90 protein-coding genes, 4 tRNA genes and 2 pseudogenes (1 of these 96 cut by a window edge) are annotated in these 94,558 nt (G+C 72.2%); 50 read left to right on the forward strand and 46 right to left on the reverse strand.

The features are described 5' to 3' along the window. The 6 genes from TU31_RS06600 to TU31_RS06625 all read right to left on the reverse strand — a co-directional run. Positions 1-53, reverse strand: the 5' portion of a protein-coding gene (locus TU31_RS06600; RefSeq protein WP_042150627.1) for an APC family permease. Its footprint begins 1,606 nt before the window's first position; the window shows 53 of its 1,659 coding nt (coding positions 1-53); its start codon is at positions 51-53; its stop codon lies off the left edge, out of view. 267 nt (positions 54-320) lie between these two features. Then, a complete protein-coding gene (locus TU31_RS06605) occupies positions 321-2,252 on the reverse strand; it encodes an ABC transporter ATP-binding protein (RefSeq protein WP_370682705.1) in 1,932 nt (643 codons plus the stop codon). Between the two features lie 602 nt (positions 2,253-2,854). After that, complete coding sequence (locus TU31_RS06610) at positions 2,855-4,051, reverse strand: ABC transporter permease (RefSeq protein ID WP_042150628.1); 1,197 nt, start codon at positions 4,049-4,051, stop codon at positions 2,855-2,857. Further along, positions 4,048-4,776, reverse strand: a complete 729-nt coding sequence (locus tag TU31_RS06615) for an ABC transporter ATP-binding protein (RefSeq protein ID WP_042150630.1) — start codon at positions 4,774-4,776, stop codon at positions 4,048-4,050. Before TU31_RS06615 ends, TU31_RS06610 begins: the two co-directional genes overlap by 4 nt. Further along, positions 4,773-5,870 (reverse strand): peptidoglycan-binding protein, encoded by a 1,098-nt coding sequence (locus TU31_RS06620; protein ID WP_245698439.1) that lies wholly within the window; start codon positions 5,868-5,870, stop codon positions 4,773-4,775. Before TU31_RS06620 ends, TU31_RS06615 begins: the two co-directional genes overlap by 4 nt. Then, positions 5,867-6,529 (reverse strand): hypothetical protein, encoded by a 663-nt coding sequence (locus tag TU31_RS06625; RefSeq protein ID WP_042150633.1) that lies wholly within the window; start codon positions 6,527-6,529, stop codon positions 5,867-5,869. Before TU31_RS06625 ends, TU31_RS06620 begins: the two co-directional genes overlap by 4 nt. 133 nt (positions 6,530-6,662) lie before the next feature. Between TU31_RS06625 and TU31_RS06630 the strand changes: the two genes are divergently transcribed. Genes TU31_RS06630 through TU31_RS06640 form a run of 3 tightly spaced genes read left to right on the forward strand, consistent with a single transcriptional unit; the run spans position 6,663 to position 9,389 of the window. Then, positions 6,663-7,349 carry a winged helix-turn-helix domain-containing protein gene (locus TU31_RS06630; protein WP_042150635.1) on the forward strand — a complete coding sequence of 229 codons (687 nt, stop codon included), beginning with the start codon at positions 6,663-6,665 and terminating at the stop codon, positions 7,347-7,349. Between the two features lie 7 nt (positions 7,350-7,356). Then, on the forward strand, positions 7,357-8,898 hold the full coding sequence (locus TU31_RS06635) for an ATP-binding protein (RefSeq protein ID WP_078885588.1): 1,542 nt from the start codon (positions 7,357-7,359) through the stop codon (positions 8,896-8,898). Continuing rightward, complete coding sequence (locus tag TU31_RS06640; protein WP_042150638.1) at positions 8,895-9,389, forward strand: hypothetical protein; 495 nt, start codon at positions 8,895-8,897, stop codon at positions 9,387-9,389. Before TU31_RS06635 ends, TU31_RS06640 begins: the two co-directional genes overlap by 4 nt. 229 nt (positions 9,390-9,618) lie before the next feature. On the opposite strand, the gene TU31_RS39050 is transcribed toward TU31_RS06640, so the two are convergent. Next, on the reverse strand, positions 9,619-9,783 hold the full coding sequence (locus TU31_RS39050) for a hypothetical protein (protein WP_181018556.1): 165 nt from the start codon (positions 9,781-9,783) through the stop codon (positions 9,619-9,621). A 187-nt stretch (positions 9,784-9,970) separates the two neighbouring features. On the opposite strand from TU31_RS39050, the gene TU31_RS06645 reads away from it, so the two are divergent. Beyond that, a complete protein-coding gene (locus tag TU31_RS06645) occupies positions 9,971-11,152 on the forward strand; it encodes a sensor histidine kinase (protein ID WP_042150639.1) in 1,182 nt (393 codons plus the stop codon). Next, a complete protein-coding gene (locus TU31_RS06650) occupies positions 11,140-11,784 on the forward strand; it encodes a response regulator (RefSeq protein ID WP_042150640.1) in 645 nt (214 codons plus the stop codon). The genes TU31_RS06645 and TU31_RS06650 overlap by 13 nt, the downstream gene beginning before the upstream one ends. Positions 11,785-11,898: 114 nt before the next feature. Here TU31_RS06650 and TU31_RS06655 read toward each other — a convergent pair whose 3' ends face one another. From TU31_RS06655 to TU31_RS06670, 4 genes are all read right to left on the reverse strand, one after another. Next, positions 11,899-12,618 (reverse strand): helix-turn-helix transcriptional regulator, encoded by a 720-nt coding sequence (locus TU31_RS06655; protein ID WP_042150641.1) that lies wholly within the window; start codon positions 12,616-12,618, stop codon positions 11,899-11,901. Between the two features lie 10 nt (positions 12,619-12,628). Next, on the reverse strand, positions 12,629-13,567 hold the full coding sequence (locus tag TU31_RS06660; protein WP_042151758.1) for an alpha/beta hydrolase: 939 nt from the start codon (positions 13,565-13,567) through the stop codon (positions 12,629-12,631). A gap of 161 nt (positions 13,568-13,728) precedes the next feature. Continuing rightward, complete coding sequence (locus TU31_RS06665; protein WP_042150642.1) at positions 13,729-14,529, reverse strand: Fpg/Nei family DNA glycosylase; 801 nt, start codon at positions 14,527-14,529, stop codon at positions 13,729-13,731. A 4-nt stretch (positions 14,530-14,533) separates the two neighbouring features. Next, positions 14,534-15,259, reverse strand: a complete 726-nt coding sequence (locus TU31_RS06670; protein ID WP_042150643.1) for a TetR/AcrR family transcriptional regulator — start codon at positions 15,257-15,259, stop codon at positions 14,534-14,536. 104 nt (positions 15,260-15,363) lie between these two features. On the opposite strand from TU31_RS06670, the gene TU31_RS06675 reads away from it, so the two are divergent. Then, entirely contained in the window at positions 15,364-17,013 is a 1,650-nt protein-coding gene (locus TU31_RS06675; RefSeq protein WP_042151762.1) for an FAD-dependent monooxygenase, read from the forward strand. Between the two features lie 45 nt (positions 17,014-17,058). Here TU31_RS06675 and TU31_RS06680 read toward each other — a convergent pair whose 3' ends face one another. The 4 genes from TU31_RS06680 to TU31_RS06695 form a co-directional block, all read right to left on the reverse strand. Further along, positions 17,059-17,817 carry a hypothetical protein gene (locus TU31_RS06680; RefSeq protein ID WP_042150645.1) on the reverse strand — a complete coding sequence of 253 codons (759 nt, stop codon included), beginning with the start codon at positions 17,815-17,817 and terminating at the stop codon, positions 17,059-17,061. A gap of 296 nt (positions 17,818-18,113) precedes the next feature. Continuing rightward, the gene (locus tag TU31_RS06685; RefSeq protein WP_042150647.1) at positions 18,114-20,240 is read right to left on the reverse strand and encodes a nuclease-related domain-containing DEAD/DEAH box helicase; all 2,127 of its coding nucleotides are present in this window, start codon (positions 20,238-20,240) and stop codon (positions 18,114-18,116) included. Between the two features lie 142 nt (positions 20,241-20,382). Further along, on the reverse strand, positions 20,383-20,577 hold the full coding sequence (locus TU31_RS06690; protein ID WP_042150649.1) for a DUF397 domain-containing protein: 195 nt from the start codon (positions 20,575-20,577) through the stop codon (positions 20,383-20,385). Further along, positions 20,574-21,410, reverse strand: coding sequence for a helix-turn-helix domain-containing protein (locus tag TU31_RS06695; RefSeq protein ID WP_042150651.1), 837 nt, complete (start codon positions 21,408-21,410; stop codon positions 20,574-20,576). The genes TU31_RS06690 and TU31_RS06695 overlap by 4 nt, the downstream gene beginning before the upstream one ends. 131 nt (positions 21,411-21,541) lie before the next feature. Here TU31_RS06695 and TU31_RS38475 point away from each other — a divergent pair, with 131 nt between their 5' ends. Continuing rightward, positions 21,542-21,715: a hypothetical protein gene (locus TU31_RS38475; protein WP_158894275.1), complete on the forward strand. Its 174-nt coding sequence runs from the start codon at positions 21,542-21,544 to the stop codon at positions 21,713-21,715. Next, positions 21,712-21,885 (forward strand): hypothetical protein, encoded by a 174-nt coding sequence (locus TU31_RS39055; RefSeq protein ID WP_181018557.1) that lies wholly within the window; start codon positions 21,712-21,714, stop codon positions 21,883-21,885. The genes TU31_RS38475 and TU31_RS39055 overlap by 4 nt, the downstream gene beginning before the upstream one ends. Before the next feature lie 172 nt (positions 21,886-22,057). On the opposite strand, the gene TU31_RS06700 is transcribed toward TU31_RS39055, so the two are convergent. From TU31_RS06700 to TU31_RS06715, 4 genes are all read right to left on the reverse strand, one after another. Continuing rightward, positions 22,058-24,292, reverse strand: a complete 2,235-nt coding sequence (locus TU31_RS06700; protein ID WP_042150653.1) for a terpene synthase family protein — start codon at positions 24,290-24,292, stop codon at positions 22,058-22,060. Positions 24,293-24,446: 154 nt separating this feature from the next. Beyond that, positions 24,447-25,295, reverse strand: a complete 849-nt coding sequence (locus TU31_RS06705) for an ATP-grasp domain-containing protein (protein ID WP_042150655.1) — start codon at positions 25,293-25,295, stop codon at positions 24,447-24,449. After that, positions 25,292-26,305, reverse strand: a complete 1,014-nt coding sequence (locus TU31_RS06710) for an ATP-grasp domain-containing protein (protein ID WP_042150657.1) — start codon at positions 26,303-26,305, stop codon at positions 25,292-25,294. The genes TU31_RS06705 and TU31_RS06710 overlap by 4 nt, the downstream gene beginning before the upstream one ends. 171 nt (positions 26,306-26,476) lie before the next feature. Continuing rightward, positions 26,477-27,316, reverse strand: a complete 840-nt coding sequence (locus tag TU31_RS06715) for an alpha/beta fold hydrolase (RefSeq protein ID WP_042151766.1) — start codon at positions 27,314-27,316, stop codon at positions 26,477-26,479. Between the two features lie 204 nt (positions 27,317-27,520). On the opposite strand from TU31_RS06715, the gene TU31_RS06720 reads away from it, so the two are divergent. From TU31_RS06720 to rocD, 3 genes are all read left to right on the forward strand, one after another. Beyond that, a complete protein-coding gene (locus TU31_RS06720) occupies positions 27,521-28,042 on the forward strand; it encodes an Lrp/AsnC family transcriptional regulator (protein WP_107070632.1) in 522 nt (173 codons plus the stop codon). Positions 28,043-28,296: 254 nt separating this feature from the next. Then, entirely contained in the window at positions 28,297-29,121 is an 825-nt protein-coding gene (gene ddaH / locus TU31_RS06725; protein WP_245698440.1) for a dimethylargininase, read from the forward strand. After that, positions 29,118-30,353, forward strand: coding sequence for an ornithine--oxo-acid transaminase (gene rocD, locus TU31_RS06730; RefSeq protein WP_042150662.1), 1,236 nt, complete (start codon positions 29,118-29,120; stop codon positions 30,351-30,353). Before ddaH ends, rocD begins: the two co-directional genes overlap by 4 nt. Before the next feature lie 106 nt (positions 30,354-30,459). Here rocD and TU31_RS06735 read toward each other — a convergent pair whose 3' ends face one another. Beyond that, positions 30,460-30,858: a hypothetical protein gene (locus TU31_RS06735; RefSeq protein ID WP_042150663.1), complete on the reverse strand. Its 399-nt coding sequence runs from the start codon at positions 30,856-30,858 to the stop codon at positions 30,460-30,462. Positions 30,859-30,980: 122 nt separating this feature from the next. Beyond that, positions 30,981-31,580 carry a TetR/AcrR family transcriptional regulator gene (locus tag TU31_RS06740; RefSeq protein WP_042150664.1) on the reverse strand — a complete coding sequence of 200 codons (600 nt, stop codon included), beginning with the start codon at positions 31,578-31,580 and terminating at the stop codon, positions 30,981-30,983. A 95-nt stretch (positions 31,581-31,675) separates the two neighbouring features. Here TU31_RS06740 and TU31_RS06745 point away from each other — a divergent pair, with 95 nt between their 5' ends. The 6 genes from TU31_RS06745 to TU31_RS06770 all read left to right on the forward strand — a co-directional run bounded on the left by TU31_RS06745 (position 31,676) and on the right by TU31_RS06770 (position 37,033). Next, the gene (locus TU31_RS06745) at positions 31,676-32,134 is read left to right on the forward strand and encodes a nuclear transport factor 2 family protein (RefSeq protein WP_042150665.1); all 459 of its coding nucleotides are present in this window, start codon (positions 31,676-31,678) and stop codon (positions 32,132-32,134) included. 231 nt (positions 32,135-32,365) lie between these two features. Further along, a complete protein-coding gene (locus tag TU31_RS06750) occupies positions 32,366-33,895 on the forward strand; it encodes an IPT/TIG domain-containing protein (RefSeq protein ID WP_052718837.1) in 1,530 nt (509 codons plus the stop codon). Positions 33,896-34,137: 242 nt separating this feature from the next. Further along, positions 34,138-34,755, forward strand: coding sequence for a TetR/AcrR family transcriptional regulator (locus TU31_RS06755; RefSeq protein WP_042150666.1), 618 nt, complete (start codon positions 34,138-34,140; stop codon positions 34,753-34,755). Continuing rightward, positions 34,752-35,414 (forward strand): peroxiredoxin-like family protein, encoded by a 663-nt coding sequence (locus tag TU31_RS06760; protein ID WP_042150668.1) that lies wholly within the window; start codon positions 34,752-34,754, stop codon positions 35,412-35,414. Before TU31_RS06755 ends, TU31_RS06760 begins: the two co-directional genes overlap by 4 nt. A gap of 195 nt (positions 35,415-35,609) precedes the next feature. Continuing rightward, complete coding sequence (locus TU31_RS06765; RefSeq protein WP_042150670.1) at positions 35,610-35,861, forward strand: NfeD C-terminal domain-containing protein; 252 nt, start codon at positions 35,610-35,612, stop codon at positions 35,859-35,861. 11 nt (positions 35,862-35,872) lie between these two features. Then, on the forward strand, positions 35,873-37,033 hold the full coding sequence (locus TU31_RS06770) for a flotillin family protein (protein WP_042150672.1): 1,161 nt from the start codon (positions 35,873-35,875) through the stop codon (positions 37,031-37,033). A gap of 175 nt (positions 37,034-37,208) precedes the next feature. Here TU31_RS06770 and TU31_RS06775 read toward each other — a convergent pair whose 3' ends face one another. After that, entirely contained in the window at positions 37,209-37,706 is a 498-nt protein-coding gene (locus TU31_RS06775; protein WP_042150674.1) for a MarR family winged helix-turn-helix transcriptional regulator, read from the reverse strand. A 310-nt stretch (positions 37,707-38,016) separates the two neighbouring features. Between TU31_RS06775 and TU31_RS06780 the strand changes: the two genes are divergently transcribed. Both TU31_RS06780 and TU31_RS06785 read left to right on the forward strand, forming a co-directional pair. Continuing rightward, the gene (locus TU31_RS06780) at positions 38,017-39,279 is read left to right on the forward strand and encodes a cytochrome P450 (protein ID WP_245698441.1); all 1,263 of its coding nucleotides are present in this window, start codon (positions 38,017-38,019) and stop codon (positions 39,277-39,279) included. A 119-nt stretch (positions 39,280-39,398) separates the two neighbouring features. Continuing rightward, complete coding sequence (locus tag TU31_RS06785; RefSeq protein WP_042150676.1) at positions 39,399-39,605, forward strand: ferredoxin; 207 nt, start codon at positions 39,399-39,401, stop codon at positions 39,603-39,605. Between the two features lie 110 nt (positions 39,606-39,715). Here the strand turns inward: TU31_RS06785 and TU31_RS06790 are convergent, their stop codons facing one another. After that, positions 39,716-40,147, reverse strand: coding sequence for a nuclear transport factor 2 family protein (locus TU31_RS06790; protein WP_042150678.1), 432 nt, complete (start codon positions 40,145-40,147; stop codon positions 39,716-39,718). Positions 40,148-40,283: 136 nt separating this feature from the next. Here TU31_RS06790 and TU31_RS06795 point away from each other — a divergent pair, with 136 nt between their 5' ends. From TU31_RS06795 to TU31_RS06835, 8 genes are all read left to right on the forward strand, one after another. Then, on the forward strand, positions 40,284-40,853 hold the full coding sequence (locus TU31_RS06795) for a PadR family transcriptional regulator (RefSeq protein ID WP_042150680.1): 570 nt from the start codon (positions 40,284-40,286) through the stop codon (positions 40,851-40,853). A 186-nt stretch (positions 40,854-41,039) separates the two neighbouring features. Beyond that, positions 41,040-41,387, forward strand: coding sequence for a hypothetical protein (locus TU31_RS06800; protein ID WP_042150682.1), 348 nt, complete (start codon positions 41,040-41,042; stop codon positions 41,385-41,387). A gap of 146 nt (positions 41,388-41,533) precedes the next feature. Next, a complete protein-coding gene (locus tag TU31_RS06805) occupies positions 41,534-42,589 on the forward strand; it encodes an NAD(P)-dependent alcohol dehydrogenase (protein WP_042150684.1) in 1,056 nt (351 codons plus the stop codon). 222 nt (positions 42,590-42,811) lie between these two features. After that, on the forward strand, positions 42,812-42,982 hold the full coding sequence (rpmF, locus tag TU31_RS06810; protein ID WP_042150687.1) for a 50S ribosomal protein L32: 171 nt from the start codon (positions 42,812-42,814) through the stop codon (positions 42,980-42,982). 5 nt (positions 42,983-42,987) lie between these two features. Next, positions 42,988-44,211, forward strand: a complete 1,224-nt coding sequence (locus TU31_RS06815) for a GTP-binding protein (protein WP_042150689.1) — start codon at positions 42,988-42,990, stop codon at positions 44,209-44,211. Between the two features lie 297 nt (positions 44,212-44,508). Further along, positions 44,509-45,015 carry an LPXTG cell wall anchor domain-containing protein gene (locus TU31_RS06825; protein WP_158894278.1) on the forward strand — a complete coding sequence of 169 codons (507 nt, stop codon included), beginning with the start codon at positions 44,509-44,511 and terminating at the stop codon, positions 45,013-45,015. Positions 45,016-45,046: 31 nt separating this feature from the next. After that, positions 45,047-45,748, forward strand: a complete 702-nt coding sequence (locus TU31_RS06830; protein ID WP_042150693.1) for an RNA polymerase sigma factor — start codon at positions 45,047-45,049, stop codon at positions 45,746-45,748. Further along, the gene (locus TU31_RS06835) at positions 45,745-46,461 is read left to right on the forward strand and encodes a hypothetical protein (RefSeq protein WP_042150694.1); all 717 of its coding nucleotides are present in this window, start codon (positions 45,745-45,747) and stop codon (positions 46,459-46,461) included. The genes TU31_RS06830 and TU31_RS06835 overlap by 4 nt, the downstream gene beginning before the upstream one ends. A 5-nt stretch (positions 46,462-46,466) precedes the next feature. Here the strand turns inward: TU31_RS06835 and TU31_RS06840 are convergent, their stop codons facing one another. Further along, positions 46,467-48,089, reverse strand: coding sequence for an apolipoprotein N-acyltransferase (locus TU31_RS06840; protein WP_245698442.1), 1,623 nt, complete (start codon positions 48,087-48,089; stop codon positions 46,467-46,469). 231 nt (positions 48,090-48,320) lie between these two features. Here TU31_RS06840 and TU31_RS06845 point away from each other — a divergent pair, with 231 nt between their 5' ends. The 3 genes from TU31_RS06845 (at position 48,321) to TU31_RS06855 (ending at position 50,219) form a co-directional block, all read left to right on the forward strand. Continuing rightward, positions 48,321-48,947 (forward strand): DUF4232 domain-containing protein, encoded by a 627-nt coding sequence (locus tag TU31_RS06845; protein WP_042150696.1) that lies wholly within the window; start codon positions 48,321-48,323, stop codon positions 48,945-48,947. A 171-nt stretch (positions 48,948-49,118) separates the two neighbouring features. Further along, complete coding sequence (locus TU31_RS06850) at positions 49,119-49,415, forward strand: type II toxin-antitoxin system VapB family antitoxin (RefSeq protein WP_006604254.1); 297 nt, start codon at positions 49,119-49,121, stop codon at positions 49,413-49,415. Between the two features lie 156 nt (positions 49,416-49,571). After that, positions 49,572-50,219, forward strand: a complete 648-nt coding sequence (locus tag TU31_RS06855) for a LytR C-terminal domain-containing protein (RefSeq protein ID WP_078885590.1) — start codon at positions 49,572-49,574, stop codon at positions 50,217-50,219. A gap of 72 nt (positions 50,220-50,291) precedes the next feature. On the opposite strand, the gene upp is transcribed toward TU31_RS06855, so the two are convergent. After that, positions 50,292-50,927 carry a uracil phosphoribosyltransferase gene (gene upp / locus TU31_RS06860; RefSeq protein ID WP_018089855.1) on the reverse strand — a complete coding sequence of 212 codons (636 nt, stop codon included), beginning with the start codon at positions 50,925-50,927 and terminating at the stop codon, positions 50,292-50,294. Between the two features lie 175 nt (positions 50,928-51,102). On the opposite strand from upp, the gene TU31_RS06865 reads away from it, so the two are divergent. The 4 genes from TU31_RS06865 to TU31_RS06880 all read left to right on the forward strand — a co-directional run bounded on the left by TU31_RS06865 (position 51,103) and on the right by TU31_RS06880 (position 52,811). Continuing rightward, positions 51,103-51,321 carry a hypothetical protein gene (locus tag TU31_RS06865; RefSeq protein WP_042151782.1) on the forward strand — a complete coding sequence of 73 codons (219 nt, stop codon included), beginning with the start codon at positions 51,103-51,105 and terminating at the stop codon, positions 51,319-51,321. Between the two features lie 210 nt (positions 51,322-51,531). Then, entirely contained in the window at positions 51,532-52,074 is a 543-nt protein-coding gene (locus TU31_RS06870; protein ID WP_042150701.1) for a tRNA adenosine deaminase-associated protein, read from the forward strand. A gap of 70 nt (positions 52,075-52,144) precedes the next feature. Then, on the forward strand, positions 52,145-52,645 hold the full coding sequence (gene tadA, locus TU31_RS06875; protein WP_078885591.1) for a tRNA adenosine(34) deaminase TadA: 501 nt from the start codon (positions 52,145-52,147) through the stop codon (positions 52,643-52,645). A gap of 79 nt (positions 52,646-52,724) precedes the next feature. Then, positions 52,725-52,811: transfer RNA gene (locus TU31_RS06880), tRNA-Ser, on the forward strand. Between the two features lie 165 nt (positions 52,812-52,976). Here the strand turns inward: TU31_RS06880 and TU31_RS06885 are convergent. Further along, positions 52,977-53,465 (reverse strand): hypothetical protein, encoded by a 489-nt coding sequence (locus TU31_RS06885; RefSeq protein WP_245698443.1) that lies wholly within the window; start codon positions 53,463-53,465, stop codon positions 52,977-52,979. A gap of 545 nt (positions 53,466-54,010) precedes the next feature. Here TU31_RS06885 and TU31_RS40210 point away from each other — a divergent pair. The 6 genes from TU31_RS40210 (at position 54,011) to TU31_RS06910 (ending at position 58,514) form a co-directional block, all read left to right on the forward strand. After that, positions 54,011-54,145, forward strand: a complete 135-nt coding sequence (locus tag TU31_RS40210) for a hypothetical protein (protein WP_275451775.1) — start codon at positions 54,011-54,013, stop codon at positions 54,143-54,145. 137 nt (positions 54,146-54,282) lie between these two features. Then, on the forward strand, positions 54,283-54,576 hold the full coding sequence (locus TU31_RS06890) for a Dabb family protein (RefSeq protein ID WP_042150707.1): 294 nt from the start codon (positions 54,283-54,285) through the stop codon (positions 54,574-54,576). A 214-nt stretch (positions 54,577-54,790) separates the two neighbouring features. Next, on the forward strand, positions 54,791-55,600 hold the full coding sequence (locus tag TU31_RS06895) for an RNA polymerase sigma factor SigF (RefSeq protein ID WP_026169670.1): 810 nt from the start codon (positions 54,791-54,793) through the stop codon (positions 55,598-55,600). Positions 55,601-55,789: 189 nt separating this feature from the next. Next, positions 55,790-56,626, forward strand: coding sequence for an RNA polymerase sigma factor SigF (locus tag TU31_RS06900; RefSeq protein ID WP_026169669.1), 837 nt, complete (start codon positions 55,790-55,792; stop codon positions 56,624-56,626). Positions 56,627-57,055: 429 nt separating this feature from the next. Beyond that, a complete protein-coding gene (locus TU31_RS37880; protein ID WP_042150709.1) occupies positions 57,056-57,877 on the forward strand; it encodes a hypothetical protein in 822 nt (273 codons plus the stop codon). Positions 57,878-58,040: 163 nt separating this feature from the next. Beyond that, the gene (locus tag TU31_RS06910; RefSeq protein WP_042150711.1) at positions 58,041-58,514 is read left to right on the forward strand and encodes a VOC family protein; all 474 of its coding nucleotides are present in this window, start codon (positions 58,041-58,043) and stop codon (positions 58,512-58,514) included. A gap of 87 nt (positions 58,515-58,601) precedes the next feature. Here the strand turns inward: TU31_RS06910 and TU31_RS06915 are convergent, their stop codons facing one another. Beyond that, complete coding sequence (locus TU31_RS06915) at positions 58,602-59,153, reverse strand: MarR family winged helix-turn-helix transcriptional regulator (protein WP_245698444.1); 552 nt, start codon at positions 59,151-59,153, stop codon at positions 58,602-58,604. Positions 59,154-59,226: 73 nt separating this feature from the next. Here TU31_RS06915 and TU31_RS06920 point away from each other — a divergent pair, with 73 nt between their 5' ends. After that, a complete protein-coding gene (locus TU31_RS06920) occupies positions 59,227-60,555 on the forward strand; it encodes an amidohydrolase family protein (protein ID WP_042150713.1) in 1,329 nt (442 codons plus the stop codon). 52 nt (positions 60,556-60,607) lie between these two features. Here the strand turns inward: TU31_RS06920 and TU31_RS06925 are convergent, their stop codons facing one another. Next, a complete protein-coding gene (locus tag TU31_RS06925) occupies positions 60,608-60,826 on the reverse strand; it encodes a hypothetical protein (protein WP_042150716.1) in 219 nt (72 codons plus the stop codon). Between the two features lie 346 nt (positions 60,827-61,172). Between TU31_RS06925 and TU31_RS06930 the strand changes: the two genes are divergently transcribed. From TU31_RS06930 to TU31_RS06940, 3 genes are all read left to right on the forward strand, one after another. Continuing rightward, on the forward strand, positions 61,173-61,646 hold the full coding sequence (locus TU31_RS06930; protein WP_042150718.1) for a MarR family winged helix-turn-helix transcriptional regulator: 474 nt from the start codon (positions 61,173-61,175) through the stop codon (positions 61,644-61,646). A 92-nt stretch (positions 61,647-61,738) separates the two neighbouring features. Beyond that, on the forward strand, positions 61,739-64,246 hold the full coding sequence (locus TU31_RS06935) for an MFS transporter (protein WP_471961393.1): 2,508 nt from the start codon (positions 61,739-61,741) through the stop codon (positions 64,244-64,246). Between the two features lie 226 nt (positions 64,247-64,472). After that, positions 64,473-65,315 carry a YceI family protein gene (locus TU31_RS06940; RefSeq protein WP_042150723.1) on the forward strand — a complete coding sequence of 281 codons (843 nt, stop codon included), beginning with the start codon at positions 64,473-64,475 and terminating at the stop codon, positions 65,313-65,315. A 34-nt stretch (positions 65,316-65,349) separates the two neighbouring features. Here TU31_RS06940 and TU31_RS06945 read toward each other — a convergent pair whose 3' ends face one another. The 6 genes from TU31_RS06945 to TU31_RS06970 all read right to left on the reverse strand — a co-directional run bounded on the left by TU31_RS06945 (position 65,350) and on the right by TU31_RS06970 (position 74,346). Further along, entirely contained in the window at positions 65,350-66,120 is a 771-nt protein-coding gene (locus TU31_RS06945) for a TetR/AcrR family transcriptional regulator (protein WP_042150726.1), read from the reverse strand. A gap of 131 nt (positions 66,121-66,251) precedes the next feature. Beyond that, a complete protein-coding gene (locus tag TU31_RS06950) occupies positions 66,252-67,850 on the reverse strand; it encodes an MFS transporter (protein ID WP_042150727.1) in 1,599 nt (532 codons plus the stop codon). 137 nt (positions 67,851-67,987) lie between these two features. Then, positions 67,988-70,336 (reverse strand): ArnT family glycosyltransferase, encoded by a 2,349-nt coding sequence (locus TU31_RS06955; protein ID WP_042150728.1) that lies wholly within the window; start codon positions 70,334-70,336, stop codon positions 67,988-67,990. Continuing rightward, the gene (locus tag TU31_RS06960; RefSeq protein WP_042150731.1) at positions 70,333-71,652 is read right to left on the reverse strand and encodes a bifunctional glycosyltransferase family 2/GtrA family protein; all 1,320 of its coding nucleotides are present in this window, start codon (positions 71,650-71,652) and stop codon (positions 70,333-70,335) included. Before TU31_RS06960 ends, TU31_RS06955 begins: the two co-directional genes overlap by 4 nt. Positions 71,653-71,809: 157 nt before the next feature. Beyond that, positions 71,810-73,297 carry a sensor histidine kinase gene (locus tag TU31_RS06965; RefSeq protein ID WP_042150733.1) on the reverse strand — a complete coding sequence of 496 codons (1,488 nt, stop codon included), beginning with the start codon at positions 73,295-73,297 and terminating at the stop codon, positions 71,810-71,812. A gap of 257 nt (positions 73,298-73,554) precedes the next feature. Then, positions 73,555-74,346 carry a response regulator transcription factor gene (locus TU31_RS06970; RefSeq protein ID WP_078885592.1) on the reverse strand — a complete coding sequence of 264 codons (792 nt, stop codon included), beginning with the start codon at positions 74,344-74,346 and terminating at the stop codon, positions 73,555-73,557. 572 nt (positions 74,347-74,918) lie between these two features. Here TU31_RS06970 and TU31_RS06975 point away from each other — a divergent pair. After that, positions 74,919-75,470: an NADPH-dependent FMN reductase gene (locus TU31_RS06975; protein WP_042150738.1), complete on the forward strand. Its 552-nt coding sequence runs from the start codon at positions 74,919-74,921 to the stop codon at positions 75,468-75,470. 31 nt (positions 75,471-75,501) lie between these two features. Here the strand turns inward: TU31_RS06975 and TU31_RS06980 are convergent, their stop codons facing one another. The 3 genes from TU31_RS06980 to TU31_RS06990 all read right to left on the reverse strand — a co-directional run bounded on the left by TU31_RS06980 (position 75,502) and on the right by TU31_RS06990 (position 79,000). Beyond that, the gene (locus TU31_RS06980) at positions 75,502-76,377 is read right to left on the reverse strand and encodes an amidohydrolase family protein (protein WP_042150740.1); all 876 of its coding nucleotides are present in this window, start codon (positions 76,375-76,377) and stop codon (positions 75,502-75,504) included. A 247-nt stretch (positions 76,378-76,624) separates the two neighbouring features. Further along, entirely contained in the window at positions 76,625-77,566 is a 942-nt protein-coding gene (locus tag TU31_RS06985; RefSeq protein ID WP_042150742.1) for a DUF2797 domain-containing protein, read from the reverse strand. A gap of 333 nt (positions 77,567-77,899) precedes the next feature. After that, the gene (locus TU31_RS06990) at positions 77,900-79,000 is read right to left on the reverse strand and encodes a GlxA family transcriptional regulator (RefSeq protein WP_370682706.1); all 1,101 of its coding nucleotides are present in this window, start codon (positions 78,998-79,000) and stop codon (positions 77,900-77,902) included. A gap of 44 nt (positions 79,001-79,044) precedes the next feature. On the opposite strand from TU31_RS06990, the gene TU31_RS06995 reads away from it, so the two are divergent. Continuing rightward, positions 79,045-79,845, forward strand: coding sequence for an NAD(P)H-dependent oxidoreductase (locus TU31_RS06995; protein WP_042150747.1), 801 nt, complete (start codon positions 79,045-79,047; stop codon positions 79,843-79,845). A gap of 60 nt (positions 79,846-79,905) precedes the next feature. Here TU31_RS06995 and TU31_RS07000 read toward each other — a convergent pair. From TU31_RS07000 to TU31_RS07025, 7 genes and pseudogenes are all read right to left on the reverse strand, one after another. Further along, positions 79,906-79,979 (reverse strand) — tRNA-Met (locus TU31_RS07000). Between the two features lie 96 nt (positions 79,980-80,075). After that, positions 80,076-80,270: pseudogene (locus TU31_RS40755) on the reverse strand (hypothetical protein); the annotation flags it as partial. A 795-nt stretch (positions 80,271-81,065) separates the two neighbouring features. Continuing rightward, positions 81,066-81,737, reverse strand: a pseudogene (locus TU31_RS40760) (caspase family protein); the annotation flags it as partial. Between the two features lie 2 nt (positions 81,738-81,739). Beyond that, the gene (locus tag TU31_RS07010; protein WP_042150750.1) at positions 81,740-82,141 is read right to left on the reverse strand and encodes an effector-associated constant component EACC1; all 402 of its coding nucleotides are present in this window, start codon (positions 82,139-82,141) and stop codon (positions 81,740-81,742) included. A 559-nt stretch (positions 82,142-82,700) separates the two neighbouring features. Then, a tRNA-Arg gene (locus TU31_RS07015) sits at positions 82,701-82,773 on the reverse strand. A gap of 133 nt (positions 82,774-82,906) precedes the next feature. Beyond that, positions 82,907-83,173: a hypothetical protein gene (locus tag TU31_RS07020; RefSeq protein WP_052718839.1), complete on the reverse strand. Its 267-nt coding sequence runs from the start codon at positions 83,171-83,173 to the stop codon at positions 82,907-82,909. Positions 83,174-83,624: 451 nt separating this feature from the next. Next, positions 83,625-83,715, reverse strand: a tRNA-Ser gene (locus TU31_RS07025). Between the two features lie 240 nt (positions 83,716-83,955). Here TU31_RS07025 and TU31_RS40435 point away from each other — a divergent pair. Further along, a complete protein-coding gene (locus TU31_RS40435; protein ID WP_306304252.1) occupies positions 83,956-84,843 on the forward strand; it encodes an SSI family serine proteinase inhibitor in 888 nt (295 codons plus the stop codon). A gap of 193 nt (positions 84,844-85,036) precedes the next feature. Next, the gene (locus tag TU31_RS07035) at positions 85,037-89,374 is read left to right on the forward strand and encodes a PAS domain-containing protein (RefSeq protein ID WP_042150752.1); all 4,338 of its coding nucleotides are present in this window, start codon (positions 85,037-85,039) and stop codon (positions 89,372-89,374) included. A gap of 43 nt (positions 89,375-89,417) precedes the next feature. Here TU31_RS07035 and TU31_RS07040 read toward each other — a convergent pair whose 3' ends face one another. Further along, complete coding sequence (locus TU31_RS07040; protein WP_042150754.1) at positions 89,418-91,067, reverse strand: long-chain fatty acid--CoA ligase; 1,650 nt, start codon at positions 91,065-91,067, stop codon at positions 89,418-89,420. A gap of 342 nt (positions 91,068-91,409) precedes the next feature. Between TU31_RS07040 and TU31_RS07045 the strand changes: the two genes are divergently transcribed. Then, a complete protein-coding gene (locus TU31_RS07045; protein WP_042150756.1) occupies positions 91,410-91,655 on the forward strand; it encodes a hypothetical protein in 246 nt (81 codons plus the stop codon). A 44-nt stretch (positions 91,656-91,699) separates the two neighbouring features. Here the strand turns inward: TU31_RS07045 and TU31_RS07050 are convergent, their stop codons facing one another. Then, complete coding sequence (locus TU31_RS07050; RefSeq protein WP_078885594.1) at positions 91,700-93,523, reverse strand: SpoIIE family protein phosphatase; 1,824 nt, start codon at positions 93,521-93,523, stop codon at positions 91,700-91,702. 342 nt (positions 93,524-93,865) lie between these two features. Here TU31_RS07050 and TU31_RS07055 point away from each other — a divergent pair. Further along, positions 93,866-94,558 (forward strand): HAMP domain-containing protein (locus TU31_RS07055; RefSeq protein ID WP_245698466.1); only part of this gene is annotated, 693 nt, incomplete at its 3' end.

The following is a 94,558-nucleotide window of genomic DNA, read 5'->3' on the forward strand; positions in this document are numbered from 1 at the left end:
AGATGACGGCCACCGCCCGCGCTCTCGCTCCCCGCTACGGCTGCCTTGCTCACGCGCGCTCCTGGTTGACCGGGCCGGCTTCGTCCTGGGACGCGGGCCTCGCGCTGCCGGCGCGCGGCGCGTCGCCCGTATACGGAGAGTAAACGCGTAGTGGCGCGTCAGGTTCCGGTTTGGGCGGCGAGTTCCCTCGTCGGGCCGTGTGGGCCGGTGCCGGGTGGGTGGGCGCTGTGGGCGGTTACGGGGCCGGGCCGGCGCTCGTCCGGTGTGCGGCGCGGGGCGTGAGCGAAGCCTCGGCGGTTACGGGCGCGGTCCGCTCCTGGTTACCGCCAGTGACTGCCTGAGGGGTGGGCGAGGGGGTGCGGGGAGCCGTTGTGAGGCGGTGGGTGGGCGTGGAACAGGGTGGCGTAGAGGCCGTGGTGGGCGAGGAGTTGGGTGTGGGTGCCCGACTCCATCAGGCGGCCCTCGTCCAGGACCAGGATGCGGTCGGCGTCCGTGGCGAGGTCCAGGTCGTGCGTGATCACGATGGTGGTGCGGCCCTCGGCGAGGCGCCGCAGGGGCCCGAGGATGCGCTGGGTGGCGAGGACGTCCAGGCCGGTGGTGGGCTCGTCGAGGACGAGAACGGGGGCGTCGCGCAGCATGGCCCGCGCGATGGCGACGCGCTGGAGCTGGCCGCCGGAGAGCCGGGAGGTGCCGGGCGCGATGACGGTCTCGTAGCCGTCGGGGAGGGCCGCGATGAACACCTCGGCGTCGGCCGCGCGGGCGGCCCGGACGACATCGCCGTGGGTCACGTCGTCCCGCCCGCAGGCGATGTTCTCCTCCACGGTGTCGTGCAGGACGAGGGTCTCCTGGGGCAGCAGGGTGATGTTGCGGCGGAGCCGGTCGAGCGGCATCCGGTTCACGGGGATGCCGTCGAGCCGGATGCTGCCGGCGTCCGGGTCGTAGAACCGCAGCAGCAGGGCCGCGAGCGTCGACTTGCCGGCGCCGCTGGGCCCGGTGATCACCACCAGCTCCCCGGGCACCGCGCTGAACGAGAAGTCCTGGAGGACCTCGCTCTCGCCGCCGGGATAGCGGAAGTGCACCCGGCAGGCTTCCACCGCGCCGACCGCGCGGCTCGGCGCCGGGACGACGGTGGCGGGGTCCGGGTCGGTGACGGCGGGGCGGGCGTCGAGGATCTCCAGCAGCCGCTCGGACCCGGCGGTCGCCTCGGTGACCGTCAGCCCCAGCTGGCCGAGGTCACGGATCGGCGGGTAGAGGTAGCCGACGAAGGCGGCGAAGGCCAGCAGCTCCCCGAGGGTCATCCGCCCCGCGGAGATCTCCCAGGCGCCGAGGCCGATGATCGCCAGGACGCAGAGTGTTTCGAGGACCTCGACGATCTGCTCGTACAGCTCGTTGAGGCGGGCGCTGGTCACCGACGCCCGCAGCCAGCTGCGGGCCTCGCGGCGGAGCCGTTCCTGCTCGTCGTGCTGCCGGTTGTAGGCCTGGGTCAGGACGACATTGACCAGCCCTTCCTCGACCACCGAGGTGATGGCGCCGTCGGCCGCGCGCTCCCGGCGGGAGACCTCCTTGACCCGGCCGGTGAAACGGCGGGTGGCGATCCAGAAGAGCGGGGCCAGGGCGAAGGTGACCAGGGCCATGTCCCAGCGGAGCCAGAACGCGGCACCGGCGTAGAAGATGACGCCGAATATCGCCGTGGCCGCCTGGACCAGGCCGGTGACCACCAGCGCTTCGATGGCGTCCACGTCGCCGGTCATCCGCTCGACCAGGTCACCGCGGCGATTGCGCTGGAAGAAGTGCGGCGGCAGCTTCTGGAGGTGGGCGAAGACGCGGGCCCGTAGCCGCATCACGAAGCGCTCGGCCGTCCATGCGGCGAGCGAGTTGCCCAGATACCCCACCACCCCGCCGGCCACGGCCACGCCCAGCCACAGGCCGGCCGGTGCCCAGAAGGCGCTGACCGAGCCCTTCTGAAGAGCGTTGTCGGTGAGTTCGGCGAAGACCAGGATGGCCACGGTCTCCGCGAACGCGGCCAGGATGGCGCTCAGACAGACCAGGAGGATCCAGCGCCGGTCGCCCCGGGTCAGCGGCCAGAAGCGCCGCACGGATTCCTTGAACCCCACCCGCCTGGTGCGGATCGGGGCAGCCGCCACGAGGCCGCTCCCCAGGACCCGGTCCGCACCGGACTCCAGGGGCGGCTGTGCCGCTGCCCGCGGTGCGGCCGCAGTGAGGGCGGACGCGTCACCGTCCTGCTTCGACACGGACGAACCCTGTCCCACAGACGGTGGCTCCGTGCCCTGTTGAGGCGACGCTGCACGGCGCTCCAGGCGCCGGCGTGAGCTGCGAAGGTGCATGGTCGCTACGTCATATCGTCGCTGCTCGGGCGGTTGACCGGGACCGGAAGGGGCCCCTCACACCAACGAGGCGGACCCGCGCGGTACGCGAGCCTGCCTCGGACTCAGGTTTTCGAGTCAGTGGTGACGACGCCTGCGCAGATACCTGCGTCCACGCCTCCTGCGGCGCCGACGGCGGCCGTGGTCGTGGTCGTAATCGTCGTCGTGCCTACGCCTTCTAGGGAAGACATTCCGGAAGCTCATTCTCGCCTCCTAGGATTTTGTTCCTTGTTGGTCGAACCGTTACCGGTACGACAACTCCCAAGCTACGACGCTCACCTGTCTCCAACAAGGCGATTTGCGTGAAAATTCAGACATAAGCCATGATTCTTAGCAAACATGGCAAAGCGTGCCGAATCGTCACTCTCCGGATACCGTGGGAAAGGAGAGCGCGAGGCCGGTCCGGGCGCCCTTGCGGCGGCCCCATGGAGCCCGCCCGAGCGCCGCTGAACCGGCACCGTCGCCGTCGGTCAGGTCGCGCTGAGCGCCACCGTCGGATGCAGCCGGGAGGCCCGTACGGCCGGATAGAGACCGGCGATGACCCCGATCACGAGCGTGGCGCCCAAACCGCCGGCCAGGGACCAGGGCGGTACGACGGTGGTCCACCCCTGCGCACGGGCGAAGGCGAACGTGGCGGCGGCGCCGAGGGCCGCGCCCGCCAGGCCGCCGAGCGCCGACAACAGCAGTGACTCGGTGAGGAATTGAATCCGGATCGAGCCGCGCGTCGCGCCCAGTGCACGGCGCAGCCCGATCTCCTGACGGCGCTCCAGCACCGAGATCACCATGGTGTTGGCCACGCCCACCCCGCCGACGAGCAGCGCCACCGCGCCCAGGCCGAGCATCAGTGACGTCAGCCCCTCATCGGTGGCGGCCTTGGCCGCGAGGGCGTCGGAGGGACGGGAGACCTTCACCGAGCCCTCGTCACCCGGGTTGACGGTACGGGCCAGCACCCCCTGGACCGCCTCCACCGAGGCGTCCGTGGAGCGCTCGAAGAGCATGGTGGGGTGGCCGTCGAATCCCAAGTAGCGCTCGGCGGAGGGGTATCCGACCAGCGCCGTACGGTCCAGATTCGGCACCAGCTCGATGGGCGCGAGGATGCCGGTGACGACGTACCAGCGGTCGCCCAGCAGGATCTTGCCGCCGGGCCCGGAGATGCCGAGGCGGTCGGCGGCGACCGAGCCCAGCACGACGGTGGGCAGTCGCTCACTGGCGCGGTTCAGCCAACTGCCCTGGCCGACACGGGCGTTGAGCGCGTCGAGCAGGTCGGTGCGGGCGGCTTGGACGGTGATGCCGGCCGCCATCTCCTCCGGCACGGCGTCGCTGCGCCGCACCCGGGCGTTGACCGCGCCGGTGGCGGTGGCGTGCTGGACCGGGCCGATCCGCTCGACCATCGACACCGCGTTCTTGGGGAGTTTGACGGTTCCGCCCATGGGGTTCTCACCCGCCTCGGCGGTGAGCAGATTGGTGCCGAGCCGGTCGAGCCGGTTCATGAGGTCGGCGCGGCTGGAGGTGGACAGCCCGATGACCGCGACCATCGTGGCGATGCCGATCGCGATGCCGAGGGCGGACAGCACGACCCGGGTGCGCCGGCTGCGCAGGCCCTCGGCGCCGACCCGCAGCACATCGGCCGGGGAGAGCCGGGCCGGGCGGAGTGCGGGGCCGCTCATCGGGTCACCTCCTCGGTGGGCTCCACGGGGGAGCCGGGTGCGGCCGGGGCGGCACCGGAGTCGTCGACGATCTCGCCGTCGCGGAAGCGGATCCGGCGGGGCAGCGCGTCGGCGATCTCGTTGTCGTGGGTGATGACGCAGACCGTCGTCCCGGCCGCGTGCAGCTCGCGGATGAGGTTCATGACCATGGCGCCGGAGGCGGTGTCCAGCGCGCCGGTCGGTTCGTCGGCGAGCAGCAGGTCGGGGTCGCCGACCAGTGCGCGGGCGATGGCCACCCGCTGCTTCTCGCCGCCCGAGAGCTGGTGGGCGAGGTGGTCGATACGGTGCCCGAGCCCCACTTCCTCCAGGGCCGTACGGGCCCGCGCGCGGCGCTCCCGCAGCCCCGTCCCGCCGTACAGCAGACCGTCGGCGACGTTGTCCTGGGCGCTGCGGCCGGGGGCGAGGTGGAAGTGCTGGAAGACGAAGCCGATGTGCCGGGCGCGCAGCGCGGAGAGCTGGGCGTCGGACAGCTTGCTCACGTCGTACCCGGCCACCCGGACCTCGCCCGAGGTGGCCCGGTCGAGGGTGCCCAGGAGGTTGAGCAGGGTGGATTTGCCGGAGCCGGACGGGCCGACGATGGCGGTCAGTTCGCCCTGCTCCACCCGCAGGTCCACACCCCGCAGGGCGTGCACCCCACCCGGGTACGACTTGGTGGCCGCCCGCAGTTCGATCACTGCTTCGGTCATTGCTCGGCCGCTCCGACCTTCATGCCCTCGGCCAGGCCGGCGCCGCTGACCTCGATCCGGCCGTCGGCCGTCAGACCGGTCTCGACCGCCACCATGTGGGTCCGGGAACCCTGGACCAGCTCCAGCCCGTAGCCGCCCTCGCGCAGCGCGACGACCGCCTCGACCGGAACCGTCAGCACGTTCTTACGGCTTTCACTGACGAACTTCACGCTGAGGGTGCCCTGCCGGTCCTTCTCCTGGAGCTCGGCGCCGTCGTCGAGCGTGATCTCCACGTGGAGGCCGTCCCCGGACGGGCCCCCGCCGCCCGCGGCCCCGCCCTCGGCGGGACCGGAGTCCTCCGGGGCCGCCACGCCGCTGACCTTGCCGCGCCGGGTGCCTCCGCTGGGCAGGGCGATCTCCACCTTGGTGCCCTTGGCGGCCAGCGCACCGTCGGCCGCGTCGAGCTCGGCCCGTACGACCGGCTTGGTGGAGGCGACGGTGAGGACCTTGCTGTCCGGACCGACACTGTCGGCGAGGGCGGCGTCGGCGGACACCACCCGCACCGGGCCGCGCTGGAAGACGACATCGCCCTGGCCGACCTCGCCGTTGGAGGTCATGTCGAGGGACTTCTGCCACTGCTTGACGGCGGCCTTGGTCGCCTCGTCAAAGCGGACGTCCACATACAGGCCCGCCCCGAAGCCCAGATCGCGGAGGTTGCGCTCCAGTTGGAGGACGTCCGGGCCGCGGGCGCCGGCCTTCATCGTGCGGAACATCGGTGTCGCACCGTAGAGGAGGGTCACCGGCCGGGCGTCTCGCTCGTACAGGCGCTGCCCGAGCGACACGGTCTTCCCCGCTTCGGCGGCCTTGGTGACCGTGCCCTCCACCGGGGACTTCACCGCCCGGCGCTGCGCGTAATCCAGCCGCCCGTCGGCGGTCTTGCTCTGCACGAGGTCGGTCCGGGTGATCTCGGTTGTGGTGGGCGGCCCCTTCGGCTTTCCGGCCGAGGCGTCCTCCCCGGGGCCGGTGAGGAGCATGACACCGGCGGTCGCCGCGGTCGCGGTGACCGCGGCTGCCAGGGCGACGAGGCCCCGGCGGCGCTTTCGTGCAGAACTCACTGCCTGCCGTCCAGTCCGTCGAGGAGCTTGTCCTTGCATGCCTGTACGGCCTGCTTGTAGGCGGGCGAGTCCTGCGCGATCTCGGGCGAGGTGGGGTTCGGGTCACCACCGGGGATGACACTGCCGTCCTGCAACTGCGGGTTGGTGAACTTCGATACGCCATGGGCGCGCATGCACTTGGCGTGCGCGAGCATCGACTCGTAGTCCTTCTGCGTGTCGCGGGGCGGCTCCAGACTCATGGCCTTCTGCATCTCGTTCTTGCAAGCACCGCCCCGGCCGGCCTTGGCGACGTCGTTGCCCATCTCGTCCTGGAGTTTGTTGATCTTCGTCCAGTCGAGATAGCCGCTCAGCTTGGGGTCGGGGTAGTCCTTGGTGATCTTCTCGCGCATGCACTGGACGAACTTCATCTGTGCGTCGTAGAAGGCGCTCTTGCCCTTGGCCGGACCGGCCTGGGACGAGTCGGCGCTGTCCTTGGTGCGGTCGGTCGAGGGCGCGTTGCTGACGGAGGCGACCCCGCCGTCGGACGACTCGGCAGCGCCGCCGCAGGCCGTGGTCAGAGCGAGAGCGGGTACGGCGATCAGCAGCGCGAGGCGCGCGCCACGGGAGCCGGAGCGGGAACGCAAGGGGGAGCGCAAGGGGGAGCAAGTCTTCTGCGTCATGCCGCCAATCTCAGGGCCGGAATTGGTGGCCGCTCCATGGCCGCATGATGAGAACGTAACAATGCCGCCGGTCCGCATTCTCGCCCTGTGGATAACTCCTGAGCTGCACAAACCCTCGCCCATAATCGTCGGCATGCCGCATGTGCTGTTGATCGAGGACGACACGTCCGTCCGGGACGGAATGGAGCTGGTGCTGCGCCGGCACGGCCACGAGGTCGACGCCGTCGCCTCCGGCGAGGCAGGCATGGAGCTGCTGTCCCGCCCGGGCGGCGGCGGCATCGAGATCGCGGTGGTCGACCTGATGCTGCCCGGTATCGACGGCTTCGAGGTCTGCCGCCGCATCCGCGGCCGGGGCCAGCTGCCGATCATCATGCTCACCTCCCGCGGTGACGATCTGGACGTGGTCAGCGGGCTGGAGGCGGGCGCCGACGACTATGTGGTCAAGCCGATCACCGGCCGGGTGCTGGAGGCCCGTATCCGGGCGGCCCTGCGCCGGGCCGGACCGGTGACGCGTACGGACAGCGACGACTTCGCCGGACTCGTCATCGACCGGGCCGGTCTGACCGTCACCAAGCGCGGCACCGCCATCCCCCTCCCGCCCACCGAACTACGGCTGCTGCTGGAGCTGTCGGCCGCCCCCGGCCGGGTCTTCAGCCGGGAGCAGCTCCTCGAACTCGTCTGGGAGCACGACTTCCTGGGCGACTCCCGGCTGGTGGACGCGGCGGTCGGACGGCTGCGCGCCAAGCTGGAGGACCTCCCCGCCAAGCCGCGCTACATCCAGACGGTGCGTGGCTTCGGCTATCGCTTCGGGCCGCTGTGAGCGCGCCATGAGCAGCACGGAAGAGAGCACGGAAGAGAGCGCGGAAGGGACCACGGCGAAGTCCGCTCCGCCGTTGGCCGCGAAGGCCGGACTGCGGGCCCGTATACGGCTGCCGCGTCTCGACGGGCTCCGTGGCCGGCTGATCATCACCGTCGTCGTGGTCGCCCTGATCAGCTCGGTCACCGCCACCGCACTGGCGTACCGGGAATCGCGCGACGCGGTCCTCAAGCGGGCGCAGAACGCCGCCGTCGAGGACTTCCGCAACCGCGTCGACAGCCTTGCGGCGGATCTCGATGTCCCGACCGATCCCCGCTCCATGGCCCGGTTCGCCACCGACGTCTCGTCCGGCCTGCGGGGCGCGCTGGTCGTCGCCCAGTACCGCGACTACACCGCCTCTTCCGACCCGTCCGCGGACCGCAGCCGGATCACCGCCGAGCTGCGCGCGACCGTGCGCACCCGCACCCAGGTCTCGCTCCAGCGGGTCGAGCACGGCGGGAAGCCCTGGCTGGCCCTGGGTGCCCCGGTCCTTCTGGACTCCGCGGGCCGTGACCGCAGCTCCGGGCAGCCCTCCGGGGTCGAGATATTCGCGGTGGTCTCCTTGGCGGACGAGGAGCGCGACACCGCCGAGTTGGTGCGCAGTGTGCAGCGCGGTCTGTTGCCCGTGGTGCTGCTGGCCGCCGTCCTGGCGCTCCTCGCGGCCCGTACGGTGCTGCGCCCGGTACGCAAACTGGCGCGGGCCACCCGCCGGCTGGCCACCGGCGAGCTGAGCATCCGGGTCGAGGAGAGGGGCCGCGACGAACTGGCCGAACTCGCCCACACCTTCAACGAAACGGCGGGCGCGCTGGAGGACAGCGTCAGCGAACTGCGCGCCCAGGAGGCCCTGGCCCGCCGTTTCGTCGCCGATGTCTCCCATGAGCTGCGCACCCCGCTCGCGGCCATGACCATCGTCTCCAGCGTCCTGGAGGAGGACGCCGACCAGCTCACCCCCGACACCGCACACGCGGCCCGCACGGTCAGCGCCGAAACCGCCAAGCTGACCCGGCTCGTCGACGACCTCATCGAGATATCCCGCTTCGATGCCCGCGCCGTGGCGCTCACGGTGCACTCCGTGGACATGGCCGAGGCGGTGCGCGCCACGCTCGCCGCACGCGGCTGGACCGACCGGGTCGAAGCCGATCTCCCGCCGGGCATACGGGCCCGGCTCGACCGCCGCCGGCTCGACGTGATCGTCGCCAATCTCGTCGGCAACGCCCTCCGGCACGGTGCGCCACCGGTGACGGTCACCGTACGGGCGGCGGACGACCGGCTCACCGTCACGGTCGCCGACCACGGCCCGGGGATGACTCCCGAAGTCGCCCGCCATGTCTTCGACCGCTTCTACAAGGCCGACAGTGCCCGCAGCCGCTCCGAGGGCAGCGGCCTGGGCATGGCCATCGCCCTGGAGAACGCCCGCCTGCACGGCGGCACCATCGAACTCGAGCCCCCGGCGCCGGGCGTCGGCGCCGTCTTCACCCTCCAGATGCCCCTCCGTACGGAATCCGCCTCATGACGCGTCCCCGCACCGCCCTCACCTGCTGTGTGCTCGCCCTCGTCGCCACGGGCTGCGGTATCCGCCCCACCGGCGTCACGGCCGGCGGCACCGCGCCCTCCGGGATCTCGAAGGACATGCGGATCTACTTCGCTTCCGACAGCGGACTGCGGGGGGTGTCCCGGCCCGGCAAAAAGGTCAGGGATTTCAACGCCGCCTACCGACTGCTGCTCGACGGGCCGACCCGGGAAGAGCAGTTCAACGGCCTGGCCAATCTCGTCGCCCCCGAAAAGTGGCTCCGCGTCACCTCCCACGACGGCAGTGTCACCATCAGCATTCCGCACTCCACCGCCGACGCCCCCCAGGACCAGAGCACCGGCCAGTTGGTCTGCACCTTCGCCCGTGCCGAGGTCCTCCTCCACGGCACCCGCCCGGACAAGGTCCAGGTGACCATCGTGATCGGCGGGGAGCGCGCCGGGCCGTACCAGTGCCAGCAGTTCCTGTCGCACTGAGCGCCTGACTGCCGCCCGGACTGTTCGCGTCGGCGACGGTGGCGCTCCGGGTCTCGCTCGGGTTCCCGCTTCAGGTCTCGCTCCATGTCTCGTTCCGGCTGATCGGCACTGACCGGCGGCGCCCGCCACAAGAAAACTCGCGGCCCGTCTCAGGACCACAAGGCCCGTCGCAGCACCGAACCGCCCACCTCAACACCGAACCGCCCGCCTCAGCACCGCTTGGTGCGCATCAGGACCGCTTCGTGCGCATCAGGAACAGCCCCACCGCCGACCCGATCACCACGACCCCGCTGCCGACGCTGACCAGCACCTGCTGCACCCCGTCGAAGGCGAAGCTGGTGGCGACATTGAAGAGGAGGGCGAGCACGAGCACGCACCAGAGCAGGGCCTTCATGGGAGTTCTTCCTTCCGGAGGGTCACCCGCCGCACCGGGCCGAGGCGGGTATCGCTGCGCCCAGATTGCCCGCCGCTGACCGCCGGTTCGAGGGAGCGCCCTCCCGAATGCGGGGTGTAGCGCGCTACACCCCGGCCGGGGAGCGCACCCGCCCGCGCCCCCGGTGACGGTCCCTTAGCCTGAGCCCATGGGGGAGACGGTGCGGCGGGCGGGGCGGGCCACGGCTCAGCTGATGACGGCGGGCGGGCTGGCGCTGCTGTCGTATCTCTTCCTCGGGCTGCTGTTGTTCACCGCCGTGGTGACGGTCATCGTGGTCGGCGCGGGCGTGCTGCCCGAGACGGTTCTGCTGCTGCGCCGGATGGCCGGGTTCAAGCGGCGGCGGGTGGCGGCCTGGACGGGGGTGCCGGTGCCGGAGGCGTATCTGCCGCTCACCGGTGGCCTGTTGGCGCGGGTGCGTACCGCGCTCACGGACCCGGGCACCTACCGGGATCTGCGCTGGCTCGCCGCCCACTTCGGCTACGGCTGGCTGCTGGCGTATCTCGCGCTGCCGCTGTGGGCCGTCGGGTTGCTCGTCGACGGGGTGTGGTGCGGGCTGCTGCGGCACCGGGCCGTCGTCCTGCCGCTGATCGGACGCCTCGCCGACCTCGACGCGGCCTGGTCGCATGCGCTGCTGCGGCCCTCGCCGGACAGCGCGCACCGGGCCCGGCTCGCCGAGCGGGTCGAGGAGCTGACCGTGACCCGGGCCGGTGCCGTCGCCGCGCACGGCGCCGAACTGCGGCGTATCGAGCGGGATCTGCACGACGGCACCCAGGCCAGGCTGGTGGCGCTCTCGATGCGGGTGGGGCTGGCCCGGCGGGCCTACGACAAGGACCCCGAGGCGGCCCGCACGCTCCTCGACGACGCACAGAACCAGGCCGAAGAGGCCCTCACCGAGCTGCGTCAGGTCGTCCGCGGCATCCATCCGCCGATCCTCACCGACCGGGGCCTGGTGGGAGCGGTGCGGGCGCTCGCGGCGAGCAGCGGTCTGGAGGTGGCGGTGTGCGAGGACGGGCTGGCGGAGGGCCCGCGCGCACCGGCCGCGGTCGAGGCGGCCGCGTACTTCGTCGTCGCCGAGGCCCTGACCAACGCCGCCAAACACAGCGGGTCGGACCGGGCCCGGGTGGAACTGGCCCGCGGGCCCGGCCGGTTGACGCTGTCGGTACGTGACGAGGGGCGCGGTGGCGCGGAGACCCGCTCTCCGGGGGCCTCGGGCGGCAGTGGGCTGCTCGGCATCCGGCGCCGGGTCGCGGCGCTCGACGGGACCGTGGAAGTGACCAGCCCCGCCGGGGGCCCGACCGTGATCGATGTGGAGCTGCCGTGCGTGTGGTGATCGCCGAGGACAACGCCCTGCTCAGGGAGGGGCTGGTGCTGCTGCTGACCTCCGCGGGACACGAGGTGGCGGCGGTGGCGGCCAGCGGGCCCGAGGTGCTGCCCGCACTCCTCGAACACCGTCCGGACGCCGCCGTGCTGGACGTCCGGATGCCGCCCGGCTTCCGCGACGAGGGCTTGCGGGCGGCGCTGGCGGCCCGCCGGGAGATCCCCGGGCTGCCGGTGCTCGTACTGTCCCAGTACGTGGAGGAGACCTACGCCGCGGAGTTGCTGAGCGGTGGCGCGAGCGGCGTCGGCTATCTGCTGAAGGACAGGGTGGGCCGGGTCGACGAGTTCCTGGACGCGCTGGAACGCGTCGCGGCGGGCGGCACCGCGCTGGACCCGGAGGTGGTCACGGAGCTGATGACCCGGCGCCGCGACGATCCGCTCGACACACTGACCCCGCGCGAACGGGAGGTGCTGCACCTGATGGCGGAGGGCCGGGACAACACCACGATCGCCCGGCTGCTGGTGGTGTCGGACCGGGCGGTCAGCAAACACATCGGCAATGTCTTCGCGAAGCTGGGCCTGCCGGCGGGCGACAGCGGCCATCGGCGGGTGCTGGCGGTGCTGGCGTATCTGAACGGGGGGTAGGGCGGGGACGTGACGTCCCGTCCGGGGGCGAAGGGCGGGCTGCGGCGGGCCGCGAAGTTCCGTCCGGGGTGCGGAAGATGGGCCGGGGCGGGTCCGCAGCGGTGCCCCGGTTTCTCAACGCGGGGAGGTGAGGGGAGCCAGCGTGGCGGGCCGTACCGCGTCGGCCGCCGCCGAGGCGCGCAGGAGTGCGGTCAGGTCGTGGGGCGATGCCTGCTCCGTAGTGGGAACCGCCGCGGTGATGCGGTCCAGCCGGAAGCCCCGGCCGGCCCGGCGGGTGCGGCACCAGGCGATGAGGTACCACTTGCCGTTTGCGGTGAGCAGTCCGGCCGGTTCCACCGCGCGGTCGCTTACGCGTCCTGCCGCGTCGGTGTAGGACAGCCGCAGCACCGTGTGGGTGGTGAGGGCCTGTTCCACCGCGGTGCGGACCGTGGTGTGGGCGGGCGGGGGCAGCGTGACGATCCGGGCGGCGAGTTGCTGTGCGGCCGCCGAGGCGGGGCCGGACAGCGAAGCCGCGATCTTCTGGGCCGCCGTGCGGGCCGCGGCGGCGTACGGGGCGGCGGCGTCGGCCGCGGCCAGGGCGACGGCCAGGGCCGAGGCTTCCTCGGTGGTGAAGTGGATCGGGGGCAGGGTCATTTCCGGGTCGATCGACCAGCCGCCGCCCCGCCCGGGGGTGGTGCGTACCGGGACACCGGTCTCCATCAGCGCCTGGAGGTCGCGCTGCACCGTGCGCGTGCTCACCTCGAACCGCGCGGCGAGCGCCGCGACCGTCAGCGGCCGCGGCGCCGCCGCACGCAACTCTTCCACCAGCGCATAGAGCCGGGCAGTGCGGTTCATCCGGGCGACGCTACCGTCCCGTGGTGGACAGGAATTCCCGTTCGCGCCGCAGTTCGCGCTCGGTGATGGTCAGCGGGAAGAGGGTGAAGCCGTGCATGGCGCCGGCGACGACACCGAGGTGTACGGGCGCACCGGCCGCCTGCCACCGCCCGGCCAGGAACAGCGAGTCGTCCAGCAGCGGATCTTCGGTACCGACGACGATCCGTGCGGGTGGCAGACCGGCAAGGTCGGCGAAGAGCGGTGAGACCTCGGGGTCACGGCGTTGTTCCGGCCCCGTGCCGGGTGTGAACAGCTCGTAGCTCCGCCGCAGCGTGTCCGTATTGCTCAGCAGCCGCTTTGATCCGAACGCGCGCTGGCTCGGCGTCATGGACAGGTCGTAGGGGCCGAAGAGCAGATGGGCGGCCCGGAACGCGCCGGTGATGCCGTGCCGGTCGCGAAGGCGCAGCAGCGTCACGACAGCGAGGTGGGCACCGGCCGATTCGCCCCCGACCAGCAGCCGTTGGGTGCCGAACTCGGCCGCGGCGTGCCGCACCAGCCACCGGGCGGCCGTCTCGCAGTCGTCGGGCCCGGCGGGGAACGGGTGTTCCGGCGCGAGGCGGTAGTCCACGCTGACCACGGCCAGCCGGGCCTGCTCGGCGAGTCGCCACAGCCGCTCGTCCTGTCCGTCCGCGGCACCGAACGCCCAGCCGCCTCCGTGGAAGTGCAGATAGACGCCTTCCACGTGATCCGGCACGAAGATCCGTACCGTCACTCCGCCCGCGATGACGCGGTCCTGGCCGTGCGGCAGCCTTACCGGTGGTGTGTCGCCACCGAGCCGGTTGCGCCGAAGGGTGGCCAGCAGGGCTGCGTCCGGCGTCCCTTCGCGCGCCGGGCGGCTCGCGGCTGCGGCCTCGAATTGCTTGTTGAATGCCAGGGTCTCGGCGAGGCAGTCCTCATCGGTGAGCGTCATACCGCCCACGCTCGCAGCCGTCCGCGACAACGCCCTGTCACCCTTTCCTGGTGAGCCGCGCCACACTTCTGTCTGCCGCCTGCCGCCTGCCGCCTGCCGCGTCACCGCCCCGCTCCGCTGACCGCGTGCACGGCACCAGGCGCCGTGCGGCGGAACGGAGTTCAGGTCTCGCCCCCGGCGGTCCCGTCGGGCTGGCAGTCGGGGCACCACACCGTGCCGCGGCCCGCGAGACGCTTCCGGCACAGCGCCGTGCCGCAGCGCGGGCAGCTCGCCACGGGGTCGTCGCGGCGTCCCGTGAGCCAGGATCCGCGCGGCGGTACGCGGCCCGCGCGGACCGCCGACCGCAGGGTGCGGCGCAGCTCCGTGTACAGCCGGCCGTGCTCGTCGGCGGAGAGCGCACCGGCCCGTCGGGCGGGGTGCAGCCGGGCGCGCCACAGGATCTCGTCGACGAGCAGATTGCCGAGCCCGGCCAGTGCCGACTGGTCCATGAGGACCGGCTTGAGGCTGCCGCGCCGCCCGGCGAGCACCGCCCCGAGCCCCTGACGGGTCAGCGTCGCCGCATCCGGCCCCTGGTCGCGCAGCATCCGGTCCAGCCCGGCCTCGTCGACCAGCCACAGGCCCTGGAGTTTCCGCTGGTCGCGGTAGCGCAGCTGGCGTCCGCCGGTCACCGTGAACACCACCCGGTCATGGGCGTGCACCGGTTCGGCGGGGGTGGCGCACACCAGCTCACCGGTCATCCCGAAGTGCAGCAGCACGGTGGGGCCGTCGGTGCGCGCGAGCAGCCACTTGCCGCGCCGCTCCGGCTCGGCGAACCGGCGGCCGGTCAGCTCGCGGCGCAGCCGCCCGGCACTCACCCCGTGCAGCACGCCCGCGTCGTACACCTCGGTCCGCCGGATGCGCCTCCCCTGTGCACAGGAGGCCAGGATTCCGCGGAACGCCTCGACGTCGGGCAGCTCGGGCATGGCGTCACCCGCCGGTCCCCGGGGGCGCGGTGCCGGGCCCGGGGGCGCGCAGGCCCTGGAGGAGCAGCCCCAGCCCGAATTCGAAGTGGGCGGTGAAATCCGTGCTGGTCAACACCGGCAACGCGGTGGCGAGATGGGGGTATTGGCCGGGGGTCACCGCCGCGCGCAGCCGTGCCGGGTCCGCCGGGCCGGCGTCCGCGCCCTGGCGCGCGGCCTGCTCCTCCAGGGTGTGGCCGAGGGTGAAGTGAACGACCGTGAGGGCGGCCCGGCCCGCGTCGTCGGCGGCGAAGCCCGCCTCCCGCAGCACGCCGATGAGGGCGTCGGCGAAACCGAGGGTGTGTGCGCCGGTGGCGTGCGTACCGGCGTAGACGCGGGCGCCGTCGCGGTGACCGAGGAGCGCCGTGCGCATCCGGCGGGCCAGTTCGGCCACCCGCTCGCTCCATTCCGGCGACCGGAGCGGCCGGTCGAGACAGTCGGCCAGCAGCACTTCGGCCATCGCGGTCAGCAGTTCGTGCTTGGTGGCGAAGTAGCGGTAGAGCGCACCGGCCCGTACGTCCATGGCCTCAGCCAGCCGCCGCATGGTGAGCGCGTCCAGCCCGACCTCGTCCAGCAGCGCCAGGGCCACCTCGACGGTCCGCGCCTGGTCGAGCTTCGGGGGCCGGCCCCGCCCGGTGGTGGTGGGCCGGGCGCCGGGAGGGCTGTGCGGGCTGGGGGTTGACGCGGCGCTCATGGCCCTCATTATAGTGAACGACGTTCACGTGAACAGCGTTCACTAAATAGCGGGCAGAAAGGCGGGGGCAGCCGATGGATGCCGCTTTCGAGAGCGAGGCCGAGATGGCGACCGAGCGGGAGGCCCGGGTGAGGGATGCCGCTGCCGAGGCCGACGAGGTCGATGTGCTCGTGGTGGGTGCGGGACCGACCGGGCTGATGCTCGGTGCCGAGCTGGCATTGGGCGGCGTACGGGTGCAGATCCTTGAGCGGCGGACCGCGGCCCAGCGGGATTCACGGGCGCTGACCCTGCACCCGCGCAGCATCGAGCTGATGGACCAACGGGGCCTGGTGGAACGCTTCCTGTCGCACGGCCGCACCGTCCCGGAATGGCACTTCGCCGGACTGGACACCCGGCTGGACTTCAGCACGCTGGACACCCGGCACGGCTACACCCTGTTCCTCGCCCAGGCCCGGACCGAACACCTGCTGGCGGAGCGCGCCCGCGAACTGGAGGTGCCGGTCCGGCGCGGATACGAGGTGGTCGGGCTGCGCCAGGACGCCGGCGGTGACGGAGGCTGCGGCGACGGGCAGGGCGGGCCCGCAGCCGCGGGCGGTGTCGAGGTGGACGTCCGCGGGCCCGGCGGCGGCCTGCGGACCGTCCGCGCACGGTATGTGGTCGGCTGCGACGGCGGACGGAGCGCGGTGCGGCAGGCCGCCGGCATCGCGTTCCCCGGCACCGACGAGACCCTGACCGGCGTACTGGGGGATTTCGCGGTCGTCGACCCGGCAGCCCTCGACCGTGCGCGCGCCCATGGCGTCCTGGTCGCCCCGCTGGAGGCGGACGGACCCGCGAACGGCCCGGCAGAGGGGCGGACCGGCGGCCTCACCCGGCTCGTCCTCATCGACCCGCGGCGGATGCGCACACCGTCCGCCGAACCGCTGACACCGGAGGAGTTCCGCAGCTCCCTGGTGGACCTCTGCGGCACCGACTGCGGGGTGGCGCGGCCCCGTTGGCTGTCGCGGTTCGGCAACGCCACCCGTCTCGCCGCCCGTTACCGCGCCGGACGCGTCCTGCTGGCCGGCGACGCCGCCCATATCCACTTCCCGGCCGCCGGGCAGGGCCTCAACACCGGGCTCCAGGACGCGATGAACCTGGGCTGGAAGCTCGCCGCCGAGATCCACGGCTGGGCCCCGCCCGGACTGCTCGACAGCTACCACGCCGAACGGCATCCGGTCGGACGCGCGGTCACCGAGAACACCGAGGTCCAGACGCTACTGATGGAGCTGACCCGGCTCCCCCCGTACCAGCGCCCGGCCGCCGCGCTGCGCACGCTGCTGACGGAACTCCTGGGCATCGAGGAGGTCAACCGCCGCCTGGCCGGGCGGATTTCCGCGCTCGACACGGTCTATCCGCCCACCGCCACCGACGCCGACGCCCTGGCGGGACGCCGGATGCCCGATATCGCCCTGACGGCGGCCGGCTCCGCGGCCGTCCGCGCCCATGAGCTCCTCCCGCCCGGCCGGTTCGTCCTGCTGGACCTCGCGGGTGACGAGCAGCTGCGGCGGACCGTCACCCCGGGCTGGGGTCCCCGGGTGACCGCCCTGACCGTCACCCACCACGACCACCGCACCGACCTCGACGGGGTACGGGAGATCCTCCTGCGCCCCGACGGCCATATCGCCTGGGCCACCCGCACACCGGCCCTGTCGGACCGCCGCACCGAGCGCCACCGCGCCCTGACCGACTGGGCCGGTACCCCCGCCCAGGGGTAGCCCGGCGGCCTCGGGCCGTCCGCCCCTCAGCCCCGTCTCCCCACCTCAGCCCGCCGCCCCCGGGCGTCCCGGTCGTCCATGGCGCCCCGGGGTCCCCGCGTTGACCGGGTCCACCGGACTTGCCGAACTTGCCGGCTGGTCGCGGTTCTCCGAGCGGTCGAGGTCCTGCGAGTCCCCCGGGTGGTCGGAGTGGTCCAAGTCGTCCGAGGGGTCGGAGCTGCCGGAGGAGTCCGGGCGGTCCGCGGGGTCCTGGCCGTCAGAGCGGTTCGGGCGGTCGCCGACGGCGGGGTCCCGGTCATCGGCGGCGGGGTCTCGGTCGTCGGAACGGTCCGGGCTGTCCGAGCGGTCCCGGTCATCGCGACGATCCTGATCGTCCCGACGGTCCTGGTCATCGCGACGGTCCTGGTCGTCCCCACGATCCTGATCGTCCCGACCATCCTGGTCATCGCGACGGTCCTCGTCAGCGGAGGGGGCCTCCTCCCGGGGGCCGTCCGAGCTCAGCTGGAGGCTGCCGAACCTCGCGGTGAGCCAGCCGCGGGCGGGCACGACGGTCACCACGGAGCCGGTGCAGTCGCGGCCGTTGTACAGGACGAGGTCGGTGGGGGTGTCGTTGTCCACCTCGCCGTAGCCGTCCCCCACTCCGTAGCAGTGGTCGTCGCCGGGGTCGAGGATCTCGTGCGGCCGGTTGTCGGGCCGGGTGTGGTACGTGATGACGCCGGTGATGGCATGCGCGCCGGAGGGAGCGAACGCGACGAGCCCCCCGGTGAGAGCCAGCGCACCAAGGAAAGCGGTCTTGCGTCGCACAGTCGGAACTCCTGTCAGCCATGGCGGCGGGCCGGTCCTGGGCCAGGCCCTTACGGGATGTCGCCATGTGGGGTTCCCGACGCCCTCTCGGGATATTCCCACCGAAGGGGAGATTCACCGTGCAGCAGGACATTACGGGTGGCATCGGCGGTTCGGGAGAGGCGACGGGGGCCGGCGACGGGGCCGGGGCTGGCCGTCCGCGCCACCGCCCCATCGCCCTCGCCCAAGCCCTCTCCCAAGCCCTCGCCTTCGCCCGTACGGGCCCGCCCGCCGCGCCGCCGGCCGCCTCCCGTCACTCAGTTCTCCCGCACCGGCCGGACGCTGCCCAGCCAGAGGACGTCGCGGGCGCGGGTCATGGCGACGTAGAGCTGACTACGGGCCAGTTCGGCGCGCTCGTGGGCGGTTTCGGCGGGGGTGCGGCCGTCCGGGGTGCCCATGGGCGGCGGGGTGTCGTGCTGCGGCAGATAGACGCGCTTGAATTCCAGGCCCTTGGCACGGCGGTAACTGCCGAGTTTGACGGCCTCCACCGGGTGCCCGTCGTAGCGGTCCAGTGAGCAGACCCGCAGGCCGGCCCGGGTGAGGAGGCGCTGGTAGTGCTCGATGGCGCGCTTCGCGGGGCAGAGGACGGCGGAACCGGCCAGCTCCTGCGGGGTCAGGCCGCGCAGCGCGGTCAGCAGCGCCTCGTCGTGCGCGGCGGTCGTGGGCAGGACGGCGCGCTGCACCTCGCCGTCGTGGTAGGTCAGGTCGATGTCCCGACGGCCCGGGGTGCGCAGCCCGTCGAGGTCTTCGAAGGCGTCCTCGGCGACCACGGAGAGCGCGGTGTCCACGATCTCCTTGCTGTTGCGGTAGTTGGCACGCAGCACCTGGCCGCGGTCGCCGCGGATGTCGATGCCCGCGTCCGAGAGGCGGAACCCGCCCGGGTAGACGGCCTGTTGGCCGTCGCCGACCAGGAGGAGACCGTTGGGGGCGTCGCCCACCAGGGCGTGCAGCAGGCGCACCCCGACGAGGGTCAGGTCCTGGACCTCGTCCACGACGACGGCCGTGTACGCGCTGTGCCCGATCCGGCCGGCCGCCTCGGCGAGCGCGAGGGAGAGCACATCGTTGAAGTCGTGGACGGCACGCTCGGTGCGCTGCGCCTCGTACGCCTCATACAGGGACCAGACGGCCTGCCGGTGCGGGCGGCGCAGCCCGGCGCGGCGGCGACGGCGCGGCAGCGCGGCGTACGCGTCGAAGGAGGTGATGCCGCGGCCCTTGATGACGTAGTCGATCTCCTCCCGCCAATACGGGTGCTGCGGATCGATCTCGGTCAGGCAGCTGTTCCGGCCGACGTGTTTCCAGGCGAAGCTGAAGGCCGTCTCCGCCTTCTCCTTGTGCAGGTGGACCGGAACTCCCCGGTCGCGCAGGTACTCCTGTGCCCAGGAGTGCAGGCTGCGGAAGTCGACCCGGTCGGCCACCGCCGGGGCCATGGTCTTCAGGAAGGTGGCCTGGACACGGGGCAGGTTGTTGGCGAACGTGACGTACAGGATGCGGCCGTTGGTGCGCTGGGCGAGGTAGGCGGCGCGGTGCAGGGCGATGACCGTCTTGCCGGTGCCGGCCGGGCCGCTGATCCTGGCCGGACCGGCCCAGTTGCGCCGTACGAGGGCGAGCTGGTCCGGGTCGAGGAAGGTCATCCACCGCTCGATGGGCGCCCGGCGCGCCTCGTCGAGCGCGGCATCCCGCAGCCCGTCGAGGTCGAAGAGGCCGTCGGACGCCGCGTCCGCTATTCGGGAGGCGGAGCCCGGAGTGGCGGCGTCCGGGGTGGGGGCGGCGGCCGGCGCCTCGTACTCGGGGAAGACCCGCTCCAGATGCTCGGTGAGGGCACGGACGGACTCGGCGGACAGCCGGGTGCGCTCCGACAGCAGCGCCGGCCCGATCTCCCGCTCGCCCAGCAGCCGCACCCGGCCCAGCTCCGCATCGACCCGATGCCCCGCGAAGGCCAGCAGCGGCCGCACCGCCACCGGCGACATCCCCAGCGACGCCACCGCGCTCTCGGCGGCCTTGGTGACCGCGAGCAGCTTGCGGCGGTGCTCGTCGCGGGAGAACCCCCCGGCCCGCAGCCGGCCGCCGCAGGTCTCCGGTGCGGCCCGCCAGTTCTTGACGTCGATGACGAAGACTCCGCCGGGGCCGATCAGCAGCATGTCCACATTGGCCGCGCGGGTGCCCGGCCAGCGCCGGTCCACGAGCAGCCGCCAGCCCCGCTCGACCAGCATCAGCAGCTGGGCGGCGACCCGCCGCTCCCCCTCACTCGCCGCCTCCCAGCGCTCGGCCCGCGCCCTGGCGGCCTGCCACTGTTCCCGTAACAGCCGCTCCTGCCGACGGGCCTGCTGCGCCCGCCGGCCCGCCGACGCACCCGCCGACCCGCCCGGTGCACTCCCTGCCGCCATCGCTCGCCCCCTCACCGCTCGCCCCCGAAGGCATGGGCCATGAACCACATGGGTCATGAACCATAGGTCGATGGCACATGACGCGGAAGTGCGCACGGGCGGGGCACGGGCGCATGGCAGGAAGAGTCCGCGGGGAGGCGGGTCACCCCTGGGACTTGGCGAACTCCACGAGCGCAGCGAACCCCTGACGGGTCAGCGCGAGCTGCGGACCATTCGGATCCTTGCTGTCACGGACCAGGAACTCACCGGTGGCCGCCGCGTGCTCCGGAGCCCACTCGATGCACTGTCCGCCGTTGTTGCTGTACGAGGACTTGGACCAGCGGAGGGAATCGGTCACGGGGTGCCCTTTCGTAAGTCATTGATCATGGCCACTGATGCCGCTTGGGAGCGAGCGTCGGCCTGTAGCTGATGGTAGGCCGTCAGTATGGGCAGCACCGAGGTGCTTTCCCGTTCAAGATGGCCCCGTTGGGCGGATTCGGCGTAGGACATGAGTGAGCGGTCCGGCAGCGTCAGCACCGTAATCGGCAGATCGAATGGCCGGCGCTCCCCCATGTCGAACGGGGCGACGTGGAGCACGGTGTTCGGCAGTTCGGCGAACTCGACGAGCCGCGCCAACTGGGCGTCCATGACGGCGGGTCCGCCGATGGGCCGACGGATGCAGCTCTCGTCCAGCACCACGAAGATCAGCGGCGGGCGCGTCCGGACCAGCGCCGCCTGTCGTTCCGCGATGAGCGACACCCGTTCGTCCGCCTGCTCGGGCGTGATCGCTCCGCGCTTGACGGCGCTCCCAGCAAGCACGGACGCGTATTCCGGGGTCTGGAGCAGACCAGGGATGATGCCCACTTCGTACAGCCGGATCTCCGCCGCCCGGCCCTCGTGGCCGACGTACTCAGGGAAGCCCTCCAGCAGGCTGCCGTGCCGGATCTCGCGCCACTGCCGTTCGAACGTGTCCACGGTGCCTTCGGTGCCGAAGGTGCGGTCGGCGCTGCGCGAAAAACGCAGAGTAGGGGGTTTCCGCGCAGTTTCCACCGCCGAGACGTGCGTACTGGAATATCCCATCAGCTCGGCGAGCTCGTCCTGCGTCCAGCCGCGCGCCTCCCGTGAGCTGCGCAGGCGCGCCCCGAAGGCGGCTTGCGGACTACTGTCCGGCGTCAACTCCTTGCGATTCACAGGGCTTTCACCAACGCTTCCCCCTCCTTCGACAGGTTGAATGACTCCCGACCCTAGGCCACTCTGGCCGCCCTTGGTAGTGGAATGACTACGGAGAGGAGCGGGCGTTGAGTGGCCCAGAGGATGCAGCGGTGGACGTCGGCTTACCGGAAGACGCGGACCCGGAGGGCCCCGAACGGGCCGATGACAGCGACAGCGACAGCGACAGCGACAGCGACAGCGAGACCCTGACGCACCTTCGTGCGCGAGTGCACCAGGACTACGCGCGGCGGCAGCGCCACGGACAGCTGGGGAGGTCGCTATGAGCTGCACGACGTGCGACACCTTGCGGGCCGTGCTGGCGGTGGCCGAGCGGCACGGTGACCGGTCGAAGGCCGTCGACTGCCGGGTGTTGCTGCGGCGGCACCCGGAACACGACGACGTGCCGGTCGAGGGGAAGGCCGAGCGGGAGGCCGAGAGGAAGGGGGAACCGTGAGGCCCCTGGACGCGGAGAAGGCCACCGCGGACCCCTTCGCGGGCACGCCGTACGAGGCGAGTCCCGAGGGGTGGTGGACGAAGCACGGTGGAGCACTGGACGTGGAATCCGGCGTGATCCACCTCCCGACCGGTCCTGGCCTGCCGCCGTGCCTCGTCCCGGAATGCCGGTGCTACCCGGCCTTCACGGCCGACCGGAAGAGGCCGGCCGCCGAGGTGCCCAGGCCGGTCGGCGCACCCAGACGGCCCGGCGAACCCGTCGGATGGCGCAGCTCGGAGGCCCGGTAGCGCCGGCAGTCGCGGTGCCAGATGAGGATGCCGGCCATCCAGTGCTCCAGCTCGCGGACATAGCCGTCCACCGCCTCGCGCGCCTCCGGCGAGAGCTGGAAATCGTCGTAGACGACGGGGAGTTCATGGGCCGCGACATGCTGGAACTCCCGCATGCGCGAGGTCATGAGGTCGTCGACGATATGCAGCGCGGTCGGGTAGTCGCAGCCGAAGAAGGTCTGGACGACGAGGATGCCGTTGTGGACCTCTCCCTCGTATTCGATCTCCTTCTGGTACGAGAAGACATCGTTCATCAGGCCGGCGTAGTCGGCGGCGGCGTTCTCCAGTGAGCGCAGCGGGCCGGAGCGGTAGACCTCCGGCGGGACCCGCCGGCCGTGGGCGAGCCGGCTCAGGCTCATGGTGAGGTCGGCGCCGAACGTCGCCCGGCGCATCTCGATGTAGTCGACCGGGTCGGGGATGCGGTGCTGGATTTGGTTGCCGATCTCCCACAGCCAGCTGGCGGTCATGGTGTCGACGGTTTCGCGGAACGCCCGGCGCGCCTCAGGAGCCATACCGGCCGTCGTACGGGACCACAGATCCGCCAGCCCGCGTTCGAGGGCGTTGACCGGCTCGGGTGGCGCCGTCCCGGAATCGAGCGGCATGAGGGCCGACAGCCGCTCGGTGCACACCTTCGCCGAGGCGAGGTCGCGAGTGCGGCCGAAGACCGCCGGATAGTAGTCGTCGGCATAGGTGCCCCAGGCCAGCCAGGCGGCGTCCAGGTCCAGCTGCTCCGGGGTGGCGTCCGGGTGGATGCCCGCCGCGCACAGTGCCAGATCGTGCCGGACCATCGCGGGCTCGTCCCAGATGTCGGAGAGCGGCACACCGGGCTGCGGCTGAAGGAGGCCCATACGGTGCGCCCAGTCGATGAGCCGCAGCCGCGCGCCCTCCAGGTGCGGGCTGAGGGTGGTGGTGAACGGCATGCAGAACTCGGGCAGTTGGGACGGTCCGACCGTCTGGTGCGGGAGGTGGGTGCCGCTGCGGAGGCGGAGCGCACCGGCCGTGGCCAGGGCGGTTTTCAGGTCCGCCGCCGAGGTGCCGAGGCCGCCGAAGGAGAAGGGCGACCAGGGCCGCGAGCTGTCGGCCGCCGCCCCGCCGCCGTTCATGTAGCGGCTGGAGCGCATATGCCATTCGTGGCCGCCGGACTGCCAGTCCTGGAGCCCCTTGGCGTAGGCCAGCACCTTCGCGCAGGAGGCCGGATCGAGCCCCTTCTCCAGGAAGAGCGGGGGGAGTTCGGCGAGGACCGTGTTCTCGAACTGCTGAAGCCGGGAGGTGATCAGATCGTTGACCGCGTCCGCCGCCTCCTGGGTGGTGCAGTCCAGGAAATTCTCCAGTACCAGGACGCCATTGCTCAGCTCGCCTTCGTCCTCCGTCTCTCGTTGATAGGAGAAGAGATCGTTCCGCAGATGGACGGCGTCGGAAAAGGTGTCCCGTAGCACCCGCAGTGGCCGGGACGCGGCGACGGACGCGGGCACCTCGGCGCCGGTCGCATACTCCACCAGGCCCGCCGACCAGGGCGCGCCACCGACCTTGCGGCGCATCTCGATGTATTCAACGGGGTTGGGCACCCGGTGGATATTGATATTGGACAATTCCCACAGAGACTCATTGAGCAGATGCTCGGTGCTTTCGGCGAACCGCCGCCGCCAGTCCATGGACATCTGCGGCACCGTGCGCATCCACAGGTCGGCGAGCCCGGCCTCGACCGGGTTGGCCGGCTCCGGAAGGGGCGCGGCCAGGTCCATCGGCATAAAGGCGGGCAGCCGGTCCAGATACTCCTTGCCGCCCTTCCGGTCCAGCGTCCGCTTGAATTTCTCCAGGAAGTGGTCGTCGAAGAAGAAGACCCAGACATACCAGTCGGTCACCAGCGAAAGCGCGTCGGCGTCGCACTCCGGGTGGGTGTAGGAACACAGCAGGGCGTAATCGTGGGCGTCGAGATCCTTCTCTTCCCAGATGCCCGAGCCCTCCAGCATTCCCAGGTCGCGGGCCCACTTCCTGGAATGCGTACGCGCGGTCTCCAGATGCGGATTCAACCGCGCCGGATGGGGCGTATAGAAATGGGGCAATTCAAATGGCTGAGTCACCGTTGCTGGCCTCTTCCCTGCGTACGGAAGGAAGGCGCGGTGGATCACGCCCCCCTGACGGGGCTGCGCTACCCCGGGGCCCGGCGCCTTAGGCCTTACGGAGGAGGAGCTTCTGCCTCCACTCCCCTTCGGTTCGGAGCGACACCAACTGGGTTCATTTCTCGCTGACTTGTGACACTTTTCTTTCGTCCGCCCCGCCGGCCCGGCCGCGCGCCGCGGTGCGCAGGGCGAGCGCCGCCAGCGCCTCCGGGGCACCGGCCTGGCCGCGGATACCGGGAAAGGCATTGATGTCCACGATGAGGGGCGCACCGCCCCCGGCATCGAGCAGATCCACCCCGTAGACGTCCAGGCCGAAGACCTCGCCCACCTGGAGCGCGGCGGCGGTCCAGCCGGCGGGCAGCTCACCGACCGGCAGCGGCAGGTTCGGACCGCGGCCGTCGGGGGCCAGCTCCGAGCGGCGCAGCGCGGCGAAGAGCTGCCCGTCGACCACCCACAGCTTGTGGTCCCAGCCACTGTTCGGGGTGAAGTCCTGGACCACCACCGGCTCCTCGGCCCAGTCGGCGGCCAGTTCCCGCAGCCGTACGGCGCTGTCGGCGCGGGTCACCAGGTCCCGGCGGCGGCTGAACCGGCTCTTGATCACCAGCGGGCCGTCCGGGGCACCGGCCGCGGCCAGCTCCCCCAGGGTGGCCACGGCGCGGGTGGCCGCGAACGGCAGCCCCGCCGCGCGCGCCACCGCTGCCATCGCCACCCGGTCCTGGCACCGGGCGGTCGCCGCCGCCGAGTTGAGCACCGGTGCGCCGTGCTCCTCCAGGAGCGCGGCGAGCGCCAGCGCCCGGGGCGTCCGTGCCTTGAGGAGATAGACATCGGCGAGCGCGGAGAGGTCCGGGCCCGGCCCTGCGGCGCCCGGGTCCAGGGTTTCGACCCGGTGATCCGGCGTCAGCAGGCCGGTGACCGCGGCCAGCAGCGGATGCCCGGGGTCCGCGGTGAGCAGACAGATCCTCACCGGCCGCCGCCGATCGACGCCGCGGGCCTGGTGGGACGGGGCACGGGCGACGCGGTGAACGGGGGCGGCGGGGCGGCCGCCGCGCTCGTCCGCGCGGTGGACGGCGGGGCCGGGGCACCGGTCCGGCCGGCCGCCCGCGTGTCCGGTGCGTCCTCCCGTACGGACGTCTCTCCCCCGAACGCCTCCCGCCCCCGCGCCCCGTTCCGGGCCAGGTCCAGGACCGCGGCGGACACCCGGGCGACCGCGTCCGGCACCTGACGGAAGCTGGGGAAGTCATTGATGTCGACGACCACCGGGCCGTCCGGGCCGAGCAGGATGTCGACCCCGTAGAGGTCGAGGCCGAAGACGGCGCCTATCTCGGCGGTGATCCGGGCGACTTCGGGCGTCAGCGGCACCTGCCGTTCGCGTACCGCGTGTGCGGGGTGCAGCGGGGAGCACCGCTCGGTCGCGTACAGCTCACCGGCGACGCTGTAGACCTTCAGATCCGTACCGGAGTTGGGGACATAGGGCTGGGCGATCAGCAGCCCCCCGGCCGGTCCGTCCGGGCCGCCCGGCTCCAGCAGCCGGTCCGGCGTCGCCACCAGCCGCACGGCGCGCCCGGAACTGCCGTCCGCGGGCTTCACCACGAGCGGGAACTCCGCCTCGGCTATCTCCGCGAACTCCTCGGGACGGGCCGCCGCATACGTCACCGGGACCGGCAGCCCCTTGCTGCGGGCGATCACCGCGGCCAGCGCCTTGTCCCGTACGCCACGGATGGCCCGGACGTCGTTCACCGTGGTCAGCCCGACGGAAGCGGCCGCTTCCAGGAGCGTCAGGCCCGGACCGCCGGAGACGGTCTTGAGGACCCAGGCATCGTGGCTGCCGGCCCGGATCGCCTCGGATATCCGGATCAGCGAGCGGCCGGGCCACACCACGTCCACCTGGTGGTCCCAGGCGCGGAGTTGGTGGATCACCTCCAGCGGCATGCCGTCATGGCGGTACTGCTCCTCCACCAGGAAGCAGAGTCTCATCGGGCACCCTCGTCATCGCCGCACGTCCACCGACCGTCCGGCAGATCCATGACATACCAGGATCCCATGCGCGGCTCGCCGGGGTCGGTGCACCCACGCACCGGGCCCCGGCTCGCCCACGGGCGCACCCGACGGGCCGCCCCTGCCCGACTCCGACGCCTACGCCTACGCCTACGCCAGGAACGCCGTGGTGGCCGCCGCGAAGCGCCCGGGATCGTCGAGCCACGGGAAGTGCCCGGCGCCGGGCTGAACGACGAGGCGGGCGTGCGGGAACAGGTCGGTGAACTCCGCCATCGCAGGCGGCGGGGCGCCCAGGTCTACCTCACCGGCGAGCAGCAGCACCGGCCGCCCGAAGGCGGCGAGCGCCGCGCGGGTGGCCTCCGGGTCGAAGGCACCTTCGGCGCCGAAGACAGCCGCGGCCGCCGCGTTCCGCTGGCCGTCCTCCGCGGCCCGGTGCGACTGCGCCGCCGCGTCCCAACGCCCGTAGAAGAACGGCGCAATGCGCTCTCGGCAGTCGTCCGCCGGCTTGCCCGCGACGAGCGCCTCCAAGGCCGCGAACGCGGGGGCGAACCACGGCTCCTCGTGGCGGAGCCGCGCGGTCTCGCGCCGGAGGTCTCCGGTGATGACGAGCCCGACGGCCAGCACACTGGGCGTGATCAGCGCCATCTTGCCGACACGGTCGGGGTGGCGGCCCGCGTACAGCACCGCGAGATTCGCGCCGGCACTGTGCGCGAGCAGATCGACGCTTTCCAGGCCGAGGTGCTCGCGCAACGCCTCCACATCGTCGACGAGCCGGTCGCAGCGGTAGGAGGCCGGGTCCGCCGGTATCGCGGAGCCGCCGGTACCCCGCAGATCCAGCCTGATCAGCCGGTGGTGCGCGGCCAGACCGCCGAGGTCGCCGAGGTATGCGGAATCCTGCATCGGTCCCCCCGGCAGGCAGATCAGCGGGGGTCCGTCTCCGGACACGTGGTAGGCGAGCGTGGTTCCGTCATGCGCGGAGAAGGTGGGCATGGCGGCGACCTTGTCAGCGGCGTCCGTGCGGAGCAACTGGTTTCCGCTGCCCGCACGTCGGACGGCAAGGCCACCGCCCGGCCGCCGGAAACCGCCCGGTCGTCCCACGCCGCCGGACCGTCCCGCTCCGCCCACCGGAGCGGCCCCGTCCACCTCCGCTCCCGGTGTCGCTACCGTGAGGCGACGCAACGGAGCAGGACCGGGATGGACCGGGAGCAATCGGGAGGCCCAGTGACCCACAAGGCCGTGCCCTTCGACGACCTCGACCGCAAGATCGTTGCGGCGCTGATCGACAACGGCCGGGCGAGCTTCGCGGAGATCGGGACGGCGATCGGGCTGTCGTCCACCGCGGTGAAGCGGCGAGTGGACCGGATGCGGGAGAACAACGTGATCACGGGGTTCACCGCCACCGTCCGCCCGGCCGCGCTGGGCTGGCTGACCGAGGCGTATGTCGAGGTGTACTGCGACAGCGCGGCGCCGCCCCGCCGGCTCGCGGAGGTGGTGCGCAACCACCCGGAGATCGCGGCGGCGATGACGGTCACCGGGGGCGCGGATGCGCTGCTGCACGTCCGGGCGACCGATGTGGAGCACTTCGAGGAGGTGCTCGAACGCATCCGGACCGAGCCGTTCATCCGCAAGACGATCAGTTACATGGTGCTGTCCCATCTGCTGCCGGACAGCCCGGAGGCGGGCGCCCGGCAGTCCTCCGAAGGGACCGTCCGCTGAGGCGCCCGGTGCGCGCGGCCCGTCACAGCCGCCGCAGGCCCGGGCCACCGGCCGCACAAGCGGAATCCGGGACGAGAGCGCGCAGCAAAGCTGCGTGAGCGCGCGCATACACGCAGCATTACTGCGCCGCTCAGCAGCATTTGTTTCTTGTGGCCCGAATCCCTCGCTCCTTACCTTGGAAGCATTCGGGGTGACGCTCTGTGACCCCTGGTCACCCCGCATTGCCCGAGGAGCGAAGGGATCGTCCCGTGCCGATGAGTCGTGTGTCGCGCCCCCGGCGCTATCTGGTCTGCGAGCCCAGACACTTCGCCGTGCATTACGCGATCAACCCATGGATGCGGGCCGACGTGCCCGTGGACACCGCGCTCGCGGGGCGCCAGTGGGAGACGCTGATGGGCACCTACCGCGCCCATGGGCACACCGTGGAGACGGTGCCCCCGGTGCCCGGCCTGCCGGACATGGTGTTCGCGGCGAACTCCGCGCTGGTCGTGGGCGGCCGGGTCTTCGGCTCGCACTTCCACGCCCCGCAGCGGCGGCCGGAGTCCACGGAGTACGAGACCTGGTTCAAGGCGGCCGGCTACGACGTCTACCGGCCGGAGTCACCGTGCGAGGGCGAGGGCGATCTCGTCCCGGCCGGCCGCTTCATCCTGGCCGGCACCGGCTTTCGCACCACCCCGGCGGCGCACCGCGAGGTGCAGGAGTTCTTCGGCATGCCGACGATCGGCCTCCAGCTGGTGGACCCGTACTTCTACCACCTGGACACCGCGCTCTTCGTGCTCGACGAATCGCCGGAGACGGGCGAGGCGCATATCGCCTACTACCCCGAGGCGTTCTCGTCCGGCAGCCGTGAGGTGCTGCGGCGGCTGTTCCCCGACGCGGTGCTCGCCACCCGGGAGGACGCCATGGCCTTCGGCCTCAACTCCGTCTCCGACGGCCGCCATGTCTTCGTCGCCCCGCAGGCGACCGGCCTGATCGCTCAGCTCAGCGCGCACGGCTATGTCCCCGTCCCCGTCGACCTGTCGGAGTTCCACAAGGCCGGCGGCGGCATCAAGTGCTGCACCCAGGAGATCCGCTCATGACCGCTCCCACCCGTACCGTCCCGGCCCAGGCTCCCCGTTCGTCCGCGGAGCTCATCCAGGCCGAGAGCCCGGTGCTCGCGCACAACTACCACCCGCTTCCCGTGGTGGTCGCGCGCGCCGAAGGGGTCTGGGTCGAGGACGTCGAGGGGCGCCGCTACCTCGACATGCTGGCCGGCTATTCGGCGCTCAACTTCGGCCATCGCCATCCGGCCCTGATCGAGGCCGCGCACCGTCAGCTCGACCAGCTCACCCTCACCTCGCGGGCGTTCCACAACGACCGGCTCGCCGGTTTCGCCGAGGGCCTCGCCGAGCTGACCGGCCTGGACATGGTGCTGCCGATGAACACCGGCGCCGAGGCGGTGGAGAGCGGCATCAAGGTGGCCCGCAAGTGGGCGTACGACGTCAAGGGCGTCCCGGCGGACCGCGCGACGATCGTGGTGGCGGGCGGTAACTTCCACGGCCGGACGACCACCATCGTCGGCTTCTCCGACGACGACACCGCCCGGGTCGGCTTCGGCCCCTTCGCCCCCGGCTTCCGCACCGTCCCCTACAACGACCTCGCCGCGCTGGAGGCGGCCCTGGACGAGACGACGGCCGCCGTGCTGATCGAGCCCATCCAGGGCGAGGCGGGCGTCCTGATCCCCGACGACGGCTACCTCACCGGCGTACGCGAACTGACCCGGCGCAACGGCTGTCTGTTCATCGCCGACGAGATCCAGTCCGGGCTGGGCCGCACCGGCACCACCCTCGCGGTCGAGCACGAGTCCGTGGTGCCGGACATGCTGCTGCTCGGCAAGGCGCTCGGCGGCGGCATCGTCCCGGTCTCCGCGGTCGTCGCCCGCCGCGAGGTGCTCGGCGTGCTCGGCCCCGGCCAGCACGGCTCGACCTTCGGCGGCAACCCGCTGGCGGCGGCGGTCGGTTCGGCCGTGATCGAGCTGCTCGCCACCGGCGAGTTCCAGCGCCGCGCCGCCGAACTCGGTGCCGTACTCCGCGACGGCCTGGCCGCGCTGACCGGCAAGGGCGTGACCGGCTTCCGGGCCCGCGGCCTGTGGGCCGGTGTCGACATCGACCCCGCCCTGGGCACCGGCCGGGAGATCAGCGAACGCCTGCTGAAGGAAGGTGTGCTGGTCAAGGACACCCATGGCTCGACGATCCGGCTGGCCCCGCCGCTGACCATCACCGACGGGGAACTGACGTCGGCCCTGGGCAGCCTGGAGCGGGCGCTGGGCTGACCCGGCACCCGGCTCAGTTCGGCACGCACGGAGCGGCCGCGGCTCGTCCGAGCCGCGGCCGCTCCGCGTCCTGGGCCGTTGCCCGTGCGTCCGGCCCCTGTGGCCCCTAGAAGGAGCCGTTACGGTTGCGGATGTCGATGCACGCCTTGTGCGAGCTGCCCTTGAACCGCACGCAGAGATTCCCGTCGGACTGGATGCCCGGGACGGTGTGGCCGACGATCTCGCCGCCGGACCGCTTCGCCTTGAACGAGTAGGTGTAACCGTCCGGCTGGTAGAGGTAGACGGTCGCGGACTTCCGGCTCTTGGGCGGGTTGGTCCAGGAAGCGGTGACGTGACCGGGGTTGGCCGTCCCGTTCTGGCCGTCGGCCGCGATGCAGATCTGCGGACCCGACCAGTCATGGGTGCAGGCGTCCGCGGCGGCGTGCGCGGCCGGGGTGGTGGCGACGGCGCTCAGCGCGATCGTTCCGGCGACGGTCAGGGCGCGGAGCAGCTTCGAACGGGTCATGTGTGGGGGGAGTCCTCTCCTCGGAGTACGGGCGAAGACGCGAAAAATCCCGCCACGAATGGGGCGTGGCGGGCACCGCGTGCACGTAGTTGATCTTAGTCGATATTCGAACTCACGTGCCCTCAATTTCCCTTGTGCGGCACCCCGTTCGCACCGCCACACCCCGCCGCCTCGATGAGCACGGCGGCCGCGGTACGGGCCTGCCGGGCGGCGCCGGGCTCACCCATCAGCGCGGCCCCGGCGATCGCCCCGTCGATCAGCAGCACCAACTGCCGTGCCAACGCCTCCGGTTCGGCCACCGGCACCGCCCGCACCAGACCGGTCACATACGCCAGCAGCGCCTCCTTGTGCTCCCGCGCGACCCGGCCGACCCGGTCGGAGGTCGCCCCCAGCTCCCCGCACGCGTTGAGGAAGGCGCAGCCGCGGAAGCCGTCCTCCGCGAACCACTCGCCCAGCCAGTCGAAGACCGCGAGCGGCCGGCCCGCGGGGCCGTCGGCGTGCGCGTCGACGTACTCGGCGAGTGCGGTGCGCCAGCGGGTGTCGCGCCGGCGCAGGTAGGTCTCGACGAGGTCGTGCTTGGCGGGGAAGCACTGGTAGAGGCGCTTGAGCGACACCCCTGCGGCGGTGCGGAGTTCATCCATCCCCACGGACTGGATGCCGCGGTCGTAGAACAGCTTCTCCGCGGCGTCGAGTATCCGCGTACGGGCTTCGTCGAGGTCCATGGCACTTCCGGGGCTTTCCAGGAGAACGGTCGTTCTCTACACTAGCCGACCAAGAGAGAACGATCGTTCTCCGCTCTTGAGAAAGGGAGTCCGCCATGGCGCCACGCGCACCCTTCCCCCCGTTCGACGAGCCGGGCGCACGGCAGAAGGTGCAGGCGGCCGAGGACGCCTGGAACACCCGCGACCCGGAGCGGGTCGCCCTCGCCTACACCGAGGACTCGGTCTGGCGGAACCGCGACACCTTCCTCACCGGCCGCGACGAGATCGTCGCCTTCCTGCGCCGGAAGTGGGCCCGGGAGCTGGACTACGCCCTGCGCAAGGAGCTCTGGTCGTACAGCGGCAACCGGATCGCGGTGCGCTTCCAGTACGAGTGCCATGACGCGGCCGGGCAGTGGTGGCGCAGCTACGGCAACGAGCTGTGGGAGTTCGACGCGGACGGGCTGATGCGCCGCCGGGAGGCAGGAATCCACGACGTCGCGATCACGGAGGCGGACCGGCGCATCTTCGGACCACGGGCGGAGGAGGAGCGTGGCCACCCGCTTCCGTTCCGCTGACCGCCCGGCGCCGGACAACTCCCCCTGGGTAAAGGCTGGGAGAAGCCGCGAAACGTAGACAAGGCGGAGGTTTCGCCGCCCCTCGGCGTGGGAAGCAAGGAATCGACCGACCAATGGGCTGCCCATCCCTCCTCGGGGATGCGCGGCCCATCGCTTTTTTGCGACGTCGGGCCTGTGGTTGTGGCGCCCCGGAGCGGGATCTCCGGACGGCCCCCCACAGAAGGGGTCCACATGAGCACGAATCTCTTGGCACCGGCGCAGACTCTGCTGGAGCCGGCCACCTCGCCCGGCCCGGTGCGGGCAACGGCGGCGCCCGTGACGTTCCTGGCCGTCACGACGATCCCGGTCGGCAGCAACCCGGTCGGGCTGGCGTTCATCCCCAACGGCGACCTCTACGTCGCCAACTCCGGGTCGAGCAATGTGCAGACCATCGACACCGCCACGGACACCGTCATCGGCGCCGCGATCCCCACCGGCACCACACCGGCCTGGCTGACCGTCGCTCCCAACGGCAACGCCTACGTCCCCAACAACATCTCCAACAACGTGACGGTGATCGACACCGCCACCAGCACCGTCCTCACCACGATCGCGCTCAGCGGCGGGCCCGCCGCGGCGGCGGTCATCCCCAGCGGCAACGTCTACGTGAGCCGCTTCGGGGCGAACAGCGTGCAGGAGATCTCCACCGCCACCAACACCACCGTCGGCGCCGCGATCCCCACCGGCAGCGGCCCGGTCGGGATCGCGGTCGCCCCCAACGGCAAGGCCTATGTCGCCAACCGGAACGGCAACAGCGTGACGGTGATCGACACCAACACCGCCACCGTCGTCACCACGATCCCCGGCTTCAATCAGCCGAACTTCGTGGCGATCGGCCCCAGCGGGGACGCCTACGTCGCCAACATCGGGTCGAACAACGTGTCCGTGATCGACACGACCACGGACACGATCGCGACCACGATCCCCGTCGGCACCAACCCGTGGGGCATCACGGTCGGCCCCGACGGCAACGCCTACACGGCCAACCGCGGCTCGAACAACGTGTCGGTGATCGACACCACCACCAACACCACCATCGGCGCCCCGATCCCCGTCGGCAGCCAGCCGATCGCCCTGGTGGTCGCGCCCAACAACAAGGTCTACGTCACCAACATCGCCGGGGCCAGTGTCAGCGTCATCCAGTTCGACCCGACGATCAGCAGCATCACCCCCAACTCGGGGCCCGTCACGGGCGGCACGGTGGTGACGATCACCGGCACCAACCTGACCGGGGCGAGCGTCGACATCGGCGGCAACCCCGCGACCGGCGTGACCGTCAACGCCACCGGTACGCAGCTCACCGCGACCACTCCGCCCGGAGTGCCGGGGCCCGCGGACGTCACCGTCACCACCCCTGGCGGCAGCACCACTCTGGTGGGCGGCTTCACCTACTTCGTCCCCGTCCACGCCACCTCGCTGACCGCGACCCCGGCGCTGACGAAGCTGTTCCCGCCGCACGTGTACTTCCCGTTCCTGACGGCCACGCTGACCGACCAGGTCACCGGCCTTCCGGTGCCCAACCAGCCGATCCTGTTCAAGGCCGGCAGCAACGTCCTGGGCATCGCCAACACCGACGCCCAAGGCGTCGCCCGGGTGAACGAGACGCTCACCCTGACGCTCATCCTCCTCAACGGCGGCTACGAGGTCAGCTTCGCCGGCGCGGCCACCCCGACGGCCATCCTGTCGCCGTCCAGCGACACGGCACCGGTCATCGAGCCCTGATCCCGCCAGTTCACCGGCCTGACCACCCAGCGGCACCTACGGGAGCGCCCCCCGTACGTGCCCACCGCCGGCCCCCCGGAACCGGACGGCCAGGCTCCAGAAGTTCCCCCGGTCGATTTACCCAACTCCTTGGCAGGGAAGGGCAGTCGGCGTATCTTGGAATGACCGTTCCAAGATACGTGAGCGGGACCGAGCGACCCTGCGTTCCTTCCTCCGGTGACGGCGAAACGAGCAGCACAGCCATGCCCGACATCAAGCACTTCAACCCCGAGATCGTGCTCGACGAAGCGATCCAGGTCTTCTGGCGGCACGGGCTGCCGACGACCGGCATCCAGGCGCTGGTCAGCGCGACCGGAGTGAGCCGCTCCAGCCTCTATGCGACCTTCGGCAACAAGGACGGTCTCTACGCGGCGGCGCTGGACCGCTATATAGCGCAGCACTCGACACCGGCCTTCGCTCACCTGGCGCAGGCCTCCGCGGGGCTGACCTCGATAGAGGAGTTCTTCGCCGGGCTGATCGAGGTGCGCTGTTCCGGCCCGGTCGCCGGCTGGGGCTGCATGGTCACCAATGCCTACGCCGGCCCGGAGTGCGCCGACACCGGCATCCGCACACTGCTCGAAGACCACCACCACATGCTCCAGTCAGCCATGCGGGCGGCCCTGACCAACGCTGCCGACCTGGGGCAACTCCAGCCGTCCTGCGATCTCGACGCCTCCGCCGCCGTGCTGGCGACCCTCGCGTACGGCGTCAATCTGCGCTCCCGTGCCGGTGCCGACGCCCAGACACTGACCGACACGGTGGCCGCCGCCCTCGCGCCACTGCGCGCCCCTCTCACACCTCAGGAGCAACCCCCGCAATGAGCTACGCCGACGGACTCACCGCCTTCCTGCGCGAGCACTACCCCCACATCCAGATCCCCGACGCCGAGCGCGCGGTGATGGACCGGGCCGGCCGTGAGCTCGCCGCCTCCGGACTGGCCGAGCGCGCCCTGCGGACCGGAGACACCGCCCCGGGCTTCAGCCTCCCCACCTCGACCGGTCGCACCGTCACGCTGGACGGTCTGCTGTCGGCGGGCCCGGTCGTGCTCACCTTCTACCGCGGCGCCTGGTGCCCCTTCTGCAACTTCGCCCTGCGTCTCCTCCAGCAGCACCACGCCGATATCACCGCCCGCGGCGCCCAGTTGGTGGCCATATCGCCGCAGATCCCCGACGAGTCCCTCACCCTCGCCGAGAAGCACGCGCTCGCCTTCGACGTCCTCAGCGACCTCGGCTGCGACACCGCCAAGCAGTTCGGCCTCAGCTTCGACCTGCCCGACGACCTGGCCGTCGTCTACGAGTCCTTCGGCTTCGACCTCCAGCGGGTCAACGGCGGACATCCGCGCACCCTGCCCGTCCCCGCCACCTACGTCATCGACCAGGACGGCACCATCCGCTGGTCCTTCGTCGACACCGACTACACCGCCCGCGCCGAACCGTCCGACATCCTCGCCGCCCTCGACGCCCGCCCCACGGCGCACTGAAAGCACCGGCCGCCGGAAATTCCGCACCGCATTCGGCATTCGGTTCCCTTCTTTGCGGCATTCGGTTCCCTTCTTTACGAGAAATTGACGGGCCGAACCGATAGCCCAACTCGCCGCCCTCCCCCCGTAGGCCGCCGCGCAACGGAGCGCTAAGGTCGAATTTCCAGGAACGTAAACGGGGGAGGGCAGCCGCCGATGGCACAGGACGATGCCGTGATCGGCTGTACGGGAGTGCTTCTGATCGGCACTCGTGGGGCTGCCGGTCCCGGTGAGGTTCTGGTGCGGATCAGGGGCGGCTCCGAGGCCTTTCTCGCCTGGTCCGCCGAGCCCCTTCCGGTAGGGGCGACCGTGCTCGTCATCGAGTCCCGTGGCAGTCGCCAGGTCGACGTCATGGAGTGGGCCGATCCGTTGGACGCGTTGACCGGCGGTGCCGGCGACGCAGGCTGAGGAGACAAAGAATGTTCGGTTACCGCGTTCCTGCCCCCGATCAAGCCATGCTGATTTCGGGCGGCAGGCGTGGACAAGGGGGCGCGCCATTCCGAGTGGTGACCGGGCACGGCAAGTTCGTGCTGCCGGTCTTTCGCAAGGTCCGCTTTCTGACCCTGGCGATGTGTGAGGCGGAGGTCGCCGAAACCTGTGTGACCCGGCAGGGCATCGCGCTGACCGTCCGCGCCGTGATCGCGTTCAAGGTCGGCAACGACACCGAGAGCGTGGTCAACGCCGGTCAGCGGTTCCTGTCCGACCAGGACCAGATGTCGGTACTGACCGGCCGGATCTTCGCCGGTCATCTGCGCTCCATCATCGGTTCGATGACGGTCGAGGAGATCGTCACCGAGCGGCAGAAGCTGGCCACCGAGGTCCTGGAAACGTCCAAGACCGAGATGGCGAAGATCGGTCTGATCGTCGACTCGTTGCAGATCCAGTCGATCGACGACGGCGAGACCGGCTATATCGAGGCGATGTCCGCCCCGCACAAGGCCGCCATCCAGCGGCAGGCACAGATCGCCCAGGCCCAGGCCACCCAGGCTTCGGTCGAGGCGCAGCAGGAGGCCGCGCGTAATCAGGCCGAGTACTCCCGGCAGACCGCCGTGGTCCAGGCCGAGTACAACGCCGAGGTGGACCGCGCCCAGGCCCACGCCGCCCAGGCCGGCCCGCTCGCCCAGGCACACGCGCAGCAGGAAGTCCTCGCTGCCCAGACCGAACTCGCCGAGCGCGCGGCCCGGTTGCGGCAGCAGGAGCTGGTGGCCGAGGTGGTCAAGCCCGCCGAGGCGGAGGCCGAGCGGATCCGGCTGCTGGCGTTGGCCGAGGCCGAGCGGATGAAGATCCAGGCCGAGGCCGCCGCCTCGCACGACCGGGTGGCCCTGGACCGGATGCTCATCGACCAGCTCCCGCAGATCGTCAAGGAGGCCTCCGCGGGCCTGGCCAACGCCAACGTCAATGTCCTCAACGGCACCGACGGTCTCGGCGAGATCGCCGCCGGACTGGTCGGCCAGGGCCTGACCATCCTCGACTCGGTCCGCCGCAACCTCGGCACCCCCGACGGTCAGGACAGCAGCACCGACAAGAAAGGCGGCTCAGGAACGGCCAACGCCCACAGCGGCCGGGTCGGGATCGAGTAGCAGCAGCGAAGGGGCGGGGCGAAACGGGGACGCGGACGGGGGCAGGGGCAGAGAGGCAGAAGCCCGCCGAGGCTCCCTTACGAGGCGCGCCGCGCCCCGGCGCCCGCCACGTAAGGGCCGGCACCGCACCCCGCCCCCTCACACCCCGGCCCCCTCACATCCCACCCCGCCCCCCTCACATCCCCCGCCTCCGCTGTCGCTCCTCCTCCGTGTGCTTCCGGCGGGCGTAGGCCACCAGGTGGTTGAGGACGGCGACGGTGGTGGCGATGTCGGTGTCGTCGAATCCGGCGAGGGCCTCGTGGAGGCCGGCCTGGCTGGTTTGTTGCAGACGGTTGAGGACGGCCTTGCCATGCGGGGTGATCGCCACTTTGCGGGCGCGGCGGTCCAGGGAGTCCGGGGTCCGTTCGACCAGGTCCTGGGACTCCAACTGGCTGATCTGGCGGGTGACATGCGGCGGCTCGACCATCAGCAGGGCGGCCAGATCACCGACCCTGCTGATGCCTCCGCTGTCCTCCAGGGCCATCAGCAGCCACAGATCGGAGCGTGCCGCCGTGACGCCCGCCTCGGCCGCCTGGCGTTCGTGCGCCCGGGAGCGGGTGAGCAGGTAGGACAGCGTGGCCAGCACTCTTTGCAGGGCGACGGTGGGGTCCTGGTCTCTTCCGGGGTCCGGCATGCAGGCACTTTAGCGGCCCGCACGGTGCGGCGATCCGCCCCGTGACCTGCCCGTTCCGTAGGGGCGTCGGCTCGGTTTGAGCCAACCTCGTGCGCGCCACGTTCGCCCCTTCCCGCCCCCTCCAAGGGTGGGTTAGCGTAGAACAACTTAGTTGCTTAAGTTAGGTAACTAGCTGTCGCCGACAGTGATCGCCGCTGGTCACCGCGGCCGCCGAGCCGGCCGCCGAGTTCGTATGTCCCGTCAAGGAGTGGCGCCACCCGCACCGTTCGCCACGGCACTGCCGTGTCCCGATCGTGGAAGGACCAGCCGAATGACGACTACAGAACGCATCGAGTGGGAGCAGGACACCGGACCGAGCACCGGACCGAGCACCGGACCGGACACCGGTCGCTCCCCCATCGCCGTCCCCGGCGCACGGGCCACCGGCTGCCCCTTCGACCCGGCACCCGAGATCGCACGGGCCCACCGGGAGGAGCCGGTCACCCGGGCCACGCTGTGGGACGGCTCCTCCTGTTGGCTGGTGACCCGGCATCAGGACGTACGGGAGGTGCTCGGCGATCCGCGGTTCAGTGCGGATGCGACCCGCCCGGGATTCCCGTTCCTGACCGCCGGCGCACGTCAATTCGCCACCGGCAACCCGTCGTTCATCCGCCAGGACGACCCCGAGCACGCCCGGCTGCGACGGATGCTCACCGCCGACTTCATGGTGAAGAAGATGGCGGCGCTGCGCCCCGAGGTGCAGCGCATCGCCGACGAGCTGCTCGACCGGATGACCGAGGGGCGGCACGCGGCCGACCTGGTCGCGGAGTTCGCGCTGCCGCTGCCGTCACTGGTGATCTGTCTGCTGCTCGGTGTCCCCTACGACGATCACGAGTTCTTCCAGAAGCACAGCAGCGTGCTGCTCAGCCTGCGGTCGACGGCCGAGCAGGTACACGTCGCGCAGCAGGAGCTTCAGGACTTCCTGAGCCGGCTCGCCGAGTCCAAACGGCGTGAGCCCGATGACGGCATCGTCAGCCGGCTGGTCGCCCGCGGCGAACTCGATAACGCGGCCATCGCCTCCATGGGACGGCTGTTACTGGTCGCGGGCCATGAGACCACCGCCAACATGACCGCGCTGTCCACCCTCGCCCTGCTGCGCAACCCGGACCAGCTGGCGCGGCTGCGCGCGGAGCCCTCGCTGATCAAGGGGGCCGTCGAGGAGTTGCTGCGCTATCTGACGATCGTCCACAACGGTCTCCCGCGGATCGCCGACGAGGACGTCACCATCGGCGGCCGCACCATCCGCGCCGGCGAGGGGGTGCTGTGCGTGCTCAACACCGCCAACCGCGACGAGGAGATCTTCCCCGGGGGCGCCGCACTCGACGTCGGCCGCGATGCCCGCCGTCATATCGCCTTCGGCTTCGGCGTCCACCAGTGCCTGGGCCAGCCGCTGGCCCGGGTGGAGCTCCAGATCGCCCTCGAAACCCTGCTGCGCCGGCTGCCTAACCTGCGGCTCGACATTCCCTTCGAGGACATCCCGTTCCGTCATGACATGGGGATTTACGGGGTGCACGCGCTGCCCGTCGCGTGGTGAGCACCCGCGCACGGCAGTACCGCCCCGGCCCTTCCCGTCATCGCGTTCCATCCCTCATCCCGTTCCAGCCCGTCCGTCCACGGCCGTCACGGGCCGGCCGGCCCCTCTTGGAGAGAACCATGCGCGTACACATTGACCAGGACAAGTGCTGCGGCGCCGGAAGCTGTGTGCTGTCCGCGCCGGAGGTGTTCGACCAGCGCGAGGAGGACGGCATCGTGCTGCTGCTCGACGCCGAACCGCCGGCCGCGCTGCACGACGCGGTCCACGAGGCCGCGGCCATCTGCCCGGCCGCGGCGATCACGGTCGAGCAGACCGAGCAGGTCTAGCCGGCTTCTCCGGGCCCGCCCCGCCACGGCAGCCGTGATCGGGGCGGGGCCGGGCGCGGCCGCCAATCCCCCGAGGCCACCCGGCCGGACCGCCCCACGCCTGGGCCGCCCTACGTCTGGGGCGCCAGCCCGTCCTCCACCAGCCCGGCCAGCACCGCCTCGCCCAGCGCATGCACCGCGGACTGCGGGCGCACCATCACCGTGAACTCCTTGATCCGGCCCGCCTCGTCGAACTGAAGCAGGTCGATGCCGTGGATCTCCTTGCCGTTCACGGTGGCCCGGAAGATCAGGACGGTGGAGTCGGCGGAGCCGCCGTCCGGGCCCGCCGCCGTCTGTGCGCTGCCCGTCAGCTCGCCGACGTAGCGGAAGTCCTCGAAGGTGCGCAGCAGCACCCCGAACAGCCCGAGCACCATCGGCCGCCCCTCGAAGGGCGTGAACTTCACCGGGCTGTAGAGACGGACGTCCTCGGTGAACAGCTCCTCCACCGCGTCGAGTTCCTTTGCCTCCACCGCCACCTTGAAGCGGTCCGCGGTCGTCCCCATGACTCTTCCTCCTCGCCTCGGCCGGGCAGCGGTCCGAGCGGCCTCGGCCCCTACCCCGGCCGCGGCGATGGACCCCGCCCTCATAGTCGCGACTATGATTAGTCATATTCTTGAGTATGGGAAGGGGTGGCCGGACATGGCTCTCAGGCACGCGGTGCTGGCGGCGCTGCTGGACGGCGAGTACAGCGGCTATCAGCTGGCCAAGGCGTTCGATGCCGGGGTCGCCAATTTCTGGCACGCACTGCCGCAGCAGCTCTACGCGGAGCTGACCAAACTGGAGGCGGACGGGCTGGTCGCCGGCCGCCAGGTGATCCAGGAGACCCGGCCCAACAAGCGGCTGTTCCATGTCACCGAGGAGGGCCTGGCCGAGCTGGAGCGGTTCGCGGCGACCACGGCCAAGCCGTCGTTCATCCGCGACGATCTGCTGGTCAAGGTGCAGGCCGTGGACCGGATCGAGGCCGCGCCGGTGATCGAGCAACTGGCCGCGCGGGCCCGGACCGCCGCCGCCAAGGCCGAGATCCTCGAACAGCTGGCGGTGCGGCTGCGCGGCGGGCGGGACGAGGCGGAGTTCCTGGCGCACGGCACGCGGCTCGGCCCGTATCTGACCTGTCTGCGCGGTCTGTCCTTCGAACGGGAGACCCGCGACTGGTGCGAGCGGAGCGCCGATATCTTGCGGGCGCGGTACGACGGGGGGCAGCAGCCCTAGCGCCCCTGCCCAGCGCGGCGGAGGCGACCCGGCCCCCACCCGGCCCGGCCCGAACCCCGGACCCTGCCCCGAACAACCACCGAGGGATCGTTTCGCCGCAACTCCTTCGTGTGACGACGCACATCACCGGGCGGAAGGCCGGGAAGCACACATTCCGCACAGAACCGGAACGGAAGGAATGTCTGTATGCGTCTTCGTCACACCGCCGCCCTCGCCGTCAGCGCGCTCGCGCTCACCCTGTCCCTGCCCGCCTCCCCGGCGGGCGCGGCCACCGGCCCCTTCACCTACGTCTACACCGACCAGACCGGCACTCCGCATGTGGGGCTGCTGCCCGACCCGGTGAGCCGGGTATGCATCACCCTGCCCGAGGTGGCCGATCCGGCCGTACCGCCCGCGCACACCCCGAAGAACTACACCGCGTCCGTCGCCACGCTGTTCACGGGCGTCGACTGCACCGGCGACTACTTCACGCTCCGGCCGAACGGCGGCCATGGCTCGGAGCGGCTGAAGGTGCGGTCGGTGGTCTTCGCCTGATCCGACGCCGGCCGCCGGAGCGCACGGCCGGCGGCCGCCCCTCCCCCGGCCGGCCCCGGAGGGTGGTTCCGCCAGTGCTAGGCACACCATGCATATGTTGAAGGGGGCACTGGTCCGGGCGCGCGGAACGACGCAGGCTCGGTGGCATGACCCACACCTCTGTCTTCGCGTACGCCGCACCCGCCCCGAAAGCACCGCTGGAGCGGACCACGATTCCGCGCCGCGAGCTGGGTGCCCACGACATCCTGATCGACATCAAGTACGCCGGTATCTGCCACTCCGACATCCACACCGTGCGCGCCGAGTGGGGCGACGGCGGGGCCTTCCCGATCGTCCCCGGCCATGAGATCGCCGGTGTGGTCGCCGAGGTCGGCGCCGAGGTCACCCGCTACCGGGCGGGCGACCGGGTCGGCGTCGGCTGCTTCGTCGACTCCTGCCGGGAGTGCGCGAACTGCCGTGCCGGGCTTCAGCAGTACTGCACCGGCGAGCTCGGCAACGTCGGCACGTACAACGCCACCGGCCGGGACGGTGAGACCACCTACGGCGGCTACTCCACCCATATCGTCGTCGACGAGAACTACGCCCTGCGCATCCCCGAGAGCATCCCGCTGGACGCCGCGGCCCCGCTGCTGTGCGCCGGCATCACCCTCTACTCGCCGCTCGCCCACTGGCAGGCCGGCCCCGGCAAGAAGGTCGCGATCGTCGGCCTGGGCGGCCTCGGCCACATGGGCGTGAAGATCGCGCATGCGATGGGCGCGGAGGTCACCGTGCTGAGCCAGTCGCTGCGCAAGAAGGACGACGGTCTGCGGCTGGGCGCGGACCACTACCACGCGACATCCGACCCGGCGACCTTCGAGGAGCTGGCGGGCACCTTCGACCTGATCGTCAACACCGTCTCGGCCAACCTGGATCTGAACGCCTACCTCGGGCTGCTGCGCACCGACGGCACGCTGGTGCAGGTCGGCGCACCGGAGAATCCGCTGCCGGTCGCGCCGTTCGCGCTGATACCGCAGCGCAAGTCGATCGCCGGCTCGATGATCGGCGGCATCCCGGAGACCCAGGAGATGCTCGACTTCTGCGGGGAGCACGGGCTGGCCGCGGACATCGAGGTGATCGGCGCGGACCGGATCAACGAGGCGTACGAGCGGGTCCTGGCGAGCGATGTGCGCTACCGCTTCGTGATCGACACCGCGACGATCTGACGCCGTCGGGAGCTTTCCGCCCGGTCGCACCGCCGCCCGGGGTGGCCTGCCACGGGCCGCCCCGGGCGGGCGCGTGCGCGGCCTTCGGTGGACCGGGCGGCCCGCGTTCCGCCTCCCCGCATCGCAGCTCAATTGAAAATGGCATCCATTTCCATATAGCCTCCGACGACATCCGCCGGCGCACCGTGCCGGCACCCGCCCGTCCCGTAGGAGGCCCGCCCCATGGCCGTACCCAAGCGCAAGCTCTCCCGCAGCAACACCCGCCACCGCCGGGCCCAGTGGAAGGCCAGCACGCCCCAGCTGGTGCCGGTCACCGTCGACGGCTCCGTGTACCAGGTGCCGCGCCGCCTGGTGAAGGCCTACCGGCTCGGCCTGATCGATCCGAAGGGCTGACGGCCATGGCGCACCCCCGGCTGCCCGTCACCGTCCTCTCCGGTTTCCTCGGCGCCGGCAAGACGACCCTGCTCAACCACATCCTGGGCAACCGGGAGGGCCTGCGCGTCGCCGTCATCGTCAATGACATGAGCGAGATCAACATCGACGCCGCCCTGGTGCGCGGGGGCGACGCGGCCCTGTCCCGCACCGAGGAGCGGCTCGTCGAGATGACCAACGGGTGCATCTGCTGCACCCTGCGCGACGATCTGCTGGAGGAGGTCGACCGGCTGGCCCGCGAGGGGCGCTTCGACTATCTGCTGATCGAGTCCAGCGGCATCTCCGAACCGATGCCGGTCGCCGCGACCTTCGCCTTTCCGCGCGACGACGGCGCCACGCTCGGCGAGCTCGCGCGCCTGGACACCATGGTCACCGTCGTCGACGCGGCCGGTTTCCTGCCCGAACTCACCGGCGGCGACGGCCTCGCCGAACGCGGCCTCGACCAGTACGAGGACGACGAACGCACGGTCAGCGATCTCCTCATGGACCAGATCGAGTTCGCCGATGTCCTCGTGCTCAACAAGATCGACCTGGTCGACGCCGGGACCGCGGAACGCCTGCGGGCGACGCTGGCCCGGCTCAACCCGGCCGCCCGTATCGTCACGGCCCGGCACGGCGTGGTGGCACCCAACGAGGTGCTGGGCACCGGCCGCTTCGACCTGGAGCGCGCCCAGCAGGCGCCGGGCTGGGTACGGGAACTCAACGGCGACCATGTCCCGGAGACCGAGGAGTACGGCATCACCGGCACCGTGTTCCGCGCCGAGCGCCCCTTCCATCCGGCCCGCCTCTGGCACTTCGTCACCGAACAGCTCGACAGCGGCGCCTTCGGCAGCATCCTGCGCTCCAAGGGCTTCTTCCGGCTCGCCACCCGCCCCGGCGTCACCGGGCTGTGGTCCCAGGCCGGTTCGGTCGCCCGCTTCGAGCCGTCGGGCGTGGACGAGGGGCGTACGGAGTCGGGCCCGGCACACGGTGCGGAGCCGGGCCCGGCCGGTCAGGAGCTGGTGTTCATCGGCACCGGTCTGCGCGCCGCGCCGCTGCACACCGCGCTGACCGCCTGCCTCCTCGACCCCGACGAGCCCGCGCCCACGAGCGCCGACGACCCGTTCCCGGCCTGGGACGTCCACGGCACCGGGGATCTCTGCGACCACGAGAGTCCGGCGGACCACCCGGCGGTGCCGCTCACCGGCTGACGCGGCTACGGCCCGGCCACGCGCGCGGAGGCCGCGGCGCTCGCCGAGTACCGCGGGCTCGCGGAGCGGGTCACCGCCCAGCAGGAGGCGATGAGCGCGCAGTTGGCCGAGCTGGGCGACCGGGTCAAGGCCGTGGAGAAGCTGCTCCAGAGCGTGGGCTGAGGCCCGGCGGCGGGCGGGCGCGGGCCCGGCGGAAGATTTTTCGCGCCGCCCGGCAACCCCCGCCCCCGCCGCACGTCGTCAGGGGTGAGGGCGCCATCCGGCGCCGCCCCGTCGAAGAACGTGGAGCAGCCGACCGTGAAGTCCACCCGTACCGTCCGCACCACCTCCGCCGCCCGGCCGTCCGCCGCCCGCCCCCGTTTGCGCGGTGCGGCCGGCGCCGGAGTGGTCGCGGCGCTCGCCCTGGCCGCGCTGTCGGCCGGCACCGCGCACGCCGAGAACCACACGCCCCCGTCCCCGCGCCCGTCCCAGGCGACCCCGTCCGCGCAGCCGACCGACGGCAGTGCGCGGCCCACCCCCGGCACCAGCGTCACCCCGGAGCCCACCGCCCCGCCCTCCCCGGGCGCCCCGCAGCCCTCCGCCGGCCCGACGCAGCCGCCGCGTCCGAGCCACACCCCGCCGCACCCCGGCGCCGAGCCGTCCTCCCCCGGCAAGCCCACCCCCGCCAACGGGCAGGGAGGCGGGAAGGAACTCGCGCGCACCGGCGCCTCCGACACGACCACCATGGCGCTCGGCGGCGTCGCCGCGGCCCTGATCGCCGCGGGCGGCGGCACCGTCTACGCGGTCCGCCGCCGGCGCGGCTGAGCCACCGCACCAGGCCCCGCCGAAGGAAGCGATGGAGTACTCCGCCGCCCCGCACGCCCCGGTACGGTTCGCCCTGCCGGGGCGCCGGCCTGCCCTGTGGCGGTGGCTGCTGCGCACCGCCCGCGCGACGGCCGCCCACCGCGAAACCCCGCGCCCCGGCCACTCGCCCGTGCCGGCCGCGTACGGCCAACCCGTCGGCTCCCGGCCCCGGTTGCCGGACGGCGAGGGCGCCGCGCCACCCGAACCCGCGCCCACGATCAGCGAGCTGTACCACGCCCACCGGCTGACCATGGTCCGGCTGGCCGTGCTGCTCGTCGACGACCGGGCCACCGCGGAGGACGTCGTCCAGGACGCGTTCGCCGCGCTCTACAAGCGGCACGGCGAACAGCTCGACGAGGTCGACAACGCGCTCGCCTATCTGCGCACCGCGGTGGTCAACGCGGCCCGTTCGGTACTACGGCGCCGGCGGACCGCCCGTGACTACACCCCGCCCTTCGAGGCGGACGCGCCGTCCGCCGAGGAGCGGATCGTGCTGGACGAGGAGCACCGGGAGGTGTTCGCCGCGCTGAGCGGGCTAACCGCCCGCCGTCGGGAGGTGCTCGTACTGCGCTACTGGGGCGACCTGACGGAGGCGCAGATCGCGACGACACTGGGCATCAGCCGCGGCGCGGTGAAGTCCCTCGCCAGCCGCGCCCTGGACTCGCTGGAGAAGATCTTGGAGGCGCGGTCATGAACGGCCCCGGCACGGGATTCGGCCGCACCGGAGACGCCCCGGAGGACCGCCCGGGAGACGGCGGCGGTGTCGGACCCGGCGGCCCCGGCCCTGGATCCGGTCCCGGCCCCGGCCACGGCCTCGACCTCGGCCCCGGCCCCGGCCCCGACGGCATGGCGTCCGGGCGCCCCGTGGAGGACCGGCTGCGGCGGGCCTTCGCGGCCCGCGCCGAGAGCATCGGCATCCGGGATCTGCGGCCCGCCGCGCCCCCGCGACCCGCCGCGCGCCGCGGCCGGCTGCTCGGTCCGCGGCGGCCCTGGCTGCGCCGTTTCGGGCTGCCGCTGGCGGCGGCCGCCGCGGCCGCCGCCGTTGCGCTCGGCTATCTGGCGACCGCCCCCGACGGCCCGCCGGACCGGCCGCTGCCCGCGCGGCCGCCGCACTCCGTCGGCCCGTCACCGGACCCGACGCCTACGGAACCGGGCACCACGCCGTCGCCGAGCGAGTCGCGGACGGGCGGCCACCGGACCGCTGGTCCCTCCGGCTCATCGCCCGCCGCTCCCGACCCGTCCCGGCCGCCGCGGGATGCCCCCACGGCCCCCGCCACGGCCCAGCAGTCCGGCCGCCCGGACGGCCGGGCCTCCGGCACCAACCCGCCGCCCTCCACACCCCCGTCACCCACCCCCACCCCGGAAGGCGGCGACCGGAGCACCTCCCCCACCACGTCCGCGAGTTGAGGATGTTACGGACGGCCGCCACCGGCCCCGGGAGCACCGGCCCGGGCCCGCCGCCCCCGCACCCCGAGCGCCACCACGAGCAGCGTCCCGCCGGTGCACAGCAGCGCGAACAGATCACCGGTCCGGCTGTAGAGGGTGTCCGTCCGCGGCTGCACCGGCACCTCGGCGACCAGCGTCTGCCGGTCCGCGGTGAAGTAGTCCGCGAGGCCACGGATGCGGCCCTGGTGGTCCACCGCGGTGGCGACACCGTGCACGGACTGCCGGACCATGGCATAGCCGTACTCGACGGACCGGAAGACGGCCCGCTGGGCATGCAGCGACTCGAAGCCCGCCCAGTCGTTGGCGGGCACCATCATCAGGGCGGTGCCCTGGTCCGCCGCCCGCCGCATCAGCCCGGGGAAGTCGGCGTCGTAGCAGATCACCGTCGCCAGCCGCCCGTACGGCGAGCCGGTGACGGGTACCGCCCCCTTGCCGGGCGTCATCGGCTCCATCGGGGTGGGGTGCGTCTTGTCGTAGGTCCAGGCGACCTTCCCCTCCGGTGTCACCAGGGCGGCGACATTGCGCACATAGGGCGGCCGCGGGGTGTGCAGGGCGAAGGCGGTGTTGACGTAGACCTGGCGCTTGCGGGCGATCTCGGCGACCCGGCCGAGCAGCAGCTGCCGGTCGTCCGCCAACACCCGGGCCTGGGTCTCCGGCCACACCACGATCCGCGCACCGGCCCGCGCCTCCCGGTCAGTGGCCGCCACCAGATCGTCGGTCACCGGCGCCAGCGCGGCGCGCACCCGCCGCGGATCCGCCCGCACCAGATTCCGCGGCCGCCACAGCTCCTCCCCGGCCGTGTGCAGCGCCCGTTCGGTGGCCCGTTCCGCGGCACGGCCGGCGCTGATGCCCGCGACCCGTACGGTCTTCGTCGTCGGCGCGAAGGCCACCAGCCGTACGCCACCGGCCCCCAGCACCAGGGCCAGCACCCCCGCCCACACCACGACGCCGCGCCGGATCTCCCGCCACCGGAAACCGCGCCGCCACGCCCAGTGCGCGACCGAAGCCGTCCACGCCACCAGGAAGCTGACGCCGTACACACCGGCGACGGAGGCGAGTTGGACCAGCGGCAGAAAGCCGTGCTGGGTGAAGCCGAGCGCTCCGTAGTCGCCGAAGCCGGCCAGCCGCGTGAAGAGATACTCCCCGCAGACCAGCACCGCCGGAAAGACCAGCGTCGAGGACACCGAGCCGGAGCGCGCCGCGACCAGCCGGTCGGCGACGAACGGCAGTGTCTGCACCACCGCGAGCACCGCGAACACCGCCAGTACGGACGGCACGAACACCATCCCGGTCGAGATCAGCCACGCCAACTGGGCCAGGCCCAGCGCGTATCCGACCCGCAGCAGCCCGTGCCGGGCCGGCCGCAGCCGGGCGTAGCGCAGCAGAAAGACCGGAAACAGCCAGGCGGCCGCCGCGAGATGCCAGTTGCTGTGCACGGCGAGCACCAGCAGCGCGGTGCCCGTCCCCCACAGCCACCGCCCGGCCGCCCGTGCCCGCGCCGTCCGCTCCCTGCTTTCCCGCCCCTTCTCCGGGGCCTTTCCTGCCGACTTGCCCGCTCCCGCTCCCCCGCGCTCCCGTATGCCGAGCACACCGCTCTCCTCTCCCCGTACGCCTCGCTTGCCGCGTACCGGGACGCTAGGGGCGGCGGCCCCCTCGTCACCGCTGTCGTTCGGCAGGAACGACCCCCGACTTTCGTCCAGGGCCCGGGAGCGGCGGACCACCCAGCGGGGGCAGCCCGGCAGGCGTTAGCCATGCGTTAGTGGATCGCCAGCACCCGCGTCGAAGGTCGTGTACACGCCACCGTCCGGGGAGCACCACCTATGCCCATCACCGCCATCGCCACCATCCGCCGGGCCGCCACCGCAGCTCTCCTCGTCACCGCCACCCTGGCCCTGACGGCCGGCTGCCACGACGGCGCCGGCCCCAAGGCCGGGGACTCCGCCACGGCCGTGTCGCCGGCTCCCGTCCCGCCCTCAGCGCACGACGGCGGCGAGCCGCCCACCGGCCCGGACGGCCGGACCGCCTGCACCCCCGAGATGCTCAAGTTCCAGGCCGGCGCGATGCCGCGGCGGGCGCACCGCATGCTGCTGACCGTCACCAACTTCTCCGACCGGACCTGCACTTTCGCCGCCCAGCCCTTCCCCCTGCTGCACTTCGGCGACGACCGGCAGGCCCCGCTCCCGGCGATCGGGGCCAGCGAACCGCCGGCCGTGGTCTCCCTGGAGCCCAACCGGACCGCGTACGCCCTGATCACCACCTCCGCCGCCCACGGGCCGGACGGCACGCACCACCGGGGCAGAAAGGTCTCCCAGTTCGGCGTCGCCCTGTCGCCCCGGGCCACCCCCACCCAGGTCGGTCTGGACGGCCGCGCCCCGGTCCATGTCGACCCGCACACCGCCCGGGTCACGTACTGGCAGTCGAGCCTGGCGGCCACCCGGAAGTGGTGACGCCCGGACCCTTCCCCCGCTCCGGCGCCCGCCGCGGTAGGCCGTTCGGGTCGCATTCGGCCATATCCGCCGGACCTCAGCTCCCCAATGATCCAACTTTGCCGCCAATGATCCTTTTGCACTGCTGCGGCATGGCTGCGCCCGGTGCCGCTCGCCCGGTAGGCTTTCCGTGTGATCTTCAAGCGCATCGGAAACGGCCGGCCGTACCCGGACCACGGCCGGGAGAGCACCCGCCAGTGGGCGGACGTCGCCCCGCGCCCGGTACGCCTCGACCAGTTGGTGACGACCAAGCAGCAGCTCGATCTCGAAACGCTGCTCGCCGAGGACTCGACGTTCTACGGCGACCTCTTCGCGCATGTCGTGAAGTGGGAGGGCGACCTCTACCTGGAGGACGGGCTGCACCGCGCGGTGCGCGCGGCCCTTCAGCAGCGCCAGGTGCTGCACGCCCGCGTGCTCGAACTGGACTGACACCCCGGCCCGCGTCGCCCAACAGGCCGGAAATCGCCTTCAACCGCCCGTCAGCACCCAACCCACCCTGTCCGAATTGACCCTTTTGGGTTGGGTCTCGCACGACGCGTTGATCATCTAGTAGGCACGGACCTCCGCCCGCACTACGCTGCGCCCATGAGCATGCTGACGCCCCCAGGCATGGGCGGTAGGAAGTACCGCATCACGGGCGACAGGTATCCGCGGATGCGCCGTCCCCGCCACCGTCGCCGGATCGTTCTCACCCTCGTCGCCGCCGCCTGCGCCCTCGGCCTGGCCGGCTGGGGCACCCTGCAGCTCATCGACGTCTTCGGTGGCCGGGCCGGTACCGCCCACGCCGCCCAGGACAAACAGCACTGCCGGGACGGCGCCAAGACGGCGGCGGCCCAGGCGAAGACCGCCGCCCGGAAGCTGCCCGCGCCCGCCACCCTGACGGTCAATGTCTTCAACGCCACCCCGCGCTCCGGGCTCGCCAAGCGCACCGCCGATGAACTCCAGAAGCGCGGCTTCAAGATCGGCAAGGTGGGCAACGCCCCCGCCGCCTACGACAAGAAGATCAAGGGCGCCGGGATACTGCTCGGCCCCAAGGCGGCCGACGGACCGCTGAAGGTGCTCGCCACCCAGCTCGCCGGCGCCCAGCAGAAGACCGACGGCCGCAAGGGCGCCGAGCTCGACCTGATCATCGGCGACGCCTTCAAGGCACTGGCCACCCAGCAGGCCGCGACCAAGTCCCTGTCCCTGCTGACCCATCCGTCCCCGGCCCCCGCCGCCGACGCCAAGTGCTGACCGCATGAGCAAGGGCCCTGCACCAAGTGGTGCAGGGCCCGAACAATGAGCAGGTGAGAAAGGCGGGTCCGGTCAGCCGGCCGTGCCGTACATCCGGTCGCCCGCGTCGCCGAGGCCCGGCACGATGTAGCGGGCCTCGTTCAGCCGCTCGTCGACCGCCGCGGTGACCACCGTCACCGGCGTCCCGGCCAGCTCCTTCTCCATGACCTCGACGCCTTCCGGCGCGGCCAGCAGGCAGATCGCGGTGACGTCGTCCGCACCGCGCTTGATCAGCTCACGGATCGCCGCGACCAGCGTGCCGCCGGTGGCGAGCATCGGGTCGACGACGTACACCTGACGGCCCGAGAGGTCGTCGGGCATCCGCGTGGCGTAGGTGTGCGCCTCGTAGGTCTCTTCGTTGCGGACCATGCCCATGAAGCCGACCTCGGCGGTGGGCAGCAGCCGGACCATGCCGTCCAGCATGCCCAGACCGGCCCGCAGGATCGGCACGACCAGGGGGCGCGGGTGCGAGAGCCGCACACCGGTGGTCGCCGTCACCGGGGTCTCGATGTCGACCTGCTCGGTGCGCACATCGCGGGTGGCCTCGTACGCGAGCAGGGTGACCAGCTCGTCGGCGAGCCGCCGGAACGTGGGGGAGTCGGTGCGCTTGTCGCGCAGAGTGGTGAGTTTGTGCGCCACCAGCGGGTGGTCGACGACGTGGATCCGCATGACATCGACACTAACCGAGCCGGAAGGCCCCGGCGCCCGCCGTGCAGTGCCCGGCGGAAGCCCGCGGCCGCGCGAGGTGGCCGGCATCAAACCACTGAAAGGAGGGAAAGGGGGCACGTACGCCCGATTGGCCGTTCCGTCCTCGGGCGAGGAGCTCGCCCGAGGTGGTGTGCGTGTGCCCGACCGTAAGCGGACCGATGACACGAACGACGCCGTCTCCGGCAGCCAGGGCCCGTCCCCGGACGCCGGGAACGAAGCGGCGCGCCGACGGCGCCGTGCACAATTTCTGCGGGAACTGCACGAGGCCAAGGCGTTGCGGGACCGTGTCCAGCCGCGCCGCGCGCGGGCCGAGCGGATGCGCCAGGCCGTGCGGATGCGCACATTCCGCTGGTAGCGGAGCCCTTTGCGCCGGTAGCGGAACGCCTTCACGCCCCCGCTCGCGCTGCGGCACGTGAGCGACATCTCTCACAACCTCCGCACGACGCAGCGCCGAAGACCCCGCGCGAACGCGTTGTTTCTGCCACGATTCCGAAGGGGCGGGACCAACGGCGTGCAGCGCCGCCCCGCCCGGCCCGGCACGCCTATGACCAGTGGGAGAGTCACGGTGTACTTCGCCGCACTGCTCGCGCGCACCGAAGACGGGTGGGAAGCGAGCGATACGGAGCTCGACGATGTGGAGACGCTGACCGATCTGGCCGATCTGGCCCGAGAGGCGGCGGTCGACGACGACACGGTGGTGGCCTTCATCGAGCAGGAGGACGCCTGGTTCGGCGTCGTCCGGGTGGACGGCGAGGACGACCCACGGGTCTTCCTCTCCAACGCCGCCATCGCCGCCAGAAGCTCGTACGGCGCCATGCTGACCGACGAGCTGCTCGGACGCGACGAGGACGACGCGACCGACGACCTCGACAGCCTCGACCTGGACGGCACGGAGGACGGCGAACCCGAATCGGACAACAACGTGGACGACGACCCCCTGGAGGCGGTGAACGGCTCGGACGGGCCGCCGCACGGTCCGCTCGGCGATGCCGCCCTGCTGGCCGACCTGGGGGTCAGCGAGAAGGAACTGCTGGCCCTCGACGGTGATGCGCTGAGCACCATCGCGGACTCGCTGGGCTGCACGGAAGTCCTCGAAGCCGTGCGCTGAGCGGGCCCGGCCGGGCTCCTGCCCCGGGGCCCGCCGGCCCCGCCCCGGTCACGTCCCCGACACTGGGGACATGACCGTCCCGCCATCCGCCTCTCTTCCCTCCCCCGCGCCCGACCCGCTGCGCGATCCCTGGACCGCGCCGATGCGGCAGGCGCTGGGCGAGGCCGCCCGCGCCCCCGGGACCGGTGATGTCCCGGTGGGCGCCGTCGTGCTGTCCGCGGACGGCACGGTCCTCGGCACCGGCCACAACGAACGCGAGGCCACCGGCGACCCGACCGCCCACGCCGAGATCCTCGCGCTGCGCGCGGCGGCGCGAACGGTCGGAGAGTGGCGGCTGACCGGCTGCACGCTCGTCGTCACCCTCGAACCGTGCACGATGTGCGCCGGGGCGATCGTGCTCTCCCGGATCGACCGCGTCGTCTACGGCGCCCGCGACGCCAAGGCCGGGGCGGCCGGCTCCCTCTGGGACGTCATCCGTGACCGGCGCCTCAACCACCGGCCCGAAGTCATCACCGGCGTCCTCGAAGCCGAGTGTGCGGCCCTGCTCACCGACTTCTTCCGCGAGCGCTGACCGGCGTCCGGAGCCCGCGGCGGCCGCCGCCCGGAATCCGATTTCGGCGCACGGCCACCCTTGGGCTAAGCTCTCTCTCGGTAGCGTGTCCGAGCGGCCGAAGGAGCGCGCCTCGAAAGCGCGTGAGGGGGCAACTCCTCCGTGGGTTCAAATCCCACCGCTACCGCTCAGAGGGCGAAGGCCCCGATCCACACAAGGATCGGGGCCTTCGTCATGTCCGGGGCCGCGACGACCGGCAGCGCAGGACAGGTTCCGCGCCCGGCACCGCCACGGAAAAGCGGCGCGCCCGCGGGGACGGGCGCGCCGCTGGGCCGGGGTGGCCGGCCGGCGTCTACTGGGCGTTACGCCTGCTGCGCGAGCGGACGAAGCGCACGAGCAGCCAGATCGCCAGGATCACCAGTGCCAGGAAGACGACGAACAGCACGATCAGCACGATGCCGAGCTTCTTGAAGAAGCTGCCCTTCTTCTTCGCCTTCTTCTTCCACTTCGACACCTTGGACTTGGAGACCGTCGTGAAGTGAGGCGCGTGGTGTGCCCGGTGGTGGCGGTACGACGCGGGCTGCGCGGGAGCGGCGGCGAGCCGTACGGACGCGTCGGCACCCCGGCTCGGAGCGCTCGCGGCGGCGGCCGGCCGGGCGGTGTCCCCCGCGCCGCGGCCGGCCGCGGCGGCCGGTGCGACGGCCGCGGCCAGCAGACCGGCCAGCAGTGCCAGCACGACGGCCGGCCGCCGCCGCGTCAGGGGCGAGCGGGCGCCGCTCCGGGCGGGCCGGGCGGCTCGGTGCGACGAATCGGGCGCGGGTGACGCGGAGTTCATGGGCATCTTCGATTCCCCCTTGGGACGAGCGTCCCGCCATTATGTGCCGCGGCCCGGCGCCTGTCGCCGAACACGACGGGAGCCCCGCCGCCGGCCGTTTCCTGGGTTCCCCCGTGGTGACCAGGGGCGGCTCGGCGACAGGGCTCCGTCCAGGGGGAGCGGCGTCCGCGGACGGCCGCATCCTCCGAGGAGGACCACACCTCGAGTCCACGCCACCGTCCGGGGGGCGGTCGTGGCGTGAACCCCGCAGCGAGGCTCCGGTCCAGGGGCCGGGAATTCCTGCCAGATCCACCGGCCCACGTCTCTCAGGGTGCCTCCCCGGAGCCGTCCCAACAGGCAGGCGAAGGGCCCCCTTTGGTGGGTCTTTGGTCCATAAAGTCCGGATCAGTGCCGGGCGGGAGAGGACGCACTCGGCCCGCATCCTCGGCTCCCGAGATCGAACACCTGTGGTTACACTCGCCCGACTGCAACCGGGAAGTGCAGGCACTGCCGTAGGGGCCTGCGTAGGGGAGACGGGACTGATGGCGCAGGCGAAGAAGATCGCGTTGTACATGATCATTGTCTTCGTGCTGTACACGATCATCACCTCCCCGCAGCGGGCCGCCGAAATGGTGCAGATAGGCTTCGAGGGCATCTCGTCCGCCGCTCAGGGCGTCGGCGAGTTCATGACCCAGCTGATCAAGTAGGGACCGCCCGCCCCGGCCGGCGAACCCTGGGGGCCGCCCGTGACCGGGCCGGCCCACGGTCGGCCGGCACCCCAGCCCCGGCCCAGCCCGCCCGACGACCGGACCGGCTGCGCCCCGTCCGCCGCACGGAGGCTCCCGTGATCCGCCACCTGGTCCTGTTCAAGCTCAATGAAGGTGTCTCCCGCGACGAGGAGCGGGTGCAGGCCGGCGTCCGCGCGTTCGCGGCGCTGGAGGGCGAGATTCCGGAGCTGGCGTTCTGGGAGTGCGCCTGGAACATCACCGACCGGCCGATCGCCTACGACTACGCGATCAACTCGGCGGTGGCCGACAAGGACGCCCTCAAGCGCTATATCGAGCACCCGGCCCACCAGGCGGCCGCTGCCCAGTGGCGGGAATTCGCCACCTGGGTGATCGCCGACTACGAATTCTGAGCCGCGGCACTCCCCCGCCCCGCCGAGCCCCTCGCCCCCCGTGGGCGGGGGGCTTTGTCGTACCCCGGTCCCGGCCGCCACCCACCCGCCCCACGCCACCCCGCAGCCACTCAACTCTCTGTTCAACACGGCGTTATGGGGTGCTTGCACACAGTGCACATGTCTTGTGATGCTATGACCGCTTTTGCCGGATACATGCACTGTGAAGGGTGGCGTGACCGTGACGGCCCGTACTGCGCCCAAGGCTCCATCCCGCGAGAGCCGAAGCGCGGACACGCGGGCGCTCACGCAGGTGCTGTTCGCGGAGCTGACGGACCTCGAACCCGGAACCCCGGAGCACACCCGGGTCCGCGCCGCGCTGATCGAGGCCAATCTGCCGCTGGTCCGCTATGCCGCGGCGCGTTTCCGCAGCCGCAATGAGCCGATGGAGGACGTCATCCAGGTCGGCACCATCGGCCTGATCAATGCGATCGACCGGTTCGATCCGGACCGGGGCGTCCAGTTCCCCACCTTCGCGATGCCTACCGTCGTCGGCGAGATCAAACGCTACTTTCGAGACAATGTCCGCACGGTCCATGTGCCACGCCGCCTCCACGAGCTGTGGGTCCAGGTCAACGGCGCGACCGAGGATCTGACGGTGCTGCACGGCCGCTCCCCCACCACCGCCGAGATCGCCGAGCGACTGAAGATCGGCGAGGACGAGGTACTGGCCTGCCTGGAGGCGGGCCGCTCGTATCACGCCACCTCACTGGAGGCCGCACAGGAGGGCGACGGCCTGCCCGGTCTGCTCGACCGCCTCGGATACGAGGACCCGGAGCTGGCCGGCGTCGAGCACCGGGACCTCGTACGGCACCTGCTGGTCCAGCTGCCGGAGCGCGAGCAGCGGATCCTTCTGCTGCGTTACTACAGCAATCTGACGCAGTCACAGATCAGTGCGGAACTAGGGGTGTCGCAGATGCATGTCTCGCGGCTACTGTCGCGGAGCTTCGCTCGGCTGCGATCCGCAAACAGGATCGACGCATAGCCGGGACGGGCGACCCGATCCTGCACAGATATGTCGACATGACGCTACAGCGTGTTGCCGACATGTGACATTCTGCTGGAACCGCGTTTGCCGCGGCGCTGCCTCCGGTATTCAGGTGGAGGTATCACTCCTCGGTCCACCCGGCCCGAGGACGCCGCAGCGACCCGACCGCGACCTCAAGGGGGTGGCATGTCCGTAGAACTGGGCAGCTCGAAGGTGCTTCCCGCGATTCCCGCGCCCGCACCGCACGTGCACGACGACGACGCCATCAACACCCGCACGCTCTCCCGCTCCCTGTTCCTGCGGCTGGCCTCGCTCGACAAGGACTGCGCGGAGCGTACGTACGTACGCGACACGCTCATCGAGCTGAACCTCCCGCTGGTCCGCTATGCGGCGGCCCGCTTCCGCAGCCGCAACGAGCCGATGGAGGACATCGTCCAGGTCGGCACGATCGGTCTGATCAAGGCGATCGACCGTTTCGATTGCGAACGCGGCGTGGAATTCCCGACGTTCGCGATGCCCACCGTGGTCGGCGAGATCAAGCGGTTCTTCCGCGACACCTCGTGGTCGGTGCGGGTCCCGCGCCGCCTCCAGGAGCTCCGGCTCGCCCTCACCAAGGCCAGTGACGAGCTCTCCCAGAAGCTGGACCGCTCCCCGACCGTCCCCGAACTGGCCCTGTGCCTGGGGGTGTCGGAGGAGGACGTGGTCGACGGTCTCGCCGTCGGCAACGCCTACACCGCCTCCTCGCTCGACTCCCCCTCCCCCGAGGACGACGGCGGCGAGGGCTCCCTCGCGGACCGCCTCGGCTATGAGGACAGCGCCCTGGAGGGCGTGGAGTACCGCGAGTCCCTCAAGCCGCTGCTGGCCAAACTCCCGGCCCGTGAGCGCCAGATCATCATGCTGCGCTTCTTCGCCAACATGACGCAGTCCCAGATCGGCGAGGAGGTCGGCATCTCCCAGATGCATGTCTCCCGGCTGCTCACCCGCACCCTGGCGCAGCTGCGCGAGGGCCTCATCTCCGACTGAGGAACGGTCCGCCGGGGGGCTTGTACAGCGCTCGTGCCGCTCGGCGGACAGTCACAAGAGGAGCCAGGAGGACGGCGGGGCATCGCGCGGGAGATCCGCGCCCCGGCTGCCCGACAGCCGCAACCCCGAAAGCGGCAACAGAGGCGCACGAGAGCCGTACACGGGCCGATACGCGGACCGTACGCAGCTCGTGGGCCCCTCCGTGCTGTCCGCACGGAGTTGTGAACGTACCGCGTCGACCAGGGACTTGATGCCGGCCGTGGCCGCCCGTCCGTCGTCCGTGCCGTCAGCCGGCCGACGACCTCGACGGTGAGCGGGCCCCCGGATGGTGGCGGCTGTCGACCCGGTGATGACGGCTGCCGGCCCGCCCTCCACAAGCCCGGCGTCCGACCCCTGTACACCTGACGCACCGTCAGCAACACTGACCCGATGCGACGGACGACGACTGTGGCCTCCGCTTCCGCGGCCGTGCTGTGTCTGGGTGTCCTGCTGACCGGCTGCGGGAGCGCGGCCGGGGCGGGCCGTGCCGCGGTGGGCGCGGCAGGTCCCGGCGACGGCCGGGTGCCGACCCAGGCCGTACCGCCCCGCGACGGCGTCGAGCTGACACCTCTGGACGGCGACCGGAGCCAGGTGCGGAACGGCGGCGAAGACGGCAGCGGCGGCGGCACGGAGTCCGGCCGGCCCGGCACGGGGGCGTCGGAGGGCTCCGGCAAGGGGGGCACGGCAGACGGCTCACGGGCCCCCGGCAGCCCCGGTGCGCCCGGTGCACGGCACGACTCCTCCGCACCCACCACCGGAGCGCACCCCGGCCACGGCGGCGCCACCACGCCCCCGACGTCACCGGGCTCCCCCAACTCCCCTTCGCACCCCGGCCATCCCACCCCGCCGCACGGCACCCCCGCCCCCGAACCGCCCTCCCCCACCCTCCCCTCCGGCCCCGACACCCCCGACGGTCTGCTGATCGGTCTGCCCGGCCGGTCCGGCACCGACGTCCGCTGGTGCGAGCGGGTCACCCTGGAGTTCCTCAACACCGGCGACCGGCCCGTCACCGCCGGCGCGGTCACCTTCGGGACGCACATCATCGGCGCCCTCGGCATCGACTGGGCCACCCTCCCCTCCACCCACAAGCTGCCGCTGCCGCTGGCGCCGGGGAAGAAGAAGACCGGCAGCTGGCGGGTGTGTGTGGACGGCTGGCGGGTGCCGGCGGGCATGCACATCGAGACGAAGGATGTGGCCTTCACCTGGAAGTGAGGCGGCCGGGCGGGGGCGCCGGGCCTCGCGGGCGGGCGGGCCGCTCCGTTCCCCCGTCGGCCCGCGAAACGTCTCCCTGGATAGCGATGAGTTCCCAGCGGTGCGACGGTCTGTAGAGGCACAGACGCAGCCACCGGCCGCGAACCGTCCCAAGGAGAAGACCATGCCCAAGATCACCCCCAACCTCTGGTTCGACACCCAAGGCAAGGAAGCCGCCGAGTTCTACTGCTCGGTGTTCCCGAACTCGAAGATCAACAACGTCACCTATTTCAACGAGGCGGGCCCGCGGCCGGCGGGCACCGTACTGACGGTGGAATTCGAGCTCGACGGCCAGGAGTACACCGCGATCAACGGCGGGCCGGAGTTCACCTTCACCGAGGCGATCTCCCTGATGATCAACTGCGCCGACCAGGACGAGATCGACTACTACTGGGCCAAGCTCTCCGAGGGCGGCGAAGAGGGGCCCTGCGGCTGGCTGAAGGACAAATACGGGCTGTCCTGGCAGGTGGCGACCGGCGACATGGTGGAGTTGCTCAACGACCCGGACCAGGGGCGCGCGGTCCGTGCCATGAAGGCCATGCTCGGCATGAAGAAGATCGATGTCGCCGCGATCCGGGCGGCGGCCGACCAGGCTTGAGGCGCCTCCCCGGCCACTTCCCGCGCGTGTCACGGAGCCCCGGGCCGGCCGCGGTCCGGGGCCCGTCGCCGCGCCGCGGCCGCCGCCTCAGGAGCGGCTGGGATTCCGTCCGGTCCGTATCGGGCGCGGGGCGGGGCTGTGGCGTATGTCCACGTCACGCAGGGCCCTGGTGGCCGCGTCCACGGCCGTGGGGGACGCCTCGGCGAAGACGGCCTCATGCGCGTCGGCGTTGGCGCGGACGGCGTGCTCGGCCGTCCGCACCCCGTCCGGCGTCAGCCTGATCATGGTGCTCCGGCCGTCGTCCGGAGAGGGCTCGCGGCGGACGAGGCCGCGCTCGGCGAGGTGGTTGACGACGTTGCTGATGCCGCCGGAGGACAGCAGCAGGGCGCGGGCCAGTTCGTTCGGCTTCATACGGTACGGCTCGCCCGCCCGGCGCAGGGCGACCAGGATGTCGAACTCGGCGACGGTCAGGCCGAGTTCGGGCAGCACCCCGCGGGTGGCTTGATCCAGGGCGCGGGCGAGCTGGGCTATGCGCTTCGAGAGTTCCGTCGTCGGGCGGAGCACGTCCGGCAGCTCGGTGTGCCAGGCGTCCATCAGCGCGTCGACGGGGTCAGGGCGCGGTCCGGGTGGTGCGGTCACGTCGGCAGGATAGATCAGCATCATGATAGCTTTCTATAAAGCTTTCTTCCGAACGTGTAGAGGGTGACTTGCCATGGGAATCGAGCGCCACCACTCACCGCGCCTGCTTCTGCGCGGCGGCCTGGTCATCGACACCGCCCCCCACCCCGTCGTCCACCCGCACACCGATGTCCTCGTCGAGGAGGGCCGGATCGCCGCCGTGGGCCGCGGGCTGCCCTTCGACGAGGCCGATACCGGCCTGGAGGTGATCGACGCCCGCGAGCTGATCGTGCTGCCGGGCTTCGTCGACACCCACCGGCACGTCTGGCAGGCCGTGCTGCGGTCCGCCGCGGTCGACGAGAGCCTCGACAGCTATCTCGGCCGGATCCTCGGCGACCTCTCCGGCCGCTTCACGCCCGCGGATGTGTACACCGGCAACCTCCTCGGCGCGCTGGAGTGCCTGGACACCGGCGTCACCACCGTGCAGGACTTCTCGCACGTCCAGTACACGCCGGAGCACAGCGCGGCCGCCGTCGAGGCACTGGAGGAGGCCGGTATCCGCGCCGTGTTCGGCTACGGCTACCCCGTCTTCGACGACACCGCCCGGCGGGCCGACTGGGTGCGGCAGGTCCGCACGCGGTACTTCCCCTCCGGCGAGGCGCTGCTCACGATGGCCCTGGCCCCCGTCGGCCCCTCCTTCGCCCCACCGGAGACCGTCCGGGAGGACTGGCTGCTCGCCCGTGAGCTGGGGCTGCCGATCGCCGTGCATGTGACCGCCGGGCCGGTGGCGATGCGGCCGATCGCCGCCCTCCAGGAGCAGGGGCTGCTCACCGCCGGCACCCTCTATGTGCACGGCAATTCACTGCCCGACTCCGAGCTGCGGCTGATCGCCGAGTCCGGCGGCGCGGTGGCGATCACGCCGGCGATCGAGGCCTCGATGCGGTTCGGCGCACCGATGGCGGGCCGGCTGCGCCGGGCGGGCATCCCGACGGGGCTGGGCGCGGACGCGGTCACCTCGGCGCCGGGCGACATGTTCTCCCAGATGCGCGCCGCGCTGATGAGCAGTCACTTCGACGGTGACGGCGACGGCGAGGCCGATGCGCCGACGGTCAAGGCGGCCGATGTCCTGCGGATGGCCACCGCGGAGGGCGCCGAGGCCCTCGGCCTGGCCGACGAGGTGGGCTCACTCGGCATCGGCAAGCGCGCCGACCTCGTCCTGCTGCGCGCCGACGCCCTCAACCTCGCCCCGGTCGCCCACGACCCGATCGGCGCCGTGGTGACCGCCGCCCACCCCGGGAACATCGACACGGTCCTGGTGGACGGCCGCCCGGTCAAACGCAACGGGCAACTGCTGTACGGCGAGCTGGGCAACGTACTGACCACGGCCCACCGGGCGGCGGAGCGGCTGGTGACCACGGGCTGAACCCGCGCCCGTACGGAGCCCGGAGCGCCGGGCCCCGTACGGGGAGGCATTACTAGGCCAGCGCCAGCCAGGCCGCGCCCGCGACGACCAGGATCGCGACGATGACGCCGATGATGACGCCCACGCGGGGGCCGGCGGACTGCTGGGGGGCCGGGGCGCGGCGGCCGCCGGTCTGCGGGGTGCCGCCCTCGTCCACGAAGGCGCGGAACATCTGCGTGCTGCCGGCCGGGTCGTAGTTGCCGCCGGCCTGGTTCTGCGGGTTGGTCGCCATGGGCAAGGACCCTAGCGAACCGGGGGCGGAGCGGCACCGTTGGGGCGCGCGTGGAGCATCCGCGCAGGCGCCTACGGAGCGGGGTCGGGCCGGGTACGGCGCGTGGGCGGGAGCGTGGGCGGGGCGTCCGGGGGTGTCCCGTTACCGGCCGGTATTGGGCGGCGCCTGCGATACCGGCTCCGACCTGCGGGTTTGCGGGCCTCGGTCAGGTTGTTGACCAATGCCCGGTACAGACTTTTAGCCGCCTTTACTTCAACACTGGATGAATCGTTTGCCTTCAGCAACCAACATTGCTTATGGTTGCCCCAAGCAACAAAAGATGTGCGAGGGATGCGTGGAGGAGCCGGTGGCAGCTCACAGTCAGTACGAGGAGCTGGCCAGGCAACTCAGCGCCATCGGTGCCGTCAAACGCGAGATGGGGCGGACGCTGCCCCAGGACTGCCCGCCCGCCTCGGCGGGGGTGCTCGCCCTGCTCGACCGGCACGGCGAGATGCGGATGAGCCAGCTCGCCGAGCTGCTCGCGATCGACATGTCGGTGACCAGCCGGCATGTGGCCCATGCCGCCGAGCGCGGCTGGATCGAGCGCAAGCCCGATCCGGCGGACAAGCGCTCACGGCTGCTGCGCCTGACCCCGAGCGGCACCGCGCTCCTGGCGGAGCTCGCCGAGCGCTACACGGCCACGCTCGCCCGGTACTTGGACGACTGGTCCGACGCCGACGTCGGGCAGCTCACCGAACTCCTCGCCAGGCTCCGCACGAGCTTCGGCGACTGCCGCACCCGGGCGCATCACGACTTCCCCACCCGTACACCCGCAGGATGAAAAGGAACTACATGGCTACGACCACACCAGCCGGTGTGCGGGGCGGCCACGCCAGGCACGGAGGCGGGCAGCACGCCTCCGACGGAGCCCCTATGACGCACCGTCAGATCATGGAGGCGCTGTCCGGGCTGCTGCTCGGCATGTTCGTCGCCATCCTGTCGTCGACAATCGTCTCCAACGCGCTGCCCGAGATCATTCATGACCTCGACGGCGGACAGAGCGCCTACACCTGGGTGGTCACCGCTTCGCTGCTGGCGATGACCGCGACCACCCCGCTGTGGGGCAAGCTCTCCGACCTGTTCAGCAAGAAGCTGCTGGTGCAGTTCGCGCTGATCATTTACGTGGCGGGCTCGGTCGTCGCCGGGCTGTCGCAGAACACCGGCATGCTGATCGCCTGCCGGGTCGTGCAGGGCATAGGCGTGGGCGGTCTGTCCGCCCTGGCCCAGATCGTGATGGCCGCCATGATTTCCCCGCGGGAGCGCGGGCGTTACAGCGGCTACCTCGGCGCCACCTTCGCCGTCGCCACCGTCGGCGGCCCGCTGCTCGGCGGCGTCATCACCGACACCGACTGGCTCGGCTGGCGCTGGTGCTTCTACGTCGGCGTCCCGTTCGCCGTCATCGCGCTGATCGTGCTCCAGAAGACCCTGAAGCTCCCCGTCGTCCGGCGCGAGGGCGTCAAGGTCGACTGGGCGGGCGCGTTCTTCATCAGCGCGGCGGTCTCGCTGCTGCTGGTGTGGGTGACGCTGGCCGGGGACAAGTACGACTGGATGTCGTGGCAGACCGCCGCGATGGTCGGCGGCGCGGTCGTGCTCGGCGCGATCTTCGTCTTCGTGGAGACCAGGGCCAAGGAGCCGATCATCCCGTTGCGGCTGTTCCGCAACAAGACGATCACGCTGGCGTCGGTGGCCTCGCTGTTCGTCGGTATCGCGATGTTCTCCGGCACGGTCTTCTTCAGCCAGTACTTCCAGCTGGCGCGCGGCGAGTCGCCGACGATGTCCGGCGTCCTGACGATTCCGATGATCGGCGGACTGTTCATCTCCTCGACGGTCTCCGGCCAGGTCATCACCAAGACCGGCCGCTGGAAGGCCTGGCTGGTCGCCGGTGGCGTGCTGGTGACCGCGGGTCTCGGCCTGCTGGGCACCATCCGTTACGACACCGAGTACTGGCACATCGCGATCTTCATGGCGCTGATGGGCCTGGGCATCGGCATGATGATGCAGAACCTGGTGCTCGCCACGCAGAACCAGGTGGCTCCCGAGGACCTCGGCTCCGCCTCGTCCGTCGTGACCTTCTTCCGCTCCCTCGGCGGTGCGGTGGGCGTCTCGGCCCTGGGTGCGGTCCTTGCCAACCGCGTCACCCACTACGTCAAGGACGGTCTGGCCGACCTCGGCCCCAAGGCCGCCAAGGCCGCCGCCCACGGCGCCGGCAACAGCGGCGGCGGCATCCCCGACCTGGACTCCCTCCCGGCGCCGCTGCGCACCGTCATGGAGAGCGCCTACGGCCACGGGGTCGCCGATGTCTTCCTGTACGCGGCGCCCTGCGCGCTGCTCGCCTTCCTCTTCACCCTGTTCATCAAGGAGGTCGCGTTGAAGACACGTGGCGGACTGGCCCAGAGCTCGCAGGACGCACCGGCCGAGGCCGCGCCGTCGGCCGCCTCCGCGGAGGCCGTCGTCCCGGCGCAGGCCGAGGAGCGGGAGCCCGCCCTGGTGGGCGCCGCGCCGGTGGCCCCGGACGACGAGGCACACACGCCCTCCTGGGCGCGCCCGGCCGTGGCGACGGCCACCCGGCCGCTGGCCGCGTACGCCTCGGCCGATGGCGGGGACGCCATCCCGTCCGGCCCGTCGGTGCACGGCTTCGTCCGCAACGCCGAGGGCAGCCCCGTACCGCGCTCCGCGGTCACGCTGATCTCGCTCAGCGGCCGGCAGTTGGGCCGCGCGGTCGCCCAGGCCAACGGCTCGTACGCGCTCAGCGCCCCCGGCGCCGGCTCGTATGTGCTGATCGCCGCGGCCGACGGCCACCAGCCGCAGGCGTCCACGGTCGTCATCGGCGAGGCGCCGCACGCCTACGACATCCTGCTCAGCGGCACCAGCGGCCTCGGCGGCCAGGTCCGCAGCGCGGCCACCGGCGCACCGGTCGACGGGGCCATGGTCGTCGTCACCGACGTCCGCGGCGAGGTGCTGGCCACCGGAAAGACCGGCGCCGAGGGCCACTTCGCCTTCGACGAGCTGGCGCCCGGCACCTTCACCGTCGCCGTGAACGCCCCGGACCACCGCCCGGCCGCACTGCCGGTCGAGATCGGCGGCCAGGGCACCACGAGGATCGAGATCGAGCTGCTGTCCGGCGCGCGGGTGCAGGGCGTCGTGCGGGCCGGTGCACACCGCCGGCCGCTGCCCGACGCACGGGTCACGCTGGTGGACGCTGCGGGCAATGTGGTGGCCACCTCGACGACCGGGGAGGACGGCGCCTACGCCTTCACCGACCTGGACGCCGGCGACTACACGGTGATCGCGAGCGGCTACCCGCCCGTCGCCACCGGCCTCGCGGTCGATGCCCGCGGGGTCGACGGTTACGACATCGAGCTCGCGCACCCCGGGGACTGAAACACCCCGGACCCGGGGATCCACCCCGGGAGCAATACCCCGGTCCGGGGCGCGCGTTGAGCGGAGGCGCGCCCCGGACCGGACCGAAGGGCGCCGGCGGCGCTGCGCACAGGCAGGGGACGGCCTGCACGCCGCCGCCGGAGCCCGACACCTCCCCACACTCTCGGCCGGGCTCGCGAGGGCCCCATGAGCGGGGGACACCATCAGGCAACAAACGGGAGAGGCAATGACTTCGACGGGCGCGGGAGCTGCGGGACTGAGGGCGCAGGTCCGCACACGGGACGGCTGGGCGGTCCAGCACGCCGTACTGACCGTCACCGATATGACCGGCGCGCAGGTACTGCGGGCCGCGGCGGACGACGAGGGCGCCATCCGCAGCGCACAGCCGCTGCCGGCCGGCCCGTACACGGTCATCGTGACGGCCGTCGGCTACGCGCCGGTCGCCTCCAGCGCGATCGTGACGGCCAGCGGCCGGATGGACGTGGGCAGCGTCGTCCTGGCCCGGCAGGGCGGGGCCGAGCTGCCGCCGCCCGGTGTCTGGACCATCGACCCGATGCACTCGACGGTGGCGGCCGTCGCCCAGCACCTGGGGATCTCCAGCGTGCACGGCCGGTTCACCGAGTTCGGCGGCCGGATCGAGATCGCCGAGGACCTGAACGCCTCGCGGGTCGAGGCGGACATCAAGGCCGCCTCCATCGACACCGGCAACGGGATGCGCGACGGCCATCTGCGCTCCGAGGACTTCCTGAACATCGAGGAGTACCCGGAGCTCACCTACCGCAGCTCGGGCCTGTCCCCGGCCGGCCCGGACCGCTGGACCGTGCACGGTGAGCTGTCGCTGCACGGTGTCGTACGGCCGGTGGACCTCGAACTGAGCTACCTCGGCACCGGCCCCGACCCGTGGGGCGGGGTGCGCGCCGCGTTCCGCGCCACCGCGGAGCTGCGCCGCGAGGACTTCAAGATGAACTACAACCAGGTCGTGGCGGCCGGTGTCGCGGCCATCGGGACCACGCTCAAGGTCGAGCTGGACATCCAGGCCGTGCAGGGGGAGAGCCTGCCGGTGGGGTGAGGCCCCGTCCCCTCGGGCACGGCCGGGCCGGGTGTCACTCCCCCGCCCGGTCCCGCATCGCCTCGATGCCCGCGATCTGGAGATCGAGGGCGAAGGCGAAGTCGCGGTCGCGCATCTCCCGTACGGTGGCCCCGCCGCGGGCCTCCATGACCCGGGTGGTGTTCTCCAGCGTCTCCGCGAACTCCGGAAGGCCCTGGACCGAGGTCATCACCCGCTGGAAGTACGCGTCGACGGACACCCCGGCCTCCGCGCAGCGGGCGTTGAACAGGCCCTCGATGGTGGCGAAGCCGTAGACGAACTGGAAGACGGCGGACAGCCCGCCGGTGATCTGCTGGAGCGACAGGCCGCTCTCCTTCATCACCCGCATGCTGGCGTTGGAGAAGGCGATCGAGTGCGGGCCGATGTTGATGTACGTGCCCAGCAGCCGGGCCACCCAGGCGTGGCCGGTCAGCAGGGTGCGGTATTCGGCGGCCAGTGAGCGCAGATGGTCCCGCCAGTCCCGGCCGGTGTCGGCCTCGTCCGGCAGCCGCATCTCGCCCATGACGCGGTCCAGGGCCAGTTCCAGAAGGTCGTCCTTGGTGTCGACGTACCAGTAGACGGACATCGCGGTGACGCCCAGCTCGGCCGCGAGCCGGCGCATGGAGAACTTCGCCAGGCCCTCGGCGTCCAGCAGCCGGACCGTCGCTTCGACGATCTTGTCGAGGTCGAGTCCGGCCGGCTGGTCCGCCTTCCGTTTGAGCGGGGGGCGTTCGGTCAGCCAGACGCTGTCCGGCCGCTTCCCGGTGCGGCCGTCCGTCGCTGCCATGGCGCCCCTCCTTGCCCCGAACGTCTGCGGCGTCAGGGTGTCGTCGTCGGTGTCGTCGTCGGTGCACGGCGCGTACGGGTGGTCATACGAGCCATCGGTACGTGCCGTTCACGATCACGTACCCGCCGATGCTAATCCGCCCCGGCGGCCGCCGCTTCCGCACCGGCGGGCGTGGCCGGCACCTCCGGGTCCCGGCCGGTGCGCTCCGCCCGGCGCAGCAGCACGGCGGCGACCAGCCCGCCGAGGAAGACCGCGGCCGCGCCGAACAGCTGGCTGGTGCCGATACCGGCGGCGAAGGCGTCCTGGACGGCGGTGCGTTCGGCGTCCGTACGGGTCCTGGCGAGCGCCGCGGGCAGCGAGCCGGCGCCCGCGGCGACCAGCGGAAGCAGCGCGACGAAGCGGGAGTTGAGGACCGCGCCGAGGACGGCGACGCCGAGCCCCTGGCCGAACTCCATCAGCGTGCCGTTGACGCCCGCTCCCACTCCTGCCTTGGCCGGCGGGATCGCGGACATGATGGCGTTGGCCATCGTCGGCATGGCGAGCGCGACACCGGCACCCATCACGATCAGGCCGGTCAGCATGCCGCCATAGCTGTCGCCACCGAGCAGGGAGATGGCGGCCAGGCCGGCCGCGAGCAGCGACATCCCCGAGACGATCATTCCGGGGGTGCCGAGCCGGGGCAGCAGACGCGCACTCAGACCGGTGAAGTTGATCAGTATGACGGTGACGGCGAGCGGCGCCATCCGCAGCCCGGCGTCCAACGGGCCGTAGCCGAGGACCAGTTGCAGATGCTGGGTGAGCAGGAACATCGAGCCGCCCATCCCGAAGGCGACGAGGATGCCGCCGGAGACCGCCCCGATGAAGCGGCGGTTGCGGAAGAAGTGCATGTCCAGCATCGGATACGGGACGCGCAGCTCCCACAGCGCGAAGACCGCGAGGCCGGCCAGGCCGATGGCGGCGGAGATCAGCACCCGCCCGGACAGCCAGCCGGTGACCGGCCCGGAAATGATCGCGAAGACCACTCCGGCCATGCCGATCATGGACAGCAGCGCGCCCAGCAGATCCATGGGGGTCCCCCCTGCTCGAACGCCGTTGAGAGCTTGGGGGAGTTCGCCGCCACGGCTGCTGGACTCGGGCACGAGGGCGACGACGGCCAGCAGCGCCACGACGGCGACCGGCAGATTGACCAGAAACAGCGAGCCCCACCAGAAGTGGTCGAGCAGCGAACCGCCGATCAGCGGCCCGGCCGCGAACCCGAGCGAGTTCACCGAACTCCAGATACCGATGGCCTTGGGGCGCTCTTCGTCGTCGAAGATCTGCATGACGACGGCGAGGGTGGTGGTCATCAGCAGCGCGCCGCCGACCCCCATCCCGGCCCGGGCGGCGATCAGCTGGCCGGGTGACTGGGCGAGCGCCGCGCCGAGTGAGGCGACGCCGAAGAGCACCAGGCCGATGGCGAGCATCCTCTTCCGGCCGTAGCGGTCGGCGGCATTTCCGGCGGTGAGCAGCAGGCCGGACTGGACCAGCGAGTAGGCGTTGATCATCCACTGGACGTCGGCGGTGGTCGCCCCCAGGTCCTCGGTGAGGGAGGGGATGGCGACGTTGAGGACGGTGTTGTCGAGGATGACCGCCAGCTGGGCGAGGCAGATGACGGCCAGGATCAGCCAGCGGGTGGCGGTGCGGCCCGGCGGCCGGAGCGTGGTGGTGGCGTCGGAGGCCACGGGGGACATACGGGCTCCCTGTACGGCGTATGAGCAAATCATTTACACCGTACAGGGAGTGCTATACGCCGTACATTTGTTTTCGACCGACCGGCGGGGCGGGTGCGCCATCCGGGGCGCGCCCCCACCGGATCAGTCCTCCCTCGTCACGCCTTCCGGGTCAGGTCGTAGAAGGTGGCGCTGCCGACGGTGACCTTCTGGAAGGTCTTCGCCACCCAGGACGTGATCTGCGACGAGCCGCCCCGGCCGCCGCCGGGGCCGCCCTGACCGCCTGCGATGAAGTAGTGGATCTTCCCGTCCGCGACGTACTCCTTGAACCGGGCGAGGGTCGGCGACGGGTCGCTCCCGTTGAAGCCGCCGACCGCCATCACCGGCTTCTCGGTGGCCAGTTGGTAGCCGGCGGCGTTCTGGGAGCCGATGGCCGCGGCGGCCCAGGTGTAGTCGTCCGCGTCCTTCTCCAGCAGCGCCTTGGCCCGGTCGCTCACCTTGCTGCCGTTGAGCAGACCGCCCATCCGACCGGCACCGCGCTCACCGAAGCCGCCCGTGCCGCCGGGGAAGCCCGGCCGGGCGCCCGGCACGGGGAACTGTCCCTGCTTGCCGGCCTGGCCGTTGCCCTGTTTGCCGCCCGGCATCCGGCCCTGGCCACCTTGGCCCGGGGGAAGGGCCTGGCCCGCGGCCCCGCCCTGGCCGACGCCCGGTGCGCCGCCCATGCGGCCGGGCATCCGGCCGCCCGGGAAGCCGCCGCCGGGGCCGCCCATGGTGCCCCGCACCGAGGGACCGGCCGTGACGATGGAGCCGCCCTTCGCCGTGTTGACCGTATTGAGCGTGTACGCCACCGGCCCGGCCAGCGCCGTCACCACCGCGAGCCCTGCCGCCAGCACCGCGATCCGCCGGCCCGCCCGTACGGGGGCACCACCCGATACCGGCCCGGATGCAGGCGCGCCGTCCGATGCAGGCGCGTCACCCGATGCCGGCGCGCCACCCGATACGGGCGCTCCCTCCGGCCCGCGGGCTCCGTCCGATGCCAGTGCTCCGTCCGATGCCGGCGCTCCCTCCAACGCCGGTGCTTCCTCCAACGCCGGTGCTCCGTCCCGTCGTACCGCCGGCAGCAGACCCAGCGCCGCCAGCAGGCCGAGCGCCGCCACCGTCCAGCGGAGCCACGGCAGCCAGTCCGGCGAGCGGTTCAGCAGCACGAACGACCATCCGGCGGTCACCGCCACCGTCCCGGCCAGGACGTATGCGTCGAGCCGTCCGCCGCGCCGCCACAGCAGCGCCGCGCCCATCCCGACCAGCGCCGCGATATACGGGGCCAGCGCGATGTTGTAGTACTGGTGGAAGATCCCGGACATGAAGCTGAAGGTCGCGAAGGTCATCAGCAGCGCGCCGCCCCAGACCAGGAACTCCGCCCGCTGCCCGGCGTGTTCGGCGGCGACCGCCCGCCGCGCCCGCCACAGCACCGTCACCGCCGCGACCAGCAGGATCAGCGCCGCGGGCAGCAGCCAGGAGATCTGCCCGCCCATGTCGGACGAGAACAGCCGGGTGATGCCCGTCTCCCCCCAGCCGCCGCCACCGCCGCCGGGACGGCCGCCGCCCCCGACGCTGCCGGTCTCGTTGCCGGTGATCCGCCCGAAGCCGTTGTAGCCGAAGGTCAGCTCCAGGAAGCTGTTGTGCTGTGAGCCGCCGATGTACGGGCGGGAGGCCGCCGGCCACAGTTCGACGAGCGCCACCCACCAGCCGGCGGACACCACGATCGCCAGCCCGGCGAGCAGCAGCTGACCGAACCGCCGGCGCAGCGCGACCGGCGCACAGCAGGCGTAGACGACGGCGAGCGGCGGCAGGATCAGCCACGCCTGGAGCGTCTTGGTGAGAAACCCGAGCCCGAAGCAGACCCCGGCCAGCACCAGCCACTTCGTCCGGCCGGCTTCCAGGGCACGCAGGACGCAGGCGATCGCGCAGACCATCAGCAGGCACAGCAGCGCATCGGGGTTGTTGAACCGGAACATGAGGGCCGCGACCGGCGTCACCGCCAGCGCCCCGCCCGCGAGCAGCCCCGCGCCCGCGCCGAACCGCCGCCGTACGGCCCCGTGGAGCACCCCGACGGCCGCCACACCCATCAGCGCCTCGGGCACCAGGACCGCCCAGGAGCTGAGCCCGAAGAGCCGTACGGACAGCGCCATCGGCCACAGCGCGGCCGGCGGCTTGTCGACGGTGATGGAGTTCGCCGCATCGGACGAACCGAAGAAGAATGCCTTCCAGCTCTCACTGCCGGCCTGTACGGCGGCCGAGTAGAACTGGTTGGCGTAGCCGGAAGCGGACAGGCTCCAGAGGTAGAGAACCGCCGTGACCAGCAACAACGCCAGCAGTGCGGGCCGCTCCCAGCGGGCTGCCGGCTCCGGTGCCACGGGCGTCCGGGGGCCGGTGAGCGACACCGTCGCGCCCTCCGGTGTGGCGGGCGGCGGCGGGGCCGGGGTGCCGGGCCGTGGTTGCGGGGTCATCGAGCGCTCCTGGTGAGGTCGTTCCGGTCGTGCGAGGGGTGCGGCGTCACGGTGAGGTCGTCCCGGCGCTCGCGGTCGGGGAAGACCCAGACGCGGAAGAGCAGAAACCGCAGCACCGTGGCCGCGAGGTTGGCGGACACCAGCACCGCGAGTTCGGTGCCGTGCGAGGCGGTGCCCCCGGCGGCGTCGAGGGCCGCGAGCGAGCCGCTGGTCAGCACCAGTCCGACGGCGAAGACCACCAGCCCCTGCGCCTGATGACGGACGGCCCGGTCCCGGCCCCGTACCCCGAAAGTCAGCCGCCGGTTGGCGGCCGTATTGGCGAGCGCCGACATCAACAGCGCGGCGGCATTGGCCGGTTGAGCGCCCGTCCCGAGGCGGAAGAGGGAGAAGAGAGCGAGGTAGAGCAGGGTGCTCAGCCCGCCGACAACACAGAAGCCGACCAGCTGACGGGCCAGCCCACCGGGCACACCGGTCAGCTCACGGTCCCGCGGATCGTCCCCGAACGGCCGGGCCAGCCGGTCCAGCGGCAGCCCGCCGGTCGCCAGCGCCCGCCCCACCCGCCAGACGCCCTTGAGGTCCTCGGCCGCCGTGCGCACGATGTGCACAGTGCTGTGGGGATCGTCGATCCAGTCCACCGGCACCTCATGGATCCGCAGCCCGGCCCGCTCCGCGAGCACCAGCAGCTCGGTGTCGAAGAACCACCCGCTGTCCTCGACCATCGGCAGCAGCCGCTCGGCGACCTCGCCGCGGATGGCCTTGAACCCGCACTGCGCGTCGGAGAACCGTGCGGCGAGCGAGCCCCGCAGGATGAGGTTGTACATCCGCGAGATGAACTCCCGCTTCGGCCCCCGCACCACCCGTGCGCTCCGGCTGAGCCGGGAGCCGATGGCCAGATCCGAGTGCCCGGAGATCAGCGGCGCCACCAGCGGCAGCAGCGCGTTGAGGTCGGTGGACAGATCGACGTCCATATAGGCCAGCACCGGCGCTTCGGACAGCGACCACACGGTGCGCAGCGCCCGCCCCCGCCCCTTCTGCTCCAGCCGTACCGCGGTGACCTCGTCGAGCGCCTCGTCGAGCCGGGCGGCGACATCGGGCGTACGGTCCGTGCTCGCGTTGTCGGCGATGGTGATCCGGAAGCCGTACGGGAAGGTGCGGGCGAGGTGCTCGCGCAGCCGCCGCACACAGGGTTCGAGGTCGCGCTCCTCGTTGTAAACGGGGATCACCACATCGAGGACGGTCGCGCTCTGGCCGAGCCGCAGATGCTCGCGTGGTGGCAGGGAGCCCAGCGGGGTGCGGGGCGGCGGTGTCGTCGTCATGCCACGACATTCGCCAGACCGGCTGTCATGGGGGTGTGCTGAGGCTGTGGTGGGGCTGTGAGTGGGTGGGGTCGCGGCCCCTGACCAGCGCGCCAACCCGGCCCTGACCGGTGCCTTCCGGCCCGCGTCCGGTTCCTCCCGGCTCGTGGCGGGCGTCTTATCGGCCGGTGCCCGGCGCCGTCCCTCCCGCCGTATCGCACGCCTTCGATGCGGCCGCCGCCCTCGGCAGCGTCACCGTGAAGACCGTCCGCCCCGGCACACTGCCGACCCGGACCGTACCGCCGTGCGCGGCCACCACCGCCTGCACGATGGCGAGGCCGAGCCCGGTGCTCCCGGCGGCACGCGAACGCGAGGCATCACCCCGGGCGAAGCGCTCGAAGACATGCGGGAGAAGCTCCGCCGGAATCCCCGGCCCGTCGTCCCGCACCTCCAGCTGGACGCCCCCGACACCACCGGCGGCAGCTCCCGCGGCGGCCCGCACCCTGGCGGTCACCGTGGTCCCCTCCGGCGTATGCGTACGGGCATTGGCCAGCAGATTCACCAGTATCTGGTGCAGCCGCCCGGCATCGCCGTACACCACCGCCGGCTCATCGGGCAGTTCCAGCCGCCACCGGTGACCGGCCCCGGCCACCCGGGCATCGCTCACCGCATCGACCACCAGCGGTGACAGATCGATGGGTTCGTACGCGAGCGGACGCCCGGAATCCAGCCGGGCGAGCAGCAGCAGATCCTCCACCAGGCCCGTCATCCGCTCCGCCTCCGACTCGATCCGGCCCAGGGCGTGCCGGGTCTCCGGCCCCGGCTGCTCCCGCCCGCGGCGGGTCAGCTCGGCGTAACCCCGGATCGACGCGAGCGGGGTACGCAGCTCATGGCTGGCATCGGCGACGAACCGCCGTACCCGCGTCTCGCTCTCCTGACGGGCCGCGAGCGCCGAACCGACATGCCCCAGCATCCGGTTCAGCGCCGCACCGACCTGCCCGACCTCCGTACGCCCATCCGACTCGGACGCCGGGACCCGGACATGCAGCGCCACATCGCCCTGGTGGAGCGGGAGTTCGGAGACCCGGGTGGCGGTGGCGGCGACCCGGCGCAGCGGCCGCAGCGCGATCCCGACCATGGCGGAGCCCGCGAGCCCGACGGCCGCCAGCCCGGCGGCCGTCACACACGCCTCGATGAGGACGAGCCTGCCGACGGTCTTCTGCACATCGGCGAGCGGCAGGCCGAGCACCAGGGAGCCGTCCTTGGCGGACTCCACCCGGTAGTCACCGAGTCCGGGCAGCTCGGCGGTGTGTGACCGGCCGTCTCTCGGCAGCCTGTTCAGCGCCGCGACCTGCGCCTTGGTCAGGCCCGTCAGCCGCTCCTCGGGCAGCCGGCCGGTGGGGTTGGTCAGTTTCGCTCCGGCCTCGGCCGTCCCCCCGGACCCGATCCGCGCCCCCACCGCTCCGAGGGGCTGACCCGCCATCGCCACAAAGTCCAGGTCGCCCCGGGGAAGCCTCGGATCATGGGGGCGCGGCATTTGGGCGCGCATCACGAATTCGTGCACCTGCCGGTCCAACTGCCCCTGCATATAGGAGTACAGGGCAATGGACGTCACCGTCCCGATGACGGCCCCGACGACGGCGATCAGGGCCACCGCGGACACCACGAGACGGGTCCGGAGGGACCATCGGCGACGGGGGGCGGGGGGCCGGGGGGCTTTCGGCGGGGGCGGGGGGCCGGGGTGGTCGGGGTGGTTGGGGTGGTCGGGGTGCTCCGGCAAGGTGGACGGCTCGGGGGGCTGGTGGGGTCGGCGCTGGTCGGGGTGGTCGCGCCGGTCGGGGCGGTCGGAGCGGTCGCGCCGGTCGGGGTGCCCGGGCCGGTCGGGGTCCTCGGGCGCCGTGGCGGGCTTCCCGCTCACGCCCGCTACCCGCCCGGCTTGATCAGATAGCCCGCGCCCCGCCGGGTGTGAATCATCGGCGTCCGCCCCACGTCGATCTTCCGCCGCAGATACGAGATGTACAGCTCCACGACATTGGCCTGGCCGCCGAAGTCATAGCTCCAGACCCGGTCGAGGATTTGGGTCTTGCTCAGCACCCGCCGCGGATTGCGCATCAGATAGCGCAGCAGCTCGAACTCGGTGGCCGTCAGATGAATCTCCTGGCCGTCCCGCCACACCTCGTGGCTGTCCTCGTCGAGCACCAGATCGCCGACCGTCAGCCGCGATTCGCTCCGTGCGGCGGCCGCACCGGCCCGGCGCAGCAGCCCCCGCAGCCTGGCCACCACCTCTTCCAGGCTGAACGGCTTGGTGACGTAGTCGTCGCCGCCCGCCGTCAGCCCGGCGATCCGGTCCTCGACCGCGTCCTTGGCGGTCAGGAACAGCACCGGCACATCCGGAAGTTCCCGCCGCAGCCGCCCGAGCACCGTCAGCCCGTCCATATCCGGCAGCATGACGTCAAGCAGCACCGCATCCGGCCGCCAACTACGGGCACAGCGCAGCGCACCGGCGCCGTCCCCCTCCGCGCGGATGTCCCAGCCCTCGTAGCGCAGCGCGAGCGACAGCAGATCGGCGAGCGAGGTCTCGTCGTCCACGACCAGCACCCGCACGGGGCTCCCGTCGGCCCGCAACAGCTCCGGCTGCTTCCCCGGCGCACCCCTGGAGGACGACGCCGGAGCCGGCAGACGAAACGACGCTGAGGACGAGGAAGTCACGGTCATGCTCCGGAGCTTGACCCGCCCCCGTGAGAGCTCCCTTGCGCCTTTCTGTGAATCTCCTGAGAATCCGCCATGCTTTCTCTTCCCCCTCCCCCCGGCCCCGGGGCCCCCGCCCCACCCCACCCCTTCCCCACCACCAGCCAGCAGCCAGCAGCCAGCAGCCAGCAGCCAGCAGCCAGCAGCCACCAACGGCCTCAGCCGTCAGCCGTCAGCCGTCAGCCGTCAGCCGTCAGCCGTCAGCCGTCAGCCGTCAGCCGTCAGCCGTCAGCGCCCAACGACCCCTCGGCTGCCGCGAGTCGGTATCTGCCGGCCGTCCGTGGACCGACCTGGGCCGCCCCCCGCGCGGTCCAGGTCGATCACCACTTCTTAAGCATCGCACCTGCCACTGACAATCGGCCTGACCAGCACTTTCCTTGCCTTGACGGCCGCGGAGAGCTGCCGCGAGAGCCCTCCGCCGCCCTCTCCGCAGCCTCTCCGGCCCACCCGCGTGGGCCGCCCGGCCTTCCGGCCCACCCCGCCCCCGACCGCGTACCGGCGCCGACCGCGTACGGACGCCGCCGCGTACCGTCGCCGGCATGAGACTCCTCGCCCTCTCCGGCAGCCTGCGGGCGCGCTCCTCCAACGGTGCGGTGCTGCGCTCCGCGCTCACCTTCTGGGACGGTCCGGCCACCACCGCGGACATCGGCGCGCTCCCGCATTTCAACCCCGATCTGGACGGCGAGGGCGCCACACCCCCGGCCCCGGTCGCCGCCCTGCGCACCGCCGCAGCGACCGCCGACGCCCTGCTCGTGGTCAGCCCCGAATACGCGCATGGAGTCCCCGGTGTCCTCAAGAACGCCCTCGATTGGCTGGTCAGCAGCGGCGAATGCGTCAGCAAACCGGTCGCCGTGATCACCGCCTCGCCATTCCCCACCGGCGGTGACCACGCCAATGCCCAGCTGCGCGAGGTCCTGCGCACGATGTCCGGTGAGGTGGTGACGGCGGCCTGCCGCGAAATCCCCGCCATCGGCCCGAAGGTCGACCCCACTACGGAACGGGTGACGGACGAGGCCACCCTCACCGATCTGGGCGTGGCCATGGCTCATCTGGCCGCGGCCGCAACCGCCGCCCCGCTCACCACACCATGAAGGCGGCGGCCCGCAGCGCCCGCCCGGCCGCTCACACGCCGAACAACCGCGCCGCGTTCCCGTAGCAGACCCCACGCAGCCAGTCCTCCCCCAGCTCCAGCCCGGTGAGCACCTCCAGCGCATGTGCGTACCCGTAGGGGATGTTGGGGAAGTCGCTGCCGAACAGCACCCGCTCGCCGAGGTCCCTGAGCCGGCCGCGCTCCGTCCGCGGGAACGGCGCGATCCGCTCGGCGAAGTCCGTGAACGCCATGGTCGTATCGAGGTGCACGCCCGGATAGCGCTGCGCGAGGTCCAGGAAGTCGGCGTACTCCGGCATTCCCATGTGCGCGATGATCAGCCGCAACCGGGGGTGGCGGGCCAGCAGCCGGGCGATCGGCTCGGGCCCGGTGTGCTTGCCCGGCGCCGGGCCCGAGCCGCAGTGGATCACGACCGGCACCCCGGCCTCCGCGAGGGCTCCCCACACCGGGTCGAGCAGCGCATCGGCCGGGTCGTACCCGCCCACCTGCACATGCGCCTTGAAAACCCGTGCCCCGTCGGCCAGTTCGGCGCGCACATACTCCGCGGCGCCGTCCTCCGGGAAGAACGTCGCGGTCCGCAGGCAGTCCGGCGTACGGGACGCGAAGTCGGCCGCCCAGCCGTTCAGCCACCGCGCCATCCCCGGCTTGTGCGGATAGATCATCGAGGTGAAGGCGCGTACGCCGAAGCCGCGCAGCACCGCCAGCCGCTCGTCCTCCTCGAACCGGTACGTGATCGGCCACACCCGGCCCACCAGCGGACCGGCCGCGTCGAAGTACGCCCAGACCTTCGCCATCACCCGCTCGGGCATGAAGTGCGTATGCACATCGATCAGCCCCGGCAGCCCCAACTCCCGCCAGAACGCGCCGACCCGCTCATCCCCGTCCGCCACGCCAGGCCCCTCCCTTACGGTTCCACCACTACGGCCTCGCGACCACTACGGCCTCGCGACCACTACAGCCCCGCGACCACTACGGCCTCGCCCCTACGGCCCCGACCTGCACGACCCGGCCCGACCCGCCCCTTACGCAGAGGACCGATCCGGCGGCTCCCCTATGGAACACCCGCGGCACACACCGAACAATGCGACCGACTCGGCCCCGGCGGCCGACCCCCACCAAGCCGGCCCGTAGTCCCCCTCAGAACAACCCCTCCTGCTCCGCACCCTCCCGCTCCCGTTCTCCCGCCCCGCGGCCCGCGGCCCGTACCGCCACCGTCGTCACCCGCCCCTCAGCGGCCCCCAACACCCAGCCGGACAGCAACCGCGCATCCATCACCGCAACCACGCCTGCCCCCCCTGCACCTGCACCCGCACCCGCACCCGCACCGAACCCACCGGCCCCCGCCCGCTCCCCGCCCCCGTTAGCGGCCCCGCCAACCTCCCCAGATCCGCCCCCGCCCCCTTCTCCCGCCAACCGCAGATACACATCAGCCCCCACCCCGGTCAGCACCTCCCCCACGATCTCCGCCCCGGCCGTCATCCCGCCCAGCTCCGCCACCTCACCCGGAATCCGGTCGAGCCCGAACAGCTCCGTATGGTCTGCGCAGGCGAACTCCACCGGCTCCAGGGTCTCCGGCCAGCCCGCCAACTCCCGTGCCGTGCGATGCAGTTGAGCCAGCTCGGCGGCCCGGTCCGGTACCGGGGGCAGCGCCCCGCGCGCCGCCCGCTTGGCCGCCTTCGTGAACCGGTCGGGCACCGCCAGCGCACTCCCCAGCAGCGCCTCCGCCCGCCGCGCCGCCATCAACGGCCCCCGCCCCAGCCATGCGTACGCCACCGCCCCCTGCTCCACCAGCCGGGCCGGTCCGCGCTCGGCGGCCGTGATCCCCACCTTGAGCAGCCCGGGACCGAAGTACGCGAGATAGACCCCGTACGGCCGCGGATCGTCGGCCATGGTGTCCGCGGCCACCGAACGCGACCGGTCCAACTGGGCGCACCGCGCGCACTGGTCCTTGGCACTCGCCCCGTCGAGCACCGCCCCATACGGGCACACGATCCAGCGGCCGGCCCGCCGCACCCCCAGACACAGCCGCTCGCCCTGCGCGGCGAAGGCCAGCGGCTTGCCCGCGGGGAGCGGGCTCATCCGCTCCTCGCCCCGCTCGGCGCAATACCAGCCGAGCCGCTGTCCGAACCGCCCCGCCGGCCCCGACCCCGGCCCGCCGCCCGACCAGCGCGGTCCCGTACATCGCCACACACCGCCAGCGTACGACCACCCACTGACAACGCCACCCGCCCACAGCCGGCCTGCCCCGGGCCCCGTACGCCCACCCCGCCCGGCCCGCAGCACACTCACGCGCGCCCCAGCACCCGCCCGGGGCCAGGCCCGGCCCCGCGCCCCCTCACCTCCCCCAGGCCGCCGACTCCCCCCAGCCCACCGCCCCCCCCTCAGCCCGACAAGTCCCTCCCCGACTCCCCCTCAAGCCACCAGCCCGCCCCCACCGCCAGGCCCCCGAAACGTGCTCCGATACGCCCGCGGCGACACTCCCAGCGCCGACTGGAGATGCTGCCGCAGCGAGGCCGCCGTCCCGAAGCCCGCCTCGGCCGCGATCCGGTCCACGGTCAGCTCCGTCTCCTCCAGCAACTGCCGGGCCCGCTCGATCCGTTGCTGTGTCAGCCACTGGAGCGGCGAGATACCGACCTCCTCCCGGAACCGCCGGGTGAAGGTCCGTACGCTCATCGCCTCCCGCGCCGCCAGCTCCCGCAGGCTCAGCGGACGGTCCAGGTGCTCCAGCGCCCAGGCCCGCGCCACCCCGGTGGACGAGATCTGCGGCTCCGGCACCGGCCGCCGGATGTACTGTGCCTGCCCGCCCTCCCGATGGGGCGGCACGACCGTCCGCCGCGCCACGTCGTTGGCCACCGCCGCCCCGTGATCGCACCGGACCATGTGCAGACACAGATCGATCCCGGAGGCGACCCCGGCCGCCGTCAGCACCTCGCCCTCGTCCGTGTACAGCACATCCGCGTCCAGCTCGACGGCCGGGAACAACCGGCGGAAGTCCTCCACCGACCGCCAGTGGGTGGTCGCCCGCCGCCCGTCCAACAGCCCGGCCGCGGCCAGCACGAACGCGCCCGTGCAGATCGACGCGATCCGGGTCCCCGGCCGAATCCGGCCCAGCGCGTCGGCCATCGCCGGACTCAGCCGCCCGGCGCTCCGCTCCGCCCCCAGGTCGTAGTCCGCCCCGGACGCCGGTACGACCACGGTGTCGGCCTCCGCCAGCACCTCCGGCCCGTGCGCGACGTTCACCGTGAAGTCCGTGTCCGTCCGCACCTCACCGGGCTCCAACGCGCAGGTCACCAGCTCGTACAGCCGCTCCCCGGACGCCGACCGGGCCTCCCCGAAGATCCGGTGCACGATGCCCACCTCGATCGGCAGCATCCCGTCCCGCACCAGCACCGCCACCCGCTGCCGTGACGCGCCCCCCGGAACGGCCCGCACCTGCCGGGCCTCACCCCTGCCCCCGCCACCGCTTCCGCTCTCCACTACACCCATGGCCCGATCCTTGCACACTATGTCCATCGGGCCACTCGTTCGGCGCCCCGCTCCCGCGGAGAGTGGTGGACATGAAGGTCCTCTGGCTGTTCGCCCACCCCGACCCGCGCTCCCTGAGCGGCGCCCTCAAGGACGAGGGCCTCCGCGCCCTCGACGCCCAGGGCCACCAACACCGCGTCTCCGACCTGTACGCCATGAAGTGGAACCCGGTGGTCGACGCCGCCGACTACGGCCACGACCCGGCCGACCGCCTGCTCATCGGCGAGGCCTCCGAACGCGCCTATACGGACGGCCACTTGGCCCCCGACATCCGTGCCGAACAGGACAAGCTCGACTGGGCCGACACCTTGATCGTCCAGTTCCCCCTCTGGTGGTACGGGATGCCCGCCATCCTCAAGGGCTGGTTCGACCGCGTCTTCGTCAAGGGCTTCGCCTTCGGCATCACCGACCCGGTCACCGGCCGCCCCCAGCGCTACGGTGACGGCGAACTCACCGGCAAGCGCGCCATGGTCATCACCACCGCCGGCGCCCGCGCCGCCACCCTCGGCCCGCGCGGCGTCAACGGAGACCTCAACGACCTCCTCTTCCCCCTCCAGCACGGCACCCTCTGGTACACGGGGATGTCCGTCGTCCCGCCCCTTCTGATCCCCGGTGCGGACCGCACCACCCCGACCGCCTACGCGACCGCCGCCACCCGGCTGCGCGAGCGCCTGCGCACGCTTCCCACCACCGAGCCGCTCCCGTTCCGCCACCAGAACAGCGGCGACTACGACGACGAGCTCCTGCTCCACCCCGACCTGGCCCGGCTGCCCCCGCCCCGCACCGGCCCGGCCGTCCACTACACGGCCCCGCCGCCCCCGGTCCACGGCTGAATCACACGCACAAAAGCCGCAGGCCCGGTGGAAGTGATTCCACCGGGCCTGCGGCGTCAGTAGCGGGGACAGGATTTGAACCTGCGACCTCTGGGTTATGAGCCCAGCGAGCTACCGAGCTGCTCCACCCCGCGTCGGTGAAATGAACACTACGCGACTCCCCCGGCAATACCTAATCGTTTTCCGACGGTCCCGCCCCCGGGGGGCCGATACCCGGCCGCCCCCGGCGCTCAGCCCCGCTGAATGCCGTCGGTGTCGAGCAACAACCCCCGGCGTCCGTCCGCACACTGCGCGAGCAGCGCCGGCCCCCGCTGCTCGACGGCGAGGTACCAAGTGCCTGGCACCAACTCCGCCACCGGCTCCAGCGAACCGTCCTCGCTCACCATCTCGCGAGCCACCGGCACGGCGAACCAGAACGGCTGGAAACCCGGCTCCGGGTCGGACACCACGGCACCGGCCATGCGTTCGGCCTTGCGCAGGGTCTGCCGGGCATGGCTCTCCGCCACGTCACTGCCCCCGCGCTGGATGCCGTCCCTATCGCGCAGCAGCCCCCTGCGACCGTCCTCGGTCCGCGCGACGAGGGCCCCGTCGCTCTGCCCGATGGCGAGGTACCAGACACCCGGCACCAGTTCCGCCACCGACTCCGGCGAACCGTCCTCGCTCACCATCTCGCGAGCCACCGGGACCGCGAACCAGAACGGCTCGAAGCCCGGATCCTCCGCCGCCCCGTAGTCCACGTAATACCCACGCTCGATGCCGTCCGCGTCGAGCAGCAGCCCCCGGCGACCCTCCGCGGTCTGCACGACGAGAGCCTTGCCCCGCTGCTCGACGGCGAGGTACCAGGTGCCCGGCACCAACTCCCCCACCGGCTCCAGCGAACCGTCCTGTCCCATGAACGGGCGGGTGGCCGGCACGGCGAACCAGAACGGCTGGACAGCCCGGTCCGGGGAGGCGGCCAGCGCGTTCGCCAGCCGCTGCGCGGTCTCCACCGTCTGCAGGGCGCGGCGCTCCGCCTCCTGCCGCAGCGCCTCGGTCTCCAGGCGTAACAGCTCCGCCCGCCGCTCCATCTCCGCGAGCCGCTGCTCGGCTTCGCTCTGCCGGTCGGCCAGGCTCGCCGGGTCGGGCGCGGCCCCGTACGGCGCTGCCCCGTCCGATACGGCCCGGTTGCGGGCGATCGCGATACGGCCACCGGTATTGCGGTTGCGCTGCTGGGGCACCGGCCGGGACCTGCTCGCCAGCCGCCCGCGAAGATGCCGGTAGAGGGTGTCCATGTCGAGCGGATCGGGCCGGTCCGGAATGCCCTCGGTCAGCGTCGCGATCAGCTCGCCGGTGAACGCCGTATAGGTCTCCCCGGGCGGCGACAGCGCGGGCCGGGTCTCGGCGGAGGCCGTCAGCAGGCAGGTCCCCTCGACAATCGCCTGGTCCGCGATGTGCGCGCTGGCACTCATCCGCCCGAGCAGCGCACGTCCGCTGTAACAACAGTCGAGGATCACCACGGTCCGCCGGGCGCCCGCCTGCGGATCCAGCACCGCCCGCCGCAGATACTCGTACCGCAGCGAGGTGTACTCGCGTTCGCGGTCCGAATCGGGCAGGGCGAGATAGAGCTCGTCGGTGTGCGGATCCGTGAGCCCGTGCCCGGCGTAGTAGATGAACAGGGTGTCCTGGGCCTTACGGGCCCGGTCCCGCACCGTGTCCAGCACCTGCCCGGCACTGCCGGGTTGCGAGAGCACCGTGCATGCCTCGGCGGGCAGTCCCCACACCGCGGGATCGGTCAGCGCCTCCCGCAGCCCGGCCAGATTCCTGGCGACCGCGGGCAGCTTCTCCAGGTTGACGTAGTCATGGACGCCCACCAATACGGCCTCCGAGCGGGCCGGGTCCGACAAGACGGCCACGGCTACTCGCTGTCTCCGTCCGCCGCCACCGGAGCGGGCGCACCGCTCTCGTTCCAGACCCGCAGAATCTGCTCGACCGCCTCGGGAGAGCTGTCGTGCAGCGTCACCACCACACCGTCCCGTTCCAGCCGGACCTGTGGCGGCCGGGGTCGCGAGCCCCGCCAGGTGGCCACAGCGGTGATCAGGCTGCCCAGAGCAATGCTGTTGGCGACCACGACATTGACGAGATCCAGCCCCCCGCCCATGTGCCCCGGCTCCGGCTGCCCCGACCCGAGCGAAACCCGCACCTGCCCCCGCAACTCAGGCTCGGCCACCAGCCACCGGTACAACGACACCGCTCCCTCGGCATCCTCCGCCCCTCCCCCGAACGACAGATTGACCTCCACCCACCCGGCCCCTTCCATCGCCACCACTCCCACCCCACACCATAGAAGCGCACCCCCCACCCCGACGGGGTTTTCCCCAGGCCCGCCCCCCAAGGCCACGGGTTTTCCCCAGACCTGGAGCAACACCAATAGCAACGGGTTTCCCCACGCCCGGCGCCACCCCAAAGCCACCGGGGGCTTCCCCAACGCCACGCAACCCCACAACCACGGGGCTTCCACACGCCCGGCAGACGCCACACCCACCAGGTCTTCCCCGGGCCGGCACAACCCCGAGATCACGGGGTTTCCGCAGGACTGGCCACCAGCTGGGCCCCGCGACGCCCCACCCCCCTACCGCCCGGTCACGGCAACCCTCACTGCCCCCACGCAGCACCCCTCGCTGCTCCCCCGCCCCCCTCCTCCCCCTTCGGGGGAGGGGGCAGGGGTGGGTACAGGGGTGGGGGGAAGAACTCGCCTCGCGAAACAAAGACTGAGCACCAGTCACCGGCCCCGCCTGCCCGCCCCGGCGTCACCGCCCGCCCGTCAACACAAACGCCAGAGGCCCCGTCGATTTCTCGACGGGGCCTCTCGCTTGCTGTGCGCTCGGCAGGATTCGAACCTGCAACCTTCTGATCCGTAGTCAGATGCTCTATCCGTTAAGCTACGAGCGCTTGGCTTTCCGGCGGTTTTTCTTGCCGGTCGGCGTTGCGGGAACAACATTACATGACCTGCGGCGTGAGGCGAAATCCATTGCCCGTAACCCCTCTGACCTGCGGAAACGCCCTTGCGACGGGGATTGGGGGGTCACTCGGGCCAAGGGGAGTCCTCGATGATCCGGACGAAGTTCGGGCGGGTGTAGTGGTCTTCGCAGTGGCCCTGGGCATCGGCGTTCGCATTGCCGAAGGCGGGCCTGGGGGTGGCGGGCCGGGCCGGCACGGAAGGCGCGGAGGATGCGGCGCCTGAAGTCGGGGCGCGGTTGGCGGTGACGAGGGCCTCGCGCATTTCCGCGGGGAGGGCCTCGTAGGCAATTCCGGGGACGTCAGGTTCGACGTCGACTGTGACGAGGGCCACTTCCAGGGTTGGGTGACTGAGGGTTCCGGGGTGGTGTGCAGGGCGATGGCCTCCCGGACGCGGCGCGGGCCGGCAGCCCGCCCGCGCCGTCGGCCACCGAGAACCTCGGCCGCCCGGCAGGCGCCCCCGCCGGACGCCGCACCACCCCGGGCCCCGCACCACCCCGGACGCCGCACCACCGGGCCCCCAGTCACCCGACCGGCGCCGCCGCCCCAGCGACCGACGAGGCAGCGAGGGGAAGCGAGGGGAAAGCAGGCAGCCTGGGGATCTCGTAGGGAAGATCCCGTCGTCCCGCGCGCGCTCACCTGGCAGGGCCACCACGCGGTCATGCCCGGCCGAGCCAGGTCCGGCCCGACCGGCCGGCCCCGCCCCGCGCCCAGAGGCGCCCCAAGGCGCCCCGAAACGCGTTCAGGCCCCGATCTTGGAAGATCGGGGCCTGAACGAAGAGGAGCGGAGGCGGAGGGATTTGAACCCTCGATGGGGGGTAAGCCCCAAACCGCATTAGCAGTGCGGCGCCATAGACCGGACTAGGCGACGCCTCCACACACCCCACGCGCGCATGCACGCTGTGGCGTGTCCAGATGATGGCACAGCTCCAAGGGCTGTCACCAATCGCCCCCTACGGTACTAGGCGCGTGGGCCACCCGGCAAAGACGTTTTTGCAGCGCAACGTCGGGGGCGGCAGCGCGTTAGAGGTGTCGGGGACGCGACGACTCGCGTTGTCGTGCGCCCCCGGCGTGTACGTGCCGCGTACCGCCCCGCACTCGCCTCTGGAGCCTGTGATGCCGTATCGCCGGATGTCGTCCTTCCTCACCGCGGCCGCCACCACCGCCACGGCCGCGACCACGGCCGTGTCCCGTCTCTCCACCGCCACGAGCGCCACCACGGCCGCGTCCCGTCGCTCCGCCACCGCTTCCGCGGCCTCCGCCGCCGTGTCCGTCGTCTCCGCCGCCGCTGTGCTGGCCCTGGCGGCGCCCGCCGCGGTGGCCGCCCCCATCCCGCTGCCGCACGTCCGGTCCGGGGACGGCGTCATCGGCGCCGGGCACCACGCCCCCACCCCCAAGCCCCTCCCGGTCGGCCGCCCCCTCCCGGTCGGCCACCACTCCGCGGCCGGTCACCACTCCACGACCGGCCACCACTCCGCAGCCGGTCACCACTCCACGACCGGTCACCACTCCGCAGCCGGTCACCACTCCACGGCCGGTCAACCCGCCCCGGAGAACCACCACGCCCCGGTCAACCACGCCCCGGCCGACCACCGCGCCCCGGACGGCCACCGCTCGCCGACCGACCACCGCCCGCCCACCGGCCAGGATCCCGACGCCCCCTACCCCGGCGTCGTCGATCACCTCACCGTGACCGTGCACGGCACCGGTTCGGCGGGGGCGGACGGGACCTTCGAGCTGTACTGCCACCCCGCGCGTGGCAACCACCCGCATGCCAAGGAGGCATGCAAGAAGCTGGACGGGATGACGCGGTGGGGGCGGGATCCGTTCGCGCCGGTGCCGCAGGGGGCGAACTGCACGATGATTTACGGCGGTCCGGCCACCGCGCATATCACCGGGACCTGGGCGGGGCGGCCCGTCAACGCGGATTTCCGGCGCACCAATGGGTGTGAGATCAGCCGCTGGAGCAGCTTCGAACCCCTGCTCCCGTCGACCGGTTCATGACCCGGTTCATGCCCTAGTAGCGGGCCAGGTCAGGACGATGGGGCACATGTCGGGCGTGCGGCGAGTCGCACACTGCCGTGGCATTACCTCCTCGTCATCCGCCTCCGCGTCCCGGGCAAGTGCCCGTAGACTCCATCCCAGCGATCCGCCACGGTGGGTCGGCAAGGTGCGGTAACAGGGAGGAAGCGTCGTCGTGAGCAGCAGGCCATCCCGAGGCGCTGCTCGCCTCGCAGCCATACTCGACGCCCTCCCCGACGCGCTGTTGCTCGTCAACTGCAACGGCACGGTCGTCAACGCCAACACCATCGCGCTGGAGACCTTCGAGGCGCCGGGCACGGCCCTGGTGGGGCGCGGGCTGCTCGATCTGCTGCCGTCCTTCGACTCCAAGCGCATCCCGGGGTCCATGCGACGCCGGGACGAGGAGGAGGAACGGACCCGGACGAAGCCGACGCGGATGGTCGCGCGGCGGACGGACGGGACGGAGCTGCTGGTCGAGGTGACCAGCGCCAATCTGGAGGACGGGCGGACCCCGTACGAGTCGGCCTTCGAGGCGGCGTACGCCGATCACCGGAATGGCTATACGGGCAATGAGCTGCTGATGCTCGTCGTCCGTGATCTGACCGGGACGCTGGACACCGAGACCGAGCTGGCCCGTCAGCAGCGGCAGACCGAGATGATTCTGCGGGCCGCGGCCGAGGGTGTGGTCGGGGTCGACGCCGACGGCAAGGTCGTGCTCGTCAATCCGTCCGCGGCGCAGATCCTCGGCTACCGGGCGAGTGAGCTGGGCGGCAAGGAGCTGCATCCGCTGATCCACCACTCGCGGGCGGACGGTTCGGCGCTGCCGTGGGAGGACACCCCGCTGGCCGACACGCTGAAGTCGGGGCGCAAGCACCGGGTGCGTGGGCAGGCGCTGTGGGCGAAGGACGGACGGGCGGTGTCCGTCGATCTGACGACGGCGCCGGTGCGGGACGGCGATCAGCTCGTCGGCGCGGTGATGACCTTCACCGACCGCCGGGCGTTCGACGCGCTGGCGGCCCGGCACGCCCAGCTGCTGGCGGTGCTCGACCAGGCGCTGCGCGGGCCGCTGGAGGAGCTGAAGGGCGAGCTGGGCACGCTCGCGTCCGACCCGGCCGGGCAGCTGTGGCCCGAGGCGAACCAGATCCTGCACCACCTCGCGGCGGGCCATGCCCGGATGACGACGCTGGTGGACAACGTCCTGAGCTATCAGCGGCTGGACTCCGGCAAGGAGAAGCTCAACCGCACGAAGGTTTCGCTGGACGGTGTGGTCGCGGCCGGTGTGGAGGGCGCGATCGAGCTGATCGGTCCGGGCCGGGCGCAGTTCGCGGTGCATGCGCCGCCGATAGAGGCGACGGTCGACGCGGAGCGGATCGCGCAGGCGCTGTCGCATCTGATCGCGGATGTCGCGGGGGTCGATTCGACGGGGCGGATGCCGGCCGGTGAGGCCGCCATGGGCGGGCGTTCGGGGCCGGTCCCCGGCGATTCGACGATCGTGGTGGCGGCGGCCAAGCGCGGTGATGTCGTACGGATCGAGGTGCGCGGCCCGTACGGTGGCGGCGACCCGGTTCATGAGCCGATCGTCCGCGGCATCGTGCGGCAGCACGGCGGGCTGATGCAGACGCACGAGGTGCCCGGTGGCGGACCCGGCGCGGGCGGCAGCGCGTATGTGCTGGAGCTGCCGGTGGCGGGGGACGGCGCCTCCCCGGATGGTGCGACGGCCGGGGCTGACGCGGCGACCGGCAACGAGACGACGGTGATGCCGGTACCGGCGGCCCGTGCGCGCGGCACCCAGGGCAACGCGGCGGACGCGGGCGCGGCCGGCGGCGGCCAGGGGCCGGACGACGAAGGACACGAGGGCGGCGAGGGGCCGTCCGGTGGTGACGGTGGGCCGGGCGGTTCCGACGGGTCCGGTGCGCCGCTCGGTGGCGGTGGGGCCGCGGCCGGCGCGGCGGTGCCGGAGCAGACGGGCGGGGCGCAGCCGACCGGTCGCCGGCGGGCGCGGCACTCGGGTGCGGAGCAGGGCGCGCATCCGGGCGGCCCGGAGGCCGGGGTGCCGCAGGCCGGTGTGCCGCACGGTGTTGTCGCCGAGGGCGCGCAGGGTGCGACCGGCCCGGGAGCGGTGGACCACGGTCCGGGCGCGCATCCCGGTCAGGGGGACGCCGTGCACGGTGCCCAGGGCGGCCCGGTCACGGACGGCCGGGGGCTGCCGCCCGGTATGGCGGGGGCCGAGGCCGTACCGCCGACGGGACGGCGCCGGGCCCGGCAGGGCGCGACGGAGGGCGGCGGACTGCCCGCCCTTCCCTCCGGGGCGAGCCCGGCTCCGGAGCAGCCGCACGGGCTCGCGGCAGGACCGCAGGGCCAGGGACCGCAGGACCAGGGGCCGGCGGCCGGTCCGCAGGGGCCCGCGGCGCCGTCAGCCAACGGGGCGGCCCCGGTGCCGGCCTCGGCGCCCGGCCGGCCGAGCCCGCAGATTCCAGTTCAGAGCCCGGCTCCGGGGCAGACTCCGGCGCCGGGCCGGCCGCATGTTCCGGGGCAGGCCACGGGCCCCGGCCAGACACCGCCCCCGGGCCCCCAGGGGCTCGCCCCCGTCCAGGCGGGTGGCCGACGGGCGCGCCGGGCGCTGGCCGAGGCGCCGGAGCGGACCGTCCCGGGTGAGCGGAACGGGGCGGCCGCGGCCTCCGGGGCACAGCAGCCGGCCGGTGCGCGTACCGCCTTCGCGCTGCCGCTGGCCGCCGCGGACCGGACCCCGGAGTCGTCGGTGCCGGCGCTGCCCGCGACCGCCGACCAGGTGCCCGCGCAGTCGGCCGGTCCGCAGGAGGGCGCCGGTACGGGACGCCGCCGGGCGCGTCGGCCGGTGGCCGGTGGCCCGGACGCGGCGGTACCCGGCGGGCAGCCGGGGCACGAGCCCGAAGGGCCCGTCAGCTCCGGTGCACCGCAAGGGGAGTGGGACGGCGAGCCGACCGGCAGACGGCGGGCCCGACGGGCCGCGGCCGAGGAGCGTGCGGCCGCCGCGATGGCCGACGCCGAGTCGTCCGGCACCTTTGTCGCGGGCCCGGAGGGGCTCGTGGCGCAGCCCACCGAACCGGTCGAGGCGACGGGTACGGCCGGTGGCACGACGCCCGGTATCGCCCCCGCGCCGGAGGCCGGTGCCCCGCAGGCGCCCGCCGCGCCGCAGCCGTCCCCCGCTCCCGTCGCGCCTCAGGACCCGCAGAGCCCCCAGGCCCCCACCGGCCGTCGCCGGGGCCGTCCCAGCCCCGCCGAGGAGGCCGCGGGCCGGCCGCCCGTGCCGCCGCAGGGCGGGCCCGCCGCGGCGGCGCACCGGCAGCCGCTGCCGCCGGCCGCCGAGGACGACGGGTATGCCGCGGGGCACTCCCAGGGGCGGGCGTTCAGCGTGCGGACGCTCGGTCAGGGTGTGCCGTTCGCCCAGCAGATCGCCGATCAGCAGCGCCCGCCGGCACCGCCCGGCAGCACCCCGCCGGGCGGTACGTCCGCCGGTTCGGGCCGCCGCCGCAAGCTCGCCGCGCCGCAGGAGGACCGGCGCGCGGCGGGCGCCGAGCCCACGCCGGCCGAGGCGCCCGCGCACCCCGGTGTCCCGCAGCCCAAGCCGCAGGCTCCGGCCCCGCCGCAGTCCCAGCCGCAGCCGCAGCCGCATCTGATGGATGCCAGTGAGGGCCGGGCCTTTGCGATCTCCGCGCCCGATGAGGGCAGCGAGGGCCCCGAGCCGCTGGACGGCCCGAACGGCGCCATAGAGGTGATGGACCGTCAGCCGATGCCGATGGACGACGAGTTGCCGCCGGAGCCGCTGGACAATCCGCGCCGGCTGCTGGTCTGGCCGGCCCCGGATGTCGCCACCCAGCAGGCGCTGAGCGACCGCGGCTACCGCCCGGTGATCGTCAACTCCCGCGAGGAGGTGGACGCCCAGATCGCCGCGTATCCGGCGGCGCTCTTCGTCGACCCGCTGACGGGGCCGATCACCCGTACCGCGCTTCAGTCGCTGCGTCAGGCGGCGGGCGCGGCCGAGGTCCCCGTCCTGGTGACCGCCGGTCTGGGGCAGGCCACCCGGGAGGCCGCGTACGGTGCCGACCCGGCCGTGCTGCTCAAAGCGCTGGCCCCGCGCGACAGTGACGTGCACCCGCCGCGGGTGCTGCTGATCGAGCAGAACGACGACATCGCGGGCGCCCTGACCATGTCGCTGGAGCGGCGCGGGATGCAGGTCGCCCGGGCCGGCGCGGATGCCGACGCGGTCACTCTCGCGACGCAGATGCGGCCGAATCTGGTCGTGATGGATCTGATGCAGGTGCGGCGCCGGCGGGCCGGCATCGTCGACTGGCTGCGCGCCAACGGGCTGCTCGACCACACGCCGCTGGTCGTCTACACCTCCGCCGACATGGACCCGGCGCAGCTGCCCCGGCTGGCGGCCGGCGAGACGGTGCTCTTCCTGGCGGAGCGCTCCACGAGCGCCGAGGTGCAGAGCCGGATCGTCGACCTGCTCGCCAAGATCGGCACGAACTGACCCGTGGTGGGGCCCGGACCGCCGGGCCCCACCGCAGGGTGTCCTACGCCAGCAGCGTCACGTCCAGCTCGCCCTCCGCGTACTGCTTGCGCAGCACCTTCTTGTCGAACTTGCCCACGCTGGTCTTGGGCACCGCCGGGATCACCGCCCACCGCTCCGGCAGCTGCCAGCGCGCGATCCGCTCACCGAGGAACGCCTTCAGCTCCTCGTAGCCGATGGTCGCGCCGTCGTTGAGCACCACCGTCGCCAGTGGCCGCTCGCCCCACTTGTCGTCCGGGACGGCGACCACCGCGGCCTCGACCACATGCGGGTGCGCCATCAGATGGTTCTCCAGCTCGACCGAGGAGATCCATTCGCCGCCGGACTTGATGACGTCCTTGGCGCGGTCGGTCAGCGTGAGATAGCCGTTCGGGGTGATGGTGCCGACATCGCCGGTGCGCAGCCAGCCGTCGGGGCTGAACTTGTCCTCGGGGCGCAGCGGGTGGCCCTGCGCGCCGCCGTAGTAGGCGCCCGCGATCCACGGCCCGCGGACCTCCAGCTCGCCCGCGGCCCGGCCGTCACAGGGCAGTTGCTCGCCGTCCGGGCCGATCAGCCGGGCTTCCACGGAGGCGGGGAACCGGCCCTGGGTGGCGCGGTAGGCCCACTCCTCGTCGCCGCTGACCCCGGCCGGCGGGTGGGAGACGCTGCCGAGCGGGGAGGTCTCGGTCATGCCCCAGGCGTGCACGACGCGGATGCCGTGCCGCTCCTCGAAGCCGCGCATCAGGGCGGGCGGGCAGGCGGAGCCGCCGATGACGACCGTGTGCAGACAGGCGACGTCCCGCTGCTTGGCGTCCAGTTCGGCGAGCAGGCCCTGCCAGATGGTGGGGACGGCGGCGCCGATGGTGGGCCGGACGGTCTCGATCATCTCGGCGAGCGGCGCGGGCTGGAGGAAGCGGTCCGGCATCAGCAGCGAGGCGCCGGCCATGAACGCGGCGTGCGGCAGGCCCCAGGCGTTGACGTGGAACATCGGCACGACGGGCAGGGTGATGTCGCGGGAGCTGAGCGCGAACGCCTCGGCGGTGTTGACCTGCATCGAGTGCAGATAGAGCGAACGGTGGCTGTAGAGGACGCCCTTGGGGTCGCCGGTGGTCCCGGAGGTGTAGCAGAGCGCCGCGGCCTCCCGCTCGTCGATCTCCGGCCAGGCGTAGCTGTCCGGGCGGCCGGCGATCAGCTCTTCGTAGTCGTGCACCCGGGCCTGCGCGCCGTCGAGGACCGACCGGTCGCCGGGGCCCGCGACGACGATGTGACGGAGGTTCGGCAGCTGCGGGAGCAGCGGGGCGAGCAGCGGGAGCAGGGTGCCGTTGACGAGCACGACCCGGTCCTCGGCGTGGTTGATGATCCACACCAGCTGCTCGGCGGGCAGCCGCAGATTGAGGGTGTGCAGCACCGCCCCCATGGAGGGGATCGCGAGATAGGCCTCCATGTGTTCCGCGTTGTTCCACATGAGCGTGCCGACCCGTTCCTCGCCGGCCACCGACAGCTCGTCACGCAGCGCATGGGCGAGCCGGGCGGCCCGGCGGCCGATCTCGGCGAAGGTGCGCCGGTGCGGGTCCCCCTCGGTCCAGGTGATGACCTGCGATTCACCGTGAACCGTCGACCCGTGGGTCAGGATTCGCGAGACGGTGAGCGGTACGTCCTGCATCGTGCTGAGCACCGGGTGCCTCCGCTGTGTACGGGCGGGTAATGGTGCTGAGATTGTCGACGCATACCGCTTGGTATGTCACGCCCCCTGGCGTGTGTTCTTGCCCGCTCATGGAGGCATATGGCCGGGAGCGGGGCGGGCACGGGGCGGGCCGCCGCGGCCCGCCCGGCAGTTTTCCGGCGCCGCCGCCCCGCCCGGCGGCCCCTCCCCCGTTCCCCCAGGTCAAAGGCCAGGCAGCCGTCGTTCACCCGGAGGGATGGCCCTTACGGCACGTTGCTTGTGCGGTGTCCGGACGGAGCAGCACGCTGACGAGCGTCCGGTTTTCCCGGTTTCCTCTTCTGACAGGAGCGTCTTATGCGCCCCCACCTCGGTCGTTGCCTCGTCCTTGCCGCCCTGGGCGGTGTCGGTGTCGGTGTCCTCGCCTGCGGCACCGCTCAGGCGGCGCCCACGGCCGCCCCGGCCCCGCGGGCCGCTGTCGACGGCCCCTCCCTCGGCCGCCCGCTGTTCGGCGGGCAGTTGGACACCGTCGCCGGGCTGGGCGGGGGCGTGATCTCCGGTGGCGGGCGGCCGGTGGCCACCCAGGCCGGCGGCGGGCGGTGATGCCACGGCGCTGACCGCCGGCCACCGGCGGGCCGGCCGGCCGCTCACGGGCGCCGATCGGCCACCGGGGTCACCGCCTGGAGGACCAGCACCGACAGATCGTCCTCGACCGGGCCGGTGCCGAAGTCGTGTGCGGCGCGCCGGACATGCTCGGCGAGGGCCTTGGCGCCCAGGCCGGTTCCGTCCCGCAGCACCTCGATCAGACCGTCGTTGTCGTCCAGCTGCCAGTTGCCGCAGCGGCGTTCGGTGACCCCGTCGGTCACACACAGCAGCGTCTCCCCCGGGGCGAGGGTGAAGGAGCTGGCCTGGAATTCGGTGCCCTCGTCGATGCCGAGCAGCATCTGGGGGTCGGAGGCCGCCTCGACCCGGCCGTCGACGAACATGTGCAGCGGCGGCGGATGGCCGGCGGTGGCGACCGTACAGCGGGCCCCGGCGGTGCCCGGATCGACCTCCAGCTCGCCGTACAGCAGGCTCAGAAAGCGGGAGCTGGCCTGTTCGCCGCCGAGCTCCACCGCCTCCGCGCTCTCCTCGGCCATGGCCAGATTCAGCCTGCCGAGCACCGACTCGACGCCGTGCCCCTCACGGGCCAGCAGCCGCACCAGATGGCGGGCCAGGCCGGTGACGGACATCGCCTCCGGGTCCTTGCCCTGGACGTCGCCGAGCAGGAAGCACCAGCGCCGGTCGCCCATCGGGAAGACGTCGTAGAAGTCGCCGCCGACGGTCTGGCCCTCGCCGTGCGGCTCGTAGACGATCGCCGTGTCGACGCCGGGAATGCTGGCGAGCGTCGCGGGCAGCTGCCGCCGCTGGAGCGCCAGGCTGATGGTGGTCTGCCGGGTGTACTGCCGGGCGGTGAACACGGCCTGGGCGACGCGGCGGGCGACATCCTCGACCATCCGCACCACGGTGTCGGTCATCTGGAGGTGTCCCGCCCGGCCGAGCAGCAGCATGCCCTGGTCGGTGTCCCGGGCGACCAGGGGGAAGGCCAGCGCGGACCCGCCCGAGGAGGTCGCGCCGGCGCATTCCGGCCAGGGCCAGGGGGTCCCGGCGGTGCGGATGAGGTCGGCCGGCGGGTCCACCTCCAGGTCGGCGCGGAGCGGGGCGATCCGCCGCTCATCGACGTGCCAGACCCGGGAGAGCTGCATCGTGCCGCTTTCGGTGGTCAGCCAGATCGCGCACCAGTCGGCGAGCCGGGGCACCAGCAGCTGGGCGGCGAGCGCGGTGACCATGTCCTGGTCGAGCTGCCCGGCCAGCAGTTCGCTGGTCTCGGCGAGGAAGGACGGGCCGCCGCGGTCGGCCCATTCGGCGGCGTAGCCGTGCGTATGGCGGCGCTGGGCGACGGGCTGGGCCGGCCGGGGAGGCGCGACGGCGCGCGACTCGGGCCGGGACACGGAGCCGATCGTGCCGGGCTCGCCCTCGGTCGCCTCCAGCCGGAACCACACGGTCTTCACCGACTTGCGGTAGGTCACGCCCCACGATTCCGCCAGCGCGCCCACCAGCTGGAGGCCGTATCCCGGCTCGCCGGTGCGGGCGTCCACCCCGCCGCGTACCCGCCGGGCCGGATGGCGGTCGGAGACCTCCATGACCAGGCCCAGCTTGGCCGGGCGGCGTTCCCCGTCGCCCTCGGCGGGCTCCTGGTCGTGCTCCAGCCGGCAGGTCACATCGATCTCGGTACCGGCGTACATCACGGCATTGGTGACCAGCTCGCTGGTCAGCAGGACGGCATCGTGGATGAGCTCCGCATTGATCGCCGCCGAGCCGGGCCCTGCGGTGGCGGACGGCGCGGCGGCCCGTTCGGTGAGCAGGGCGCGCACGAACTTGCGTGCGCCGGCGGCCGCGAGCTGGTTCGCGGGCAGACCTTTCCGGGACACGGATTCCGTCGTGTGCGGGGAGGACAGCGGCACCACTGCGCCCCCTGGATATGCCGGGAAAAAGTGATTACGAGCGCTTTATACTATGTCATACCTGCCCAAATGGATCACTCTGCCCGATGGGATTTCCCCGCTTCGATCACTGGGGGATGGTGTGCCATGGCGCTCGACCCCGCCCGGCCCGAGCCTCCCGAGCCCGCGCAGCCCGCCAAGCCCTCCGAACCGCCCGAGCCGTCGTCCGAGCAGTCCGAGCCCGCCGGGTACGTCCGGCCCGTGCCGCCCGCGCCCCCGCCCGACGGCCAGTGGGTACGCACGAGTGAGCTGCGGCCGCTGCTCGCGGCGATGAACGCGGTGCGCGACGGGGATTTCACCACGCGTGTGGAGAGCTCGCCGGCCGGCGGCTCCACGGACGGGGTGCTGGCCGACATGGCCGGCGTCTTCAACCAGATCATCGCCCGCAACGCCCATCTCGCCTCCGAGCTGCAACGCGTCCGCGGCGAGATCATCCGGCAGGGGCGGCTGGACGAGCGGATCTCCGCGAGCCCCGGCCAGGGGACCTGGACGACGAACATCGAGGCGGCCAACACCGTGCTCGAAGCGCTGGTGGTCCCGCTCGCCAAGGCCACCCGGGTGCTGGACGCGGTGGCCGACGGCGATCTGACCCAGCGGGTCGATCTGCACGACGGCAACCGCCAGCTCCGCGGCGATCTGCGCCGCCTGGGCAACGGCGTCAACCGCATGGTCGACCAGTTGTCGCTGTTCACCGGCGAGGTCACCCGGGTCGCCCGCGAGGTCGGCACCGAGGGGCGGCTGGGCGGCCGGGCCAAGGTCCAGGGGCTGTCCGGTGACTGGCTGCATGTGACCGAGGCGGTCAACACCATGGCGTCCCGGCTGACGGCGCAGGTGCGGGACATCGCCGTGGTCACCACCGCGGTGGCCACCGGCGACCTGACCCAGCAGGTGACGGTCGAGGCGACCGGCGAGCTGCTGGAGCTGAAGCTCACCGTCAACAAGATGGTGGACCAGCTGCGGGCG

The organism is Streptomyces lydicamycinicus (assembly GCF_000829715.2).
GTDB classification, from domain to species: Bacteria; Actinomycetota; Actinomycetes; order Streptomycetales; family Streptomycetaceae; genus Streptomyces; species Streptomyces lydicamycinicus.

What these genes read in the sequence shown, in the direction of transcription:
- TU31_RS06610 (WP_042150628.1), bottom strand. Translation starts at nt 4,051, where the DNA reads ATGAGCGGCCCCGCACTCCGCCCGGCCCGGCTCTCCCCGGCCGATGTG.
- TU31_RS06615 (WP_042150630.1), bottom strand. Translation starts at nt 4,776, where the DNA reads ATGACCGAAGCAGTGATCGAACTGCGGGCGGCCACCAAGTCGTACCCG.
- TU31_RS06625 (WP_042150633.1), bottom strand. Translation starts at nt 6,529, where the DNA reads ATGACGCAGAAGACTTGCTCCCCCTTGCGCTCCCCCTTGCGTTCCCGC.
- TU31_RS06630 (WP_042150635.1), top strand. Translation starts at nt 6,663, where the DNA reads ATGCCGCATGTGCTGTTGATCGAGGACGACACGTCCGTCCGGGACGGA.
- TU31_RS06635 (WP_078885588.1), top strand. Translation starts at nt 7,357, where the DNA reads ATGAGCAGCACGGAAGAGAGCACGGAAGAGAGCGCGGAAGGGACCACG.
- TU31_RS06640 (WP_042150638.1), top strand. Translation starts at nt 8,895, where the DNA reads ATGACGCGTCCCCGCACCGCCCTCACCTGCTGTGTGCTCGCCCTCGTC.
- TU31_RS39050 (WP_181018556.1), bottom strand. Translation starts at nt 9,783, where the DNA reads ATGAAGGCCCTGCTCTGGTGCGTGCTCGTGCTCGCCCTCCTCTTCAAT.
- TU31_RS06645 (WP_042150639.1), top strand. Translation starts at nt 9,971, where the DNA reads ATGGGGGAGACGGTGCGGCGGGCGGGGCGGGCCACGGCTCAGCTGATG.
- TU31_RS06655 (WP_042150641.1), bottom strand. Translation starts at nt 12,618, where the DNA reads ATGAACCGCACTGCCCGGCTCTATGCGCTGGTGGAAGAGTTGCGTGCG.
- TU31_RS06660 (WP_042151758.1), bottom strand. Translation starts at nt 13,567, where the DNA reads ATGACGCTCACCGATGAGGACTGCCTCGCCGAGACCCTGGCATTCAAC.
- TU31_RS06665 (WP_042150642.1), bottom strand. Translation starts at nt 14,529, where the DNA reads ATGCCCGAGCTGCCCGACGTCGAGGCGTTCCGCGGAATCCTGGCCTCC.
- TU31_RS06670 (WP_042150643.1), bottom strand. Translation starts at nt 15,259, where the DNA reads ATGAGCGCCGCGTCAACCCCCAGCCCGCACAGCCCTCCCGGCGCCCGG.
- TU31_RS06675 (WP_042151762.1), top strand. Translation starts at nt 15,364, where the DNA reads ATGGCGACCGAGCGGGAGGCCCGGGTGAGGGATGCCGCTGCCGAGGCC.
- TU31_RS06685 (WP_042150647.1), bottom strand. Translation starts at nt 20,240, where the DNA reads ATGGCGGCAGGGAGTGCACCGGGCGGGTCGGCGGGTGCGTCGGCGGGC.
- TU31_RS39055 (WP_181018557.1), top strand. Translation starts at nt 21,712, where the DNA reads ATGAGCTGCACGACGTGCGACACCTTGCGGGCCGTGCTGGCGGTGGCC.
- TU31_RS06710 (WP_042150657.1), bottom strand. Translation starts at nt 26,305, where the DNA reads ATGAGACTCTGCTTCCTGGTGGAGGAGCAGTACCGCCATGACGGCATG.
- TU31_RS06715 (WP_042151766.1), bottom strand. Translation starts at nt 27,316, where the DNA reads ATGCCCACCTTCTCCGCGCATGACGGAACCACGCTCGCCTACCACGTG.
- TU31_RS06720 (WP_107070632.1), top strand. Translation starts at nt 27,521, where the DNA reads ATGGACCGGGAGCAATCGGGAGGCCCAGTGACCCACAAGGCCGTGCCC.
- ddaH (WP_245698440.1), top strand. Translation starts at nt 28,297, where the DNA reads ATGAGTCGTGTGTCGCGCCCCCGGCGCTATCTGGTCTGCGAGCCCAGA.
- rocD (WP_042150662.1), top strand. Translation starts at nt 29,118, where the DNA reads ATGACCGCTCCCACCCGTACCGTCCCGGCCCAGGCTCCCCGTTCGTCC.
- TU31_RS06735 (WP_042150663.1), bottom strand. Translation starts at nt 30,858, where the DNA reads ATGACCCGTTCGAAGCTGCTCCGCGCCCTGACCGTCGCCGGAACGATC.
- TU31_RS06740 (WP_042150664.1), bottom strand. Translation starts at nt 31,580, where the DNA reads ATGGACCTCGACGAAGCCCGTACGCGGATACTCGACGCCGCGGAGAAG.
- TU31_RS06745 (WP_042150665.1), top strand. Translation starts at nt 31,676, where the DNA reads ATGGCGCCACGCGCACCCTTCCCCCCGTTCGACGAGCCGGGCGCACGG.
- TU31_RS06750 (WP_052718837.1), top strand. Translation starts at nt 32,366, where the DNA reads ATGAGCACGAATCTCTTGGCACCGGCGCAGACTCTGCTGGAGCCGGCC.
- TU31_RS06755 (WP_042150666.1), top strand. Translation starts at nt 34,138, where the DNA reads ATGCCCGACATCAAGCACTTCAACCCCGAGATCGTGCTCGACGAAGCG.
- TU31_RS06760 (WP_042150668.1), top strand. Translation starts at nt 34,752, where the DNA reads ATGAGCTACGCCGACGGACTCACCGCCTTCCTGCGCGAGCACTACCCC.
- TU31_RS06765 (WP_042150670.1), top strand. Translation starts at nt 35,610, where the DNA reads ATGGCACAGGACGATGCCGTGATCGGCTGTACGGGAGTGCTTCTGATC.
- TU31_RS06770 (WP_042150672.1), top strand. Translation starts at nt 35,873, where the DNA reads ATGTTCGGTTACCGCGTTCCTGCCCCCGATCAAGCCATGCTGATTTCG.
- TU31_RS06775 (WP_042150674.1), bottom strand. Translation starts at nt 37,706, where the DNA reads ATGCCGGACCCCGGAAGAGACCAGGACCCCACCGTCGCCCTGCAAAGA.
- TU31_RS06780 (WP_245698441.1), top strand. Translation starts at nt 38,017, where the DNA reads ATGACGACTACAGAACGCATCGAGTGGGAGCAGGACACCGGACCGAGC.
- TU31_RS06785 (WP_042150676.1), top strand. Translation starts at nt 39,399, where the DNA reads ATGCGCGTACACATTGACCAGGACAAGTGCTGCGGCGCCGGAAGCTGT.
- TU31_RS06790 (WP_042150678.1), bottom strand. Translation starts at nt 40,147, where the DNA reads ATGGGGACGACCGCGGACCGCTTCAAGGTGGCGGTGGAGGCAAAGGAA.
- TU31_RS06795 (WP_042150680.1), top strand. Translation starts at nt 40,284, where the DNA reads ATGGCTCTCAGGCACGCGGTGCTGGCGGCGCTGCTGGACGGCGAGTAC.
- TU31_RS06800 (WP_042150682.1), top strand. Translation starts at nt 41,040, where the DNA reads ATGCGTCTTCGTCACACCGCCGCCCTCGCCGTCAGCGCGCTCGCGCTC.
- TU31_RS06805 (WP_042150684.1), top strand. Translation starts at nt 41,534, where the DNA reads ATGACCCACACCTCTGTCTTCGCGTACGCCGCACCCGCCCCGAAAGCA.
- rpmF (WP_042150687.1), top strand. Translation starts at nt 42,812, where the DNA reads ATGGCCGTACCCAAGCGCAAGCTCTCCCGCAGCAACACCCGCCACCGC.
- TU31_RS06815 (WP_042150689.1), top strand. Translation starts at nt 42,988, where the DNA reads ATGGCGCACCCCCGGCTGCCCGTCACCGTCCTCTCCGGTTTCCTCGGC.
- TU31_RS06830 (WP_042150693.1), top strand. Translation starts at nt 45,047, where the DNA reads ATGGAGTACTCCGCCGCCCCGCACGCCCCGGTACGGTTCGCCCTGCCG.
- TU31_RS06835 (WP_042150694.1), top strand. Translation starts at nt 45,745, where the DNA reads ATGAACGGCCCCGGCACGGGATTCGGCCGCACCGGAGACGCCCCGGAG.
- TU31_RS06845 (WP_042150696.1), top strand. Translation starts at nt 48,321, where the DNA reads ATGCCCATCACCGCCATCGCCACCATCCGCCGGGCCGCCACCGCAGCT.
- TU31_RS06855 (WP_078885590.1), top strand. Translation starts at nt 49,572, where the DNA reads ATGAGCATGCTGACGCCCCCAGGCATGGGCGGTAGGAAGTACCGCATC.
- upp (WP_018089855.1), bottom strand. Translation starts at nt 50,927, where the DNA reads ATGCGGATCCACGTCGTCGACCACCCGCTGGTGGCGCACAAACTCACC.
- tadA (WP_078885591.1), top strand. Translation starts at nt 52,145, where the DNA reads ATGACCGTCCCGCCATCCGCCTCTCTTCCCTCCCCCGCGCCCGACCCG.
- TU31_RS06885 (WP_245698443.1), bottom strand. Translation starts at nt 53,465, where the DNA reads ATGCCCATGAACTCCGCGTCACCCGCGCCCGATTCGTCGCACCGAGCC.
- TU31_RS40210 (WP_275451775.1), top strand. Translation starts at nt 54,011, where the DNA reads ATGATCATTGTCTTCGTGCTGTACACGATCATCACCTCCCCGCAGCGG.
- TU31_RS06900 (WP_026169669.1), top strand. Translation starts at nt 55,790, where the DNA reads ATGTCCGTAGAACTGGGCAGCTCGAAGGTGCTTCCCGCGATTCCCGCG.
- TU31_RS37880 (WP_042150709.1), top strand. Translation starts at nt 57,056, where the DNA reads ATGCGACGGACGACGACTGTGGCCTCCGCTTCCGCGGCCGTGCTGTGT.
- TU31_RS06910 (WP_042150711.1), top strand. Translation starts at nt 58,041, where the DNA reads ATGCCCAAGATCACCCCCAACCTCTGGTTCGACACCCAAGGCAAGGAA.
- TU31_RS06920 (WP_042150713.1), top strand. Translation starts at nt 59,227, where the DNA reads ATGGGAATCGAGCGCCACCACTCACCGCGCCTGCTTCTGCGCGGCGGC.
- TU31_RS06925 (WP_042150716.1), bottom strand. Translation starts at nt 60,826, where the DNA reads ATGGCGACCAACCCGCAGAACCAGGCCGGCGGCAACTACGACCCGGCC.
- TU31_RS06935 (WP_471961393.1), top strand. Translation starts at nt 61,739, where the DNA reads ATGACGCACCGTCAGATCATGGAGGCGCTGTCCGGGCTGCTGCTCGGC.
- TU31_RS06940 (WP_042150723.1), top strand. Translation starts at nt 64,473, where the DNA reads ATGACTTCGACGGGCGCGGGAGCTGCGGGACTGAGGGCGCAGGTCCGC.
- TU31_RS06945 (WP_042150726.1), bottom strand. Translation starts at nt 66,120, where the DNA reads ATGGCAGCGACGGACGGCCGCACCGGGAAGCGGCCGGACAGCGTCTGG.
- TU31_RS06950 (WP_042150727.1), bottom strand. Translation starts at nt 67,850, where the DNA reads ATGTCCCCCGTGGCCTCCGACGCCACCACCACGCTCCGGCCGCCGGGC.
- TU31_RS06955 (WP_042150728.1), bottom strand. Translation starts at nt 70,336, where the DNA reads ATGACCCCGCAACCACGGCCCGGCACCCCGGCCCCGCCGCCGCCCGCC.
- TU31_RS06960 (WP_042150731.1), bottom strand. Translation starts at nt 71,652, where the DNA reads ATGACGACGACACCGCCGCCCCGCACCCCGCTGGGCTCCCTGCCACCA.
- TU31_RS06970 (WP_078885592.1), bottom strand. Translation starts at nt 74,346, where the DNA reads ATGACCGTGACTTCCTCGTCCTCAGCGTCGTTTCGTCTGCCGGCTCCG.
- TU31_RS06975 (WP_042150738.1), top strand. Translation starts at nt 74,919, where the DNA reads ATGAGACTCCTCGCCCTCTCCGGCAGCCTGCGGGCGCGCTCCTCCAAC.
- TU31_RS06985 (WP_042150742.1), bottom strand. Translation starts at nt 77,566, where the DNA reads ATGAGCCCGCTCCCCGCGGGCAAGCCGCTGGCCTTCGCCGCGCAGGGC.
- TU31_RS06990 (WP_370682706.1), bottom strand. Translation starts at nt 79,000, where the DNA reads ATGGACATAGTGTGCAAGGATCGGGCCATGGGTGTAGTGGAGAGCGGA.
- TU31_RS06995 (WP_042150747.1), top strand. Translation starts at nt 79,045, where the DNA reads ATGAAGGTCCTCTGGCTGTTCGCCCACCCCGACCCGCGCTCCCTGAGC.
- TU31_RS07010 (WP_042150750.1), bottom strand. Translation starts at nt 82,141, where the DNA reads ATGGAAGGGGCCGGGTGGGTGGAGGTCAATCTGTCGTTCGGGGGAGGG.
- TU31_RS40435 (WP_306304252.1), top strand. Translation starts at nt 83,956, where the DNA reads ATGCCGTATCGCCGGATGTCGTCCTTCCTCACCGCGGCCGCCACCACC.
- TU31_RS07045 (WP_042150756.1), top strand. Translation starts at nt 91,410, where the DNA reads ATGCGCCCCCACCTCGGTCGTTGCCTCGTCCTTGCCGCCCTGGGCGGT.